The organism is Sphingomonas adhaesiva, assembly GCF_002374855.1.
GTDB classification, from domain to species: domain Bacteria; phylum Pseudomonadota; class Alphaproteobacteria; order Sphingomonadales; family Sphingomonadaceae; genus Sphingomonas; species Sphingomonas adhaesiva.
In genome coordinates this window covers 111,317-201,216 of record NZ_NWVC01000006.1, presented here as the reverse complement: position 1 = coordinate 201,216, position 89,900 = coordinate 111,317, and the positions used below count along the sequence as shown (strand labels likewise).

Annotated in this window: 98 protein-coding genes and 1 tRNA gene (1 of these 99 cut by a window edge); 49 read left to right on the top strand and 50 right to left on the bottom strand. The window is 69.8% G+C overall.

Translation table 11 applies throughout. The features are described from left to right. The first annotated feature begins 449 nt into the window (after nucleotides 1-449). On the top strand, nucleotides 450-1,862 hold the full coding sequence (locus COA07_RS13325) for a lipopolysaccharide biosynthesis protein (protein ID WP_245842152.1): 1,413 nt from the start codon (nucleotides 450-452) through the stop codon (nucleotides 1,860-1,862). Here the strand turns inward: COA07_RS13325 and COA07_RS13320 are convergent. From COA07_RS13320 to hisS, 5 genes are all read right to left on the bottom strand, one after another. After that, nucleotides 1,840-2,742, bottom strand: coding sequence for a hypothetical protein (locus tag COA07_RS13320; protein ID WP_066713971.1), 903 nt, complete (start codon nucleotides 2,740-2,742; stop codon nucleotides 1,840-1,842). The genes COA07_RS13325 and COA07_RS13320 overlap by 23 nt on opposite strands. Before the next feature lie 117 nt (nucleotides 2,743-2,859). Beyond that, nucleotides 2,860-3,708 (bottom strand): DUF4167 domain-containing protein, encoded by an 849-nt coding sequence (locus tag COA07_RS13315; protein ID WP_096641183.1) that lies wholly within the window; start codon nucleotides 3,706-3,708, stop codon nucleotides 2,860-2,862. A 288-nt stretch (nucleotides 3,709-3,996) separates the two neighbouring features. Continuing rightward, complete coding sequence (gene prmC, locus COA07_RS13310) at nucleotides 3,997-4,830, bottom strand: peptide chain release factor N(5)-glutamine methyltransferase (protein WP_066713624.1); 834 nt, start codon at nucleotides 4,828-4,830, stop codon at nucleotides 3,997-3,999. 374 nt (nucleotides 4,831-5,204) lie between these two features. Further along, the gene (prfA, locus tag COA07_RS13305) at nucleotides 5,205-6,275 is read right to left on the bottom strand and encodes a peptide chain release factor 1 (RefSeq protein WP_096641181.1); all 1,071 of its coding nucleotides are present in this window, start codon (nucleotides 6,273-6,275) and stop codon (nucleotides 5,205-5,207) included. A gap of 142 nt (nucleotides 6,276-6,417) precedes the next feature. Continuing rightward, nucleotides 6,418-7,641, bottom strand: coding sequence for a histidine--tRNA ligase (hisS, locus tag COA07_RS13300; RefSeq protein WP_066708953.1), 1,224 nt, complete (start codon nucleotides 7,639-7,641; stop codon nucleotides 6,418-6,420). Between the two features lie 51 nt (nucleotides 7,642-7,692). Here hisS and COA07_RS13295 point away from each other — a divergent pair, with 51 nt between their 5' ends. From COA07_RS13295 to ppa, 3 genes are all read left to right on the top strand, one after another. Beyond that, nucleotides 7,693-8,343: a DUF1345 domain-containing protein gene (locus tag COA07_RS13295; RefSeq protein WP_066708956.1), complete on the top strand. Its 651-nt coding sequence runs from the start codon at nucleotides 7,693-7,695 to the stop codon at nucleotides 8,341-8,343. Nucleotides 8,344-8,428: 85 nt separating this feature from the next. Continuing rightward, nucleotides 8,429-10,354: a M61 family metallopeptidase gene (locus COA07_RS13290; RefSeq protein ID WP_066708959.1), complete on the top strand. Its 1,926-nt coding sequence runs from the start codon at nucleotides 8,429-8,431 to the stop codon at nucleotides 10,352-10,354. Between the two features lie 42 nt (nucleotides 10,355-10,396). Then, nucleotides 10,397-10,972, top strand: coding sequence for an inorganic diphosphatase (gene ppa / locus COA07_RS13285; RefSeq protein ID WP_066708961.1), 576 nt, complete (start codon nucleotides 10,397-10,399; stop codon nucleotides 10,970-10,972). Nucleotides 10,973-11,191: 219 nt separating this feature from the next. On the opposite strand, the gene COA07_RS13280 is transcribed toward ppa, so the two are convergent. The 3 genes from COA07_RS13280 to COA07_RS13270 are packed head-to-tail and all read right to left on the bottom strand — an operon-like array spanning nucleotide 11,192 to nucleotide 12,920. Further along, nucleotides 11,192-11,512 (bottom strand): DMT family transporter, encoded by a 321-nt coding sequence (locus tag COA07_RS13280; RefSeq protein WP_066708964.1) that lies wholly within the window; start codon nucleotides 11,510-11,512, stop codon nucleotides 11,192-11,194. Then, nucleotides 11,512-12,015 (bottom strand): GNAT family N-acetyltransferase, encoded by a 504-nt coding sequence (locus COA07_RS13275; protein ID WP_066708967.1) that lies wholly within the window; start codon nucleotides 12,013-12,015, stop codon nucleotides 11,512-11,514. Before COA07_RS13275 ends, COA07_RS13280 begins: the two co-directional genes overlap by 1 nt. Beyond that, complete coding sequence (locus tag COA07_RS13270; protein ID WP_066708969.1) at nucleotides 12,012-12,920, bottom strand: DMT family transporter; 909 nt, start codon at nucleotides 12,918-12,920, stop codon at nucleotides 12,012-12,014. Before COA07_RS13270 ends, COA07_RS13275 begins: the two co-directional genes overlap by 4 nt. 63 nt (nucleotides 12,921-12,983) lie before the next feature. Here COA07_RS13270 and COA07_RS13265 point away from each other — a divergent pair, with 63 nt between their 5' ends. After that, nucleotides 12,984-13,433, top strand: a complete 450-nt coding sequence (locus COA07_RS13265; protein WP_066708972.1) for a hypothetical protein — start codon at nucleotides 12,984-12,986, stop codon at nucleotides 13,431-13,433. A gap of 7 nt (nucleotides 13,434-13,440) precedes the next feature. On the opposite strand, the gene COA07_RS13260 is transcribed toward COA07_RS13265, so the two are convergent. From COA07_RS13260 to ispG, 3 genes are read right to left on the bottom strand one after another with little or no spacing between them, the layout of a single operon-like run. After that, a complete protein-coding gene (locus COA07_RS13260) occupies nucleotides 13,441-13,821 on the bottom strand; it encodes a type II toxin-antitoxin system VapC family toxin (protein WP_066708979.1) in 381 nt (126 codons plus the stop codon). After that, complete coding sequence (locus COA07_RS13255) at nucleotides 13,818-14,075, bottom strand: AbrB/MazE/SpoVT family DNA-binding domain-containing protein (RefSeq protein WP_066708982.1); 258 nt, start codon at nucleotides 14,073-14,075, stop codon at nucleotides 13,818-13,820. Before COA07_RS13255 ends, COA07_RS13260 begins: the two co-directional genes overlap by 4 nt. Before the next feature lie 36 nt (nucleotides 14,076-14,111). Beyond that, the gene (gene ispG, locus COA07_RS13250; protein ID WP_066708984.1) at nucleotides 14,112-15,245 is read right to left on the bottom strand and encodes a flavodoxin-dependent (E)-4-hydroxy-3-methylbut-2-enyl-diphosphate synthase; all 1,134 of its coding nucleotides are present in this window, start codon (nucleotides 15,243-15,245) and stop codon (nucleotides 14,112-14,114) included. Nucleotides 15,246-15,314: 69 nt separating this feature from the next. Between ispG and COA07_RS13245 the strand changes: the two genes are divergently transcribed. Continuing rightward, nucleotides 15,315-15,836 (top strand): DUF1993 domain-containing protein, encoded by a 522-nt coding sequence (locus COA07_RS13245; protein WP_066709009.1) that lies wholly within the window; start codon nucleotides 15,315-15,317, stop codon nucleotides 15,834-15,836. Between the two features lie 58 nt (nucleotides 15,837-15,894). Then, a complete protein-coding gene (locus COA07_RS13240) occupies nucleotides 15,895-17,061 on the top strand; it encodes an acyltransferase family protein (protein WP_066708987.1) in 1,167 nt (388 codons plus the stop codon). A gap of 18 nt (nucleotides 17,062-17,079) precedes the next feature. Here the strand turns inward: COA07_RS13240 and COA07_RS13235 are convergent, their stop codons facing one another. From COA07_RS13235 to COA07_RS13175, 13 genes are all read right to left on the bottom strand, one after another. Further along, nucleotides 17,080-17,976 (bottom strand): flagellar motor protein MotB, encoded by an 897-nt coding sequence (locus COA07_RS13235; RefSeq protein WP_066708990.1) that lies wholly within the window; start codon nucleotides 17,974-17,976, stop codon nucleotides 17,080-17,082. A 5-nt stretch (nucleotides 17,977-17,981) separates the two neighbouring features. Further along, entirely contained in the window at nucleotides 17,982-18,845 is an 864-nt protein-coding gene (gene motA, locus COA07_RS13230) for a flagellar motor stator protein MotA (RefSeq protein ID WP_066708993.1), read from the bottom strand. A 175-nt stretch (nucleotides 18,846-19,020) separates the two neighbouring features. Then, nucleotides 19,021-19,917, bottom strand: coding sequence for a flagellin N-terminal helical domain-containing protein (locus COA07_RS13225; RefSeq protein WP_066708995.1), 897 nt, complete (start codon nucleotides 19,915-19,917; stop codon nucleotides 19,021-19,023). A 5-nt stretch (nucleotides 19,918-19,922) separates the two neighbouring features. After that, complete coding sequence (gene flgK / locus COA07_RS13220; RefSeq protein WP_066708997.1) at nucleotides 19,923-21,263, bottom strand: flagellar hook-associated protein FlgK; 1,341 nt, start codon at nucleotides 21,261-21,263, stop codon at nucleotides 19,923-19,925. Further along, nucleotides 21,260-21,583 (bottom strand): rod-binding protein, encoded by a 324-nt coding sequence (locus COA07_RS13215; RefSeq protein ID WP_066708999.1) that lies wholly within the window; start codon nucleotides 21,581-21,583, stop codon nucleotides 21,260-21,262. The genes flgK and COA07_RS13215 overlap by 4 nt, the downstream gene beginning before the upstream one ends. Beyond that, on the bottom strand, nucleotides 21,583-22,677 hold the full coding sequence (locus tag COA07_RS13210) for a flagellar basal body P-ring protein FlgI (RefSeq protein ID WP_066709002.1): 1,095 nt from the start codon (nucleotides 22,675-22,677) through the stop codon (nucleotides 21,583-21,585). The genes COA07_RS13215 and COA07_RS13210 overlap by 1 nt, the downstream gene beginning before the upstream one ends. After that, nucleotides 22,677-23,420 (bottom strand): flagellar basal body L-ring protein FlgH, encoded by a 744-nt coding sequence (locus COA07_RS13205; protein WP_096641177.1) that lies wholly within the window; start codon nucleotides 23,418-23,420, stop codon nucleotides 22,677-22,679. Before COA07_RS13205 ends, COA07_RS13210 begins: the two co-directional genes overlap by 1 nt. 20 nt (nucleotides 23,421-23,440) lie before the next feature. Beyond that, entirely contained in the window at nucleotides 23,441-24,229 is a 789-nt protein-coding gene (flgG, locus tag COA07_RS13200; protein ID WP_066713969.1) for a flagellar basal-body rod protein FlgG, read from the bottom strand. 14 nt (nucleotides 24,230-24,243) lie between these two features. Next, nucleotides 24,244-24,993 (bottom strand): flagellar basal body rod protein FlgF, encoded by a 750-nt coding sequence (locus COA07_RS13195; protein WP_096641175.1) that lies wholly within the window; start codon nucleotides 24,991-24,993, stop codon nucleotides 24,244-24,246. Between the two features lie 27 nt (nucleotides 24,994-25,020). Further along, nucleotides 25,021-26,313, bottom strand: a complete 1,293-nt coding sequence (locus COA07_RS13190; protein WP_066712910.1) for a flagellar hook protein FlgE — start codon at nucleotides 26,311-26,313, stop codon at nucleotides 25,021-25,023. A gap of 51 nt (nucleotides 26,314-26,364) precedes the next feature. After that, nucleotides 26,365-27,096 (bottom strand): flagellar hook assembly protein FlgD, encoded by a 732-nt coding sequence (locus tag COA07_RS13185; protein ID WP_066712913.1) that lies wholly within the window; start codon nucleotides 27,094-27,096, stop codon nucleotides 26,365-26,367. A 2-nt stretch (nucleotides 27,097-27,098) separates the two neighbouring features. Further along, nucleotides 27,099-27,512 (bottom strand): flagellar basal body rod protein FlgC, encoded by a 414-nt coding sequence (gene flgC / locus COA07_RS13180; protein WP_066486491.1) that lies wholly within the window; start codon nucleotides 27,510-27,512, stop codon nucleotides 27,099-27,101. 3 nt (nucleotides 27,513-27,515) lie between these two features. Further along, nucleotides 27,516-27,857 (bottom strand): flagellar basal body rod protein FlgB, encoded by a 342-nt coding sequence (locus COA07_RS13175; protein WP_066712915.1) that lies wholly within the window; start codon nucleotides 27,855-27,857, stop codon nucleotides 27,516-27,518. A gap of 231 nt (nucleotides 27,858-28,088) precedes the next feature. On the opposite strand from COA07_RS13175, the gene COA07_RS13170 reads away from it, so the two are divergent. From COA07_RS13170 to COA07_RS18340, 9 genes are all read left to right on the top strand, one after another. Beyond that, the gene (locus tag COA07_RS13170) at nucleotides 28,089-28,769 is read left to right on the top strand and encodes a motility protein A (RefSeq protein ID WP_096641173.1); all 681 of its coding nucleotides are present in this window, start codon (nucleotides 28,089-28,091) and stop codon (nucleotides 28,767-28,769) included. Continuing rightward, nucleotides 28,766-29,302 carry an OmpA family protein gene (locus COA07_RS13165; RefSeq protein WP_245842151.1) on the top strand — a complete coding sequence of 179 codons (537 nt, stop codon included), beginning with the start codon at nucleotides 28,766-28,768 and terminating at the stop codon, nucleotides 29,300-29,302. Before COA07_RS13170 ends, COA07_RS13165 begins: the two co-directional genes overlap by 4 nt. Further along, nucleotides 29,299-29,814, top strand: a complete 516-nt coding sequence (locus tag COA07_RS13160) for a flagella basal body P-ring formation protein FlgA (protein ID WP_096641172.1) — start codon at nucleotides 29,299-29,301, stop codon at nucleotides 29,812-29,814. The genes COA07_RS13165 and COA07_RS13160 overlap by 4 nt, the downstream gene beginning before the upstream one ends. 91 nt (nucleotides 29,815-29,905) lie before the next feature. Then, on the top strand, nucleotides 29,906-30,202 hold the full coding sequence (gene flgM / locus COA07_RS13155) for a flagellar biosynthesis anti-sigma factor FlgM (RefSeq protein ID WP_083956975.1): 297 nt from the start codon (nucleotides 29,906-29,908) through the stop codon (nucleotides 30,200-30,202). Then, nucleotides 30,189-30,500, top strand: coding sequence for a hypothetical protein (locus COA07_RS13150; protein ID WP_066712356.1), 312 nt, complete (start codon nucleotides 30,189-30,191; stop codon nucleotides 30,498-30,500). Before flgM ends, COA07_RS13150 begins: the two co-directional genes overlap by 14 nt. Before the next feature lie 56 nt (nucleotides 30,501-30,556). Beyond that, complete coding sequence (locus COA07_RS13145; RefSeq protein WP_066712354.1) at nucleotides 30,557-31,435, top strand: flagellar biosynthesis protein FlgJ; 879 nt, start codon at nucleotides 30,557-30,559, stop codon at nucleotides 31,433-31,435. A 4-nt stretch (nucleotides 31,436-31,439) separates the two neighbouring features. Beyond that, complete coding sequence (gene flhA, locus COA07_RS13140) at nucleotides 31,440-33,503, top strand: flagellar biosynthesis protein FlhA (RefSeq protein ID WP_066712352.1); 2,064 nt, start codon at nucleotides 31,440-31,442, stop codon at nucleotides 33,501-33,503. Next, complete coding sequence (locus tag COA07_RS13135) at nucleotides 33,500-34,267, top strand: sigma-70 family RNA polymerase sigma factor (RefSeq protein WP_066712350.1); 768 nt, start codon at nucleotides 33,500-33,502, stop codon at nucleotides 34,265-34,267. Before flhA ends, COA07_RS13135 begins: the two co-directional genes overlap by 4 nt. Nucleotides 34,268-34,314: 47 nt before the next feature. Next, the gene (locus COA07_RS18340; RefSeq protein WP_157085346.1) at nucleotides 34,315-34,464 is read left to right on the top strand and encodes a hypothetical protein; all 150 of its coding nucleotides are present in this window, start codon (nucleotides 34,315-34,317) and stop codon (nucleotides 34,462-34,464) included. 100 nt (nucleotides 34,465-34,564) lie between these two features. Here the strand turns inward: COA07_RS18340 and COA07_RS13130 are convergent, their stop codons facing one another. The 3 genes from COA07_RS13130 to COA07_RS13120 all read right to left on the bottom strand — a co-directional run bounded on the left by COA07_RS13130 (nucleotide 34,565) and on the right by COA07_RS13120 (nucleotide 37,480). After that, nucleotides 34,565-35,401 carry a flagellin N-terminal helical domain-containing protein gene (locus COA07_RS13130; RefSeq protein WP_096641170.1) on the bottom strand — a complete coding sequence of 279 codons (837 nt, stop codon included), beginning with the start codon at nucleotides 35,399-35,401 and terminating at the stop codon, nucleotides 34,565-34,567. 220 nt (nucleotides 35,402-35,621) lie between these two features. Continuing rightward, on the bottom strand, nucleotides 35,622-36,458 hold the full coding sequence (locus COA07_RS13125) for a flagellin N-terminal helical domain-containing protein (protein ID WP_096641168.1): 837 nt from the start codon (nucleotides 36,456-36,458) through the stop codon (nucleotides 35,622-35,624). Nucleotides 36,459-36,643: 185 nt separating this feature from the next. Next, nucleotides 36,644-37,480 (bottom strand): flagellin N-terminal helical domain-containing protein, encoded by an 837-nt coding sequence (locus tag COA07_RS13120; RefSeq protein WP_096641166.1) that lies wholly within the window; start codon nucleotides 37,478-37,480, stop codon nucleotides 36,644-36,646. A 306-nt stretch (nucleotides 37,481-37,786) separates the two neighbouring features. On the opposite strand from COA07_RS13120, the gene COA07_RS13115 reads away from it, so the two are divergent. Genes COA07_RS13115 through COA07_RS13085 form a run of 7 tightly spaced genes read left to right on the top strand, consistent with a single transcriptional unit; the run spans nucleotide 37,787 to nucleotide 44,755 of the window. Beyond that, the gene (locus COA07_RS13115) at nucleotides 37,787-39,088 is read left to right on the top strand and encodes a sigma-54 interaction domain-containing protein (protein WP_066713735.1); all 1,302 of its coding nucleotides are present in this window, start codon (nucleotides 37,787-37,789) and stop codon (nucleotides 39,086-39,088) included. After that, a complete protein-coding gene (gene fliE / locus COA07_RS13110) occupies nucleotides 39,085-39,447 on the top strand; it encodes a flagellar hook-basal body complex protein FliE (RefSeq protein ID WP_096641164.1) in 363 nt (120 codons plus the stop codon). The genes COA07_RS13115 and fliE overlap by 4 nt, the downstream gene beginning before the upstream one ends. Before the next feature lies 1 nt (nucleotide 39,448). Further along, complete coding sequence (fliF, locus tag COA07_RS13105) at nucleotides 39,449-41,209, top strand: flagellar basal-body MS-ring/collar protein FliF (protein ID WP_096641162.1); 1,761 nt, start codon at nucleotides 39,449-39,451, stop codon at nucleotides 41,207-41,209. Further along, entirely contained in the window at nucleotides 41,206-42,246 is a 1,041-nt protein-coding gene (fliG, locus tag COA07_RS13100) for a flagellar motor switch protein FliG (RefSeq protein ID WP_255266848.1), read from the top strand. The genes fliF and fliG overlap by 4 nt, the downstream gene beginning before the upstream one ends. Next, complete coding sequence (locus tag COA07_RS13095; RefSeq protein ID WP_096641160.1) at nucleotides 42,239-43,003, top strand: FliH/SctL family protein; 765 nt, start codon at nucleotides 42,239-42,241, stop codon at nucleotides 43,001-43,003. Before fliG ends, COA07_RS13095 begins: the two co-directional genes overlap by 8 nt. After that, nucleotides 43,003-44,352 carry a FliI/YscN family ATPase gene (locus COA07_RS13090; RefSeq protein WP_096641158.1) on the top strand — a complete coding sequence of 450 codons (1,350 nt, stop codon included), beginning with the start codon at nucleotides 43,003-43,005 and terminating at the stop codon, nucleotides 44,350-44,352. Before COA07_RS13095 ends, COA07_RS13090 begins: the two co-directional genes overlap by 1 nt. After that, entirely contained in the window at nucleotides 44,345-44,755 is a 411-nt protein-coding gene (locus COA07_RS13085; RefSeq protein WP_096641156.1) for a hypothetical protein, read from the top strand. Before COA07_RS13090 ends, COA07_RS13085 begins: the two co-directional genes overlap by 8 nt. Before the next feature lie 2 nt (nucleotides 44,756-44,757). Here the strand turns inward: COA07_RS13085 and COA07_RS13080 are convergent, their stop codons facing one another. Then, the gene (locus COA07_RS13080) at nucleotides 44,758-45,066 is read right to left on the bottom strand and encodes a hypothetical protein (protein ID WP_096641154.1); all 309 of its coding nucleotides are present in this window, start codon (nucleotides 45,064-45,066) and stop codon (nucleotides 44,758-44,760) included. Between the two features lie 160 nt (nucleotides 45,067-45,226). On the opposite strand from COA07_RS13080, the gene COA07_RS17995 reads away from it, so the two are divergent. The 11 genes from COA07_RS17995 to COA07_RS13020 all read left to right on the top strand — a co-directional run bounded on the left by COA07_RS17995 (nucleotide 45,227) and on the right by COA07_RS13020 (nucleotide 55,062). Further along, nucleotides 45,227-47,647 carry a flagellar hook-length control protein FliK gene (locus tag COA07_RS17995; RefSeq protein WP_141396539.1) on the top strand — a complete coding sequence of 807 codons (2,421 nt, stop codon included), beginning with the start codon at nucleotides 45,227-45,229 and terminating at the stop codon, nucleotides 47,645-47,647. A gap of 37 nt (nucleotides 47,648-47,684) precedes the next feature. Next, nucleotides 47,685-48,359, top strand: coding sequence for a flagellar basal body-associated FliL family protein (locus COA07_RS13065; protein ID WP_066713496.1), 675 nt, complete (start codon nucleotides 47,685-47,687; stop codon nucleotides 48,357-48,359). 6 nt (nucleotides 48,360-48,365) lie between these two features. After that, nucleotides 48,366-49,346: a flagellar motor switch protein FliM gene (locus tag COA07_RS13060; RefSeq protein ID WP_066713494.1), complete on the top strand. Its 981-nt coding sequence runs from the start codon at nucleotides 48,366-48,368 to the stop codon at nucleotides 49,344-49,346. Beyond that, nucleotides 49,343-49,633, top strand: coding sequence for a flagellar motor switch protein FliN (gene fliN / locus COA07_RS13055; RefSeq protein WP_066486961.1), 291 nt, complete (start codon nucleotides 49,343-49,345; stop codon nucleotides 49,631-49,633). The genes COA07_RS13060 and fliN overlap by 4 nt, the downstream gene beginning before the upstream one ends. Nucleotides 49,634-49,645: 12 nt before the next feature. Beyond that, nucleotides 49,646-49,924: a flagellar biosynthetic protein FliO gene (locus tag COA07_RS13050; protein ID WP_066486962.1), complete on the top strand. Its 279-nt coding sequence runs from the start codon at nucleotides 49,646-49,648 to the stop codon at nucleotides 49,922-49,924. A 110-nt stretch (nucleotides 49,925-50,034) separates the two neighbouring features. Then, nucleotides 50,035-50,847 (top strand): flagellar type III secretion system pore protein FliP, encoded by an 813-nt coding sequence (gene fliP / locus COA07_RS13045; RefSeq protein WP_245842156.1) that lies wholly within the window; start codon nucleotides 50,035-50,037, stop codon nucleotides 50,845-50,847. A 25-nt stretch (nucleotides 50,848-50,872) separates the two neighbouring features. Further along, nucleotides 50,873-51,154 carry a flagellar biosynthetic protein FliQ gene (locus COA07_RS13040; RefSeq protein ID WP_082740678.1) on the top strand — a complete coding sequence of 94 codons (282 nt, stop codon included), beginning with the start codon at nucleotides 50,873-50,875 and terminating at the stop codon, nucleotides 51,152-51,154. A 3-nt stretch (nucleotides 51,155-51,157) separates the two neighbouring features. Further along, complete coding sequence (gene fliR, locus COA07_RS13035; RefSeq protein ID WP_066711943.1) at nucleotides 51,158-51,946, top strand: flagellar biosynthetic protein FliR; 789 nt, start codon at nucleotides 51,158-51,160, stop codon at nucleotides 51,944-51,946. 1 nt (nucleotide 51,947) lies between these two features. After that, entirely contained in the window at nucleotides 51,948-53,078 is a 1,131-nt protein-coding gene (locus tag COA07_RS13030) for an EscU/YscU/HrcU family type III secretion system export apparatus switch protein (protein WP_066711941.1), read from the top strand. 36 nt (nucleotides 53,079-53,114) lie between these two features. Continuing rightward, a complete protein-coding gene (gene fliD, locus COA07_RS13025) occupies nucleotides 53,115-54,662 on the top strand; it encodes a flagellar filament capping protein FliD (RefSeq protein ID WP_066711939.1) in 1,548 nt (515 codons plus the stop codon). Nucleotide 54,663: 1 nt separating this feature from the next. Continuing rightward, nucleotides 54,664-55,062, top strand: a complete 399-nt coding sequence (locus COA07_RS13020) for a flagellar export chaperone FliS (RefSeq protein ID WP_066711938.1) — start codon at nucleotides 54,664-54,666, stop codon at nucleotides 55,060-55,062. 264 nt (nucleotides 55,063-55,326) lie between these two features. Here the strand turns inward: COA07_RS13020 and COA07_RS13015 are convergent, their stop codons facing one another. Genes COA07_RS13015 through argH form a run of 5 tightly spaced genes read right to left on the bottom strand, consistent with a single transcriptional unit; the run spans nucleotide 55,327 to nucleotide 59,940 of the window. Further along, nucleotides 55,327-56,283 carry a CorA family divalent cation transporter gene (locus COA07_RS13015; protein WP_066711937.1) on the bottom strand — a complete coding sequence of 319 codons (957 nt, stop codon included), beginning with the start codon at nucleotides 56,281-56,283 and terminating at the stop codon, nucleotides 55,327-55,329. Continuing rightward, a complete protein-coding gene (locus tag COA07_RS13010; protein WP_096641202.1) occupies nucleotides 56,280-57,035 on the bottom strand; it encodes a precorrin-2 dehydrogenase/sirohydrochlorin ferrochelatase family protein in 756 nt (251 codons plus the stop codon). The genes COA07_RS13015 and COA07_RS13010 overlap by 4 nt, the downstream gene beginning before the upstream one ends. Nucleotides 57,036-57,057: 22 nt before the next feature. Continuing rightward, nucleotides 57,058-58,314, bottom strand: coding sequence for a diaminopimelate decarboxylase (gene lysA / locus COA07_RS13005; protein WP_066711792.1), 1,257 nt, complete (start codon nucleotides 58,312-58,314; stop codon nucleotides 57,058-57,060). Nucleotides 58,315-58,330: 16 nt separating this feature from the next. Beyond that, entirely contained in the window at nucleotides 58,331-58,576 is a 246-nt protein-coding gene (locus tag COA07_RS13000) for a hypothetical protein (protein ID WP_066711793.1), read from the bottom strand. Then, on the bottom strand, nucleotides 58,573-59,940 hold the full coding sequence (argH, locus tag COA07_RS12995; protein WP_066711797.1) for an argininosuccinate lyase: 1,368 nt from the start codon (nucleotides 59,938-59,940) through the stop codon (nucleotides 58,573-58,575). The genes COA07_RS13000 and argH overlap by 4 nt, the downstream gene beginning before the upstream one ends. Nucleotides 59,941-59,956: 16 nt before the next feature. Between argH and COA07_RS12990 the strand changes: the two genes are divergently transcribed. Then, complete coding sequence (locus tag COA07_RS12990; protein ID WP_066711794.1) at nucleotides 59,957-60,574, top strand: TlpA family protein disulfide reductase; 618 nt, start codon at nucleotides 59,957-59,959, stop codon at nucleotides 60,572-60,574. Between the two features lie 85 nt (nucleotides 60,575-60,659). Here COA07_RS12990 and COA07_RS12985 read toward each other — a convergent pair whose 3' ends face one another. The 5 genes from COA07_RS12985 to COA07_RS12965 form a co-directional block, all read right to left on the bottom strand. Further along, nucleotides 60,660-61,067: a hypothetical protein gene (locus COA07_RS12985; RefSeq protein ID WP_066711795.1), complete on the bottom strand. Its 408-nt coding sequence runs from the start codon at nucleotides 61,065-61,067 to the stop codon at nucleotides 60,660-60,662. 84 nt (nucleotides 61,068-61,151) lie between these two features. Continuing rightward, nucleotides 61,152-61,520 carry a response regulator gene (locus COA07_RS12980; protein WP_066711796.1) on the bottom strand — a complete coding sequence of 123 codons (369 nt, stop codon included), beginning with the start codon at nucleotides 61,518-61,520 and terminating at the stop codon, nucleotides 61,152-61,154. Next, on the bottom strand, nucleotides 61,513-64,929 hold the full coding sequence (locus COA07_RS12975) for a chemotaxis protein CheB (protein ID WP_096641150.1): 3,417 nt from the start codon (nucleotides 64,927-64,929) through the stop codon (nucleotides 61,513-61,515). Before COA07_RS12975 ends, COA07_RS12980 begins: the two co-directional genes overlap by 8 nt. Nucleotides 64,930-64,967: 38 nt before the next feature. Beyond that, nucleotides 64,968-65,525: a PAS domain-containing protein gene (locus tag COA07_RS12970; RefSeq protein WP_066712013.1), complete on the bottom strand. Its 558-nt coding sequence runs from the start codon at nucleotides 65,523-65,525 to the stop codon at nucleotides 64,968-64,970. A gap of 107 nt (nucleotides 65,526-65,632) precedes the next feature. Next, nucleotides 65,633-65,706, bottom strand: a tRNA-Gln gene (locus COA07_RS12965). 178 nt (nucleotides 65,707-65,884) lie between these two features. Between COA07_RS12965 and COA07_RS12960 the strand changes: the two genes are divergently transcribed. From COA07_RS12960 to COA07_RS12950, 3 genes are all read left to right on the top strand, one after another. Then, nucleotides 65,885-66,922: a Ppx/GppA phosphatase family protein gene (locus COA07_RS12960; protein WP_066712015.1), complete on the top strand. Its 1,038-nt coding sequence runs from the start codon at nucleotides 65,885-65,887 to the stop codon at nucleotides 66,920-66,922. 9 nt (nucleotides 66,923-66,931) lie between these two features. Next, on the top strand, nucleotides 66,932-67,609 hold the full coding sequence (locus COA07_RS12955) for an RlmE family RNA methyltransferase (RefSeq protein WP_066712017.1): 678 nt from the start codon (nucleotides 66,932-66,934) through the stop codon (nucleotides 67,607-67,609). Between the two features lie 202 nt (nucleotides 67,610-67,811). Further along, entirely contained in the window at nucleotides 67,812-68,258 is a 447-nt protein-coding gene (locus COA07_RS12950) for a helix-turn-helix domain-containing protein (protein ID WP_083956957.1), read from the top strand. A 523-nt stretch (nucleotides 68,259-68,781) separates the two neighbouring features. Here COA07_RS12950 and rplT read toward each other — a convergent pair. Together rplT and rpmI are read right to left on the bottom strand one after the other, a co-directional pair. Continuing rightward, complete coding sequence (gene rplT, locus COA07_RS12945; RefSeq protein WP_022687966.1) at nucleotides 68,782-69,147, bottom strand: 50S ribosomal protein L20; 366 nt, start codon at nucleotides 69,145-69,147, stop codon at nucleotides 68,782-68,784. 20 nt (nucleotides 69,148-69,167) lie between these two features. Further along, nucleotides 69,168-69,371, bottom strand: coding sequence for a 50S ribosomal protein L35 (gene rpmI, locus COA07_RS12940; protein WP_066489358.1), 204 nt, complete (start codon nucleotides 69,369-69,371; stop codon nucleotides 69,168-69,170). A gap of 163 nt (nucleotides 69,372-69,534) precedes the next feature. Between rpmI and COA07_RS12935 the strand changes: the two genes are divergently transcribed. The 8 genes from COA07_RS12935 to thiC all read left to right on the top strand — a co-directional run bounded on the left by COA07_RS12935 (nucleotide 69,535) and on the right by thiC (nucleotide 79,963). Further along, entirely contained in the window at nucleotides 69,535-71,637 is a 2,103-nt protein-coding gene (locus tag COA07_RS12935; protein WP_096641148.1) for an AsmA family protein, read from the top strand. A gap of 162 nt (nucleotides 71,638-71,799) precedes the next feature. Beyond that, nucleotides 71,800-72,603: a sterol desaturase family protein gene (locus COA07_RS12930; protein WP_066712643.1), complete on the top strand. Its 804-nt coding sequence runs from the start codon at nucleotides 71,800-71,802 to the stop codon at nucleotides 72,601-72,603. After that, nucleotides 72,524-72,958, top strand: coding sequence for a DUF2141 domain-containing protein (locus COA07_RS12925; RefSeq protein WP_083956990.1), 435 nt, complete (start codon nucleotides 72,524-72,526; stop codon nucleotides 72,956-72,958). The genes COA07_RS12930 and COA07_RS12925 overlap by 80 nt, the downstream gene beginning before the upstream one ends. Nucleotides 72,959-73,026: 68 nt before the next feature. Continuing rightward, nucleotides 73,027-73,911, top strand: a complete 885-nt coding sequence (locus COA07_RS12920; protein ID WP_245842150.1) for a MipA/OmpV family protein — start codon at nucleotides 73,027-73,029, stop codon at nucleotides 73,909-73,911. Between the two features lie 590 nt (nucleotides 73,912-74,501). Further along, on the top strand, nucleotides 74,502-75,308 hold the full coding sequence (locus COA07_RS12915; RefSeq protein ID WP_066712647.1) for a hypothetical protein: 807 nt from the start codon (nucleotides 74,502-74,504) through the stop codon (nucleotides 75,306-75,308). Nucleotides 75,309-75,760: 452 nt separating this feature from the next. Continuing rightward, nucleotides 75,761-76,816: a ferritin-like domain-containing protein gene (locus tag COA07_RS12910; protein ID WP_096641146.1), complete on the top strand. Its 1,056-nt coding sequence runs from the start codon at nucleotides 75,761-75,763 to the stop codon at nucleotides 76,814-76,816. 58 nt (nucleotides 76,817-76,874) lie between these two features. Next, a complete protein-coding gene (locus COA07_RS12905; RefSeq protein ID WP_066712172.1) occupies nucleotides 76,875-77,909 on the top strand; it encodes a ferritin-like domain-containing protein in 1,035 nt (344 codons plus the stop codon). A 206-nt stretch (nucleotides 77,910-78,115) separates the two neighbouring features. Beyond that, on the top strand, nucleotides 78,116-79,963 hold the full coding sequence (gene thiC, locus COA07_RS12900) for a phosphomethylpyrimidine synthase ThiC (RefSeq protein ID WP_066712175.1): 1,848 nt from the start codon (nucleotides 78,116-78,118) through the stop codon (nucleotides 79,961-79,963). A gap of 10 nt (nucleotides 79,964-79,973) precedes the next feature. Here the strand turns inward: thiC and COA07_RS17990 are convergent, their stop codons facing one another. The 3 genes from COA07_RS17990 to COA07_RS12890 form a co-directional block, all read right to left on the bottom strand. Continuing rightward, nucleotides 79,974-80,426: a hypothetical protein gene (locus COA07_RS17990; RefSeq protein ID WP_141396538.1), complete on the bottom strand. Its 453-nt coding sequence runs from the start codon at nucleotides 80,424-80,426 to the stop codon at nucleotides 79,974-79,976. Nucleotides 80,427-80,899: 473 nt separating this feature from the next. Further along, nucleotides 80,900-81,157 (bottom strand): Txe/YoeB family addiction module toxin, encoded by a 258-nt coding sequence (locus COA07_RS12895; protein ID WP_281254091.1) that lies wholly within the window; start codon nucleotides 81,155-81,157, stop codon nucleotides 80,900-80,902. Nucleotides 81,158-81,162: 5 nt separating this feature from the next. Continuing rightward, nucleotides 81,163-81,408, bottom strand: coding sequence for a type II toxin-antitoxin system Phd/YefM family antitoxin (locus COA07_RS12890; RefSeq protein ID WP_066712180.1), 246 nt, complete (start codon nucleotides 81,406-81,408; stop codon nucleotides 81,163-81,165). Nucleotides 81,409-81,495: 87 nt separating this feature from the next. On the opposite strand from COA07_RS12890, the gene COA07_RS12885 reads away from it, so the two are divergent. Continuing rightward, a complete protein-coding gene (locus COA07_RS12885; RefSeq protein WP_096641144.1) occupies nucleotides 81,496-81,777 on the top strand; it encodes a helix-turn-helix domain-containing protein in 282 nt (93 codons plus the stop codon). A 158-nt stretch (nucleotides 81,778-81,935) separates the two neighbouring features. On the opposite strand, the gene ung is transcribed toward COA07_RS12885, so the two are convergent. The 7 genes from ung to sucC all read right to left on the bottom strand — a co-directional run bounded on the left by ung (nucleotide 81,936) and on the right by sucC (nucleotide 86,861). Continuing rightward, nucleotides 81,936-82,634 (bottom strand): uracil-DNA glycosylase, encoded by a 699-nt coding sequence (ung, locus tag COA07_RS12880; RefSeq protein WP_066712114.1) that lies wholly within the window; start codon nucleotides 82,632-82,634, stop codon nucleotides 81,936-81,938. Between the two features lie 57 nt (nucleotides 82,635-82,691). Continuing rightward, a complete protein-coding gene (locus COA07_RS18335; protein WP_157085320.1) occupies nucleotides 82,692-82,865 on the bottom strand; it encodes a hypothetical protein in 174 nt (57 codons plus the stop codon). Between the two features lie 63 nt (nucleotides 82,866-82,928). Next, nucleotides 82,929-83,576: a peptidylprolyl isomerase gene (locus tag COA07_RS12875; RefSeq protein WP_066712111.1), complete on the bottom strand. Its 648-nt coding sequence runs from the start codon at nucleotides 83,574-83,576 to the stop codon at nucleotides 82,929-82,931. 40 nt (nucleotides 83,577-83,616) lie between these two features. Next, nucleotides 83,617-83,742 (bottom strand): hypothetical protein, encoded by a 126-nt coding sequence (locus COA07_RS18705; protein WP_255266805.1) that lies wholly within the window; start codon nucleotides 83,740-83,742, stop codon nucleotides 83,617-83,619. 20 nt (nucleotides 83,743-83,762) lie between these two features. Beyond that, nucleotides 83,763-84,692: an electron transfer flavoprotein subunit alpha/FixB family protein gene (locus tag COA07_RS12870; protein WP_066712107.1), complete on the bottom strand. Its 930-nt coding sequence runs from the start codon at nucleotides 84,690-84,692 to the stop codon at nucleotides 83,763-83,765. A 24-nt stretch (nucleotides 84,693-84,716) separates the two neighbouring features. Continuing rightward, entirely contained in the window at nucleotides 84,717-85,466 is a 750-nt protein-coding gene (locus COA07_RS12865) for an electron transfer flavoprotein subunit beta/FixA family protein (RefSeq protein WP_066712102.1), read from the bottom strand. A gap of 195 nt (nucleotides 85,467-85,661) precedes the next feature. Continuing rightward, the gene (sucC, locus tag COA07_RS12860; protein WP_066712118.1) at nucleotides 85,662-86,861 is read right to left on the bottom strand and encodes an ADP-forming succinate--CoA ligase subunit beta; all 1,200 of its coding nucleotides are present in this window, start codon (nucleotides 86,859-86,861) and stop codon (nucleotides 85,662-85,664) included. A gap of 155 nt (nucleotides 86,862-87,016) precedes the next feature. Between sucC and COA07_RS12855 the strand changes: the two genes are divergently transcribed. Beyond that, nucleotides 87,017-89,746 (top strand): ATP-dependent DNA helicase, encoded by a 2,730-nt coding sequence (locus COA07_RS12855; protein ID WP_096641142.1) that lies wholly within the window; start codon nucleotides 87,017-87,019, stop codon nucleotides 89,744-89,746. Between the two features lie 15 nt (nucleotides 89,747-89,761). Next, nucleotides 89,762-89,900: the 5' portion of a SixA phosphatase family protein gene (locus COA07_RS12850; protein WP_066712931.1), read on the top strand. Its footprint extends 395 nt past the window's final position; only the first 139 of its 534 coding nucleotides appear in the window; it begins with the start codon at nucleotides 89,762-89,764; the stop codon falls past the right edge of the window.

The window sequence follows — 89,900 nt, the reverse complement described above, 5'->3', positions numbered from 1 at the left end:
CATAAATGGATACGTGAAAGACACATGAAACGGCTTAACTTCTAACGACCCCAACGCACCTTGTATGCGCCAGACCCGCAGACCACCGTCCACATGTCCCTTCATCTAAATCACAATGTCAAAGAGCCGACCGACGTCAAAACCGGACAACCTTCGTACCCCGCTATCTCTATCGGGGGACTTGGTGTCCGTCTGATGTGGCGACCGATGCGAGCGGCTGAAAGAGCAGCACCGCGTCGGTGGAGTGGCTTCTATGCCCGGGTTCCAACATCGTCAAACACTTTTTGCAATTTTCTTTCACTGGCGCCGAAAACCCGCGGAAATCTGCGGTTTTTAATGCGCTGGTGAGGCGATCCGGAGTAACGGCGGCCATGGTTGATGCGACGAATCACGCCCCGGGCGCCGGGAATCGCCCCCCGGAATCGCTGTCGGCACGGATTCGCCGCGCGGTGCTGTGGCGTTCGGGCAGCCAGGTGATCGCGCAGATCGTGCAATGGGGCGCGACCTTCCTGGTGATCCGCATCCTGACGCCCGCGGACTATGGCCTGTTCGCGATGACGCAGGTCGTGCTGATGCTGGCGGCGATGCTGAACGGCATGGGGCTGGCCAATGCGCTGGTCCGTGCACCCGACCTGCGCCGCGAGGATATCGCGCGGGTGTTCGGGATGCTGATCGTCGCCAATCTGACGCTGGGCGCCATGCAGGTCGCTGTGGCGCCACTGGTCGCCGCTTATTATCGCGAGCCGCGGGTCGCCGACATCCTGCGGGTGCAGTCACTGCTGTACCTTGCCAACCCGCTGATCGCGCTGGCGCAGGGGCAGCTGGCGCGGACGCTGGAGTTCGCGCGGCAGGCGCGGGTCAACATCCTGGCGGCACTGGCGGGTGCGGGGACCGCATTGACCGGTGCGCTGCTCGGCTGGGGCGTATGGGCGCTGGTCGCGGCGCCGATCGCGCTGTTCGGCGCGCGCGCGATCGGGCTGACGATCGCGGCGGGGGGCGTGCCGCGCCCGTCCTTCGCGTTTCGCGGCGCCGGCGCGTTTGCGCGGTACGGCGGGCTGGTCGCGGCCGGGCAGTTCTTCGCGTTCGTGTGGAGCCAGGCGGATGTCGCGATCGCCGGGCGGATCGTCGATGCGCGCACGCTCGGCCTGTACGCCACCGCGCTGTTCCTGGTGCAGATCGTCGTGTCGAAGGTGGTGCCGCCGCTCAACGAGGTCGCCTTCGCCGCCTATGCGCGGTTGCAGGGTACGCCGGGCGCGGTCGGGCGCGCGTTCCTGACGCTGGTGCGCGCGGTGATGGTGGTGGCGATGCCGTTCTACATGGGGCTGGCGAGCGCGGCGGAGCCGATCGTGCTGACCGCGCTCGGCCCGCACTGGCACGATGCCGCGCCGATCGTCGCACTGCTGGCGCTGTCGATGCCGGCCTATACGCTCTACGTCCTGCTCGGCCCGGCGTGCGATGCGCTGGGGCGGCCCGGCATCGCTACCGCCAATGCCGCCGCCGCCGCGGTGATCGCGCCGCTGGCGGTGATCGTCAGCGTCCAGTGGGGGATCATGGCGCTGGCGGGGTCGTGGATCGGCACCTTCGCGCTGCTGCTGGCGATCGGCGCGCGGCGCGCGCTGCCGGTGATCGGGGTGAGCGCGGGGCAACTGGCGCGCGCCGCGGCGCCGGCGGTCGGTGCGTCGGTGGCGATGGCGACGGTGGTGGTGCTGGTCGACCGCGCGCTGCCGCCGCTGGCCGCGCCGGCGCGGCTCGGCATGCTCGTCGCGGCGGGGGGCGCGGTCTATGCCGGGTGGCTGCTGGTCTTCGCGCGCGAATCGATCACGGCGCTGCTGTCGCTGGTCAGGCCGCGGCCAGCCGGCTGATCGCGGCGCGCGTTTCGTCCAGATAGGTGCGCCCGTCGAAGCGGCAGGTGCCGACGAAGTGCATCACCCCCACCCCCGCGGGCACGCCGTCGTTCCAGAAATTGCGGTAACGGTCATAGGGGAGCAGCAGCGGATCGGCGCTGTTGGCGACGACGACGTTCGACGTCACCTGCTCCGTCCCCCATTCGCGCCAGCGCGCCGCGCCGACGATCCCCTCCGCCGCGCGGCTGAACCCCTCGGCAAGGGCGCGCCCTTCGGTCGATGGAGCGAAGCCCGCGAACCCCGAACAACCGCGGACGTAGCGGGCGATGCCGGTGCGGTCGATCGCCTGTTCGATCGCGCGCTGGACATGCCGGCTGGCATCGGGGGCGAGCCGCGCGACGAATTCGTCCGCGGCCAGCAATTGCGCCGATTCCTCGCCGCGCAGCGTGAAGCAGCGCCCGGCGTCGATCGCCGCCGCCACGTCGGGCACCGCGCCCAGCGTCAGCGTGTCCGAATCGAGCTGGATCACATAGGCGTCGCGGCGCAGGTCGAGGATCGTCAGCAGCCGTTCCCAGGTGCCGCCGCGCGGGCACCGGCCGGTATCGACATCGCCGATCGCGATGATCCGCGGATCGCCGAGGTGGCGGGCCAGCAGGTCGCGGTCGCGCGCGGTCAGCGTGCCGTCGTCGACGATCACCACGCGCCCGCGCCCCAGCGCCTGGGCGAACGTCTTCACCGCCACCAGATAGGCGAGCACCGAGGCGGTACCGACCATCGAGAGCAGGATGACGCCGTCGTCGCGCGGCCGCAGCGGCGGGGTGTCGCGCACGCCGCGCGCGATCCAGGCGTATTGCGGCAGCTTGAGGTGCCAGTTGATATGCTCGGCAAGCGTGGGCATTGGGCCTTCCTAGCCCACGCGGCTTAACGCTTCGTCTCGACCGGCCGGCACGAAACGGCCCCGCCGGCCACAAGGGGCAGGCGGGGCCGGATCGTCACCAGCAACGACGCGCGCGCCTTATTCGGCGGCAGCCTCGGCGGCCGCGGTGCGGACGCGGCGGCGGCGCGGCTTGGGCGCTTCCTCGCCCGCATCATCGGCGGCCGGGGCGGCGGCGGCGGCCGGCTCGACCGCGGAAATGCCCAGCGACGGGGGCAGGCGATCGGCGTCGAAGCCGGTCGCCTCGACCGGCGCGGTGACCTCGCGCGGCTTGCGCGTGCGGCGGCGCGGCGCGGCGGCCTCGTCGGTCGGCGCGGCCTCCGCCGGTGCGGCGGTCAGCGGGGCGCGATCCTCATCGGCACCGGCGCCATGGCCGTTGCGTGCGCCCTCGACCGGGGCGGCGTGGCCGTTGCGGCGGTCCTGGCGATCCTCGCGCGCGGGGCGGCGATCTTCGCGCGCTTCGCGGCCGGCGAACTCGCGGCCCCCGTCGCGCCCACCGTCGCGCTGGCGGTCGCGACCGCGATCACCACGGTCGCCGCGGTCACGCTGCGGGGCGTCGCCCTCGCTGGCGCGCGCCTGCTCCTCGCCGCGGATCGGCTCACCTTCGTCGCCGAAATCGTCGATATCGTCGAACTGGTCGAAATCGTCGCGGGTGCGGCGCTGCGGCTGGTCGTCGGTACGACCGCGCTGATCGGCGAGGACGCGGAAATAATGGTCCGCGAACTGCAGGTAATATTCGGTGTTGACGCGATCACCGGACATTTGCGCGTCGCGCGCCAGGTTCTTGTATTTCTCGAGCAGCTGCGCCGCATTGCCGCGCGCGCGGCTGTCGATCCGATTGCCGCTGTCACGCTGTCCCTGGCCGCCGCCGCCCTGGCGCTGGCCACCACCACGGCCGCGACGGCGACCGTTCTGACGGTTATTGATCAAATCACTGTCCTCGTCCCGAAATCAAAGCCCCGAAATCAAAACCGGCCTTTGCACGCGCCCCGCCGTCCGACATGCCGTCCGACGCTGGGCGCTGGTTGCAGCAATGTCCCGCCGCGCGCCGACCATGTCGATGCGGGCCTGCCATGGCCGCCGGACTGCAGCGGCTAATGACGAAGGGAGGACAAGACGCCTCGTACAACCGTATCCTGAGTGCGCGTGCCCCGCCCGTGTCTCTAGCGGCTCGGCAGGCGTTCTCAAAGGGAAATATTGGGATGCGCCTGCGCCGGTTCAACCGCCCGGCTCCGCCGTCGCGACCACGCACCGGTCCTGCCCGGCCAGATCGCGGCGCACCGTGGCCGACAGCCCCTGCCCCGCCAGCAGCGCGGGCACCGCCGCGCCCTGATCCCACCCGATCTCGATACAGGAGACCCCGCCGGGCGCGAGCAGCGCGGGCAGTTGCGGCGCGATGCGGCGGTAATCGTCCAGCCCGTCGACCCCGGCGAACAGCGCCTGCGCCGGTTCGTAGCCGCGCACCTCGTGCGGCAGGTCGGTATCGGTGGCGATATAGGGCGGGTTGGCGAGGATGAGGTCGAACCGCTCCGCCAGCCCCGCGCCCCAGTCGCCGAGCCGGAAGGCGGCGCGGGTCGCCATGCCCAGCGCCTGCGCGTTCCCGCGCGCCTGATCCAGCGCGGCGGCGGAGGCATCCACCCCCAGCCCGCTCGCCCCCGGCCATTGCGCCAGCGCGGCGAGCAGCAGCGTGCCCGGCCCGGTACCCAGGTCGAGGATGCGCGCGGGACCGGGGGTGCCTGCGAAATGATCGACCGCCGCCTCGATCAGCGTCTCGCTGTCGGCACGCGGCACCAGCGCGCCGGGGCCGACCGCCAGGTCGATCGTCCAGAAGGCGCGCGTGCCGGTAATATAGGCGACCGGCTCGTGCGCGGCGCGCCGCTCCACCAGCTCCGCGAAGCCGGGCGGCACCGGCTGGTCGCCGATCGTCAGCAGCAGCCGCTCGCGCGTGATCCCCAGCGCATGGGCGAGCAGCAGCTCCGCATCGAGCCGCGCGGTCGCGGAAAAGCCGAAGCGCGCGGCAGCCTCGCGCAGCGCGGTGCGCACGTCGGTCATCGCGGCAAGGCGCCCGCGAATCTTGCGAATGTTGAGACGATCGCGGGGTCGGGCGCGGGAGCGAACGGGGCGGGCATCGGCGGCGGATCCTTGGTGATGACGGCGGCGTAGCGGGTCGCGGCGGCGTAGGACAGTCGATGCGGGGCGCGATGTAGCGAGATGCGGAGAAAGGCCCCAGCCTTCGCTGGGGCGACGTGCCGTGGGAACGGCGGGTGGCGCGAAGGACAGCGGGGGCGCATCGCCGCACGCGCGTCGCCCCTGCGCAGGCAGGGGCCTTTGCGTTGGGTTACGGTACCGGCCGCGCCGTCGGACGGGCGCTCTGCGCCCGCCGGCCGCGCTTGGCCGTGTCCTGTCGCGGGGCGCGACAGGCCGGCCTACGCGTCCAGCGTCGCCAGTCGTTCGGCCTCGTCCTGCGCGATCAGGGCACCCAGCAGTTCGTCCATCTCGCCCTGCAAGATCTCCGGCAGGCGATGCAGCGTCAGGTTGATGCGGTGGTCGGTCACGCGCCCTTGCGGGAAATTGTAGGTGCGGATGCGCTCCGACCGGTCGCCCGACCCCACCATCGCGCGGCGCGTGCCCGATCGTTCCGCCGCCAGCCGCTCGCGCTCCGCCTCGTACAGGCGGGTGCGCAGCACCTTGAGCGCCTTGGCCTTGTTCTTGTGCTGCGACTTTTCGTCCTGCTGGATCACCACCAGCCCGGTGGGCAGGTGGGTAATGCGCACCGCGCTGTCGGTGGTGTTGACCGACTGGCCGCCGGGGCCGGACGAGCGATAGACGTCGATGCGCAGGTCCTTCGCCTCGTCGATCTGGACGTCGACCTCCTCCGCCTCGGGCAGCACCGCGACGGTCGCGGCGGAGGTGTGGATGCGCCCGCCGCTTTCGGTGACGGGCACGCGCTGGACGCGGTGGACGCCGCTTTCGAACTTCAGCTTCGCGAACACGCCGGTGCCGGTGACGCTGGCGACGACTTCCTTGTAGCCGCCCGCGTCGCTGTCCGATGCGGAGATCAGCTCGACCCGCCAGCCCTGCCGCTCGGCATAACGCTGGTACATGCGGAACAGGTCGCCGGCGAACAGCGCCGCCTCGTCCCCGCCGGTGCCCGCGCGCACCTCCAGCATCGCCGATCGCTGGTCGGCAGCGTCGCGCGGCAGCAGCGCGAGCGCGAGGCGGCGGTCGGCGGCCTCCAGCGCGGCCTTGTTGTCGCGCAATTCCTCCTCGGCCATGGCGCGCAGCTCGGCATCGGCATCGCCGGTCATGAACGCCAGGCTGTCGGCCTCCTGCCGCAGCCGCCGCACCTCGCCCGCCGCCTGCGCGACGGGTTCCAGCTCGGCATATTCCTTCGACACCTGCACGAAGCGGTCGCCGTCGAGATTGCCGGTCGCCATCTGCGCGGCCAGTTCGTCGCGCCGCGCCTCGATCTGGCGAATACGGTCGGGGGAGATCATGCAGCCGCCCCCGTCACACCGGCCCGCTGCGTCAGCCCACTTCCCTGCGTCACCCCGGCGAAGGCCGGGGTCCAGCCGCGACCGGCCCGTTTCTGGGCCCCGGCCTGCGCCGGGGTGACAGAAGTGACGACGGGAAAGGCTGTCACGCCAATACCCCGGCGGCGCGCGATGCCTCGCCGCGCAGCACCCGGGCGCGCGTCGCCACCGCCTCGCCATCCATCGCGAACACCAGCGTCTCCGCCGGGTCGAGCTTCAGCGCCTTGTCGTAGCGTTTCTTCGGCGAGCCGCTCGCGACCAGCTCCGCCCACACGCCCGCACGGCGCAACCGGGCCAGCGCGGTGACGGCGGCGTCGTGCGCGCGGTCGTCCTCGACCACCACCGCCACCTCGGGCCGTTCCGCCGCCGGCTCCTCCAGCAGCATCGCCAGCCGCTCGATCCCCGCGGCCCAGCCCACGCCCGCGGTCGCCGGGCCGCCCAGGCTCTCGACCAGCCCGTCGTAGCGCCCGCCGGCCAGCACCGTGCCCTGCGCGCCCAGCCGGTCGGTGACGAATTCGAACGCGGTGTGGCGATAGTAATCCAGCCCGCGCACCAGCCGTTCGTTGCGCGTCCAGCGCACGCCCGATGCGTCCAGCCCCTTCTGCACCGCCTCGAAGAAGGCGCCCGCCTCCGCGCTCATGAAGGCGTCGATGCCCGGCGCGGCATCCGCGATCGGGCGATCGCGCGGGTCCTTCGAATCGAGGATGCGCAGCGGGTTCTTGTCGAGCCGGGTCAGGCTGTCCTCGGACAGGTCGCCGCGGTGCGCGGCGAAATGCGCCACCAGCGCGTCGCGCCACGCATCGCGCGTCGCGGCGTCGCCCAGCGTGTTGAGCTGGAGCGTCACCCCGTCGCAGATGCCCAGGTCGTGCAGCAGCTGGTCGGCGAGCGTCAGCAGCTCGACATCCGCCGCCGGTTCGGGCGCGCCCAGGATCTCGGCGTCGATCTGGTGGAACTGGCGATAGCGGCCCTTCTGCGGGCGTTCGTAGCGGAACACCGCGCCGCTCGTCACCAGCTTGACCGGGGCATATTGCTGCCAGCCGTTGGTGATATAGGCGCGCGCGATCCCGGCGGTGAATTCCGGCCGCAGCGTCAGCGAATCGCCGCCCTTGTCGGGGAAGGTGTACATCTCCTTCGACACGACGTCGGTGGTCTCGCCGATCGAGCGGGCGAAGACAGCGGTATCCTCGAACACCGGCACCTCCACCCGTTCGAAGCCGTACAGCCGGCGCACGCGGTCGAAGGCGTCGAGCACGCGCGCGAACCGGCGCTGCTCCTCGCGAAAGATGTCCTGGGTGCCGCGCACGCGGCCGGGTGTAGGAATACGGGCCATATCGGGGCCGGGTATCTAGTGTTGCGTTGCGGGAATCGCTAGCGCGATTGCATGAACGACGTGCGCCGCTGGTGGGGTCTGGGACAGCGCGTGGCACCACCGCGCTTCATCCTGTTCGTGATCGTCTTCGCGGCGGCGGCGGCGGCGCTGCACGGCGCGGTCGGCACCGGGCGCGCGGTGATGGGCGGGTTCGATATCGCCGCGGGCGTCTTCATCGCCTCGATGATCCCGCTGTTCCGGCATGACGATCCGGTGCGGATGCGCCGCGCCACGCGCGCCAACGACGCCAATCGCGCGCTGTTGCTGGCGATCACCGGCGCGGTATCGCTGGTGATCCTGGCGGCGGTGCACGACGAGTTGAAGGGCCGCAACAGCGGCACCGCGATCGCGTTCGTGATCGTCACGCTGGCGCTGGCGTGGCTGTTTTCCAACCTGGTCTATGCGCTGCATTACGCGCACCTTTTCTATATGTCCGGCGCGGACGGGAAGGATGCGCGCGGCATCGACATCCCGGGCACCGACACGCCCGATTACTGGGACTTCCTGTATTTCAGCTACACGCTGGGGATGACGTTCCAGACGTCCGACGTGGAGATCACCGACGGGCGCGTGCGGCGGATCGTCACCGGCCAGTGCCTGGCGGCGTTCGTGTTCAACCTGGGCGTGATCGCCTTCAGCATCAACGTTTTGGGTGGCGGATAGTCAGTGGGCCGATAGGGAGTGGACAGGCGGCGGCGCGCCGTTACGCTTGGGCGATACGCCATAACCTGACGGGACGCCCCACCGCATGATCCGATCGTTCGCAGCCGCCGCCCTGCTGTCCACCTCCGCGCTCGCCCACCCGCTCGCCGCGCAGGTGCCCGCGGGCAATTCCGCGCCGCAGCCGGTGCCGTTCGTCGATACGATCCCCGCGCCGCGCGACACCCCCTTCCCCGGCACGATCCGGCTGGCGGTGGACGCCACCGACACGCAGCGCGGCATCCTGCGCGTGAGGGAAACGATCCCGGTGCCGCAGGCCGGGCATATGGTGCTGCTGTTCCCCAAATGGCTGCCCGGCGCGCATTCGCCGCGCGGCGAGATCGAGAAGCTGGCCGGGCTGATCGTCACCGCGAACGGCAAGCGGCTGGACTGGACGCGCGACCCGGTCGACGTCTTCGCCTTCCACATCGACGTGCCGGCGGGCGCGAAGACGATCGAGGCGAATTTCCAGTTCATCTCCGCGACCAAGGGCGACCAGGGCCGCATCGCGGTGACCCCGACGATGATCTCGCTCCAGCCCAATTCGGTGAGCCTGTATCCGGCGGGATATTTCACGCGCCAGATCCCGATCCAGATGACGGTCACCTGGCCCGCGGGGTGGACCGCGGCGGGCGCGATCCCGGCGAAGGTGGCGGGCGCGACCTCCACCTACGACACCACCAATTACGAGATCCTGGTCGATTCGCCGATCCTGGCGGGCAAGTACGGCAAGGTCTGGCCGCTGACCGACCGGGTCAACCTCAACGTCTTCGCCGACACGCCGGCCGAGCTGGCCGCGACGCCCGACCAGATCGCCGCGCACCGCCGGCTGGTGGAACAGGCGGTCAAGACGTTCGGCGCGCAGCATTACGACCGCTACGAATTCCTGCTGTCGATCACCGACCGGCTGGGCGGGATCGGGCTGGAGCATCACCGGTCGAGCGAGAATGGCGTGACGCCGGGCTATTTCACCAAGTGGAACGACGGGCCGGGCCGCCGCAACCTGCTGCCGCACGAATTCACGCACAGCTGGGACGGCAAGTTCCGCCGCGGGGCGGACCTGTGGACCCCCGATTTCCGCACCCCGATGCGTGATTCGCTGCTGTGGGTGTACGAAGGGCAGACGCAATTTTGGGGCTATGTGCTGCAGGCGCGCTCGGGCCTCGTCTCGAAACAGGACACGCTGGACCAGCTGGCGGCGATCGCGGCCACCTATGACAGCCAGCCCGCGCGCGCGTGGCGCGACCTGATCGACACCACCAACGATCCGGTCATCTCCTCGCGCCGGCCCAAGGGATGGACCAGCTGGCAGCGCAGCGAGGATTATTACAACGAAGGGCTGCTGGTGTGGCTGGACGTCGATTCGCTGCTGCGCGAGAAATCGGGCGGCACGAAGTCGATCGACGATTTCGCGCGCGCCTTCTTCGGGGTGCGCGACGGCGACTGGGGCGAGCTGACCTATACGTTCGACGATGTCGCCGCGACGCTGAACGCGATCGTGCCGTGGGACTGGGCGGCGTTCCTGAAGCAGCGGCTGACCGAACATGCCAAGGGCGCGCCGCTCGACGGCTTCGCGCGCAACGGCTACCGGCTGGTCTATACCGACACGCCGACCCCGTCGTCGAAGGCGGCGGAAGCGGCCGCGAAGACCACCAACCTCACCTGGTCGGGCGGGCTGATCGCCAATGCCACGGGCGAACTGACGTCGGTGACATGGGACAGCCCGGCGTTCGCCGCGGGGCTGACCGTGGCGGACCAGATCGTCGCGATCGACGGCGATGCCTGGTCGGCGGACCGGCTGAAGACCGCGATCGCCGCCGCCAAAGGCACGAAGGAGCCGATCCAGCTGACGGTAAAGCGCGGTGATTCCTATCGTCCGGTCGCGCTCGACTATCACGGGGGCTTGCGCTACCCGCGGCTCGAGAAGACCGGGACCGGCGACACCGGACTCGACCGGCTTCTGGCGGCCCGCTGAACCGCGGGCGGCCCTGACACTGCGCCTCTATAGGGGAAGAGAATGCGTATCGATCTGATTCCCGTGGGCAAGAGCCCGCCGGACGACCTGAACGTGGTGATCGAGGTTCCGACCGGCGGCGAGCCGGTCAAGTATGAATTCGACAAGGCCTCCGGCGCGCTGTTCGTCGACCGCATCCTGCACACGCCGATGCGCTATCCGGCGAACTACGGCTTCGTGCCGCACACGCTGTCGCCCGACGGCGATCCGCTCGACGCGCTGGTCGTCGCGCGTTCGCCGTTCATCCCCGGCTGCGTCGTGCGCGCGCGCCCGATCGCGGTGCTGAACCTGGAGGACGAGGCCGGCGGCGACGAGAAGCTGGTGTGCGTGCCGGTCGATTCGACCTTCCCCTATTACGCCAACGTCGGCGAGAAGGACGACCTGCCGGAAATCGTGTTCCAGCAGATCGAGCACTTCTTCACCCACTACAAGGATCTGGAGAAGAAGAAGTGGGTGCGGATCGGCACCTGGGGCGGCCGCGAGGAAGCGCGCCGCATCACGCTGGAAGCGATCGAGCGCTACGACGCCGCCAAGGCCGCGGGCAAGGAACCGCACGAGCACGAGGTTCCGGGGCGCTGAGCGAAGCCCGGATCAACCGGTTCGGGGGCGGCGCGACACCGGGTCGCGCCGCCCTTTTTCTTTTGGGGCTGCGTCGCCGCCACTTCCTCTCCGTCATGCCGGACCCGTTCCGGCATCCACCGTGCCGCGCGCGCCACAAGGGTTTCATCGTGCGGAACGGTGGACCCCGGAACACGTCCGGGGTGACGGGTGGAAGACGGGGACGCGATCGCCCCGCCCTCAATGCCCCGCGGTCAGCTTCAACCCCGCGATGCACGCCACCGCGCCGACGATCAGCAGCAGTCGCACCGGCGTCGCCGCTTCTCCGTAGAAAACGATTCCGACCAGCACGGTGCCCAGCGCGCCGATGCCGGTCCATACCGCATAGGCGGTGCCCATCGGGATCGAGCGCGCCGCCCATTCCAGCAGCAGCATCGACAATAGCACCGACAGCAGGAACCCCGCGGTCCAGCCGATATGGCGGAACCCGTCCGCGTTGCGCAGGCAGGTGGTGAACCCCACCTCGAACAGCCCGCCCGCCACCAGCCACAGCCACGCCATCAGCCGCGCTCGCCCGGCGCGGCGTGCGCCAGCGCGTGGAGCGCCGCACCGTCGACGCGCTGCACCGTCCATTCGTCCTGCGCCACCGCACCCTTCGCGCGGTAGAATTCGATCGCCGGCAGGTTCCAGTCGAGCACCCACCATTCGAACCGCGCATAGTCGCGCGCCACCGCGATCCCGGCGAGATGCGCGAGCAGCGCGGCCCCCGCCCCCGATCCGCGCGCGCCGGGCGCGACGTACAGGTCGTCCAGCCACATGCCGCGCCGCCCGGTCCAGGTGGAGAAGGTGGTGTAGAAGATCGCGAAGCCGATCGCCGCGCCGTCGCGCTCGGCGATCACCGCCTCCGCCGCGGGGGCGGCGCCGAACAGCGCGTCGTGCAGCATCGGCGCGGTCGCCTTCACCGCATCCGGCGCGCGTTCGAACGCGGCCAGCGCGCGGACGAAATCGAGGATCGCCGGCACGTCGCCGGGGACGGCCGGGCGGATCGCGAGAGTATCGGTCATGTCGTCGGCTCCATCGTCTCGGCGGCGATGTCGCTGCGCCGCGCGCCGTACAGGCACGCGCCGACGATGATCGCCGCGCCCAGCAGCGTGGCGGTCGCCACGCGTTCCCCGAACACCAGCCAGCCCAGCCCCGCGGCATAGACGAACGAGGTATATTCGGTGGTCGCCAGATAGCCCGCCTCGCCATGCGCATAGGCCCAGGCGAGCAGGAACAGCGATGCGGTGGCCAGCGCCGCGGCGACCGCGATCTTCGGCCACTCCGCGGCGGGGGGCCAGTGCGCCAGCCACGGCGCCGCGACCAGCAGGATCAGCGTGACGATCGCCGACTGGACGAACGCGATCTCCCCCGGGCGGGCGGCCTGGCTCTGCAACCGCGCGACGATCAGGTTGAAGGCGTAGAGCACCGCCGAGGCGAGGATCGCGACCGCCCCCGCCAGCGCATCGGGCCCCGCCGCGCCGCGCGACTGCCCCGCCAGGATCACGCCGACCCCGACCAGCGCCGTCAGCGAGGCGACGATCACGCGCGGACCAACCCGCTCCTTCAGCAACGCCGCGCCCAGCACCAGCGCCAGCAGCGGCGCGATATAGGCCAGCGAGATCGCCTGCGCCATCGGCACCCGCGCCAGCCCCCAGAAGAACAGCAGCGCCATCGCGGTCGTCAGCGCGCCGCGCGCGACATGCAGCCGCAGCGCGCGCGCGGTCGGCCAGCCGCCCCCGCCCGCCGCCCATGCCACCGCGCCCAGCAGCGATCCGGCGCCCATCCGCCACAGCAGCGCATTGTAGACGCCGATCGCCAGCGTCAGCGATTTCATGAACGCGTCCATCACCGAGAACAGCCCGATCCCCGCCGCCGCCACCGCAAAGGCGAGCGCGGGCGACAGATGGCGGGACGAACGGCGGGTCATGGCGCCCCGCTATCACGTCGGCTAGGCCGCGACGACAGGAACCGGCAAGGAAAGGCGCCCGCGATGCTCCGCTTGTTCATGATGATGCTGCTCGCCGCCGCGGCGCCCGCGCCCGCCCCCGATACGCCGGCGCGGACGCAGGTGGCGGACCGCGCCGCGCTGGCGCGGCTGCGCGGCAACGAAGGCGTGTCGCTGCAATGGATCGACTGGGACGGCACGCGGCGCGGGCTGCTGCACGTCCGGCAGCCCGGCGCGCTGGTGCATATCAGCGGGGAACAGCGCGTCGCCGGGCAGCCGGGGGCGCTGACCATCGACGGCGACGTGCTGCGCATCGACGCGCGCGCGTTCACCTTCCGCGGGCGGATCGTCATCGCCGATACCCCCGACGCCGGCCGCCGGTGCGTGCGCGACGGCACCTTCACCTTCCGCATCACCGGCACGCGCCGTTACTGGCGGTTGCAGCAGATGGAGGCGTGCGACGGCCTGACCGATTACGTCGACATCTATTTCTGACACCCGCTCAGCGGATCAGGCGGATGTCGATGCCGACGTCCAGCCCCGCCCAGGCATGGTCGGCGGTCAGCACCGGCACCGCCAGCCGCTGCGCCAGCGCCAGGCAGGCGCGGTCGGCGAAGGACAGGCCCAACGGTCGTGCGATGGCGTGAAGGCCGGCGCTGGCGATCGCCTGATCGGCGTCGAAGGCATGAACCGCAACTTCCAGCCGCCGTACCGCGGACAGAACGACATCCCGCGCGATTCCGCGCCGCGCGCATTTGTGCAGGATTTCGTCCAGGTTCACCGCGGACAGGATCGCGCCGCGCGCGTGCGCCGCGACCGCCTCGCCTCCTGGCTCATCGAACAGCAGCGCCAGCAGCGCCGACGCATCGAGGACGATGGTCACGGGCGGTCCGCATCCTCGCGCCGCGCCTCTTCGCGACGATCCGCGATCAGTTCGTCGACGATGCCGGTGACGCCCCGGCCGCGAAACTGCGCCTGTATCTCGCGCACTGCCTGTGCGTAGGGGACGACCTTGAACGATCCGCCCTCGTCCGGCTCGATCACCACCGAATCGCCGTCCCTGATCCCCAGTTCGCGACGCAGCGCGGCGGGGATGACGATCTTGCCGCCGGCGATCACCTTCGCGTGATAGGTCATGTCGCGCCCTCCAGGACCCGACATGTACCATGGGGCCTATTCGGCGGCCAGTACCGGCGGCGCCTTGGCCGCATCGGCCGCCTCGATCTCGGCGGCCTTGGCCTCGACCAGCTTGACGATATGCTCGATCATGTCGGCGTCCTGGACGTGGTGGTCGGTGACGCCGGACAGATAGACCATGTGCTTGCCGTTGCCGCCGCCGGTGATGCCGATGTCGGTCTCGCGCGCCTCGCCCGGACCGTTCACCACGCAGCCGAGCACCGACAGGCTCATCGGGGTGCGGATGTGCTGGAGCCGCTCCTCCAGCGCCTGTACCGTGCGGATCACGTCGAAGCCCTGCCGCGCGCAGCTGGGGCAGCTGACGACGCGCACGCCGCGGTTGCGGATGCCCAGCGCCTTCAGGATCTCGAACCCGACGCGCACCTCGTCCTCCGGCTCGGCCGACAGGCTGACGCGGATCGTGTCGCCGATCCCGAACCAGAGGAGCGATCCGATGCCGATCGCGCTCTTCACCGTGCCGCCGACGAAGCCGCCCGCCTCGGTGATGCCCAGGTGCAGCGGGCAATCGACCGCCGCGGCCAGTTGCTGGTAGGCCGCCACCGCCAGGAAATGGTCGGACGCCTTCACCGCGACCTTATATTCGTGGAAATCGTGGTCCTGCAGCAGCTTGATGTGATCGAGCGCGCTTTCGACCAGCGCATCCGGGCACGGTTCGCCGTATTTTTCCAGCAGATGCCGCTCCAGCGACCCGCCGTTGACGCCGATGCGGATCGCGCAGCCATTGGCCTTGGCCGCGCGCACCACCTCCGCCACGCGCTCCGACGAGCCGATGTTGCCCGGGTTGATGCGCAGGCACGCCGCGCCCGCGTCCGCCGCCTCCAGCGCGCGCTTGTAGTGGAAATGGATGTCGGCGACGATCGGCACCTTCGCCGCGCGCACGATCTGGCCCAGCGCCGCGGTGCTTTCGACATCGGGGCAGCTGACGCGGATGATGTCGACGCCCGCCTCCTCGCAGCGGCGGATCTGGTCGATCGTCGCGGCGGCATCCTCGGTCGGGGTATTCGTCATCGTCTGGACGGTGACGGGCGCGTCGCCGCCGACGGGGACGTTGCCGACCATGATCTGGCGGCTCGCGCGGCGCTGGATATCGCGCCAGGGACGGACGGACATGAAGGCTTCCTATCGGTTCGCGGGCGATATAGCGATCCGCGCAGCAAAACGGAAATGGGGAGAGGGATGATGACGCTGTCGCTGTACGAGGCACTGGTCCCGTCGATGCTGCAGACGCTGGGCGCGGTCGACGGCCTGCTGACCAAGGCGGAGGCATATGCCGCCGAACACGGGCTGGCGCCGTCCGAGCTGATCGACGCGCGGCTGGCGCCCGACATGGCGCCGCTGGGCTATCAGGTGAAGGCGTGCCGCGAACATTCGCTCGCCGCGATCGCGGGGGTGCGCGCCGGGCAGTTCACCCCCAGCCGCGCGCCGTGGCCGACCGATTTCGCGGGCCTGCACGCGCTGCTGGCGGAGGCGACCGATGCGCTGACCGCGATCGACGCCGCCGAACTGGACGCGCTGGCCGACGCGCCGGTCGATTTCGTGATGGGCGAGATGCGGCTGCCGTTCACCGGCACGACGTTCCTGCTGTCCTTCTCGCAGCCCAATTTCTATTTTCACGCCACCACCGCCTATGCGATCCTGCGGATGAAGGGCGTGCCGCTGGGCAAGACCGATTTCCTCGGCCGGCTGCGCATCGGGCGGTGATCGGGCGGCACGTCAACGGGTTAGCGTCGCGCCGCCGAAGCTGGTAGGGGCGCGCGCGATGCAGCGGCACTACGGCCTCGACTGGCTTCGCATCGGGGCGTTCGCGATCCTGATCCTCTACCACGTGGGCATGGTGTTCGTGCCATGGGATTTCCACGCCAAGCTGCCCGGTGCCTGGTGGGTGGCGGTGCCGATGATGGCGTCCAACCCGTGGCGGCTGGCGCTGCTGTTCGTCGTGTCGGGCTATGCCAGCCGCGCGCTGTTCCTGCGCAACAAGGTGCCGTGGCGGTTCGCGCGCCAGCGCAGCCTGCGGCTGCTGGTGCCGCTGGCGTTCGGGGTCGCGGTGATCGTGCCGGTGCAGCCGTGGGTGGAGCTGACCAGCCGCTACGGCTATCCGCACGGCTTCTGGCATTTCTGGCTGCACGACTATTTCCGCTTCGGCAGGCTGGGGCCGCTGGTGCTGCCGACGTGGAACCACCTGTGGTTCGTCGGATACCTGTGGGTCTATACGCTGGTGCTGGCCGCGCTGGTCGCGATCGTGCCGGCGCGCGCGCGACAGGCGGCGCAACGCGGCTTCGCCTGGATCATGCGCGGCCCGGCGCTGCTGCTGCTGCCGGTCGGGTGGATGGTGCTGGTCAATTTCGTGCTGTTCCCCGGCGGGCGCGAAACGCATGCGCTGGTCGATGACTGGGTGGCGCACGCCAGCTATTTCCCCGCCTTCCTGTTCGGCTTCGCGCTGGCGTGCGCGCCCGCGACGCTGGCGGGGTTCGTGCGGCGGTGGCGCGAATCGGCGGGGATCGCGATCCTGGCCTATATCCTGGTCGCCGCGATCGAGATCCGCTGGCCGGGCAACACCATGCCCGCGCCCTGGGGGACGATCTTCTCCGTCGCGCGCGCGGTCGAGGGGTGGGCGGCGGTCGCGGGGCTGATCGGCTATGCCGACGGCCACTGGAACCGCGACCATCGCTGGCGCCCGATGCTGACGGAGGCGGTGTTCCCCTTCTACATCATCCACCAGTCGGTGATCGTGCTGGTCGCCTATTGGCTGCGCGCCACCGGCTGGCCGGTATGGCTGGACGCGATCGTGCTGGTCGCCGCGACGGTGGCGGGCTGCTGGGCCTTCTACCTGATCGGCCGCGCGATCGGGCCGCTGCGCCCGCTGATCGGGCTGCGCCGCCACGCATCGCGCCGCACCCGCGTCGATCCGCGCCCGGCGATCGCCTGAGCGTTATGGGCCTGAACGCTACTGGCCGAACGTGCCGGGCCGGTAGAGCAGGGTGATCGCGACGCGGCGGTTCCGCGGATCCTGCGGATTGTCGGCGATCATCGGCTCGCGATCCGCCACGCCCTCGATCCGGTTGAAGCGCGCTTCGGGAATGCCGCCCATCGCCAGCCGCCGCCGCGTCGATTCGGCGCGGCCGGACGAGAGCATCCAGTTGTTCATCGCGCGCGGATCGCCGAACGGCAGGCTGTCGGTATAGCCGCGGATCATGATCGGGTTCTGCGTTTCGGCGATCCCCTTGGCGACCATCCCGATCAGCTCGCTCGCCTTCGAATCGAGCGTCGTCGTGCCCAGCCCGAACATCGAATAATCGGCATCGTCGATCAGGTCGATGCGCATCCCGTCGGGGGTCATGGTGAAGCGGATGTGCTTGGACAGGTTCGCCAGGTCGCGGCTCTGCGCGATGCGGCGCATCACCTCCTGCTTCAGCTTCGCGAAATTCTTCTGGTCTTCCTGCGCGGTGGCGCTGCGCAGCGACCCCTTGGTGCCGAACCCGCGCACCTCGCCCTGCGGGCGTTCGGTGACGAGCGCGATCGCGCGGATCTCCGCGGTGCCGGCCTTGGCGCCGATCTTCTCCTTCGAGGTGATCGATTCGCCGCCGAACACGCCGCTGCCGCCCAGCCCGACGACCTTCTTGTCGATCAGCGTCGGCGCGAAGTAATCGGCGATGCCCTTGCGCTGCTTCTCGGTCGTGGCGCCCAGCAGCCACAGCAACAGGAAGAACGCCATCATCGCGGTCACGAAATCGGCATAGGCGACCTTCCACGCGCCGCCGTGGTGCCCCGCGGCGATCACGTTGATCTTCTTGACGATGACGACCTTGGGCGGCTGGTTGTTGCCGTGCGGAGCCTTGGCCATCGCGCTTACTTACCGCGCAGCCCGTCGAACACCTCGGCGAAGCCGGGCTGGTTCTTGTGGTCGATGCCCGAGCGCGCCGCCTCGATCACCAAAGGCTGCGGATGGCCATGGAGCGAGGCGATGATGATCTGCTTGACGACGTGATAGATCGCCGCGTCCGCCGCGATCACCTGCTTCAGCCGGCCCGCGAACGGATTGACGATGCCGTACGCCAGCAACACGCCCATGAACGTGCCGACCAGCGCCGAGCCGATCATCCCGCCCAGCACCGCCGGCGGCTTGTCGATCGACCCCATGGTCTTCACGATGCCCAGCACCGCCGCGACGATGCCCAGCGCGGGCAGCGCGTCGGCCAGGCTCTGCAACGTGTGTTCCGGCCCCTCGACTTCGTGGTGGTGGGTCTTGATGGCATTGTCCATCACCTCCTCCACCGCATGGACGTCGAGCGTGCCGGACGACACGACGACCAGCCGCAGCGTGTCGGCGATCAGGTTGACCAGCGTATGGTCCTTCAGAAGCTTGGGATATTCGGCGAACACCGCGGAGGACTTGGGATCCTCGACATGCGGCTCCAGCGCGATCGGCCCTTCCATGCGCAGCATCTTCATCAGCTTGCTGACCAGGAAGATGACGTCGAGATAGTCCTGCTTCTTGTACTTCGGCCCCTTGAACACCTTGCCCAGGCCGCCGCCCATCGCCTTCAGCTCGCTCATCGAATTGCCGATGATGAGCGCGCCGGCGGCGGCGCCGCCGATGATGAGCATTTCGTGCGGGATGGCGTGGAACACCGGGCCGAGATTACCGCCGGTAATCGCGAACCCGCCGAACACCATGCCGAGAAGGACGACGAGGCCGATGGCCGCAAACATGCGCGTTTCCCCGTGAAAAGGACGTGACGGTTACCGCAGCGTGGTTAACCCGGCAGGGGTAGCGAAGTGGTTACCGCGCGTCCGATTTTCGCCAGCGCCGCGCCTCGCCGATACGAGAACGCCGCCGGCGCACGCGGCGACGGCGGCGATGGGGCCCGACGCACGGGTCACCCGATCAGCGCAGATAGGTGAACAGCGACAGCTGCGACAGCTTGGAGAAGCTCTGCTGCGTGGCGTTGAGGATCGTCAGCGTCTTCGACAGCTCGGTATAGGTTTCGGTGACGTCGACATCCTCCATCGAGGAGCGCAGGTCCGCACGGTCCAGGTTGGTGCTGTCCAGCAGCCCCTGCTGCAGGTCGACGCGTGCGGCGCGCGCACCGACCGACGCCTGCACCACCGACACCTGTTCGCTGGCCGCCTTCAGCGGGGCCATCGCGGCATTGGCGACCGTCTCGCTCGCCGTGCCGGTCTGCAACGCGGCGGCCAGCGCCGCCAGCGACTGCAACGTGTCGCCCGCACCGGAGGTGAAGACGCGCGCGGCGGTCTCGGTCGGCTGGACCGACACGCCGTCGCCGATCGGGATTTCCGACAGCTTGTTGGCGGTATTGTAGGTGAAGGTGCCGTTGGCGTTGCGGATCACCGCATCGGTGCCCGCCAGGCTGCCGAACAGCGGCTGGCCGCGCAGGTCCTTGGTATTGCCCAGCCCCACCAGCGCATCGACGATCGAGGACAGCTGGTCGCCGATCACCTTGCGATCGCTTCCGCTGAGCGAACCGTTGGCGGCTTTGTTCACCAGCTCGGTCGCCTGCTGCATCTGCACGCTGATCGACCCCAGCGTCGAATCGGCCTGCTGGAGCAGCGCGGCCGACAGGTCCAGGTTCTTGCCATAGACCTCGGCATCGGCGTCCTTGCGCGCCAGTTCGGCGATCTGCTGCGCCACCGCGACGTTTTCGGACGGGTTGATGATCTTCTTGCCGGTGGCGATCTGCGTCTGAAGCCGCGTGGCGGTCTTCATCAGATCGCTCATCTTGCTCGCGGAGCGTTCGAACAACAGGTTGCTGGAAATCTGCATCGCGCTTACCTGATCTCGAGGATCGACTGGAACGTTTCGCGGGCGACCTGCACCACGCGGCTGGACGCCTGATACGCCTGCTGGAAGCGGACCAGATCGATCGCCTCCGCATCGAAATTGACCCCCGACAGTTCCGACCGTGCGGTCAGTGCGCCGTCGTGGATCGCGGTCTGCGCGTCCGACACCAGATTGCGCTGCTTCAGCGTGGCGGCGTTCTGCGTCACCAGTTTCTGGATGCGGCCTTCGTAATCGTCGCTGACGCGCAGCCCCGCCAGCGTCGCCAGGTTGCTGGCGTCGCGCTGACCGCCGGTCTTGGCGGCGGCGATCTTCGCGCCATCGGTCAGCGCGACGGTGATCTTCGTCGGGTCGCCCGCCGCGACGGTGAACAGGTCGGTGCCGGTCGCGCCGTTCAGATCCTGTCCGCTGCGCTGCAGCGTGTTGACCGTGCTGGTGAACTTGTCGGCGATCGCGCCCAGTTCCTGGCGGGTGGAGAAGATGCGCTGCGCGCCCTCCATCACCCCGGCCAGCGCGCCGCCCTCCGGCGTCATCAGCTGCGACGTGCCGTCGCCGCGGACGACCTGCAGCGCGACATTGCCGGCGGTGCGGCCATAGCGCACGTTGGTCGCCTCGCGCACGTCGACCAGCACCGGCCCGCTGTTGCCGCCGGCGCGCACCGTCGCGCGGCCGAACGCATCGAACTGCGCGTCGATGTCGGTCAGGTCGCTCATCTTCTCCAGCAGCTGGTCGCGCTGGTCCTGGAGCGCGGCGGCGGCGGACGTGCCGGACACGACCGTCATCAGCCCCTGGTTGACCTTGAGCACCGCCTGATTGAGCCGGTTGAGCTCGTCGACGTTCTGCACCGCGCGCGAATCAAGCTCGGTCATCGATTCGTCGAGCGAGCGCGCGGTCACGCCGAACGAATCGGCCACCGACGACGCCGCGCTCAGCATCCCGGCGCGCAGCGCGGTGCTGGTGGGTTCGCCCTGCAGCGCGGTCGCCGCGCCGAAGAACGCGGTCATCTGCGTCGTCAGCGCGCCGCCGCCCAGCGCGGTCTCGATCCGCTGGAGCCACACCGAACTGGCCTGCGTGCGCGCCAGATCCGCGCCGGCATTGCGCACCGCCGCCTCGGTATAGGGGTTGCTGGACCGTCCGACGCCCTCGACGATGACGCCGCTGCCGTTGAGCGATCCGCTGCTGTAACTGCCCGCCGACGCGACCTCGCGCATCGTCGTCGTGCGGCGCACATAGCCCGCAGTCCCGGCGTTCGCGATGTTCTCCGACGTCGTCGTCAGCGCGGTCTGATACGCGCGGACGCCCGAAGCGCCGATGGCGAGCAGGTCACTCATTCTAACTGCGTGCCATGGCCGGCATTAAGATTCGGTTGAGATTTCGCGAGGAAATCGGTCATCGCCTTGCCGATCCCGACCGGCGTGTGCTCCGCCATGTGGCGCACCGTCGTCTGGTCCTGCATGTCGCGGAAGGTGTCGAGCGCCTTGCTGTCGAACAGCGGGTCGGACAATTTGGCCTGGCGCATCGACTTCAGCATCATGCCGGTGAACACCGCCTCGAACTGCTGCCCGGCCTTGGCCAGGTTGTCGCGCGTCTCGGTGCGGCCCAGCCCCGAATCGATCCCGGTCGCACCGGAAATGGTCGGCATCGTCGTCATCACAGCACCACCAGTTCGGCCTTGAGCGCGCCGGCTTCCTTCAGCGCCTCCAGGATCGCCACCAGATCGGCGGGGCTGGCGCCGATCGCGTTCACCGCCTTCACCACATCGGCCAGCTTCGGCCCCGGCGACAGCAGGAACATCGGCTTCTTCTCCTCCTCGACCGACACGTTCGAGCGATTTTCCAGCGCGGTCTGCCCGCCGCTGAACGGCGCCGGCTGGCTGACGCGCTGGTTCTCGTCGATGCGCACCGTCAGCTTGCCGTGCGTCACCGCCGCCGCGCCCAGCCGCACCGCGGAATTGATGACGACGGTGCCGGTACGCGCGTTGACGATCACCTTGGCGGGCGGCTCGGCGGTCTCGACCGCCAGATTCTCGATCTGGCTCATCAGCGTCGCGCGCACGTCGGCGCCGACCGGCGCGCGCACCGCCACCGACACCGCGTCGGTCGCCTGGGCGGTGCCCAGCCCGAAACGGCGGTTGATCGCGGCGGCGACGTTCTGCGCGGTGGTGAAATCGGCGCGTGCCAGATTGTAGGTCAAGAAGGGCGTATCCTCGAACCCGGTCGCCACCGCCCGCTCGACGGTGGCCCCTTCGGGGATGCGGCCGGTGGAGGGGACGTTGACGACGATCTTCGATCCGTCCGCGCCCTCCGCGCCCAGCCCGCCGACCGCCAGATTGCCCTGCGCCATCGCATAGGTCTGCCCGTCGGCACCCAGCAGCGGGGTCAGCACCAGGCTGCCGCCGCGCAGCGACTTGGCCTTGCCCATCGAGGCGACGGTGATGTCGATCCGCTGGCCGGGCTTGGCGAAGGGCGGCAGTTCGGCGGTGATCATCACCACCGCGGCGTTCTTCATCCCCGGATTGGCATTGGGCGGCAGCTGCAACCCGAAGCGCGAGGCGACCGCCTTCACCGACTGGACGGTATATTCGAGATTGTCGTCGCCGGTGCCCGGCAGCCCGACGACCACGCCATATCCGGTCAGCTGGTTCGAACGGATGCCCTGGAACCCGCCCAGATCCTTGATCCGGTCGGCGGTCGCAGGCGTCGCGACCAGGAGCGCGGCGAGCGCGAGGAGGATGGCGCGGATCATCAGAACGGGCTCACGACCTGGAAGAAGCGGGACAGCCAGCCCTGGCGGCTGGAGCGGGCGACGTCGCCCTTGCCGGTATAGGCGATCTGCGCATCGGCGACGCGGGTCGATTCGACGCGATTGTCGCGATCGACGTCGGCGGTGCGCACGATCCCCTTGATCTGCACGAATTCGTCGCCGCGGTTCAGCGTGACGCGCTTCTGCCCCTGCACCAGCATGGTGCCGTTGGGATAGACCTCCGCGACGGTCACCGACACTTCGCCGGTCAGCGAATTGGACTGGTCGGCCGCGCCCGTGCCGTTGAAGCCGCGATTGCCGCTGACCGCCGCATCGGTGGCGCCGAACAGGCTGAGCGCGCCGGTGGTCGGCGGGACCAGCCCGAAGCCGCCCTTCGAATCGAGCTTCGACGACGACGTCTTGGACGCCGCGGTGCGTTCGACCAGCACGATCGTCAGCGGATCGCCGACGCGGCGCGCGCGCCACCCCTCGTGCAGCGCGCCATAGCCGGCCGATGCCTGGAAGATCGCGCCATTGGCGGGCGGCGGCGGCGTCACCGGCGGCGCCAGCGGCGCGCGCACGGCGGTGAAATCCTCCCTCGCCTTCTTGCGCCCGAACAGGCTGGCATCGGCGGGCGCGGGCGCGAACGCCGCGGCGACCAGCGCCAGCGCGGTGGCGCCCAGCGCCAGTTCGATCCAGCGCGCATCGTGCGCCAGCGGGCGCGAGAGGAAGGGGCGGGTGGCCATGGCAAGCATTCCTGTCGCGATCAGATGTTCTGGTTGGCGTATTTGAGCATTTCGTCGGTGGCCGAGATCATCTTCGAATTGACCTCGTACGCGCGCTGCGTCTCGATCATGTCGACCAGTTCCTCCACGACGTTGACGTTGCTCGCCTCCAGCTGGCCCTGCCGCACGCGGCCGCGCCCGTCCTGCCCGCCGACGCCCAGATTGGCGGCGCCGCTGGCATCGGTTTCCAGAAGGATGTTGTCGCCGTTCGACTTCAGTCCGGCCGAATTGGGGAAGCTGGCGACCTGGATCTGCCCCAGGTTCTGCGACCCCGCCTGCCCCGGGACGGTGGCGGACACGGTGCCGTCCATGCCGACGGTGATCTCGCTGGCGTTGGCCGGAATGGTGACGCCGGGCATCACCTGATACCCCTGGCTGGTGATCAGCATCCCTTCGGGCGAGCGGCTGAAATTGCCCGCGCGGGTATAGCCCAGCGTTCCGCCCGGCATCTGCACCTGGAAATAGCCATCGCCGTCCAGCGCGATGTCCAGCGCGTTGCCGGTCTGGTTCATCGACCCCTGGGTTTCCATCCGCGCGGTGCCCTGGACGCGCACGCCGGTGCCCAGGTTCAGGCCGGTGGCGTATTTCGTTTCCGAGCTGGACGGCGCGCCCGCGGCGGTGACGACCTGGTAGGAGAGGGTTTCGAACGACGCACGATCGCGCTTGAACGCGGTGGTGTTCACGTTCGCCAGGTTGTTCGAGATGACCCGCATCCGCATGTCCTGGGCGTCGATCCCGGTACGTGCGATGTGCATGGCGGCGGTGGTCATGAGCTAATCCTTCCTCAGCCCGGCAGGCGCATCACGGATGCGCTCGATTCGTCCATGGTGCGCGCTTCCTTCAACAGGTTCGCCTGCACCTCGTAGCTGCGCTGGTTCTCGATCATGTCGACCAGCGCCTGGGTCATGTTCACGTTCGATCCCTCGAGCGTGCCCGACGCGACCTTCGCGTCGAGATCGGCGGGCAGCGCGCCGCCGTTGGGAACCCGCATCAGATTGTCGAGACCCTTCACGGTCTGCGACCCCTTCGACGAGACCAGCTTGATCCGGTCGATCACCTGCGGCCCGCCGGTGTCGCCCTGCGCGACGATCGCGATCGACCCGTCCTGGCCGATCGACAGCTGGCTGTACGGCGGCAGCGTGATCGGGCCGGACTGGCCCACCACGATGAAGCCGTCGCCGGTCTGCAGCGCGCCCGAGGGCGACACCTGGAGGTCGCCGCGGCGGGTATAGGCCTCGCTGCCGTCGGCGGCCTGCACCGCGATCCAGCTGTTCTCGTCCGTCACCGCCACGTCCAGCGGGCGGCCGGTCTGCTGCAGCGCGCCCTGCCGGCGATCGATGTCGCGCACTTCCTGCCCGGTCGGCTGGCGCGCCGACAGCGTGCTGGTGCCGTCGGACAGGATGATGCGGTCGAAGATGACGCGGTCGGCGCGAAAGCCGGTGGTGGAGGCGTTCGCCATGTTGTTGGCGATCGCGGCCTGCGCGGACATGTGCGCGCGCAGCCCCGTCGCCGCCGTATAGACCAGCTTGTCCATCTACCGGCTCCCGCCCCCGCCTGTCGCTTACGACCGGATGTTGAGGATGGCCTGCGACACCTGCGTCGCGGTATCCAGCGCCTTGGCGTTCGCCTGGAAGTTGCGCTGCGCGGCGATCAGGTTGACCAGTTCCTCGGTGATGTCGACGTTCGATCCTTCGACCTGGCCCGACTTCAGGTTGCCGTAGCCGTCGGTCGCCGCCGAACCCAGGTTCGCCGCGCCCGAGATACCCGTCGCCTGCCAATAGCCGCCGCCGACCTGGCGCAGCCCGGTGGGGGCGGAGAACTTGGCCATCGCCACCTTGCCCAGCGGCACGATGTCGCCGTTCGAGAAGCTGGCCTTGATCAGCCCCGAATCGTCGACCGTCACGCCGGCCAGCTGGCCGACCGCGACGCCGTCCTGGCTGCGTGAATTGACCGCCGACGCGCTCGACAGCTGGGTCGAACCGGCCAGGCTCAGCGTGATCTGCTGCTGCGCCGCGCCCGATGCCGGGATGAACGGATCGAACGCCAGCGTCCCCGTCGTCGGCGTGATCAGCGCGCCGGTGTTGCCGAACTTCAGCTCGACCGGCGGCGGCGGGGTGCCGGTGTCGCCGGTGCGCCGCATCGGCGCGTCGCCGACATAGGTGAACACCTTCCACGTGCCCGTCGTCGGCGGCGACGCGGCGGGATCGCCCATCGCGGTACGGACGTAATAGTTGGTCATCGTCATCGGATTGCCGTTCGCGTCGTAGATGCGGCTGGCGACCGAGTTGTTGTAGGTGGTGGTGTCGGTCCGGTCGAACTTGGTCGCGTCCTTCAGCGACGAGGTCGACGTCAGCTGGACCGAGGTGGCGACGTTCGACGTCGCCTGCGGGGTGCCGCTGGTCTGCTGGATCTGCAGGTTGGTCAGCCCCTTCTGCCCGGTGGCGGTGACGTTGCCGTCGTTGTCGACCGGATAGACCATCAGGAAGCTGCCCTGCGAATCGACCACGTTGCGGTCGTCGTCGACCGAGAAGCTGCCGGTACGGGTATAGTTGATCTGGTCCGACAGGCCGGTCGACTTCACCACGAAGAAGCCTTCGCCGACGATCGCCATGTCGAGCGCGTTGGTGGTGCCGTTGAGCGGGCCGTCCTTGAACTGCTGCACGGTGCCCTTCACCATGACGCCCGAGCCGACCATCTTGCGCGGATCGGTCGACACGTTCGACGCGATCACGTCGGCGAACTGGGTGCGGCTCTTCTTGAAGCCGGTGGTGGACACGTTGGCCAGGTTGTGGCTGATCGTGGCCATGTCGGTCTGCATCGCCTGCAGGCCGGAAAGCGCGGTGAAGAAGGACATGGTTTAAGCTCCTCGCGGTAACGACGTGATTGCGGGTGGGTGGATGGGGTGTCAGGCGACCTTGCGGACCGCCGCGGGCTTCACCTCGCCCAGGCCGGCGACGTTCAGCACCGGCTCGCCGCCGGGTACCAGCGTGGCCGACTGGACCGGCGCCCACACCAGCGGCGTGGCGGCGACGATCGCGGACTTGTTCGCCGCCTCGACGGTGATCGTATAGGGGCCGTTCTCGACGGTGTTGCCGGCGTCGTCCTTGCCGTTCCAGTCGAAGGTGGCGGTGCCCTGCGGCTGTTCGCCCAGCTGGAGGTTCTTGACGATCTTGCCGTCCTTGTCGGCGATCGCGACGTTGACGTCGCTGGCCGCGCCGCCCAGCTCGACCGCGCCGGCCAGCCCGCCGGTGCTGCGCTCATAGGCGGTCTTGCCCTCGGTCAGGACGTTGCGGCCGACGAACGACATCGCATCGGCGGTGCTGGTCGCGCCCAGCCGCGCGGAGATGGCGGCCAGCGACTTGTTCATGTCGCTGATGCCCGCCACGCTGCTGAACTGCGCCATCTGGGCGACCATCTCGGTATTGTCGACCGGCTTGAACGGATCCTGGTTCTTCAGCTGCGCGGTCATCAGCGCGATGAAGTCCTCCTGCCCCAGCGTGGTCTTGCTGCCCTTGGCGGCGGTGTTCGCCTGCGCGCCGGTGCGCTTGATCCCCGACGCCGACAGCGCCGCGTCATAGGCGCTCTTGCTGGCGTCGGCGGCCGACGGGGCGGTGAGGTTGAGCGAATTGCTTGCCATGGTCAGCGACCCATCTTGATGGTGTCGAGGATCAGCTTCTTGGCCGTATCCATCACCTCGACGTTGTTCTGGTAGCTGCGCGCGGTCTCCATCATGTCGACCAGCTCGCGCGATTCATCGACCGCCGCGTCGAAAACGTTGCCGTCCTTGTCGGCCAGCGGATTGGCCGGGTCGTACCGCTTGGTCGGCGCCTCGCCGGCGGTGACGATCTGCTGCACGTCGACGGTCGACATGCCGCTGGCCGCGTCGAAGCTGGTGCGGAACACCGGCTTCATCGTCTTGTACGCGCCGTCCGCGGTGGTCGCGACGTTGCCGGCATTGGCCAGGTTCGACGCGGTCGTGTTCATGCGCGTCAGCTGCGCCGACATCGCGCGGCCCGCGACCTGGAAGATGGTGAGCGGAGAGCCGGTCGGCATCGCTTATTCCCCCTTCAGCGCGCGGGTGATCTGGCCGATCCGCCCGTTCAGGAACGACAGCGTCGTCTGATACTGGACGGCGTTTTCGGCGAAGGCGGTCTGTTCGGTGGACAGTTCCACCGTGTTGCCGTCCATCGACGGGGTGGTCGGCACGCGATAGCGCACCGCGCCGTCGATCCCGTTCGCATTGCCCGCCTCCACCGCGCCCAGCGCGGTGCGGAAGTCCAGGTCACGCGCCTTGAAACCGGGGGTGGACGCATTGGCGATATTCGACGCCAGCACGCCCATGCGCTGGGAACGCACCTCCAGCGCACTGCCATGAATTCCGAACAATCCGTCAGCCATGGGCCGATCCTCCTTCGCACGAACAGGTGCTCGCCGAGGTATCAGCAAGGGGCGTGCCAAATGCCGCGCCACGGGTGCGAATCGCCGCCGGGGCGCCGCACGGCAGCGGCGGCGGCAAGCGTTTGCCGGTTGCCGGCAACGATCTTGCCGCCTGCGCGCCGTCGCGGCGGCCGTCTGTGGGGGCCGCCCATGTGCGCGCCGGTTGGCCCGCGGATTGCAAAGACATCGCGCATGACACCCGGCACCTTCCTCGATCCCGCCGCGCTCGCCATCGTCGGCGGCGGCACCGTGCTGGCGACGCTGCTGCGCACCCCGCTGGCCGATGTCGCGCGCGCGCTGTCGGCGCTGCGCGTGCTGGTGCGCCGCCGGTTCGATGCCGCCCCGCTGGTCGAACAGATCGCCGCGCTGTCGCGGATCGCGCGCCGCCACGGCGCGATGGCGCTGGACCGCACCGTCGTCGCCGACCCCGACGTCGCGCTGGGCATCGCCGCGGTGGTCGACGGGACGCCGGTGCCCGCGCTGCTCGACGCGCTCGACACCGCGCAGCGCGCGCGCGTCGAACGCCACCGCATTGCCGCCGACGTGTGGGCCGGCGCGGCGGAGGCGGCGCCGGCGATGGGGATGGTCGGCACGCTGGTCGGGCTGGTCGCGATGTTCACCCAGATGACCAATCCCGCCGCGATCGGCGGCGCGATGGCGATCGCGCTGCTGGCCACCTTATATGGCGCGCTGCTCGCCAACCTGGTCGCACAGCCGATCGCGACGCGCCTGCGCACCGCCGCGCGGACCGAGGCGCTGGAGCGGTTGCGGCTGGCCGCGCCGCTCGCCGCGCTCGCCGAACGCGAGGCGCCGCGCCCGGTGTCGTTCGTGCCGCAGCGCGACGCCGCCACCGCGCCGGAGGATGCGGCATGACCGCCGACGACCTGCCGTTGCCCGCCCCCGCCCGCCCGCTGTGGCTGGTGACGCTCGCCGACCTGTCGCTGCTGCTGGTCGGCTTCTTCGTCCTGCTCCAGGCCGATCGCGATCTCGATCCGAAGCGCCTGGCCGAGGGGCTGGCCGCGGGCTTCGGGGTGACCGCCGCGGCGATGCCGGTCGCCGGCAACGCCATTGACGGCTTCGCGCCGGGCAGCGCCGACCTGCCGCGCGATCCCGCCGCGCTCGCCGCCTGGGCCGCGGCCGAACTGCGCGACCCGCGCGTGCGGCTGACCGTCACCGGCGTCGCCGACAACGCGCCCGGCCATGGCGACGTCGACCCGGCCAGCGGCAGCGCCGCGGTGCTCGCCGCCGATCGCGCGCGCGCCACGGTCGCCGCCCTCTCGCGCGCCGGGGTGCCCGACGCGCGCATCGATATCACCACCGCGCTGCGCCCCGGACGCCGCGCGGTCATCGTCACGCTCGCCTTCGCGGGCGATCCGTCCGTCGCTTCCCAGGGGAAACGTCCATGATCCTGCCGCTCCTCCTCTCCGCCGCCGCCGCCGCGGCGCCCGGTTTCCAGGATACCGCCGCGCTCGACCGCGCGGTCGCCGCCTTCACCGCGCAGCCGATCGGCGCGCTGGGCGGCGCGCGCGCGCCGGTCGACCCGCGGTTGCGGCTGGCGACCTGCCCGATGGTGGCGATGTCGTGGCGCACCGATGCGCATGACGCGGTGGTCGTCGCCTGCGCCGGTCCCAGCTGGCGGATCTTCGTCCCCGTACTCGCCCCGCCGCGCGCCGCGCCCGCCGCCGCCCCGGCGCTGCAACCCACCGCCGCCGTTCCCGCCGCCCCGGTCATCCGGCGCGGCGACCCGGTGACGATCGAGGCCGGTTCGGACGGCTTTTCGATCACCCGCGACGGCGTCGCGATGGGCGATGCCGCGCCCGGCGCACGGCTGATGGTGAAGGTCGACGACACGCCGCGCCCGGTGCAGGCGGTGGCCGTCGCGGCGGGCCGCGCGACCCTGCCGGGATGGCCGGAATGATCGCGCCGGAATGGCGGATATAAAAAAGTGCTAAAGTCGCCCCGTCGACGGTCGTTTCTGCCGGTGTCAGCGGAACCGGATGGGTGCGGACATGGTAGAATCGGTAAGTTCAAACACGATCAGGGCAGGAGATCTCCGGATCGCCAACGTCGCGCGCGTCGCGGCGGCTCCGGCGGTGACGACCGACGCGCCAGCGTCGGCGCCCCCCGGCGTCCAGGCGCCGCAGACGCTGGCCCGGTCGATGGCCGCGAAGCCGCCGGTCGATTCGGAACGGGTCGCGGCGATCAAGTCCGCGATCGCCAACGGCACCTTCCCGTTGTCGCCCGCGACGATCGCCGACCAGCTGATCGCGCTGAAATACGATTGGATGTCGCATGAACAGGCGTGATGCGCTGGTGCGCGTGATCGATCTCCTCCACGCCGAGATCGCCGCGCTCAAGGCCAACGACCTCAACGCCCTGGAACGCGCCACCGCGCACAAGCTGTCCGCGATCGAGACGCTGCGCGCGCTCGGCGACGGCCCGGCCTCGCCGGAAGTGCGCGCGCTGGCGGAGGAAGCCGACCGGCTGAACGACACCTGCCGCATCTACGTCAACCTGATGGCGGCAAATGTCCGCCGCCGCCTGCAACTTCTTTCCGGCCAGGGCGGCAACGCCTATCGCCGCGGCAGCGTCGCCTACGCCTGATGCCGCCGCCGGCGCCCCGCGCCGCGAAATGGCACGCCTCTTGCTGAACACGGCATATGACCGTGTCAGCGATTTCCCCGACGACCCAGCGCGTGACGTCCGCGATCCAGCGGGCGGCCCAGCGCACCGGCATCGACTTCGACTATCTGCTGGGCCAGGCGAAGCTGGAAAGCGGCCTGAACGCCACCGCGCGCGCGGGCACCTCCTCCGCATCGGGGCTGTACCAGTTCATCGAACAGAGCTGGCTATCGGTGGTCAAGAAGCACGGCGCCGAACACGGCCTGGGCTGGGCCGCGGACAGCATCCAGCAGACCGGATCGGGCCGCTTCACCGTCACCGGCGGCAATCGCGCCGCGATCCTGGGGCTGCGCAACAATCCCGAGATCGCCTCGCTGATGGCCGCCGAACATGCCGGCGACAACAAGGACGGGATCGAGGCCGCGACCGGCCGCGCCGCGACCGGCACCGATCTGTACATGGCGCATTTCCTGGGGCTGGGGGGTGCGCGCACCTTCCTGTCCGCGATGAAGGGCAATCCCGATCGCAGCGCCGCGTCGCTGTTCCCCGCCGCCGCGCGCGCGAACCGCCACGTCTTCTTCGAACGCGACGGCTCGGCCCGTTCGCTGTCGGAAGTCTACCAGCGGTTCGCCGACAAGCTGGGCGCGGGCGCGACGTCGGCGGGCGGCGGCACCGGCAGCGCCGCCGCCACCGCGATGCAGTTCGCGGCACAGGCGCTGGCGATCGGCGACGATGCCACCGTGGTGACCGGGGCGAACGAAAGCGCCAACGACGCGCTTGCCTGGGCCAATTCCACGCTCGGCCGGATTCGGTCGGTCGCCGGCCAGTCGGCCGCCGCGGCCAACAACAGCATGTTGCGCCCCTCCCCCGATCATGCGCGGCTGGCGTACATGATGCTGGCGAGCATGGGGGGCTGACCCGGTGAAGCTGCTCCACAACGCGCGCCAGGCCGCGCTGCCCGCCGCGATCCTGCTGCTGGTCGTGCTGATGGTGGTGCCGATCCCGGCGGCGCTGCTCGACCTGTTCTTCATCATGAACATCACGATCAGCCTCGCGGTGCTGATGGTGGCGCTGAACGCGGAACGCCCGCTCGATTTCTCCGCCTTCCCGACGGTGCTGCTGTTCGCCACGCTGTTCCGGCTCGGCCTCAACGTCGCCTCGACGCGCGTCGTGCTGGTGCACGGCCACACCGGGTCGGCGGCGGCGGGGCATGTGATCGAGGCGTTCGGATCGTTCGTGATCGGCGGCGACTATGTCGTCGGCCTGTTCGTGTTCGCGATCATCGTCATCATCAACCTGATCGTGGTGACCAAGGGCGCGGGCCGCGTGTCCGAAGTGTCGGCGCGCTTCACGCTCGACGCACTGCCCGGCAAGCAGATGGCGATCGACGCCGATCTCAACGCCGGCCTCATCACCCCGGACGAGGCCAAGCAGCGCCGCATCGACGTGGCGACCGAGGCCGAATTCTACGGCTCGATGGACGGTTCGTCCAAGTTCGTGAAGGGCGATGCGGTCGCCGGGCTGCTGATCCTGGCCGCCAATATCGTCGGCGGGCTGATCCTGGGCCCGGTCAGCCACGGCATGGCGGTGGGCAAGGCGGCGCAGACCTATACGATGCTGGCGATCGGCGACGCGCTGGTCGCGCAGGTGCCCGCGCTGCTGCTGTCGATCGCCGCCGCCGCCATCGTCACCCGCGTGAAGTCCGAAAAGGATCTGGCCGGGCAGATCGGCAGCCAGTTCGGGTCGGCGCGCACGTGGACGCCCGTCGCGGCGATCCTGACGCTGCTGGGCGTGCTGCCGGGGATGCCGCATCTGGTGATCCTGCCGATGGCCGCCACCGCCGGCTTCGCCGCGTGGAAGCTCAACCAGATCGCCAGGCGCCCCAGGATCGTCGAGCCGGCCGCCCCGGTCGAGGCGCCCGATCCGTCGAAGATCGGCTGGGACGAGGTGACCGAGGCGATGATGGTCAACCTCGACGTGGGCTACGGCCTGGTCCCGCTGGTCGACGAACGCCGCGGCGCGCCGCTGATGGCGCGGCTGACCGGCGTGCGCCGCCAGCTGTCGAAGGAACTGGGCTTCGTGGTGCCGTCGGTGCGCGTGCGCGACGACATCAACCTGCCGCCCTACACCTACCGCCTGATGCTGGGCGGGGTGTGCATCGGCGAGGACCAGGTGTCGCCCGACGAGATGCTGGCGCTCGACACCGGCCAGGGCTTCGGCGAGCTGATCGGCAAGAAGGCCAAGGATCCGACCTTCGGGCTGGACGCGACGTGGATTTCCCCCGGCGACGCCGATGTCGCGACCGGCCAGGGCTATCTGGTGGTCGATTCGGGCACCGTCATCGCCACCCATCTCAACCATGCGCTGGGCGCGCATTCGGCCGACCTGCTGGGCGCCGACGAGGTCCAGTCGCTGCTCGACGGGCTGAAGGAGCGCGCGCCGCAGCTGGCCGGCAGCCTCGCCGCGCTGCCGCTGACCACGCTGACCGGCGTGCTGCGCGGCCTTCTGGCCGAGGGCATCCCGCTCAAGGAATTCCGCCGCATCGCCGGCGCGATCGCGATCGCCGCGCAGCGCAGCCAGGACGCGGGCGAGATCATCGAGCTGATCCGCCCCGACCTCGGCCCGCTCATCATCGCGCGGCTGGCCGGCGTGCGCGAGCCGCTGCGCGTCATGACGCTGGAGGGCGGGCTGGAACAGCTGCTCGGCCAGGCGATGCGCAACGATCCCGGCCGCCAGGTCATCGAACCCGAACTGGGGCGCCGCATCGTCGACGCCCTGCAAGCCGCGGCCCAGCCGCTCATCGCGGAAGCCAAGCCGTTCGCACTGGTCGTCCAGCCCGCGATCCGCCTGGCGATCCGCAAACTCGTCCGCACCGTTCTTCCGGATACGCCCGTCATGAGCTTTTTCGAAGTCCCCGAGGACAAGGCCGTCGAAGTCGTCGCGATCATCGGCGGCCACACCCCGCAGCCGGCGTTGGCGGCATGAGCGCCGAGCCGATGAAGGGCGCGTTCGCCGACGCGACCCCGCTGGACGCCGCGCCGCTCACCTATAGTCCACGCGCGCGCGCGCGAGACGACAATGCGCTGGTGCAGACGCACCTGCCGCTGGTCCGGCGGCTGGCGTGGCACGTCCACGGCTCGGTCTCGACCGCGATCGAGGTCGAGGACCTGATCCAGGTCGGGCTGGTCGCGCTGGTCGAGGCGGTCGCCACGTTCGAGGACCGCGGGCAGGTGACGCTCAAGCAGTATCTCGTCACGCGGCTGCGCGGCGCGATGATCGACGAGCTGCGCCGCCATGCCGCGATGACGCGCGGCGCGATCCGCCGGCGGCGCGACTATGCGCGCGCGGTCAACCAGCTGTCGGGCGAGCTGCGCCGCGCGCCCACCGACCGCGAGCTGGCCGAGCGGCTGGGCGTCACGGTCGAGAAGATGCGCGCCGAATATGCCGCCGCCGAGGCGGTGAAGTACGAATCGATCGACGAGGTCTATGCCGACGACCAGCCGTGGTTCGCCAGCGACACGCCCGATGCGTTCGAGCAACTGTCCGAAGCGCAGACGCGCGACCGGCTGGTCGCCGCGATCGCGACGCTGCCCGAGCGCGAACAGATGGTCATCCAGCTGTACCACGTCGAGGAACTGAACCTGGAGGAGATCGGCCAGGTGCTGGGCGTCGGATCGGCGCGCGTCTGCCAGATCAAGGCATCGGCGCACGCCCGGCTGAAGAAGGCGATGCAGCGCGGCGCGGGGTAAGGCGTTGTCAGCGCGGGGGCGCCCTGCCCCACGCCGGAGACGATCGCATGACCGACCCACGCCGCCACGACGATCACGAGCCGGCACCCGCACCGGGCCTGACCGAGGAACCGCGCGCCCCCGACAGCCAGGGGGACCGCCCCGCCGGCGAACCCGACGACAACCCCGACGACCTGACCGTGCAGGGCGGCGAATAGCGGGCACGACGACACCCCGGCGGCCGACAGGTCGGTCGCCGGGGTGTCGCGCGTCAGCGGTAACGGGCCGCCGCGGGGGGACAGCGGCCCCACCCGTCGCTTAGCCGAGCAGCTTGAGCACGCTCTGCTGCGACTGGTTGGCCTGGGACAGCATCGCGGTCGATGCCTGGCTGAGGATCTGCGCCTTGGCGAGCGCGGTCGTCTCGGTGGAGAAGTCCGCGTCCTCGATGCGGCTGCGCGCGTCGGTAAGGTTGGTCATGTTGGTGGTCATGTTGTTGACCGCCGATTCGATGCGATTCTGGATCGCGCCGAATTCCGCGCGCTTGTTCGACACGTTCGAGATCGCGGTGTCGAAGGCATCGATGTTGGTCGTCCAGTTCGGCGACGCGGCGGTCACGTCGACCGCGGACACCGCGGGCGGGCCGGCAGTGACGGCGCTGCTGATCGTCGGCGCCTGGAACGTCATGCTGATCGCGTCGGCACCCTCGGCACCGGCCTGGATCGACTTGGTCGCCGCGGTCGCCGGGAACAGCGACACGCCGTTGAACTGCGTGTTGGTCATCACGCCGTTCACCTGCTTGGCCAGCTGGTCCATCTCGCTCTTGATGTTCGACAGGTCGGTTGGGCTGTAGCTGCCGTTGGCGGCCTGCACCGTCAGTTCGCGCATGCGCTGCAGCATGTTGCCGACCTCGTCCAGCGCGCCTTCGGCGGTCTGCGCCATCGAGATGCCGTCGTTGGCGTTGCGGATGCCCTGCGCCATGCCGCGGATCTGCGAGGTCATCGACGCGCCGATCGCGAGGCCGGCGGCATCGTCCTTCGCCGAGTTGATGCGCTTGCCGGTCGACAGGCGCTGCATCGCGGTCGTCAGGTCCTTGCTGGCGAGCGCGTTGGCGTTGGTGGCGCGCAGCGCCGAGGTATTCGAAGCGATAACGGTCATCGGGACCTCCCTGAAGTGCTGCGCCGCCGCCGCCGCCAGGCATCGGGCCGGGCATTGGATCGTCGCTGCAGGGAGAAACGGCCGTCATCGGGCGCGCTTTAGGATTTTTGTCGCACGTCGGCGAAAAGAACCCCGTCGCCCATGACAGGCGACGGGGTTCCGGTCGGCACCGACGCCCCAGGTTCGGGGGCGAAGGGCGCCGGTGCAGACGAGCCGGTCGTTAGCCGAGCAGCTTGAGCACGCCCTGCTGCGACTGGTTGGCCTGCGACAGCATCGCGGTCGACGCCTGGCTGAGGATCTGCGCCTTGGCGAGCGCGGTCGTCTCGGTCGAGAAGTCCGCGTCCTCGATGCGGCTGCGCGCATCGGACAGGTTGGTCATGTTGGTGGTCATGTTGTTGACCGCCGATTCGATGCGGTTCTGCACCGCGCCCAGCTCGGCGCGCTTGTTCGACACGTTGGCGATCGCGGTGTCGAAGGCGTCGATGTTGGTCGTCCAGTTCGGCGACGCGGCGGTCACGTCGACCGCGGAGACGACCGGCGGGCCGGCGGCGATCGCGCTGGACAGCGTGGGCGCCTGCAGCGTCATGCTGATCGCGTCGGCGCCCTCGGCACCGGCCTGGATCGCCTTGGTCGCCGCGGTCGCCGGGAACAGCGACACGCCGTTGAACTGCGTGTTGCTCATCACGCCGTTCACCTGCTTGGCCAGCTGGTCCATTTCGCTCTTGATGTTGGTGAGGTCGTTGGGGCTGTAGCTGCCGTTGGCGGCCTGCACCGTCAGTTCGCGCATGCGCTGCAGCATGTTGCTCACCTCGTCCAGCGCGCCTTCGGCGGTCTGCGCCATCGAGATGCCGTCGTTGGCGTTGCGGATACCCTGCGCCATGCCGCGGATCTGCGACGTCATCGACGCGCCGATCGCGAGGCCGGCGGCGTCGTCCTTCGCCGAATTGATGCGCTTGCCGGTCGACAGGCGCTGCATCGCGGTCGTCAGGTCCTTGCTGGCGAGCGACGAGGCATTGGTGGCGCGCAGCGCCGCGGTATTGGAAGCGATAACGGTCATCGTGACCCTCCGTGGTTGTCGCGCCGCCGCCGCCCCCGAGGCGTCGGACCGTCGCTGACACCACAAACGACCATGGTTGATGCGACTTTAGGCATTTTTTCGGGTCGGCACGACGAAACCCCGCCGGCGCGATCGCCGGCGGGGTCGCAGGGGTCGGACGATGGGCCTGGCCCGGGGGTCGCGGATTACTGCAGCAGCTTGAGCACGCTCTGCTGCGACTGGTTGGCCTGCGAGAGCATCGCGGTCGACGCCTGGCTGAGGATCTGCGCCTTGGCGAGCGCGGTCGTCTCGGTGGAGAAGTCCGCGTCTTCGATGCGGCTGCGCGCGTCGGTCAGGTTGGTCATGTTGGTGGTCATGTTGTTGACCGCCGATTCGATGCGGTTCTGCACCGCGCCGAATTCCGCGCGCTTGTTCGACACGTTGGCGATCGCGGTGTCGAAGGCGTCGATGTTGGTCGTCCAGTTCGGCGACGCGGCGGTCACGTCGACCGCAGACACCGCGGGCGGGCCGGCGGTGACGGCGCTGCTGATCGTCGGCGCCTGGAACGTCATGCTGATCGCGTCGGCACCCTCGGCACCGGCCTGGATCGACTTGGTCGCCGCGGTCGTCGGGAACAGCGACACGCCGTTGAACTGCGTGTTGGTCATCACGCCGTTCACCTGCTTGGCCAGCTGGTCCATCTCGCTCTTGATGTTGGTGAGGTCGGTCGAGCTGTAGCTGCCGTTGGCGGCCTGCACCGTCAGTTCGCGCATGCGCTGCAGCATGTTGCCGACTTCGTCCAGCGCGCCTTCGGCGGTCTGCGCCATCGAGATGCCGTCGTTGGCGTTGCGGATGCCCTGCGCCATGCCGCGGATCTGCGAGGTCATCGACGCGCTGATCGCGAGGCCGGCGGCGTCGTCCTTCGCCGAGTTGATGCGCTTGCCGGTCGACAGCCGCTGCATCGCGGTCGTCAGGTCCTTGCTGGCGAGCGCGTTGGCGTTGGTGGCGCGCAGCGCCGAGGTGTTCGAACTGATTACGGTCATGGGTGGTCTCCTGCGTCGCCTAACCCCGCCAGCCCCCTCGGAAGGCAGGTGATCCGCGCCGTCTGACCAGCAAAACGGCAGGGTTTTGCCGGTCTTTAGGAAAATTCTTGCCGGCCCCCTGCCGGGACTTGCCGGTGGCCGGCCCGCCGGGGCACCTCGCGCGCGCGCGATGCGCCCGTGCACGAGGGCGCGCGTGGCGCCGGTACGCGCGCCCGGAAAAAATCTGCCGCCGGGCGGCAAACGATACCCGGCGTTAACCATTTCGGTCGCATTCCAACCCTCGTCAGATTGAGGGATTCGAAGATCATGCGATCGATCATGCCGTCGGCCACCGTGGAGCGGGAGCATCTCACGCTCGTCTCCTCGCTGCGGGCGCAGGGCTTTTCGGTGGAAGCCCCGGGAACGCGCGCGCCGGCCGCCACGACCTTCCTGGTCGCGGACGGCGAGGCGATGGCCGCCCCGGCGCGCACGCTGATCGTCGGCAACGAGGGGCGCACCGTGCTGCCGTTCCGCGACGGGCAGCCGGCGCGGATCGCCTATGGCCATGCCGATGCCGCGGTGGGCAACGCCTTCGCCCGCGCGCTGGTCGGCGGGCCGGAGCTGCCGACCGCCGCCGACCCGGAGACGCTGGCGCTGCTGGCGCTGGCCGAGCGCGTCGCGCAGGCCGACATCACCGTCCTCATCAACGGCCCGACCGGCACCGGCAAGGAAGTGCTGGCGCGCACCATCCACCTCAATTCCGAACGCCGCGACGGCCCGTTCATCGCGATCAATTGCGCCGCGCTGCCCGAAACCATGCTGGAAGCGATGCTGTTCGGCCACCAGAAGGGCGCGTTCACCGGCGCCTCGTCGGGCGGCGAGGGCTTCTTCCGCGCGGCCAACGGCGGCACGCTGCTGCTCGACGAGATCGCGGAGATGCCGCTCAACCTCCAGGCCAAGCTGCTGCGCGTCCTGCAGGAGCGCGAGGTGGTGCCGATCGGCGCGACCATGCCGCAGTCGGTCGACGTGCGCGTCATCGCCTGCGCCAACCGCGACCTTCAGGGCGAAGTCGCCGCCGGGCGGTTCCGCGCCGACCTCTACTACCGCCTGTCGGTATTCCCGCTGGCCACCAAGGCGCTGGCCGACCGGCCGCAGGACATTCCCGCGCTGGCCGCGACGATGATCCTGCGCCACGCCGGCAACCGCCCGACGATCCCGTGGCCCAGCGACCAGGCGATCGCCGCGCTGATGGCGCACGACTGGCCGGGCAACGTGCGCGAGCTGGAGAATGTGATCCAGCGTGCGCTGCTGTTCGCCGGCGGCGACACGATCGAGGCGGCGCACATCGTGTTCGACCGCCCCGCCCCGCCGCCCGTCGCGATCGGCCCCGCCGCCGCTGCCGCCGGCAGCGAGGACGCGACGCTGGGCCAGGTGGTGCAATTGTCCGAATTCGCCGCGATCCGCGAAACGCTGGCCGCATGCGGCGGCAGCCGGATCGAGACCGCGCGCCGGCTGGGCATTTCGGAGCGCACGCTGCGCTACCGCCTCGCCAAGGCGCGCGAACAGGGTGACGATCTGGCCGCCGGCACCGGCCGCGCCGCCTTCGTCGATCGGGCGATGTCGGCATGAGCGGGGTCGCCGGGATCGGCGGCGTCGACCGGGTGATGGCGCTGCGCGCGCAGATCCTGGAACGCAACGCCGCGCTGAGCCGCGCCGCCGCCCCCGCGCCGGCGAGCGCGCCCGAGCCGGTCGGCAAGGCATCCGGCGCCGCCAGCTTCGCCGACACGATGCAGTCGGCGATCGCCAAGGTGAACGACGGCCAGCAGAAGGCGTCGGCGCTGTCGGAAGCCTATGAACGCGGCGAGACGGTCGACATCGCCAAGGTGATGCTGGCCCGCCAGGAAGCGTCCGTCGGGTTCGAGGCGACGCTGCAGGTCCGCAACAAGATCCTGTCCGCCTACAAGGACATCATGAGTATGCCGGTGTAACATGAGCAACGCTCTCGCACCCACATCGCAGCCGCAGCAGCCGGTGCCCGTCACGATGGTGCCGGAACGGTTCGCCAACCCGCTGCGCCAGATCCAGGGCGTGTTCGCGCAGCCCGCGGTACGCCGCGCGGGGCCGATGGCGCTGATGGTCAGCCTGATCGGCGGCGCCGCGCTGGCGTGGTCGGCGCTGTCCACCCCGCCGCAGAAGACGCTGTTCTCCGGCCTGCCGGACAGCGACAAGGCCGCCGTCACCACCGCGCTCAATGCCGCGAACATTTCCAGCCACATCGACGATTCCACCGGATCGCTGACCGTCGCGGAGGAGGATTATTCCAAGGCGCGGCTGCTGCTGGCCGGGCAGGGCCTGCCCAAGGCGGCGCCGGGCGGCTATGCGATCCTCGACCAGCTGCCGATGGGCGTCAGCCGGGCGGTGGAGGGCGAGCGCCTGCGCCAGGCGCGCGAGACCGAGCTGGCCCGCTCGATCCAGGAGATCGACGCGGTCGCGGAGGCGCGCGTCCACCTCGCCATGCCCGAAACCAGCGTGTTCGTGCGCGACAATGCCTCGCCGTCCGCCTCGGTGGTGCTCAAGCTGCAGGGCGGCCGCTCGCTCAGCGACGCGCAGGTTTCCTCGATCGTCAACCTCGTCGCCTCGTCGGTGCCGGGGATGAAGCCCGATGCGGTGACGATCGTCGACCAGCTCGGCGGGCTGCTGACCAAGAACGGTAGCGGCCCCGATGCCGCCAACGACGCGCGGATCGACTTCCAGCGCCGCGTCGAGGAAAAGTACCGCCAGCAGCTGATCCAGCTGCTGACCCCGCTGGTCGGCGCGGGCAATTTCACCGCCGAGGTGCAGGCCGACGTCAACCTCGACGAAACCAGCGCGACGCGCGAAAGCTATGACAAGCAGGGCGCGCTGCGCGCCGAAACCGGCAACTGGACCGGCAACCAGGCCACTGCCGCCCCGCCCGGCGGCATCCCCGGCGCGCTGAGCAACACGCCGCCGCCCGCCGCGCAGCTGTCGACGCCGCAGCCGGCCACCGGCAACCCCGGCACCACCCCGCCCACGCCCGCCGCCGGCGCGCCCGCGCCCGATCCGGCGAAACAGTCGGATGCGTTCCAGCGCGCCTATGACCTGGGCAAGGAAGTGTCGGTCACCCGCAACGCGCCGGGCAGCATCAAGCGGCTGTCGGTCGCGGTGCTGCTGCGCGATCCCGACAAGGGCCGCCGCACCGCGATGGAGATCGGCCAGATCAGCGACCTGGTGAAGGGCGCGGTCGGCTTCGACCAGGCGCGCAACGACAATGTCACCGTCATCAGCCGCAAGTTCGCCGATTCGGCGACCGAGCCGGCGGCGGCGCCGAAATGGTACGACAATGCGCTGGTCCCGATGATCGCGCGCAATGCCACCGCGGTCATCATCGCGCTCCTGGTGCTGCTGCTGGGCGTCCGCCCGCTGGCCAAGGCGCTGATGAAGAAGCGCGAGGAGGCGCCCGCCGCCGCCGCCGCCGAGGCGCTGCCCGCCCCGGCCGCGCGCCGTCGCAAGCGCCGCGCCGCGTCCGCCGGCGCCGCCGACGACGCGGCCGGCTATTACGACGACGATGACGACGGCATCGAGGTGGCCGAGCCGGTCGGGCTCGACCAGATCGAGACCAGCCGCAGCTATGACGAGCGGATCGACGCGGTGCGCGGCTTCACCCGCGACAATCCGGCGCGCGCCGCGCTGGCGGTGCGCGACATGATCGCCGCGGACGCCAAGTCGTGAGCGAGGAACAGGCCGCCGCCGGCGCCGCCCCGCCGCCGCGCACCTTCACCGGGGTGGAACGCGCCGCGGTGCTGATGATGCTGGTCGGCGACGACGAAGCCGCCGCGATCCTCCAGAAGCTGGAGCCGGACGAGGTCCGCAACCTGGGCAGCGCGATGTTCGCGGTGGCGGACGTCAGCGAGGAGGAAGTGCAGCTCGTCCTCGACAATTTCGTCGGGTGCGCGCGGCAGCGCACCGGCATCACCTTCGATCCCACGCGCAAGGTGGAATCGGTGATGACCCGCGCGCTGGGCGCCGAAAAGGCCGAAAGCGTGCTGGCGCGCATCACCCCGGCCGAGGCGGTGTGCGAGATCGACCTGCTCGACTGGCTGGACGCCACCGAGATCGCCGCGCTGCTCGACAAGGAGCATCCGCAGATCGCCGCGGTGATGATCGCCAATCTGGATGCCGAGGTCGGCAGCAAGGTGCTGGAACTGCTGCCCGAGGCGGTCCAGCCCGACATCCTGCACCGCATCGCGCGGCTGGGGCCGATCACGCCCGAGGCGGTCGACATGCTGCGCACGCTGATCGCCAACCGCACCAACGGCGGCGGCGCGGGCGGCGGCACGTCGCTGCAGCTGGGCGGCGCGCGCGAGGCGGCCAAGCTGCTGCAGGGCGCGCGCAAGTCGGTGGAACAGCGCGTCATGCCCAAGCTGCTCAAGATGGACCGCGACATCGCCCGGCAGATCGAGGAGGCGATGTTCGTCTTCGAGAACCTGCTGGAGATGGACGACAAGAACCTGGGCACGCTGATCCGCAACGTCGACGGCGACACGCTGACGCGGGCGTTGAAGGGCGTCGAGGAAAGCGCGCGCAACCGGATCCTTGGCTGCATGTCGGCGCGCGCCGCCGACGGCATCCGCGACGATATGGAAGCGCGCGGCCCGATGAAGCTGAGCGAAGTGCTGGATGCGCAGAAGGTGATGATCCAGATCGCGCGCAACCTGGCGAAGGACGGGACGATCCAGATGGGGGCAGGCGACGACGACTATGTCTGACAACGGTTTCGTCATCGGACTGCCGTCGCGCGTGGACGAGGCGGCGGCCTCGCGCGTGCGGGCACAGACCCGCGAGCATCAATCCCCCACCGGCTTCACCCCGGCCGAACTGATCCAGCGGCTGGAGGAAGCGTTCGGCGGCGGCCCCGCCGACACGGCCGGCGCCGCGCCGCGCCATTTCCACCCCGCCGACCGCGCCGGCAACCCGACCGAGGGCTGGGATCCGCTCGACGCCGCGGCGGAGCCGAATGCGTTCCTCGACCCGGTCGAGGTGGCGCGTGCCGAGGGCTATGAGGACGGCGTCGCCGCCGCCACGCTCGCCGCGCGCGAGGAGGCGGAGCGCGACCGCGCGCTGATGGCCGCGCTCGCCGCCGAGCTGAAGGCGGGCGGCGCGATCGACCGCGCGGCGCTGGCCGATGCGCTGCGCCGCACCGTGCTGGCGCTGGTCGGCAAGCTGGTCGGCGACAGCGGCGTATCGGGCGACCTGCTGGCGGCGCGCGTCGCCGCGGCGGCGGACCTGCTGGCCGATGCGCACGAATCGGCGATGCTGCGCGTCCATCCCGACGATGTCGCGCTGCTGCACGGGCTGCTGCCCGACACGATCTTCCCGGTCGGCGACGAGGCGATCGCGCGCGGCAGCTTCGTGCTGGAAGCGGCCTCGACCATCGTCGAGGACGGGCCGGCGCTGTGGCTGGACCAGCTGGCCGGCGCGATCGACCGCGTGCCCCTTCCCGCCGCCGCGCCCGCCGCCGCGTGATGCTCAACCGCTACGCCGGCGATTATCTCGACGCGCTCGCCGCCGCGGACGTGCGCCCGCGCGCGCGCGTGTCGGGGCGGCTGGCCTCCTATGACGGGTTGCTGATGGAGGCGGTGGGGCTGTCGCTGCCGGTCGGCACCGTCTGCCTGATCGGCGCGGCGGACACGCACCAGGTGGAGGCCGAGGTGATCGGGTTCCGCAACGGCCGCACGCTGATGATGAACCTGGGCGGCCCCGCCGCGCTGCTGCCCGACGCGCCGGTGCGCCCGCTAGACGCGCCGGGCGAGGCGGAGGTCGGCGCCGCGCTGCTCGGCCGCGTCGTCGACGGCGCAGGCAACCCGATCGACGGGCTGGGGCCGATCCGCGGTGCGGGCCGCTGGCCGCTGGCCGGGCGCATCCAGTCCCCGCTCGACCGCGGGCGCGTGCTGGCGCCGATGGACGTGGGCGTGCGCGCGATCAACGGCCTGCTCACCGTCGGCCAGGGCCAGCGCGTCGGCATCATGGCCGGGTCGGGGGTCGGCAAGTCGGTGCTGCTGGGGATGATGGTGCGCGCGGCCAGGGCCGATGTCGTCGTCATCGGCCTGATCGGCGAGCGCAGCCGCGAGGTCGCCGACTTCCTGGAAACGAAGGTGGCCGGCGCGGCGCGCGAGCGCGCGGTGGTCGTCGCGGTGCCCGCCAACCATTCCCCCGTGCTGCGCATCCGCGGCGCGCTGCGCGCCACCGCCATCGCCGAGGCGTTCCGCGCCGAGGGCAAGAAGGTGCTGCTTATCATCGATTCGCTGACCCGCGTCGCGCATGCCGGGCGCGAGATCGGGCTGGCGCTGGGCGAGCCGGCATCGGCGCGCGGCTATCCGCCGTCGGCGATCGCGATGCTGCCCAACCTGATCGAGCGCGCCGGGTCCGACGTCCACACCGGCGGGTCGATCACCGCGATCTACACCGTGCTGGCGGACGGCGACGACGGCAACGATCCGGTCGTCGATTCGGCGCGCTCGATCCTCGACGGGCATATCGTGCTCAGCCGCGCGATGGCGGAGCGCGCGGTCTATCCCGCGATCGACATCTCCAAATCGGTCAGCCGCGTGATGAACGACATCGTCCCGCGCGACCACCAGCAGGCCGCACGCGCGCTGCGCCGGCACCTGGCGACCTATGAGGAAAATCGCGACCTGGTGCTGATGGGCGCCTATCGCGCCGGAAGCGACGCCGCGATCGACGCCGCCATCGCCTATCATCCCGCGATCATGGAATTCGTCCGCCAGGACACCGACCAGATCGTGCCGCTGGAGGATGCCGCGGCGGAGCTGACCGGCGTGTTCGGCGACACGCCCGACGGCGCGCATGGCTGACGGCAAGCGGCTCCGGCGGTTGCACCGCGTCCGCACGCTGCAGCTCAACCTGGCGCGCGCGGACGAGGCGCGCGCGCGCGAACAGGTGAGCAGCGAACAGCAATTGTCGCAGCGCATCGCGCTGCTGGCCGCCGCGGTCGCGCCGCGCCCCGCGCTGGTCCCTGGCGCCGCGCACCTGGCCGCCGCCGCGCATTTCCGCGAACGGCTGCACCGTTCCGCCGACGCCGCGGTCGAGCGCGTGCGCACCGCCGAGATGAACGCCGACCGCCGCAGCGAGGCCGCACGCGCCGCGCATCGCGACCAGAGCGCGGTGGAAAAGCTGATCGACCGTCACCGTGCCGAGGTGATCCGCGCCGAGATGAAGGCGCTGGAGGATGCGCCCGCGCCCACCCGCCGGCGATAGGATCAGCTGGTGGCGGCGGTGGTGTGCGACACCCCGTCGGGCTGCACCGCGATCACGCCGCGCACCCGCCGCAGCGCGCGTTCGAACCGCGCCGGATCGCCCCGCGCCGGCGCCGCCACCGCCATGCCGCCGATCATACGGTAATGGTACAGGACCCGCCCGCCGCCGTGCCGCACCGCCATGGCGATTCGCTGCCGGTCGCGCTCGTCCGTACAGGCGCAGGTGACGATGAACGCGCGCGGCGTGGCCGCGACGGGAGCGGCGGGCGACGCGATCGCGACTGCCATCGTCGTCAACAGATGGTCGATCACTTGCATCGTCCTTGCCGTGTTTCCTGCGCACGCTGTCGCACCGCCCCTGAACCGGCGCTGACGCGGCCCGCGCGGTTTTCGGCACGCCTCTTGCTTACCGCTTGTCGGACGCTCGCGTCCATCGGATCAACCCGCTGCGACTGGATACGCCTTGACCACGATGGCCAGCCTTCTGCTGACGACCGCCCCGGGCGCGATCGCCATCCCGGCGTCGCCCGCCTCCGCCACCGCCACCGCCACCGCCGGTACGCCCGGCGAGGCGGCGGCGGTGTCGTTCATCGACCTGCTGATGCCCGGCGCCGCGGGCGTGCCGACGCTGCCCGATGCCGCCCGGCAGGCGCTTGCCGCCCCCGGCACGGCGATGCCGGTACTGCCCTTCACGACGGCGGCGGCGACGGACAACAAGGCCGAGTCCCCATCCCCCGCCATGGCCGCCCCGGTGCCGGTCGTCGTCGCCGCGACCGACACGGACGCGCCCGCCGCGATCCCGCTGATCGGCGCGACCGCTGCGGCGACGCCGGACAAGGCCGCGCTGCCGACCACGGCGCCCACACCAGCACCCGCGACGCCCGCCCCGGTCGCGGCGCCGCGCCCGGCGGCACCGCGCGCCGATGCCGCCGCCGATCCGCTCGCCTGGCTGGCGGACGCCACCGGGATCGTCGTCCCGCCCGCGCCCACCGCGGACGCGGACACCCCGCCCGATGCCGCACCGCCCGCGCCGCCCCTCACCGCGATCCTGCCGCCGGTGCTGACCCGCGCCGCACGCGCCGCGCGCAAGGACGCCCCCGCCACGCCGGGGGAAATGCCGGCCACCGACACGTCGGGCGAGGCTCCGTCCGCTGTCGAGGCGACGACCGGCGAAGAAACGCCCGGCGCACAGGGGCAGGCGGAACAGGCATCGGCGGACGACGCGCCGATCGACGACCGCACGACCGCGACCGCCACCGCGACGACCGGCGACCCGGTCGTGATCGCCCCCGCGCCGCTGCCCGTCGCGACCGACACCGCCAACCCGCCGCCCGCGCCGCCCCCGGCAGCATCGCCCGAACCGCGCGCCGACGCGCCTGTCGCCGCTACCGACCCCGCAACGGCGCCGACGCCCGCCGCATCGGTGGAGACGATCGCGCCCGCCGCCGCCCCGGCCGCTACCGCCCCGGTTCCGGCTGCGCCCCCGGCTGCGCCCGTCGCCGCCGCCCCGGTCGCGTTCGCCCCGGCCGCTACCGTTCCCATCGCCGCGGCGCCCGTACGCGGTGCGACGCTCCACCGCGCCGCGCCCGCGCCGGTCGCGCCCGTATCCACCCCCACGGCGGCCCCGCCCGTCGCAACGGCCACCGCAGCACCGGAGCGGCAGGACGCGCCGCCGGCATCGGATCCGCCCACGTCCGCGCAGACGATCGCTCCCGCCGCACCACCGGCAATCGCCGCTGCCGCCCCCACGGCAACGGTCGCGGCACCCGCGCCGGCGCCCGTCATCGCTTCCCCCGCCATCATGCCCGACGCCGGGACGCCCCCGCGCGTCACCACCGACGCCGCCACCGTGACGGACGGCCCGGCCGCGCCCACCACCGCCGCGCCGGTCGCGCCGACCGTCGCCGTGCGCCCGGCGCTCGCGGATCGCATCGCGGTGGCTGCCGCGCCGCGCACGGGTGCCGCGCCGGCCGCCGCTACCCCGGCCCGCGCGCCCGCCGCGTTCCGCGCGATCGACACCACCGCGATCCCGCACTTCCGCCTCGCCCAGGCGCCCGTTGCGACCGCGCCATCGGCCGCCACCGTGACGCCGGCCGCGCCCGCACCCGAAGCGGCGCAGCCGGTGGCGACATCCGTCACCGTCACGGCGGCGGCGGACGGCACGGCGACGTCGCTGCCGGCCGCGACGAGCAGCACGGCGCCGACGGTCACCGCGCGGCCCGCCCGCACGCTGCCGCCCCTTGCCGCCACCGCCACCGCCGCGCCGGTCGCCGCGCCGCGTGCCGCCGGTGAGGCGCCGCCCACGATCGACACCGCCGCGCGCGCCTTCGCCGATGCGATCCATCGCGCGGTGACGGGCGAGGATCGCCCCGCCGCGCCCGATACGCCGCTGCCCGCGCCCGCGTTCACCGCGCCGGTCGTCGCCGCCGGCGCCGCGGCGCAGACCGGGCAGCAGACGCTCGACATGAACCAGCCGCGCTGGCCGGAAGCGATGATCCAGCGGATCGAGATGCTGCGCGACATGGCCGATGCCAACGACATGTCGATCCGGCTGGTCCCCGATGCGCTGGGCGCGATCGACATCTCGCTGCGCCGCGACGGCGATACCGTGCAGGTGCAGCTGACCGCCGAACAGCCGCGCACCCGCGCGCTGCTGGCGGAGGCGCAGCCGCAACTGACCGACATGGCCGAGGCGCGCGGGCTGAAGCTGCAACAGGCACCCGCCGCGACCGGCGGCGGCGATCGCGCGGCGACCGCCGGCCAGCAGCAGCAGCAATCGCAGGCGCAGCAGCAGTCGGCGCAGCACCAGCCGCCGCGCGCGCCCGCGCCCGCACCGCGTGCGCCGCGCGCCGCCAACGACACCGCGCCCGGCGATGACGAGCGCATCGCCTGAGCGTCAACCGACAAGACGACCGTGAGGAAACCCGACCATGAGTGACACAGAGGCAGCGCCCGCGCCCAAGAAGAAGGGCAAGATGAAGATGATCCTGCTGATCGTCGTCGGCGTCGTCGTCCTGCTGGGCGGCGGCATCGGCGCAGGCCTCTACGCCGCCGGCTCCGGGCTGGTCGGCGGCGGCGGCGGCGGCAAGCACGAGGAGAAGGAGGATCCCAACAAGCCGCACCTGGTCCCCAAGAGCGAGCAGAAGCGCGCCGGCGAAGGCGGCGGCGAGGGTGGCGAGCACGGCGGCGGCGGCGAAGGCGGCGGCGGCGAGCATGGCGGCGGCGAGGGCGAGGCCAAGGAGGAGCATGTCGGCGCCCCCACCCCGCGCGGCTCCGGCGGGGAGGAATATGCCTCCAACTATTACGCCATGGAGAAGGAGTTCACCGCCAACCTCCAGAACTCGATCCATTTCGTCCAGGTCGGCGTCGCCATCTCCACCCCCTATGACGACAAGGTCATCAACAACCTGAAGACCAACGACATTGCGGTGCGCTCCGCGATCCTGATGACGCTGGGCGACACGACCGAGGACCAGGTGTTCACCAGCGGGGGCAAACAGCAGCTGCAGAAGCGGCTGGCGAGCGCGATCAACGCCGTTCTGAAGGAAAAGGAGGGATTCGGCGGGATCAGTAACGTCTACTTTACCAATTTCGTTGTTCAGTGACCGGGCATGGTTAACGAGCCCGCAACCCCCGATCCCGGAGTCGTCTCCGGCGCGTCCGACCGGCGCGAGCGCAACCGAGCCGACGCCCTCGTCAGCCCGGTGACGCTCGGCGCCGGTCCGGCCGGGGGTGCGGGCGGCGCGGCAAAGCTGCACCCGTTCGGCGATCTCCACACGCTCCAGCACCTGTCGGCGCGCGCCGCGCGCGGGGTGCGCCAGACGTTCGAGGGCGTGTGGCGCACCGAAACGCGCGTCTGGGCCGAACCGCTGGAGGTGCTGCGCCTCGCCGACTACCGGCTGGCGCGCGGCGACCTTCTGACCGCGTGGGTGCCGCTGTCGATGGACGGGCGCCCGCTGCTGTGCGTGATGGACGGCACGTTCATCTTCGAGTTGATCGACATGTTCTTCGGCGGGCGCGGCGACGTGCCGCCGATCATCGCGCAGGAATTCACCCCCGCCGCCGATGCGCTGATGGCGCGGATCGCGCCGTCGCTGGCGCGCGCGCTGGAAACCGCGTGGGAACCGCTGGCCCCGGCCGCCTTCCATGCCGACCGCTGCGAACTGGGCGCGGGCCTCACCTCCGCGATCGAGGCGGACGAGGTGGTGATCGCCACCCGCTTCGGGATCGCGCGCGGCGCCGGAAAGCCCGCGCTGCTCGACGTGCTGTACCCCGTCCAGACGCTCAAGCCGCATACCGTCGCGCTGACCGGAAAGGTCGTCGCCAAGCCGACCGGGGTCGATGCCGAATGGCAGACCGCGCTGACCCGCGCCGCGATGGCGGTGCGCGTGCCGGTCCGCTCGGTGCTGGCCGAACCGACGATCTCGCTCGCGCGGCTGATGGACCTGAAACAGGGCGACGTCATTCCGATCAGCTTCGGCACCGACGTGCCCGTCCATATCGGCGGGATGCCGCTGGGGATGGGCACCGTCGGCACCTCCAACGGCCGCGCCGCCATCCGCATCACCAAGCTTGAAGGACCCGTGCAATGAACGACATGACCGGGGGGTTCCCCGTCGAATCCGCCGTGGCCGCCAACATGCGGCTGCTGCAGGACGTCGACGTCAAGCTGACGGTGGAGATCGGGTCGACCACGCTGTCGCTGCGCGAGCTGCTGGCGCTGGGCGAGGCGAGCGTGATCGAGCTGGACCGCAAGGCGGGCGAGCTGCTGGACGTACTGGTCAACGGCACGCTGATCGGCCGCGGCGAGGTGGTGACCGTCGGCGAACGCTTCGGCGTGAAGATGACCGAGCTGGTCGCCCCCGAAAAGCGCGGCTGAGGCGCCCGACCGATGATGTGGACCTATATCCTGAAGCTGATCGTGCTGCTGCCGCTGGTGTGCGGGCTGATGATCGGCTGCCTGTACCTGTGGCGCAAGCTGGAGACGCGGATGCCCGGCCGCACCGCCACGCGGATGATCGCGGTGCGCGAGACGATGATGATCTCCCCCGGCGTCCGCCTCGCGGTGCTCGATTTCGAGGGCAAGCGCCTGCTCGTGTCGGTCGCGCGCACCGGCGTCACGCTGGTCGATACCTCCGCCACGCGCGTGCCGATCGGCGGTGACGCGTGAGCCTGGTGTCGCAGGTTTCCGGCCCGATCACCGTCACCCGCACCGGCCGCGGCCCCGCGCTGATCGCGCCCGCCGCGCGTCCGCGCGCCGCGGGCGGCTGGTGGCGGCTGATGCTGGCACTGGTCGCGATCGGCATCGCGCTGGCGGTCGCCATGCCCGCCTTCGCGCAAGGCGCGGCGCCCCCGCCGGGCGCCCCCGCCGCGCCCGCACCGGGCGTCGGCGATGCGATCGACCGCGCGCTGGGCCAGCTGTCGACCGGCGCGGCCAGCCCCGCCGGCGCGCCGGGCAACGGCTCGCTGTCGCTGTCGCTGCAGGTGCTCATCATCATGGGCCTGCTCACGGTGCTGCCGGGCATCGTGCTGATGATGACCAGCTTCACGCGGATCATCATCGTCCTGTCGATCCTGCGCCAGGCGATGGGCCTGCAACAGACGCCGCCCAACCAGGTGCTGATCGGGCTGTCGCTGTTCCTCAGCTTCTTCATCATGGCGCCCGCGATCAACCAGATCAACGCGACCGCGATCCAGCCCTATGCCGCCGGGCGCATCGGCGGCACCGATCTCATCAAGACCGCCGGCGCGCCGCTCCACGCCTTCATGGCGAAGCAGACGCGGGTGAAGGACGTGACGATGTTCGCCGAGATGGCGAAGTCCGGCCCCTATGCCAGCCCCAACGACATTCCCTATTCGGTACTGCTGCCCGCGTTCGTCACGTCGGAGCTGAAGACCGCGTTCCAGATCGGCTTCCTGATCTTCCTGCCGTTCATCGTCATCGACCTAGTGGTGGCGACGGTGCTGATGGCGCTGGGCATGGCGATGCTCAGTCCGACGATCATCTCGCTGCCGTTCAAGCTGCTGCTGTTCGTCCTCGTCGACGGCTGGGCGCTGACGATGGGCAGCCTCGCCAATTCCTTCGCCACCTGACGCCCCCCGGACAGGAACCGACACCATGCATCCGCTGGTCGATGCCGACTATTTCCTCACCCTCGCCAACCAGACGATGTGGGTGCTGGCGCTCGCCGCCGCGCCGCTGCTGGTCCCCGCACTGCTGTCCGGGCTGATCCTGGGGATGGTGCAGGCCGCCACCTCGATCAACGAACAGTCGCTCAGCTTCATTCCGAAGCTGATCGTCGTGGCGGTGTCGATCATGGTGTTCGGCGCGATGATCCTGGGCCTGCTCAGCGATTTCACCGCCGAGATCTTCGCGCGCATCCCCGACCTGGTGCGGTAGTCAATGCTGGGCTTCGGCCTCGCGATCGAGCCGCAGCTGTGGGCGCTGCTGTTCGTGATGGTGCGCGTGGGCGCCGCGTTCGTCGCCGCGCCGGTGTTCGGCAACGTCTCGGTGCCGGTGCAGGTGCGCGTCGCGCTGTCGGGCGCGGTGGCGATCTTGGTGCTGGGGACGAACACGATCGCGGTGCCACCGACGGTGTTCGCGCTGTCGACCTTCCTGTCGGTCGCCGCGGAGGCGCTGGTGGGCCTGGCGCTCGGCTTCGTCGTGCAGATCGCCTTCGCCGCGCCGCTGGTCGCGGGGGAAATCATCGGCGGGTCGATGGGGATCGGCTTTGCCAGCATGATGGACCCGACCACCGGCCGTTCCAGCCCGGCGGTCAGCCAGTTCCTGTCGATCCTGCTGACACTGCTGTTCCTGTCGCTCGACGGGCATCTGGTGCTGGTCGACATGGTCGCCAAAAGCTATCGCGCGCTGCCGCCGGGTGCGGCGTGGATGACCGCGGGGCAGATGCGCGACATCGCGATGTTCGGCGGCTACGCTTTCCTCGCCGGGCTGCTGCTGGCCTTGCCGGTCGGCTTCCTGCTGCTGTGCCAGAACATCGTCATGGGGATGCTGTCGCGCTCCGCGCCGGCGCTCAACCTGTTCTCGGTCGGGCTGCCCGCCAGCCTGGCGGTGGGGGTCGTCACGCTCGGCATCGCGCTGCCCGCGATGGGCGACTACATGCAGGTGATCGTGCGCGAGGGGCTGGCCGCGGCGCAGAGCCTGGTGCTGCTGACGACGGGAGGCTTCTGACATGTCGGAAGAAGCCGCCGGCGACAAGACAGAAGCCCCAACCCAGAAGCGCAAGGACGACGCCCGCGACAAGGGCGATATCCTCAAGAGCCGCGAATTCGCCACCGCGCTGGTCGTGCTGGCGGGCACCGCCTGGATGATCTTCTTCGGCCCCGGGCTGATCGCGGCGTGCCGCGCGGTGATGCGTGCCAGCTTCACCTTCGGGCGCACCGACGTGGAGGATTTCCAGCCGTTCCGCCCGCTGGTGGAGGCCGGGTGGAAGGTCGCGCCGCCGGTCGCGATCCTGTTCGCGATCACCATCGCCGCCGCGGTGGTCAGCCAGGCGGGGCTGGGCAGCCTGCGCTTCAACGCCTCGCTGATGGCGCCCAAGTCGCAGCGCATCAATCCCGCCAACGGCCTCAAGAAGATCTTCGGCATGAGCGGCTGGACCGAACTGGCCAAGTCGATCCTGAAGGTCGTGCTGCTCGGCGCGATCGGCGCGTGGATGATGTGGAAGACCGCGCATTTCAGCTTCGGCCTGGCCGCGTCCAACCTGCCGGTCGCGCTCGCCTCGCTGGGGGAGACGCTGAACGGCGTCATGCTGGCGATGGCCGCCGGGCTGGTCGGGATCGCCGCGCTCGACGTGCCGACCCAGATCCTCCAGCTGCTGCGCAAGCTGCGCATGACCAAGCAGGAGGTGAAGGACGAGAACAAGGAGAGCGAGGGCAATCCCGAGATGAAGGGCCACCTGCGCCAGAAACAGCGCGAGGTGCTGTCGGGCGGCATGCGCAAGGCGATCGCGGAGGCGCATGTCGTGCTGACCAACCCGACGCATTTCGCGGTCGCGCTGCGCTACGATCGCGGGCGCGACCAGGTGCCGGTGGTGGTCGCCAAGGGCCGCGGTGCGACCGCGCTGGCGATCCGCGAGCGCGCGGGCGAGATCGGGCTGCAGATCCTCGAATATCCCGCGCTGGCGCGTGCCGTCTATTACACCAGCCGCGAAGGGCAGGAGATCCGCGACGACCTGTACCTGGCGGTCGCTACCGTGCTGGCGTTCGTGTTCGGCCTCAACGCGCAGGCCGGCGGCACGATGCCGCCGATCGACGTCCCCCCCACCGCACGGTTCGACGAAAATGGCATCCAGCAGGCATAAAGCCCGCCGCCGTCCGGTCGTTTAGAAAGGACGATCATGGCTACCGTCAGCAGCACCAGCAGCAGCTCCGCGACGAGCACCACGTCCTCGGCGACGACGGCCAAGACGTCGGCGGCGGCGCTGGCCAGCAAGACCGCCAAGTCGCTGCTCGATTCGCTCAACGGCAGCGACAATATCGACACCGGCGCGCTGGTCGGCCAGCTGGTCGACGCGCAGTTCGCGACCCGCAAGGCGCAGCTGGCGGCCAAGAGCGAGCAGCTGACCGCGCAGATTTCCGGCGTGTCGACCATCAAGGACACGATCGCCACCTTCACCAAGGCGGTGAAGTCGCTGGCCGACGGCGGCACGCTGACGTCGCAGCCGGTCAGCAGCAACGGCGCGGCGGTCACCGGCACGACCATTTCGGGCGCGTCGATCGCGGACCTCAACACCACCATCAAGGTGAACGCGCTCGCCACCGCGCAGGTCAGCGCCAGCGCCAAGGTGACCTCGCCGGGCACCGCGACGTTCGGCACCGGCACGCTGACGCTGAAGCTGGGCACCGCCACCTACGGCAGCGACGGCCAGATGACCGGCTTCACCACCGGGACCAACGCCGACAATTCGCCCAGGTCGTTCGACATCACGATCGACGGCACGAACAACACGCTGTCGGGGATCGCCGCGGCGATCAACGCGAAGAAGACCGGCGTCACCGCATCGGTGCTGACCGATGCCGACGGATCGGCGTTCCTGTCGCTGAAGGGCGCGACCGGCACGCAATCGGCGTTCCAGCTGACCGCCGATGATCCGGCCAGCGCGCTGGGCAAGTTCGACGTGCGCGCGCGTACCGCCAGCGATACCGCCGCGCTGCCCACCAAGCTGACCGGGCAGGCGGCCAATGCCGTCCTGGACGTCGACGGCGCGCGCGTCGAGCGCGCCTCGAACGAGGTGACCGATCTGGTCGCGGGGGTGAAGCTGTCGCTGACCGGCACCGGCACCGCGACGCTGACCGCCAAGCGCCCCACGAGCGCGCTGACCGACGCGGTCAAGGCGTTCGTCGAAACCTACAACCAGGTGCTGGCGGTCGTGAAGGAACAGACCGACCCGATCAACGGCAAGCTGCGCGGCGATACCGCGGCGCGCGCGCTGCAACGTTCGCTCCAGTCGCTGTCCAGCACCACGCTGCTGCCCAACGCGGCGACCGGCGCGCCGGCCTCGCTCGCCGCGATCGGGGTGCGCACGCTCAAGGACGGCACGCTGGAGGTGGACGACAAGGCACTGTCGGCGGCGATGACGCGCGCGCCCGACGCGATCGAGGCGATGTTCGCCTACAGCCCGGTCAGCAAGACCGGCCTGTACCAGGTGATGCAGTCGATCCAGCTCAACAGCAGCAGCTCGCTCTACGGGCTGGGCGCCTCGACCAACGCCTATCGCCAGGCGCAGGCCGATCTGACCAAGCGGCAGACGACGCTGGACGATCAGGTGACGCGCACCACCGATCGCATGACGCAGCAATTCTCCAGCATGGGCGCGCGCGTCAACGCCTACAAATCGACGCAATCCTTCATGGATCAGCAGATCAAGACCTGGACGAAGGGCTGACATGGCATACGCATCCGCCCTGTTGCGCGATCCGGCGCGCACCTATCGCGACATCGACCTGGCCGGGCGCACCGCCGCGGCCGATGGCCCGGCGCTGGTCCAGCTTCTGTACGAAGAACTGATGCAGGCGCTGCGCGTCGCCGCCTGGGCCGCCGACCGCGATCAATATACGACCAAAAGCGAGCGCGTGACCCGCGCCACCGCGATCCTGTTCGCGCTGGAGGCCAATCTGGATTTCGAGCGCGGCGGTTCGGTGTCGCAGGCGCTGGCACGCTTCTACGCCGGCTGCCGCAAGCAGGTGGTGGAGGCCGCGATCGGATCGAACGGCGACCGCTTCCGCGCCGTCGCCGCCGAGCTGGAAGAGATCGCCGGCGCCTGGCGACAGGCCCGCGCCGCGTGACGGGCGGGCGCCGGGCCAAGGCCGTCACCCGGACGTAAACCCTCCGTCATGCCGGACTTGTTCCGGCATCCACGGTTCCCCGAACGCACCAGCCGCTGCTCTTGCCATACCATGGACCCCGGCCTTCGCCGGACTCTTCGGCTTCGGTCGGGAAAGCCCTGTTCCGGCATCCATGTCTCCGCATACCGGCAAGCACCTGCTTTTGCGGAACAGTGGACCCCGGAACGAGTCCGGGGTGACGAAGGACCGCGGCAAGCCCCGCGCTCAGCCGCGGAACCAGTGCCGCCGCAGGAAATAGATCGTCACCCCCGCCGCCACCGCGGCGCACATCCCCATCACCGCGTCGAACGCCCAGGGTTCGTCGGCATAGGGCAGCCCCTTCACGTTCATCCCGTACAGCCCGGTGATGAACGTCAGCGGCAGGAACACCATCGCGACGATCGCGATCACCAGGCTGCGCTGGTCCAGCTGTTCGGCGCGCAGGTCGGTCAGCGCCTCGTGCATCAGCGCGGCGCGCTCGCGGATCGCCTCCACCTCCTCGGCCATGCGCGCGGCGCGATCGGCGGCGGCGGCCAAATGCGCGCGGTCGTCGTCGGCCAGCCAGTCGCCCGGCAGCGCCGCCAGCCGTTCCAGCGCGGTGCGCTGCGGGTTCAGGAACCGGCGATAGGTGATCGCCTCCGACCGCACCTTCGTCACCCCGCGGCGCAGTTCGAACACCCGGTCGGTGCGCAGCCCCTGTTCGCAATCGTCCAGCCAGTCGCCCAGGTCCGCGACCACCGGGTCCAGATCCTCGGTGATCGCCGTGGCGAAGGCGGCGATCAGGTCCCCGGGATCGCGCAATTCGCCCGCCTTCATCTCGGCGACGACATCGCCCATCGCGACCAGATGCTTGCGCGTCACCGACACGACGCGCCCCTTCGCGGCCCAGATGCGGATCGACGCCAGCACGTCGGACGATCCCACCTCCTCGTCGGTGCGCCCGCGCAGGTTGACGAACGCGCTGTCGCCCATCTTCTCGCACCGCGGGCGCGTTTCCCCGGCGGTCAGCGCATCGACGACATAGGCGGGCAGTTGCGCCTCGTCGCGCAGCCACGTCTGCGCATGGTCGGCATTGGTGGTCAGGTGCACCCAGACGAACGGCGCCCCGCACGTCAGCGCGCCGGCGACCGGCACCTGCTCGGCCTTGCCCTCGGCGGTGATCCGCCACGCATAACCGCTCATCGCATCATCGCCACGTCGACCACCTTCTCCCCCGCCGCCGCCGTCGCCGGGGGCGCATCGGTCGCCTCGCGCGCGGCGTCGGCGCGCGCGCGGTCCAGGATCGCGCGCGGCACGTCGGCGCGGTGCGTCACCCGGTCCGCCCCCGCCAGCCAGCGCGCGTGACGCAGCGTCAGGTCGTCGGGGTCGGGCGAGGCGAGCACGATCCGCCGCACCACCCCCGCACCGTCCTGCCCCGTCAGCGCCCCGGCCACATCCGCCCCGTCGTGATCGACCAGAGGGTCGAGCGCGCCGCCCGGCGCCAGCGCCGCCGCGATCGCGCGCCGCCGCGCCGCGCCATCGGGAAATCGCGCGCGCACCGTATCACGCGCCGCGTACAGCCCGCGCGCCAGTTCGCCCAGCCCGGCGGGCAGCATCCCCTCCAGCCGCTGGCGCAGCGCCGCCGCCAGCCCGGCGGAAACTCCGCCGGTGCCGATCGCGACCAGCACCGGATCGCGATCGACGATCGCGGGCAGCGTGAAATCGCACAGCGCCGGCCGGTCGACCGCATTGACCAGCACCCCGCGCGCCTTCAGCCGCGCGACCGCCGCATCGTCGTCGGCGACGATCGCCAGCACGGCGGCCGCATCGTCCTCGCCGACGATCCGCGCGCCGGCGCGTTCCAGCAACCGGCGCTTGGCATCGGCCGCCTCGCCGTCGCCCACCAGGATGACGGCGCGCCCCGCCAGCCGCACGAACAGCGGCAGGCTGTGCAGCGGGGCGGGCGCGCTCACGCGGTCACAGCCACTCGGGCACGCGCTCCGCGGCCAGGATCGTCTCGGCGGCGATCCGGTCGGCGACCACGGCATAGCGATCGCCGTCGACCAGCACCTCGGGCACCAGCGCGCGGCTGTTGTAGGTCGACGCCATCGTCGCGCCATAAGCGCCGGCGGTGCGGAACACCGCCAGATCGCCCTTCGCCACCCGGTCCACCTCGCGCGCCATCGCGAAGGTATCGCCGGTCTCGCACACCGGGCCGGCGATGTTCGCCATCATCCGTTCGCCATCGGGGGTCACGGCCGCGAAATCGTGCCATGCGTCGTACAGCGCCGGGCGCGCCAGATCGTTCATCGCCGCATCGACGATGACATAGGGGTGGACGACGCCGGGCTTGACCCAGATCACCTCGGTCAGCAGCACGCCGGCATTGCCCGCGATCGCGCGCCCCGGCTCGAACATCAGCTTCACGTCCCAGCCCCTGGTCGCGCGCGCCACCATCGCGCCGTAATCGGCCAGCGTCGGGGGCACGTCGCCCGCCTTGTACGCCACGCCCACGCCCCCGCCCAGGTCGACGCGCGCGATGCGGTGGCCCGCGGCGCGCAGCTCGTCGACCAGCCGCTTGACCCGCGCATAGGCCGCCTCCAGCGGCGCCAGGTCCATCAGCTGGCTGCCGATATGGATGGCCACGCCCTCCAGCGACAGGCCCGGCAGCCCCGCCAGCCGCGCGAAGATCGCCGGCGCCTGGTCAATCGGCACGCCGAACTTGTTCTCCTTGCGCCCGGTGGAGATCTTGGCGTGGGTGCCCGCGTCGACGTCCGGATTGACGCGCAGCACCGCGGTCGCGGTCAGCCCGCGTTCGGCGGCCAGCCGGGCGAGGACGACGCCCTCCTCCTCCAGCTCCAGGTTGAACTGGCCGATCCCGGCCTCCAGCCCGCGCACCAGCTCCGCCTCGGTCTTTCCGACGCCGGAAAAGACGATGCCGTCGGCGGGCATCCCGGCCGCCAGCGCGCGCGCCATCTCGCCGCCCGACACCACGTCCGCGCCATAGCCTTCGTCGGCCAGCACGCGCAGCACCGCCAGATTGGGATTGGCCTTGATCGCATAGGCCAGATGCGTGTCGGGAACAGTCGACAGGCCGTCGCGGAACTCGCGCGCGCGCTGGCGGAACGCGGCGGCGGAATAGACGTAGACGGGGGTGCCCACCTCGGCGGCGATGCGCGTCATCGGCACGCCTTCGCACCACAGCGCGCCGTCCTGGTAATGAAAATGATCCATGGTCGTCCGTATCGGGTCAGCTCGGGGGCAGGTCGAACGCGTCGTTCTGCCGTTCCTGCGAGCGGGTCATGATCTCGCTGTTGCGTTGCGGGCGTTCCTGGACTGAGGGGGTCAGGAGGTCCGCGACGGTCGGCGTCGCAGGGGCGCCATACGGCGCTGCGGGCAATTGCTCACCCGCGGCGGGTTTGAGCGCCTGCGTCGATCCGCACGCCGCCAGCGGCAGCGCGGCACCCAGCAGCAGCAGCGGGAGGAGCCGCCTCACGCCCGCGCCTCGCGCGCGGCGCGGATCGCGGCGCGGACATTGTCGGGGGCGGTCCCGCCGAAGCTTTTGCGGCTCGCCACCGATGCGTCGACGGACAGGACGCCGTACACCGCCTCGGTGATCCGCGCGTCGATCGCCTGCAGGTCCGCCAGCGGCACCGCGTCCAGCGTGCACCCCAGCGCCTCCGCCCGCGCCACCGCGCGCCCGGTGATGTGGTGCGCCTCGCGGAACGGCACGTTGCCCTCGCGCACCAGCCAGTCGGCCAGGTCGGTGGCGGTGGCATAGCCGCTTTCGGCCAGCCCGCGCATCCGGTCGGTACGGAACGTCGCGCTCTCGACCATCCCGGTCATCGCCGCGATCGAGATCGCCAGCAGGTCGTGGCATTCGAAAACCGGCGGCTTGTCGTCCTGCATGTCCTTCGAATAGGCCAGCGGCAGCCCCTTCATCGTCACCATCAGGCTGACGAGGCAGCCGGAAATGCGCCCGGCATGGCCGCGCACCAGCTCGGCGGCATCGGGGTTGCGCTTCTGCGGCATGATGCTGCTGCCGGTCGACCATTGATCGGACAGCGAAACGAAGCCGAACGGCTGCGACGCCCACAGCACGAATTCCTCCGCCAGCCGGCTGAGGTGGAGCGAGCATTGCACCGCCGCCATCAGGTAATCGAGCGCGAAGTCGCGGTCGCTGACCGAATCGAGGCTGTTGCGCGTCGGCCCGTCGAACCCCAGCGCCGCGGCGGTCGCCTGCCGGTCGATCGGGAAGCCGGTGCCCGCCAGCGCCGCCGATCCCAGCGGGCACAGGTTGCCGCGCGCGCGATTGTCGCGGAACCGGCTGACGTCGCGCGACACCATCTCGTGATAGGCCATCAGGTGATGGCCCAGCGTCACCGGCTGCGCCGACTGAAGGTGGGTGAAACCGGGCATCACGCTGCCGGCATGTTCCTCCGCGCGCGCCAGCAGCGCATCGTCCAGTGCGGCTAGCGCGGCCAGCACCTGATCGGTCGCATCGCGCACCCACAGGCGGAAATCGGTCGCGACCTGGTCGTTGCGGCTGCGCGCGGTGTGCAGGCGCCCGGCGGCGGGACCGATCGCATCGGACAGCCGCGCCTCGGTCAGCATATGGATGTCCTCCATCGCCAGATCGTCGGGCACGCCGTCCGCGGCATAGCCGGCGGCGACCTGTTCCAGCCCGGCGTCGATCGCGGCGACGTCGTCGGCGGCGACGATCCCCTGCGCGCCCAGCATCGCGACATGCGCGCGGCTGCCCGCGACGTCCTGTCGCCACATCCGCTTGTCGAAGGGAATCGACGCGTTTATCTCACGCATCACGGCCGCCGGCCCTTCGGCGAACCGCCCGCCCCACATCTGGTTGGAACCGCTCATGGCCTCCCGCGTCGCGATCGTCTGTCTCCTGGGGGTCGCCGTCGCGACCGCGGCCTGCGATAGGGCGTCACCGGGCAACGGGCAAGCACAGGCGGACACCACCGCCGCCACTGCCGCCGCCAGCCCGGACGAAGCCGCCCCCGCAAGCACGGGCGCGAAGGCGGACGCAGGGGCCGACAAGGTCGATCGCAGCCACAAGGGCGAAGCCGCCCCCGACGTCGCCTTCGCCGCGCCGGGCGGGAAGGAAGGACCGACGACGCTCGCGGCGTTCCGCGGCAAGCCGGTGCTGGTCAACCTGTGGGCGACGTGGTGCGCGCCGTGCGTCAAGGAAATGCCCACGCTCGACGCCGCCGCCGCGACGCTCGGCGACCGCGTGCCGGTGCTCGCGATCAGCCAGGACATGGACCCGGCGAAGGCGGTCGCCTTCCTCGACCAGCGCAGGTTCACGCACCTGCGCCCGTATCTCGATGCCAAGCTGGGCCTCAGCCTCGCCTATGGCACCAACCTGCCGACGACGATCCTGTACGGCGCGGACGGCAAGGAGATCTGGCGCGTGACCGGCGACCTCGACTGGACCGGCGCGCAGGCGAAGGGGCTGCTGGCCGAGGCCGCCTGACCGGGGACGGATCGCGGGCGCGACGGGCGTAGCGGCACGCTGTCGCCCGCGCAGGAACACGACGTCCGCCGCACGCCCCCGGGTATTACCGCATCCCCTCGTCCGCCGCGCGGCGGCGCTGCGTCTCCGACGTGCCGTCCCGCTCGCGCGCCCGCTCGCGCAGGTCGGCACCGGCATCCTGCAGCGCGGCGCCCGCATGGTCGCGCGCGTCGTCCACATGGCCGCGGATATCGCGCTGCAGGTCGTCGGACGCGCGGTCCAGCCGGTCGGCGGCGCGGTCCAGCGAGCGCGCAGTCGCGGCGTCCAGCTGGTTGGCGACGGTGCCGGTCAGCGCATCGACGCTGTCGACGACGTTGCTGGTCGCGGCATGGACATCGGCGGCGATGGCATTGCCGGTACGTTCCGCATGGTCCTCCACGCGATCGCTGCACCCCGCCAGCGACAGCGCGGCGGCAGTGGCGACGGACAGGATGGCGAACGGCTTGACGGTCATCGGGTCATCTCCTTTGCCGATGCCCAATCCGCGACGCGGGGGTTTCGTTGCGCCCCCGTCCTGCCGCTTCCCGTGGCCGATCGCCTAACCGGCTGCCTGGATCACATCGTCCAGCCGCGCGCGCAGCGTGCGCGGCGCGCACGGCTTGGCGCAGACCAGCGCGCCGGGATAGCGGTCCTCCAGCCCCTGGCGGTCGGCATGGCCGGAATGGAAGATGATCGGCACGCCCGCCTGCGCCAGCCGGTCGGCGGCGGGGAACACCTCGCCATCGCGCAGCCGCACGTCGAGGATCGCGCACAGATAGAAGCCCGGCGGCTGGCGCTCCATCGCGTCCAGCGCCTCCGCCAGCGAACCGTACGGCCCGTCCACCGACAGGCCCGCGTCCTCGACCGTCATCTGCACGTCCAGCGCCACGAACAGCTCGTCCTCCACGAGCAATACCGGCTTAGCCATTCGCCAGCACCGTCTCCGGCAGCCGCAGCGCCAGCGTGAAGCGGTCGTCCTGCGCCGCGCGCGTCACCGTCGCGCCCAGCTGGCGGGCGGAGGTATCGACCAGCAGCGTGCCGAAGCCGTGGCCGCCGGCGCCGCGCTCGCCATCAGGCGCGCCGCCGCCACGCTCCACCCAGTCCAGCACCACGCCGTCCCCGTCACGCCGCCAAGTCACGTCCAGCCTGCCCTCGCTTCCTTCCGCCAGCGCCCCGTATTTCACCGAATTGGTCGCCCACTCGTGCAGCATCAGCGCGAGCGAGGAGAGGCACTTGCGGTCGATCCGAACGTCCGGGCCGGCCACAACGATCCCGGCATGGTCGCGATAGGGCGCGATCGTCGCCGCGACCAGATCGGCCAGCGCGATCGCCTGCTGCTCGCCGGTGGGAGAGGCGAGCGCATGGGCGCGCCCCAGCGCCGCGATCCGTTCGCGCATGTCGTCGGCGAAGGTGCGCACGTCGTCGTGGCTGCGCGCCGCGGTGCTCACCATCCCGCCGATGATCGCGAACAGGTTCTTCACGCGATGGTTCATCTCGCGCAGCATCAGCTCGCGGGTTTCGGCGACGGCATATTCGGGGGTCACGTCGATCGACACGCCTACCATCCGCCGCGGGGCGGCGCCCGCGATGGTGCGCCCGAACCCCTTGATCCAGCGTGTCTCGCCGTCGGGCGTCAGCACGCGGAAGCTCGCCTCGAAATCCGCCTCGCCGCGCTCGGCGATGCGCAACGCCTCCTCGACGCGGGTGCGGTCCTCCGGGTCGACGCGGGCGAGCAGCCCGTCGACCGGCATCTCCGGCACGCCCTCCACCCCGAACAGCGCCTGTTCCGCGCCGTCCAGCACCGTCTGGCCGCTGTCGGGGCAATATTCCCACACGCCGATCCCGCCCGCGCGGATCGCCAGCCCCAGCCGCTCGCGCTCGTCGGCCAGCTGGCGTTCCAGCGCCAGCGCGTCGGTGAAGTCGGTCAGCACCAGCGTCGCGCCGTCGGTGCGGCCGTTCTGCAACCGGTAGGGCAGCGTGCGCAGCGCGAAGGTGCGCGTGCCGTCGCGGCTGGTGACGCGCCGCTGCGTCGCGGGCGCCCCGGCGGCGACCGCGCGCGCATCGGCGACGTAATCGCCATCGTCCAGCCCGCTCGCCACATCGGTCAGCGGGCGGCCGCGATCGACCGGCTGGAGCGGGAAGATCGCGGTCGCGGCGGCGGTATAGTTGCGGATGCGCAGGTCGGCGTCGACGACGACCACCGCCAGATCGGTCGATTCGAAGAAATTGCGCAGGTCGGCATTGGCGACGGTCAGCTGGTCGACCTTGGTCTTCAGCTCGTCGTTGACGGTCGACAGCTCCTCGTTGGTCGACTGGAGCTCCTCGTTCATCGACATCATTTCTTCGTTGGAGCTCTTCAGCTCCTCGTTCGCGGTCTCCAGTTCCTCCACCGCGGAACGCAGCCGGTGGCGCGTCAGCCGCAGCTCGTCCTCCAGCGCCTCCAGATGATCGTCGCCCTCGGCCAGGTCGACCGCGTCGGGATCGTCGGCGGGGCGGAACGGGCCGGCATCGCGGAATACGAACAGCAAGGTGCCGTCGCCCAGCGGGTCGCACACCACCTCCACCGGCTGGACGCCGAACTCGTTCGCCACCTCGACGTCGCGCGCCACCACCCGGCGGCGGCCGTCGCGCGCCTGGCGCAGCAGCGGGCCGATGACGTCGCGCAGGCCCGGTCGCGCCAGCGTGATCGCGCTCGATCCGCCGGTCCGCGATACGGGGAAGTCGAAATAGCGGCTCAGCCGGCCATGCGCGGCCAGGATCGCGCCGTCCTGGTCCAGCACCATGCTGGCCGGGGCGTAGCGATCGACCAGCCGGCGCATCGCGGCCTGATCCTCGGGCAGCGCGCCCGCGCCGTCGCGCTCGGCGCGATCGCGGCGCGGCGCGGCCTGGCGAAGCCCGCCGGGTAAGTCGATCGGATAGGACGGCGCGCCCGGCGAACGCGCGAACAGCCGCGCGTGCCGGTCGATCGGCGGGAACAGATGCTCGAACCGCCCGACGCTTTCCGACGGCCCCAGGAACAGGAAGCCGCCCGGCCGGATCGCATAATGCAGCAGCGGCAGCACCGTCTGCTGCAACCGGTCGTCGAAATAGATCAGCAGGTTGCGGCACGACACCAGGTCGATGCGCGAAAACGGCGGATCCTTGACCAGGCTGTGGTTGGAAAAGCGGATCAGATCGCGGATCGCGGTCGTCATCGTGAACCGCTCGCCGTGCGGCACGGTATAGCGTTCGCGCAACCCCGCCGGAATGTCCGCCAGCGCGGCGACCGGATAGGTGCCCTCGCGCGCGATCGCCAGCATCTGTTCGTCGATGTCGGTGGCGAAGATCTGCACCGCCGTCGGCTCGCCCGCCTCGCGCGCGGCCTCCGCGAACAGCATCGCGATCGTGTACGCTTCCTCCCCGCTCGAACAGCCGGGAATCCACACGCGCACGTCCTCGCCCGGCTCGCGCCCCGCCAGCAGCGGCACGATCGCCTCGGCGCGCAGCACCTCGAACAATTCGCCGTCGCGGAAGAAGCGCGTGACGTTGATCAGCAGGTCGCGGAACAGCGCCTCGCATTCGTCGGCATCGCTGCGGATCCGCGTCAGGTAGCCGCGCCCGCTGTCGATGCCCAGCACGTGCATCCGCCGCTCCACCCGGCGGATCAGCGTCGATCGCTTGTAGCCCGAAAAGTCGTGCCCGACCGCCTGGCGCAGCACGCGGCACAGATCGTCGACATGATCGGCGACCACCGTCGCCTCGCGCTCCAGCGGGTGGCCGGTGCGCCGCGCGAAGAAGCTGGTCAGGCAGGCGATGATCTCGCCGGGCGGGCGCACGTAATCGACCAGCCCGGTGCCCACCGCCGATACCGGCATCCCGTCATAGCGCGCGGTTTCCGGCTGCTGGACGACGCATACGCCGCCGTTCTCCTTCACCGCGCGCAGCCCCGTGGTGCCGTCCGCGCCGGTGCCCGACAGGATCACGCACGCCGCATCCGCCTGCCGGTCGATCGCCAGCGACTGGAAGAAATCGTCGATCGGCCGGCGCAGCCCGCGCGGCTGCGCGAAATCGGTCAGTTCCAGCACGCCGTCGCGGATCGCCAGCCCGTGGCCGGGCGGGATGATATAGACGCGGTCCGGCTCCAGCCGCTCACCGCCCTCGCACTGCAGCACTTCCAGCGCGGTGTGCCGGTCGAGCAGCTGCGCCAGCATGCTTTCGTGGTTGGGGTCCAGGTGCTGGACGATCACGAACGCCATGCCGGTGGCCCCGCGCACCGGCGACAGCATGTCGCGCAGCGCCTCCAGGCCGCCGGCCGATGCGCCGATGCCGACGACGGGGAACGCGGCCTTGCCGGTCATGGGCGTGTCTCCGTCGGGTCGGTCGTGCGAATCGCCGCTCACGGGAAACGCATGTCGTCGAGCTCGGCCAGCGTCAGCTTGGCCTGTGCGATGGTGGCGGCGGTGTTGCCGATCGTCATCAGCGACCCTTCCAGCACCATGCCCGATTCGGCGACCAGCGGGGTCAGCCGCGACAGCGTCAGCCCCAGTTCGCGGTCGTAATCGGCCAGCATGTCCGGCTGCGCGTGGCTGACGTCGAATTGCGAGGCGAAGATGAACGGGATCGACCCGTCGCCCGCACGCAGCTTCGACATGTACAGAAGGTTCACGAACGGTCGCCCGTCCTTGCGGAAATTGACGATCGGGGTGCGCACGTTGACGTGGCGGTCGTCGCCCAGGAATTCGTGGATCCGCTCGCGCGCCTCCGCATTGGGCGCGTCGCGCTGCAACAGGCGGCAGTTCTTCCCCACCACCTCTGCCGCGGTATAGCCGGTCAGCGCCTCGAACGGCGCGTTGACGGTCAGCAGCGCATGATCGTCGGTCACGCCCGCGATCGCCAGCGCGACCCGCGAATCGCGGCAATAGTCCGACAGATGACGGGGAATAATCTGGTTCACACTCACGCCCTTAACGTGGACTAATCGCGAGCGCGAGAACAGTTCCCGTCGATCGCCGCCAGCGATCGAAATCGGCGGGGCGCGTTGGCGTTCAGCGGGGAAAGGATTGGATGCCCGACAAGGATTCGAACCTTGATTGACGGAGTCAGAGTCCGCTCTCTTACCATTAGAGGATCGGGCAACGAGGCGGCGCGTCTAGCGGCTGCGGCCGCGGCGGTCAACCCCCGTCGCCGCTGGCCGCTGCGCGCGCCTTGCCGCGCGGCGGGGGAGCGTGTAGCCTTGGGATCAAGCACCGCCCGGCAGCGCGCGCCTTTCCGTCACGCGACGCCGGCACGGCAGACAGAAGAAAGTGGACGGCAATGGTGGACGTCACCGCCCAATTGCCGCGCCGGCAGGGACAGCGCCCTGCCCGTTCGGCCCCCCATTCGCCGTCGCCCGCGCGCGGCGGCCCGCGGCATTATGCCGCGCTCGACCTTGGCACCAACAATTGCCGGCTGCTGATCGCGCGCCCGCAGGGGGACGGCTTCGCAGTCGTCGACGCCTTTTCGCGGATCGTGCGGCTCGGCGAAGGACTGTCGGCGAACGGCGCGCTGTCCGATGCGGCGATCGAACGGACGATCGCGGCGCTGCGCGTGTGCGCGGACAAGCTGAAGCGCCGCAACGTCCGCCTCGCGCGGTCGGTCGCGACCGAGGCGTGCCGCCGCGCCACCAACGGCGCGGCGTTCATCGCGCGGGTGCTCGACGAAACCGGGATCCATCTCGACATCATCTCGGCGGAGGAGGAGGCGCGGCTGGCGGTGCTCGGCTGCCACGCACTGCTGGAACCGGGGACCGGCCCGGCGCTGGTGTTCGACATCGGCGGCGGCTCGACCGAACTGGTGCTGGTCGATGCCGACACCACCGTGCCGCGCGTGCGCGACTGGCATTCGGCGCCCTGGGGCGTCGTGTCGCTGACCGAAAGCGCGGGGGGCGGCGGCTCGGCGGAGGAACGCGCCGCGGCCTATCGCCGGATGCGCGCGCTGGTCACCGAAAGCTTCGCGCCCTTCGCCGCGCGGCTGCCGCGCCCGTCGGGGATGTTGCGGCTGCTGGGCACCAGCGGCACGGTGACGACGCTGGCCAGCGTCCATCTGGGGCTGGAACGCTACGACCGCGCACAGGTCGACGGGCTAATCGCGCCCGCCGCGGCGATGCGCGCGATCAGCCAGGAACTGGCCGGCATGTCGCTGGCGGAACGCGCGCAGCTGCCGTGCATCGGGCGCGAGCGTGCCGACCTGGTCGTCGCGGGCTGCGCTATCCTCGAAGGGATATTGGACCTATGGCCCGCGCAGCGGCTGGGCGTCGCCGATCGCGGCATCCGCGAAGGCATCCTGCGCCGGCTGATGGAAACCGGAGCGTAAGGGCGGATCATGCGGGGAACCGGAGCGGGGCGCCAGCGCGTCAAGACCGCGCGCAAGCGCAGCGCACAATCGACCCGCTGGCTCGCGCGCCAGCTCAACGACCCCTACGTCCACCGCGCGCGCGCGGAGGGCTATCGCAGCCGCGCCGCGTTCAAGCTGATCGAGCTGGACGAACGCTTCGGCCTGCTCAAGGGCGTGAGGCGCGTCGTCGACCTGGGCATCGCGCCGGGCGGGTGGAGCCAGGTGGTCCGCCGCCAGGCACCCGCCGCCGCGATCGTCGGCATCGACCTGCTGCCGGTCGATCCGATCGACGGCGTCACCATCTTCGAGATGGATTTCATGGCCGATGAAGCGCCCGGGGTGCTGATGGAGGCGCTGGGCGGCGCGCCCGACCTCGTCATGTCGGACATGGCCGCCAACACCGTCGGCCATCCGCAGACCGACGCGCTGCGCACCATGGCGCTGGTCGAAACCGCACTCGCCTTCGCGATCGACGTGCTGCGCCCGGGCGGCACCTTCGTGTCGAAGGTCTTCGCCGGCGGCGCCGACGCCGCGCTGGTCGCCGAAATGAAGCGCAACTTCACCACCGTCAAACACGCCAAGCCGCCGTCGAGCCGCAAGGGCTCGGTCGAATGGTTCGTCGTCGCGCAGGGGTTCAAGGGGCGGACCGAAGTGGCGGTGGATTAGGATTGGCTGGTGCCGTTTCGACAAACGGAACGTGATCGGCTTGTATGCGCAGCGCTCATCCACCCGGCGAGGCGCGGGTGAAGATCGCGGGATAAGCCCCTTCGGCAGTACCGCCACCAACGCACCCAGAAAAAGCGACACAAATGTCACCCAATGAATAGACCCCTTGTATGATGTTTTTTTGGAGTTGTAGAGAGGCGGAATGATTGATCCCAACGCACCTCCGGCGACGGTCGCAGACAGCGACTTCGAGACACTCGAAGAAGCCAAGGTGACGGTTAAGGAAAAGTGGCAGGGGGCAGTGAACGAGGGGTCAGGTTTCGTTGCGGTCCCGATGTCTCTGCTACGGTTACAGTCGAAGTACAAACTGACGCCTACCGAAATGCTGGTGCTTATCAACCTGCTGGCTCATTGGTGGGATCCAAAGCGACCTGTTTTTCCGCGATCAACAACGATAGCAAAGCGCATGGGAGTCGATCTTAGAACTATCCAACGCGCGACGCGAAAGATGGAAAAGGCCGGACTGATTGAGCGTGACAAGTTGGCAGATGGCAAACGAGTGTTCTCGTTTGACATTCTTGCCAAGCGCCTGGCTCACGATATGCCGTTGGCCTTCGCTGCTCAGGGGCAGGAGACATTCGGATCATGAGAGGCTAATGACTAGTCGCCCCACCCTTGCCGCTAAGACAGCCGCTATTCCGCCGGAACGGCGAACGAAAGCTGCTGCCAAGGTCGTGGGATCGAGTCCAGCACCGGCTGAGCACTCTACGCGCACCGTAACCATTCACCGGGACGAAGGCGCCGTAGTCAGATGGGCGCTGTTCGGGACAGCCGCAATCATCTTCTCGCTGGCGGTCCTGCTTATCGCCTACCGCGGCCAGTCAAACTATCCCTGCTCTGCGGTCATTTCAGCTATTCACGGCAGGTGACGGATATCTGTCTACGCACACGCGCGGCGGCCTTGTTGGGCAAAGGCTTTACCGCACCACCGTTTTCCTTGAGAAGCCGTTCAGCTTGTCGAGGGGGCGGCGAGGGTCGCGCGCGCGCTTTGTGACGAGGCTTCCACAGGCTTAGCCTATCCTCAGCGCAAAGGTTGGGAACATCCCCCACAACGAAACGGGCGCCGGTGTTGCCACCGACGCCCGATCCTTGTCAGCGATATGCCGCCCGGCTTACGCCGCCTGGGGCAGCGCCGCCTTGGCCTGCGCGATGATCGCGGAGAAGGCTTCGCCCTCGTGCATCGCGATATCGGCCAGCACCTTGCGGTCCAGTTCGACGCCGGCCAGCTTCAGGCCGTGCATGAACTGGCTGTAGGTCAGCCCTTCGGCGCGGACGCCGGCGTTGATGCGCTGGATCCACAGGCCGCGGAAGGTGCGCTTCTTCACCTTGCGGTCGCGATAGGCGTACTGGCCGGCCTTCTCGACCGCCTGACGGGCGACGCGGATCGTGTTCTTGCGACGACCGCGATAGCCCTTGGCCTGTTCCAGGATGTTCTTGTGCTTGGCGCGAGTGGTTACGCCCCGCTTGACGCGTGCCATATCTTATTCCTCCTCGTCGCTCAGTTCAGGCCGTACGGCGCCCAGGCCTTCACCGTCGCGGTGTCGGCCTTCGACAGCACCGTGGTGCCGCGGTTCTGGCGGATGTACTTGCCGTTGTGGCTGATGAGGCGGTGGCGCTTGCCGGCGACGCCGTGCTTGAGCTTGCCGGTGGCGGTGAGCTTGAAGCGCTTCTTGACGCCGCTCTTGGTCTTGAGCTTGGGCATTTTGGTCCTTTCGTTAAGAGCGATGAGGCTGGACGGCCGCGGCAGCCCTTGATGGCCGGGCCGTCGTCAAGCACCTGTCGCTCGAGAAGCGGGCCGCCTAGCCGAACGCATCGCGAAAAGCAACCGTCGGGAACCGGCGGCGCGCCGCGGCGATTGTGCCGCCATGGCAACGACCGCCCCCGGCCCGCCCGCGCCCACCGCCGCGCAGCCCCGCGCGCGCCGCATCGCGCGGGTGGCGGCGCGCGTCGCGCTGGGCGTGCTGGCGGTGCTGTTCGCGATCTGGCTGGTGCTGTTCGTCACCAAGGGCCGCTTCCTCAAGCATCCGTTCGAATCGGTCGCCGGCCGGCTGACCAACCGCACCGTCACCGTCGGCGGCGACTTTCGGCTCTATTTCTCGCCGCTGCGCCTCACCTTCTATGCCGAGAAGCTGTCGGTATCGAACCCCGGCTGGGCGACGCGCCCGTATCTGTTCACCGCCGAACGGATCGATTCGCGCATCGCGCCGCTGTCGCTGCTGTTCGGCAAGCGGCGCTTCCACTGGCTGGACCTGACCGATGGCGCGGTCGATCTGGAATGGAACGCCGCGCACGATCGCAATACCTGGACGTTCAGCGAGAAGAAGGGCTCGGGCAAGCCGCTCGACCTGCCGCGGATCGACCGCGCGACGATCGCGGGCACGACCGTGCGCTACCGCGATCCGCGGATGCGGCTGGAAACGCAGGCGGCGCTCGACACGATCCGCTCCACCGACGCACGCATCGGGCAGGCGGTCGGCGTGACGGGATCGGGCGTGCTGCGCGACACGCCGTTCACGCTCGTCGCGCGGCTGCTGTCCCCCGACACCACGGTCGCGCGCGGGCGCAACCAGCTGGCGATGCGCGCCCGCGCCGCGGGCAATGCCATCGACGTCACCGGCACGCTGCCCAGCCTCGCGCAGGTGGAGGGCGTGCCGCTGGCGGTGCGGGCGCGCGGGCGCAACCTGGCGGCGCTGCTGGGGATCATCGGCGTCGCGATCCCCAATACGCGCACCTATCGCCTGCGCGCGCAGCTGGTGCAGCAGGGGCAGGAATATCGCTTCACGCGGTTGGCCGGCACGTTCGGCGACAGCGACCTGGCCGGGCGGCTCACCGTCACCAACGGCGATCGGCTGCACCTCGATTCGCGGCTGGAGACGCGGCGGCTCGACATCGTCGATGCCGCGCCGTTCATCGGCTACAATCCCGATATCGTCGCGACCAAGGGCGCGGTCGCCGCCGCCGCCGCGACCGGCGCGGCCCCCGCGCGGTTGCTGCCCGATGCCGAACTGCCGGTGGCGACGATGCAGCGGTTCGACGCCGACCTCGTCTGGCATGTCGCCGCGGTCCGTTCGCGCCGCGTGCCGGTGTCGGACGTCGACCTGACGCTGAAGCTGGCGGACGGGCGGCTGGCGCTGTCGCCGCTCACCTTCGCGATGGCGCGCGGCAACGTCGCGTCGGACCTCGTCTTCGACACCCGCCAGCGTCCGTCCGCGATCCGCTACGACATCCGCCTCGCCCCCACGCCGCTCGGGCGGCTGCTGGCGGGCTATGGCGTGGCGGAGGCGGGGACGACCGGGACGATCCGCGGGCGCATCCAGCTGGCCGGGCGCGGCGATTCGCTCCACGATTCGCTCGCCACCGCCAACGGCCGCATCGCCTTCGTCATCCCCGCCGGCAGCCTGTGGACGCGCAACGTCCAGCTGGCGGAGCTGGATATCGGCACCTTCATGCAGAAGATGTTCGCCGATCAGCTGAAGGAGCCGGTGCGGATCAACTGCGGGCTGGTCGCCTTCACCGTGCGCGGCGGGCTGGCGGCGGCGGACCCGATCCTGATCGACACGACCAAGAACGTCATCCTGGGCCGCGGCGGGTTCAGTTTCCGCAGCGAGGGCGTGGACATCGCGGTGCGCGCCGATGCGAAGAAGTTTAGCCTGTTTTCCGGCCAGTCGCCGGTCGGCATCACCGGCACCTTCGCGCAGCCGGGGCTGAACGTCATCACGCCGCAGCTGCTGGCGCGCGCCGGCGCCGGGCTGGGGCTGGCGGTGGTGGCGACGCCGCTTGCCGGCATCCTGGCGTTCGTCGATCCGGGCGATGCCAAGGCGGCGCAATGCGGCCCGGTGCTCGCCGCGCGCACCGCCGCCGCCCAGCGCACCGACAAGGGCGAGCCGCGCACCGACCTGGGCGACGGCCGCGCGTCCACCGCGACGCCGGCGGCGCCCAAGCGCAAGAAGTTCCTCGGGATCTTCTAGGCTACCAACGTCGCCCCAGCGCAGGCTGGGGCCTCCCGCGACCCATTCCCCGCCCCATTACCGGGAGACCCCGGCCTTCGCCGGGGTGACGGTTGCTCGCCGATGGATCGCGGGAAAGGCCCGCCGTTGCCGCCCCGCGCCGCGGCGCCTACAAGCGGCGCCATGCCCGTCGTGCCGATCCTCCTGTCCGCGCTGGCGATGGCCGCGATCGTCGCGGTGCGGTACCTGCTGGCCAGCGGCGGGTTCGCGCTGGCGACGCGGCTACGCCACCGCGGCCTGTATGCCGGGCTCGACCCGCAGATCCGGCGCGAGATCGCGTGGAGCCTCGCCTCCGCCGCGATCTACGGCCTGCCCGCCGGGGTGATCGCCTGGGGCTGGCAGAACCGCGGCTGGACGCGCATCTACGCCGACGTCCACGCCTTTCCGCTGTGGTACTGGCCGTTGTCGGTGCTGCTGTACCTCGCCGCGCACGACACCTGGTTCTACTGGACGCATCGCTGGATGCACCGCCCGCGCGTGTTCCGCGTCGCCCATGCCGTCCACCACGCCAGCCGCCCGCCGACCGCCTGGGCCGCGATGGCGTTCCACCCGGTGGAGGCGCTGACCGGCGCTGTGGCCATTCCGCTACTGGTGTTCGTGATTCCGATCCATGTCGGCGCACTGGCGTTGGTGCTGACGGTGATGACCGTTATGGGGGTCACCAACCATATGGGGTGGGAGGTTTTTCCGCGGTTCATGTGGGGGGGGATAGTGGGGCGCTGGCTGATCACCGCCAGCCACCATCAGCGGCATCATGAGCGGTACGGGTGCAATTATGGACTGTATTTCCGGTTCTGGGACCGCGTCTGCGGCACCGACGAGGGGTTGGGCGATTTCGCGCGCGCGCATGCGCAGGCTGGCCGTCGCGGGGGCGATGGCGGTCGGCGCGATGCCGCTGGTGGGGGCGGCGCCGGTCGGGTCGCTTGACGTCGCGCTCGATCACCTGCGCTCGGCCAAGGGGTCGATCCGCGTCTGCCTGACCGCCGATCCGGACAATTTCCCCAATTGCATCGACGATCGCCACGCGGTCACCCGCTCGATCCCCGCCGCGCAGCACAGCTTCCGCTTCGGCGCGCTGCCGCGCGGCGATTATGCGATCGCGGTGATCCACGACGAAAACGACAACGCCAAGCTGGATACGTTCGCGGGCATTCCCAAGGAAGGCTTCGGCTTTTCGCGCAACCCGCCGATCCGCTTCGGCCCGCCGCGCTTCACCGCGGCGCGCTTCACGCTCGACAGTGATGCCGAAACGCAACAGGTGACGATGCGTTACATCCTGTAGCGCGCGAACGCGGAACCGGAATTCTTGCTCCTTTGTTGCGCCCCGGTATCAATCCGGGGGAAAGTTCCGTGTCCATCCTGCCTCATGTCGCGATCCGCGCGACGCTCGCCGCCGCGCTGGCGGTGCTCGCCGTTCCCGCGACCGCGCAAACCGTCAACGCGCCGGCCGAACCCAATGCGCTGCCGGATCCCGCGATGGGCGGCGATACCGTCACCGTCGCGGTCGCCGGCGCCTATCTGCCCGATTACGAAGGGTCGGACGACTATCGCCTCGTCCCCGGCCCGGCGGCGATCGGATCGGTCGGCGGCCATGCCTTCACCATCCTGGGCAACCGCGCCTCGATCGACCTCATCCCCAACCAGCCCGGCCCGACGTGGGACGTGCAGCTGGGGCCGGTCGGCGTCATCAACTTCAACCGCAACAGCGTGAACCCGATCGACGATCCGCGCATCAAGGCGCTGGGCAAGGTCGGCACCGCGATCGAGCTGGGCGGCTATGCCGGCATCGGCAAGACCGGCGTGCTGACCAGCCCGTACGACAAGCTGTCGGCCTCGATCAGCTATCGCTACGACGTCAACGGCGTGCACAAGAGCGGCATCCTGACCCCGTCGATCAACTATTTCACCCCGCTCAGCCTCAAGGCCGCGGTCGGTCTGTTCGCCGCTGCCGAGCGGGTCGAAAGCAAGTTCGGCCGAACCTATTTCTCGGTCGACGCCGCCGCCGCGGCGCGCAGCGGCCTGCCGCAATATCAGGCGCGCGGCGGGTGGAAGCACTGGACCGTCGGGCTGGCGGGCACCTATTCGCTGACCGGCAACCTCCTGAAGGGCGTGAAGCTGATCGCGGGCGGCAGCTACAAGCGGATGCTCAATGACTATGGCGATTCGCCGCTGGTCTCGATCGCCGGATCGCGCAGCCAGTGGCTGGGCGCGGTCGGCATCGGCTATACGTTCTGAGCGCGAAGGGGGCGGCGGCGACCCGGGCGGGCCGGACGGTCACCGTTCGGTCCAGGGCGGGCGTCGCCTCCCCCGCGGCGTTCCTTCACGCCCTCCCCGTCATGCCGGGCCTGTCCCGGCATCCACCGTGCCGAATAACCGCAAGGGGTAAGTTGGCGGCCGAACGTCTGGAAAAGAGCGGATCGCGCCAGACGAGACGCCCGCCATTCTTGAAAACGATCGAATCGCTGGACGCGCTTCGCCGTCCAAAATGGCAAGAGGTGGGACTTTGCCGCCGTTCCGGGAGGACATTCGAACGGCTGCTACTTTTTGAAGCTGACACTCAGCGAGTCTCTCACCGGCATCGCAGATCCGCTGAAAATGGGCCGGTCACGGACAGACCGCTTCCGGCACACACCTTGAGAAAGTGGACGTAAACTCGCGCAGCGATTGGCACGAAGCAGGCTCATCGACCGCGCAGCGCGCTTTACGCGCGACGAAGGCAGGGGCATTATAGCCCAAAGAAAGGCGCCGGATGGGCATCAGTACAAGCGCTGTCATGATCATGCTCGGTAAGGATCGACCAACTGTATAAGGTCGGGCGAGAATCAGTGAGCTATTTTGCCGACAAGCTGGTCAACGATCCGAACGAGCCCACGCTGGACATGTGGCTTGTTGATCAGGCGTTGGAGATGACACAGGGCTACGTTCTCAATTTTAGCGATGCGACTTTCAATGATTTCGTCCGCCGCAAATTTGGGATCGACGCCACGGCACCGATCTATACGGTCAACGGCGCCTCGAAGGCCAAGCGGCTGCGCGCGCTGCTGCGGTCGCTGGTGCCAGGCGCACAGGCCGAGGTGCTACGGACATTCTGGGCGTATCGGCAGGAGATCGTTGGACACGGGTTCGCCAGCGAGCTTGAGCCTAAGGTCAAGGCGGACTTCTTGGCCATGATTGCACGGCTGGACGGCGTCGAACAGCCGATCGACATTGCGATCGTTGAGGCATTTAGCGACGATCCAACGTTAGCCGAACTTGTCGAGGCCATTCAACGCGAGATCCAAGCGAACGCACCACACGCTGCACTGGACCGACTACATACCTACGCGATGAAGAAGTTTGCCGATCTTATTGAGCGAGACGGCGGCACGGTCGGACATGGCGACGCGCTGCATTCCCGTGCTGGCCGCTACATCAACGGGCTCCGTCAGGCTGGTCAGATCAGCGAGTTCAGCGAGAAGATCGCCAAGTCCACTGTCCAAGTATGCGAGCAATTCAACCAAGTGCGCAACAATCGCAGCTTGGCGCACGATAACACGATCCTTGGAATCGCCGAAGGTCGCTACGTGTTCGAGACCGTGTTGAGCCTGCTCCGCTTCATCCGAGCGCTCGATGAGGCCAAGTTTGGTCGATAACGATTATGTCAGACGCAGGTCCGTTTCGACCTCCGTTGGCAAGACCTTAAGTGAAGACTTCAACTTCGCGCCAAGCCGGTTTCCCTGCGGCAAACGGCAAGTTTCAGCCTGAGCGGCTGTTCACGTCCCGGCCGCTGAACGACGTAAGTTGGTCGACACCTACCGTCCCGATCAGCAACCGATGCCGACACACAGGCAACGGCCACGCACGTCGCCGATCAGCCCCTCCGCCACGACATCCCAAAATCCTGCCCGAATTGCCCATTCCCGAAACCGTCAACGCGCACGGCATTCCGGGACGGCCACTGGCGACACGCCGCCCCACACCCCGCCCCCTTTTCGCCGTTTGGGCGTTTCCCTGCGGCGCGCGGGTCAATATGCCCCTCGCCCTGCCGTATCGCACGCGTTAGGGGTGCGTTGCCTTGGCCAGTAAGAGTGAGAAAGGGTCTGCGATGACGGATAGCGAGCATCAGATGGAGGCGCCGTCCGCGCCCGAACCGCGCCGCGCGTCCCGGCGGTCCTTCTTCACCGGCGCGCTGGGCACCGGGCTGGCGGCGGCGACGCTGGCCGGCCGTGCGGTGGCGCAGACGACGCCGACGCCGTCTCCTTCCCCCTCGCCGTCGCCTTCTCCCTCGCCCACCGGCACGCCGACGCCGGGGCTGAGCGACGTCGACATCCTCAACTTCGCGCTGAACCTCGAATATCTGCAGGCGAATTATTATGCCTATGCGGTCGGCAACGGCGCGCTGGCCGCCGCCGACATCAGCGGCACCGGCGCCGCCGGCGCGGCGAGCGGCGGGCGCGCGGTGTCGTTCGGCACCGAAACCGTGATCCAGGCCTATGCCCGCGAGATCGCCGCCGATTCGCTGGCGCAGGTGCGCTTCCTGCGCGGCCAGCTGCCCAGCAGCGCGGTGATCGCGCAGCCCGCGATCGACCTGTCGGTCGGCGCGAACAGCGCGTTCAGCGTCGCGGCGCGCCGTGCCGGGATCATCGCCGGCGCCACCGACACGTTCGACCCCTACGCCTCGGTCGACAATTTCCTGATCGGCGCCTTCCTGTTCAAGGATGTCGCGGTCACCGCCTACAAGGGCGCGGCGCCGCTGATCTTCAACAAGACCTTTCTGGAGGCGGCGGCCGGGATCATGGCGACCCACGCCTATCACGCCGCAACGATCCGCACCCTGCTGTACCGCCGCGGGCAGTCGAACGCGGTGCTGATCCCGTGGACGACCGGGATCGCCGCCGCGCGCGACGCGCTGGACGGCGCGCCGGCGGAGGATCTGATCCGCGGCATCGCCCCCAACGACGATCAGGGCGTGGCGAAGGTGTCCACCCCCGACGGCGACCGTGCGAACATCGTGCCCACCAACAGCAACGGCATCACGTTCAGCCGCACGCCGACGCAGGTGCTCAACATCGTCTATCTCAACGCCGCGGCGGTGACGTCGGGCGGCTTCTTCCCCAGCGGGGTCAACGGAACGGCGAAGACGAGCGCGGCATCGAGCTGACGCGCCCCCGCGCCTCGCCCACCCCCGTCTTTCCCCTTCCCATCAGGGACATGCCGTCATGATCAAGGATTCCGTCTTCGCCGCCCTCGACCTCGCCAACCAGCGGCGGGCAGAGCGGCGCCGCTTCATCAAGCTGGCCGCCGGCTCCACCGCGGTGGCCGGCAGCCTGGCGCTGCTGTCCGCGTGCGGCGGCAGCAACAACGACAGCACCAGCCCGTCGCCCACCCCGTCGCCCTCGCCCACCGCGACCAGCACCGGCGTCGCCACCGACATCGGCATCCTGCAGCTGGCGCTGAACCTCGAATATCTCGAAGCGCAATTCTATTCGATCGCGGTGCTCGGCCGCCCGCTGCCCGATGCCAGCCTGACCGGCAGCGTCGGCACGCGCGGCGCGGTGACCGGCGGGCGCAGCGTCGGGCTGACCGGCACGCTGGCCGAACTGGCGCGCGAGATCGCCTATGACGAAATCGCGCACGTCACCGCATTGCGCAGCGCGATCACCACCGCGGGGGGCGCGGCGCTGCTCATCAACCAGCCCGCGATCAACATCGACGGCGGCGCCAACGGCGCCTTCACCGCCGCGGCGCGCGCCGCCGGGCTGGTCGGCGCGAACGAGACGTTCGACCCTTATGCCAACGAACAGAATTTCCTGCTGGCCGCGTTCCTGTTCGAGGATGTCGGCGTCACCGCGTACAAGGGCGCCTCGCCGCTGATCACCAGCGCGACCTATCTGGAGGCGGCGACCGGTATCCTGGCGGCGGAGGCGTATCACGCCGGGCTGATCCGCAGCGAATTGTTCGCGCGCGGCACCACGGCGCAGCTGGCCGCGAACAAGATCGCCGCCGCGCGCGACACGCTGGACGGCACCGGCACGCGCGATGCCGGGATCGCGGTGGTCGATGCCAGCGGCAACCCGACCGGCGCGTCGAACATCAGCGCGGCGGACGGCAACGGCATCGCCTACAGCCGCTCGACCGCGCAGGTGCACAACATCGTCTACCTGCGCCGCGACGCCGGGATCGGCGGCGGCTTCTTCCCGGCCGGCACCAACAATTCGATCGAGGCATTGCGCACCAGCGGCGCGACCGCCTGATCGGACGCGGCCCTTCCCTTCTCCCCCGGGGGCGCTATGCTGCGCGCACCCCGGGGGGCCGCTGACGCGCGGCTGAGAGGGGGGCAGCAGCCCCCGACCCGTCGAACCTGATCCGGCGCCCCTCCCACGGGGTCCACCGGCGTAGGGAGGGAACGGCGTCGTCACCCGGCAACCGTCTTCCTCCGCCCGAAGTAGGAGAAGACGTGATGGCCGACATTCCCGCCCGCGCCGAAATCGGCGTCACCACCGGCCCGATCCGCGGCAGCCGCAAGATCCACGTCGGCCCGCTCAAGGTCGCGATGCGCGCGATCGACCTGGAACCGTCGTCGGGCGAACCGCCGCTCAACGTCTACGACACCTCCGGCCCCTATACCGATCCCAACGCGCGGATCGACATCATGGCCGGGCTGCCCGCGCTGCGCCGCGACTGGATCGTCGCGCGCGGCGACGTCGAAAGCTATGATGCGCGCGCCATCCGGCCGGAGGATAACGGACAACTCGGCCCCGACCGCTCCGGCGGGGTGCAGCCCTTCCCCAATGTCGTGAAGCGTCCGCTGCGCGCGCGTGCGGGCGGCAACGTCAGCCAGATGCACTATGCCCGCCGCGGCATCGTCACGCCCGAGATGGAATATGTCGCGGTGCGCGAGAATATCGGGCGCGAGATGCTGCGCGATCATGTCCGCGACGGCGAAAGCTTCGGCGCCGCCATTCCCGATCACGTCACCCCCGAATTCGTCCGTGACGAGGTCGCGCGCGGCCGCGCGATCATCCCGTCGAACATCAACCACCCCGAATCCGAACCGATGGCGATCGGCCGCAACTTCCTGGTCAAGATCAACGCCAACATCGGCAATTCGGCGGTCGCCAGCGACGTCGCGTCGGAGGTCGACAAGCTCGTCTGGTCGATCCGCTGGGGCGCGGACACGGTCATGGACCTGTCGACCGGCCGCAACATCCACGACACGCGCGAATGGATCATCCGCAACTCGCCCGTGCCGATCGGCACCGTCCCCATCTATCAGGCGCTGGAGAAAGTCGGCGGCATCGCCGAGGAGCTGACGTGGGAGATCTTCCGCGACACGCTGATCGAACAGGCCGAACAGGGCGTCGATTACTTCACCATCCATGCCGGCGTGCGCCTGCCGTATATCCCGCTGACCGCGAAGCGCGTCACCGGCATCGTCAGCCGCGGCGGGTCGATCATGGCCAAATGGTGCCTGGCGCATCACAAGGAATCGTTCCTCTACGAACGCTTCGACGAGATCACCGAGATCATGAAGGCCTATGACATCGCCTATTCGCTGGGCGACGGCCTGCGCCCCGGCGCGATCGCGGATGCCAATGACGAGGCGCAGTTCGCCGAACTGTACACGCTGGGCGAGCTGACCAAGCGCGCCTGGGCGCAGGACGTGCAGGTCATGATCGAGGGGCCGGGCCACGTGCCCATGCACAAGATCAAGCAGAACATGGACAAGCAGCTGGAGGCGTGCGGCGAGGCGCCCTTCTATACGCTCGGGCCGCTCACCACCGATATCGCGCCCGGCTACGACCATATCACCAGCGGCATCGGCGCGGCGATGATCGGCTGGTACGGCACGGCGATGCTTTGCTACGTCACCCCCAAGGAGCATCTGGGCCTGCCCGATCGCGACGACGTGAAGGTCGGCGTCGTCACCTACAAGCTGGCCGCCCACGCCGCCGATCTGGCGAAGGGCCACCCGGCCGCGAAGCTGCGCGACGACGCCCTGAGCCGCGCGCGCTTCGAATTCCGCTGGCGCGACCAGTTCAACCTGTCGCTCGACCCCGATACGGCGGAGCAGTACCACGACCAGACGCTGCCCGCCGAGGGCGCCAAGACCGCGCATTTCTGCTCGATGTGCGGCCCCAAATTCTGCTCGATGAAGATTACGCAGGAGGTTCGGGACTTCGCGGCCAAGCAGAACGCGCCGATCGACACGTTCGTCGCGGCTGAGGACGCCGAGGCAGGGATGCAGGAAATGAGCGAGAAATTCCGCGAGAAGGGCGGGGAGGTTTACCTTCCGGCCGCAGAGTAACGGTGTTCAATTAGTCCGAGTCAGACAGCATCGAATGCCGCTTTTCAACGGATTGATATTTGGCCGGAAGGGGAACCCCTTTCGGCCAATATCCTATTCCCTTCAAGTTCAAGAAGCGCTTTGAACGCCAAAGGTTTGTGCCAAAAACCTTGGTTTTGTCGGTGCCTGGAAAGTGAAATCCTCGGCGTTCAAGCCGATCCATCAGCTCACTGCGCGATAGCGGTTTGCCCGCCTCGGCGATAACCGCTTCCGCCGCCTCCATCACGTTTTTGAGCTCTGCGCCCGTCAAGCGGTGACGCGTGGACTCAGGAGCTTCTAAGGACAGCTCATAATTAGCGTGCTTTGCGCGATTGAGAGTGTGAGCCTCGAGCCGTAGATAATCCGCAATGAGATTTTCCACCAGCTTGAGTTCCTGACGGAGTCTCTCCCGGCGTTCATATGCTTGGCGCAGAAGCTCATCCATGATCAATTCCTCGCAGCCAATCTCTAATAAGGACTAAAAGTCACACTTTGCAAGATTTGGGCTTAAAAGAGTGTTGACGTGAGTGCTTCGTGCTGTATGTATGAGTCGGGCTATCAAACGCTGAAGGAGTACCCAGGAACTCAACATGGAAACCCGGCAATGCCGGAGAGGCGAAGAGGGCCGACCTTTCGGCCAGCCCTCCCAATGGCTCAACGTCGATGCGACGCGAAACCTCTGTAGTGGAATACTGAGAATCGCATGCTCCGACGCTTGGGTCAACCCCAATCCAATCACGGAGACGTTCCATGGCCGATCAGGCAATGCGTGACGACGGCAAGACGTATATCTTCCGTCAGTGCATCACGCTTCGGAACGGGAAGCGGATTTGCAAGCCAAACGGGCAAGCATTTCGCATCCCTGTCGACGATAACGAGGACAAGTAAAATCTTGAGCCGACGTCGTATGACGTCGGCTCAATAATGATACCAGCACTGCGCCACCTGCAACACCTGCTCTTCGCCGCTGCCCGCCACCCGGTACACCAGCCGATGCTCATGGCTGATTCGGCGCGACCACCAGCCTGACAGGTTGCCACCCAGCGGCTCGGGCTTGCCGGTCCCCTTAAACGGGTGACGGCGGCATTCCTCGACCAGGCCGTTGATCTTCTCCGCGATCTTGCCGTCATGCTCCTGCCAATGGCGATCATCGTCCCACGCCGTCGGCCAGAACATCACTCTCACGAAAAGGGCACGCCGTCGTCGCCCGCCTCGAACCCGCGCACCGCGTCCAGCAGGCGCTGGGCATTCTTGGGCGAGCGCAGCAGGTGCAGCGTCTCTTCGATCGACGCCCATTCACTGGCGGAGATCAACACGGCGCCTTCTCCCCGCTGGCGGGTGATCGCCAATGGCGCGCGGTCGGCGACGACCTTGTCGATCATTGCCTTCAGATTCTCGCGCGCTTCGGAATAGCTGACGGCGTCCATAGCAAAAGTTTGTACAGCTATTCGTACAATGTCAACGGCGGCGCCCGCCCTGTCCTACACCCTCCAACATCCGCTCCCGTCTCGGCCATGACCGACGCACCACCCCCCGCCCGCGCCCGCTGGACCCCGGCCCGCCAGCGCATCTTCCTCGCCGCGCTGCATGACAGCGGCAGTATCGCGCAGGCCGCGCGCGCCGCGGGGATGTCGCGGTCCAGCGCGCATCGGCTGCGCGTGCGGCTGGCGGGGACGCCGTTCGTGCAGATGTGGGACCGGGTGCTCGCCGATCACCGCCGCCGGCTGGCCGATCCGCTCGGGCGCGGCGACGCTCCCGCCCCCGCCACGCCCGTCACCCCTTCCGCCCGCCCGTGACCCGAGGGGCGCATCGTGGTCGCGCAACGGTCGCCGGCATGGCGCGTGGGTGTCGCGTCGCGGGCGCCTCGGCGTCGCCTTGCCGCCGCGTCCGCCCGCGATCCGCGCCGGCGGGTCAACATTCGCAACATTGGCCCGCGCGCGCGAACCCTCGGCGCTCACACCGTCGCGGGCAGCGCCCAGTCGATCGTCCCCCGGCCGTGCTCGGCCAGGAACGCATTGGCGCGGCTGAAATGCCGCGATCCGAACCAGCCCTTGTACGCCGACAGCGGCGAGGGGTGCGGCGCGGTCAGCACCAGATGATGCCCGCCCCGGCCCACGTCCTTCACGAACGCGGCCTTCTTCTGCGCATGGCTACCCCACAACAGGAAGACGACCGGCTCTTCCTTCGCCGCGACCAGCCGGATCACTGCGTCGGTGAACCCCTCCCACCCGCGGTCGCGGTGCGAGGCGGCCTGCCCCTCCTCGACGGTCAGCACGGTGTTGAGCAGCAGCACCCCCTGCCGCGCCCAATGTTCCAGGAAACCGTGCGCGGGCGGGGTGACGCCGCAATCGTCGGCCAGTTCCTTGTAGATGTTGATGAGGCTGGGCGGCGGCTTCACCCCCGGCCGAACGGAAAAGCACAACCCATGCGCCTGCCCCGCCCCGTGATACGGGTCCTGCCCCAGGATGACGACGCGCACGTCGGGCAATGGGGTCAGTTCCAGCGCGCGGAACCAGTCGGCGGAATGCGGGAAGATGCGCTTGCCCGCCGCCTTTTCGGCACGCAGGAAATCGCGCAGCGCCGCCATCCCGTCGCTGTCCAGCGTCGGGCGCAGCGGCTCCAGCCAGCTCGTGTCGATGCGCGGATCGGCCATGCCGCGCCTCCTATCCCGCCGGCGCGGGCGCGTCCATGCGGGGGTGGCGGAGGGCGGCTAGTCCGGAATGCCGCTCGCCGAATCGGCGCCGGTGGCGCGGCCGCCGTCCTTCTTGGGATAATCCTCGGGCGATACCTGCCCCTGGTTTTTCACCGCCTGTTCGTCGCCCGCGTCGCGGATCGTGCCGTCGTCGCGCACGTCGCCGCCGGGCTTGTTGGGTTGCCGTTCCATCATCCGTCTCCTTCGCGGCATCAACGGGTGGCGACGGCGGACGGGCCCGGCGGCCCGGCCGGTTCAGCCCTCGGTACGCCGCTCGATCAGCCACGGGCGCGGGCGGCCGGTGGGCTTGGGGGTGCCGTCCAGCCGGATGACGCGGTCGACGCGGACGGGCTTCAGCATCAACGTCCCCTTCATCCCGCCCCCGGTCTTTTCCGCCAGGATGCGGCGCACGGTCGCCTGCCCGCCCACGACGCGCCCGAACGCGGCATAGCCGGGGTCGGCGGGGGACCAGTCCATCGACGGCATCGCGCCGACGGTGATGAAGAAATTGCCGTTCGCCGATCCCGGCGGCCCCTTGCGCGCCATGGAAATGGTCATGTCCAGATGGCGGATGCCGGTCTTCTTCGTCGATTCGTGCGGGATCATGTCCAGGAAGCGGCGCGCATCGGTGCGGATGCCGGACTGGATGAAGCCATATTGCGGCGCGCGGCGGTTGCGCGCGGTGCGATAGAAACTGACCCCGTCGAACCGCCCGTCATCGACGTAGCGCAGGAAATTGGCGGTGGTGACCGGCGCGCGCCGCTGGTTCAGCGCCAGCACGATCGGGCCGTCGGCGGTCTCCATCCGCACCCGCACCCAGCCGGGCGTCGCCCGGTCGGCGCGCTGCGCGGTCGCGGGCGTTGCGACCAAGAGGGGGAGGATCAGAAGGGAGAGGAAGCGCATGCCCGCCCCTATCCGGCGCGTGAGGCCCACGCGCAACCCTTCACACGCCCAGCCACGCCAGCGGCGCGGCCAGCACCCCCGTCGCCGCGCCGGGATGATGCATCGCCCCCACCGACGAAAAGAGGGCGGTCGCCCGGTCGGCGCCGCCCTCCTTTACCTCGGTCATGGAGCGCCCGCTCCGTGCCGTCACAGCTTTTCGGTCAGCTCCGGGACGATCTTGAACAGATCGCCGACCAGGCCGATGTCCGCCACCTGGAAGATCGGCGCGTCTTCGTCCTTGTTGATCGCGATGATCGTCTTGCTGTCCTTCATGCCGGCCAGGTGCTGGATCGCGCCCGAGATGCCGACCGCGACATAGACTTCCGGGGCGACGATCTTGCCGGTCTGGCCGACCTGATAGTCGTTGGGGACATAGCCCGCGTCCACCGCCGCGCGGCTGGCGCCGACGCCGGCGCCCAGCTTGTCCGCCAGCGGCTCGATGATCTCGACGAACTTCTCGCCCGAACCGAGCGCGCGCCCGCCCGACACGATGATCTTCGCGCTGGTCAGCTCGGGGCGGGTCAGCTCGGCGATCTCCTGCCCCTCGAACGTCGACAGGCCGGCCTCGCCGGTCGTCGCGACCGCCTCGACGGTGCCCGATCCGCCCTCTGCCGCGGCCTTCTCGAACGCGGTGCCGCGAACGGTGATGACCTTCTTGGCATCCGACGTCTGCACCGTGGCGATGGCGTTGCCGGCGTAGATCGGGCGGGTGAACGTGTCCTCGCCCTCCACCGACAGGATGTCGCTGATCTGCATGACGTCGAGCAGCGCCGCGACGCGCGGCGCGATCGCCTTGCCCGAGGTGGTGGCCGGCGCGACGAAGGCGTCGTGACCGTCCATCAGCTGCTTGACCAGCGGCGCGACATTCTCGGCCAGCTGGTGGGCATAGGCCGCGTCGTCGGCGACATGCACCTTGCCGACGCCCGCGATCTTCGCCGCCGCCTCGGCGACGCCGCCGACACCCTGACCGGCGACCAGCAGGTGCACTTCGCCCAGCTTCGACGCGGCGGTGACCGCCGACAGCGTGGCGTCCTTGACGGCGCTGCCGTCGTGTTCGACCCAAACGAGAGTCTTCATGTCTCTATCCTCTCTGCCCGGCGCTTACTTGGCGATGCCCATCGACTTGAGCTTGTTCACCAGCTCGTCGACATCGGCGACCTTGATCCCGGCCTGGCGCTTGGCCGGTTCGGTGACCTTCAGCGTCTTGATCCGCGGCGTGACGTCGACGCCGTAATCGGCGGCGGTCTTCTGCGCGAGCGGCTTGGACTTGGCCTTCATGATGTTCGGAAGGCTGGCGTAGCGCGGCTCGTTGAGGCGCAGGTCGGTGGTGACGATCGCCGGCAGCTTGTAGCTGTCGGTCTCCAGGCCGCCGTCCACTTCGCGGGTGACCTTGGCGGCATCGGCGGTCAGCTCGACCTTCGACGCGAAGGTCGCCTGGCCCCAGCCGAGCAGCCCCGCCAGCATCTGCCCGGTCTGGTTGTTGTCGTCGTCGATCGCCTGCTTGCCCAGGATGACCAGCGAGGGCTGTTCCTCCTCGACGATCTTGGCGAGGATCTTGGCGACGCCCAGCGGCTCGACCTTGTCCTCCGCGGTGACCAGGATCGCGCGGTCGGCGCCCATCGCCAGCGCGGTGCGCAGCGTTTCCTGCGCCTTGGCCTCACCGATCGAGACGGCGACGATCTCGGTCACAATGCCCTTTTCCTTGAGCCGGATCGCCTCCTCGACGGCGATTTCGTCGAAGGGGTTCATGCTCATCTTCACGTTGGCGAGGTCCACGCCGGACCCATCCGCCTTCACGCGGGGCTTCACGTTATAGTCAAGCACGCGCTTGACCGGCACCAAGACCTTCATCGAGGCTCCTTCCTCATCCTGTCCTTACGCGGTCGCGTCGGCGATCCACATGGCTGTTCAGGCCGCTTTTCGCAAGTGCGGTATGGCGTTGCGCGTACCGGCGCGCCTTTCCGTAGCGTCAGCGGCACAAAAAGAAACGGCCCGGGCGATCAACGCCCGGGCCGCCCGATTCGCTTCAAGGGCGACGGCGCCGGGTCACGCCGCCTTCTGCACCTCGGCGACGATCTTCTTCGCCGCATCGCCCAGGTCGTTGGCCGGCACGATGGCAAGGCCCGAGTTCGACAGGATTTCCTTGCCCTGCTCGACGTTCGTGCCTTCCAGGCGGACGACCAGCGGCACCGACAGGTTCACTTCCTTCGCCGCGGCAACGATGCCCTCGGCGATGATGTCGCACTTCATGATCCCGCCGAAGATGTTGACGAGGATACCCTTCACCGCCGGATCGGCGAGGATGATCTTGAACGCCGCGGTCACCTTCTCCTTCGAGGCGCCGCCGCCGACGTCGAGGAAGTTGGCCGGGAACATGCCGTTCAGCTTGATGATGTCCATCGTCGCCATGGCCAGGCCCGCGCCGTTCACCATGCAGCCGATGTCGCCGTCCAGCTTGATATAGGCCAGGTCGTACTTCGACGCTTCCAGCTCGGCGGGATCCTCCTCGGTCTCGTCGCGCAGTTCCATCAGGTCCTTGTGACGGAACATCGCATTGCCGTCGAAGCCGACCTTGGCGTCGAGGACCATCAGCTTGCCGTCGTCGGTGACGGCGAGCGGGTTGATCTCGATCTGCGAGGAATCGGTGCCCAGGAACGCGTCGTACACCTTGCCCGCCAGGCTCTGCGCCTGCTTGGCCAGATCGCCCTCGAGGCCCAGCGCATTGGCGACGGCGCGGCCGTGGTGCGGCTGGAAGCCGGTGGCCGGATCGACGTCGAACGTGTGGATCTTCTCCGGCGTGTCGTGCGCAACGGTTTCGATGTCCATCCCGCCCTCGGTCGACACGACGAAGGCGACGCGGCCGGTGGCGCGATCGACCAGCAGCGCAAGGTAGAATTCCTTGGCGATGTCGACGCCGTCGGTCACGTACAGCCGGTTGACCTGCTTGCCGGCCTCACCCGTCTGGATCGTCACCAGCGTGTTGCCCAGCATCTCGGTCGCGGCGTGGCGCACCTCATCCTCGGTCCTGGCGAGGCGGACGCCGCCCTTGCTGCCTTCCGGCAGTTCCTTGAACTTGCCCTTGCCGCGGCCACCGGCATGGATCTGCGCCTTGACGACGTAGAGCGGCCCGGGCAGCTTCTTCGAAACGGCGACCGCTTCATCCACGCTCATCGCGGCATAACCTGCGGGCACGGGGACGCCGAACTTGGCGAGCAATTCCTTGGCCTGGTATTCGTGGATGTTCACGGGCCGATCCTCCAGCAATTGATAGAGTCGAATGCGTTCCCACGGCCTAAAGCACACGGCTTGACGCGAATCCACCTTCATATGTGCAGCTGCGAAGCATTTGCGGTATCACGCCAGCGGTTGCCATTCTGTTCCGTTGGGGCCACCTAGGGGCCGTGACGTCGCTCCCGTATCCCGCGCTGCACGCCAGCCATTCCGGCATCTGGGTGGCGCAGCGCGACGAACCGGTGCGCGCGCTGTCGCGCGGCGAGGCGATCCGGCTGGCGGCGGACACGCCGGTGATCCTGCTCAACGCGCCCTTGGTCGGGCAGCGGCTGGGCTATGCCGATCTGTCGGGGCTGGACGTGCTGGAACTGTTCGCGTTCCTCCACCCCGCCCGCTTCATGGTGCCGACGCCCAAGGGCGTGGCGCAGGCGACCGGACTGACGCCGCCCGGGTCGGAAGCCGATGTCGCGCCCTTCCTGCTGGAGGCGGCGGCACGGATGCTGGCCGTGACCGACGCCGATTGGCCCGAGCGGGAGGGGGCGTGGACCGCGGCGCAATCGCTGGCGCGCGCGCGCTGGGGGTGGGCGCCGGTCGTGACGCCGCGCCTGCGCAAGCCCGAGCAGAGCGAACGCTGGCTGTTCACGCGGCTGCCGGAATGGAGCGAGGCCGCGCCGCGCCCTGCCCCGCGCACCGTGACGCTGGACGATCGCGAGGTTGCCGATCGGCTGACGGCGCTGACCGGCGCCGGGGCGGAGGCGCGCGGCGGGCAGCGCGCCTATGCCGCCGCCGCCGCGGGCGCCTTCGCCCCGCGCGTTGCGCGCGAGGTGCCGAACCTGGTGCTGGCGGAGGCGGGAACGGGGATCGGCAAGACGCTCGGCTATCTCGCGCCGGCGTCGCTCTGGGCCGAACAGGCGGGCGGAGCGGTGTGGATCTCCACCTATACCAAGGCGCTGCAACGCCAGCTGGGGCATGAGACGACGCGCCTCCACCCCGATCGCGCCATCCGCAAGGCCAGGGTGGTGACGCGCAAGGGACGCGAGAATTACCTGTGCCTGCTCAACCTGGAGGATGCGTTGCAGGGCGGTTTCGCGGGACGCGCCGCGATCCTGGCGCATCTGGTCGCGCGCTGGGCCGCCTATACCGACGACGGCGACATGGTGGGCGGCGATCTGCCTGGCTGGCTGACCACGCTGTTCCGCCGCAACGGCTCCGCCGCGCTGACCGACCGGCGTGGCGAGTGCATCTATGCCGGTTGCCCGCATTATCGCAAATGCTTCATCGAACGCGCCGCGCGCGCGTCGGCAGAGGCGGACCTGGTGATCGCCAACCATGCGCTGGTGATGGTCAATGCCGCGCGCGGTCGCGAACTCGCGACCCGCCCGACCCGCTACGTCTTCGACGAAGGGCATCATCTGTTCGATGCGGCGGATGCGATGTTCGGCACCGCGCTGACCGGGCAGGAGACGATCGAGCTGCGCCGCTGGATCATCGGGCCGGAGGGCGGATCGCGCGGTCGGCGGCGCGGGCTTCAGGCGCGGCTGTCCGATGTCGCGGGGTATGACGAACAGGGCGCGCGCGCGATATCCGATATCGTCGCCGCGGCGGGATCGCTGGCGGCGGACGGCTGGCTTGCGCGGATCGCCGAGGGGGCGCCGTTCGGGGCGATCGAACACCTGCTCGCCGCGGTGCGCGGGCTGGCCTATGCGCGCGCCGAACAGGATGCCGAGGCGGGATACGGGCTGGAAACCGAGCTGGCGGCGCCGTCGCCCGAACTGATCGAGGCGGCGGCGCCGGCGGCGCAGGCGCTCGACGCGCTCGTCCGCCCGATGGTCGCGCTGGGCAAGCGGCTGGAGGCGGTGCTGGCGGAGGCGCCCGACTGGATGGACGGGCCGGCGCGCGCGCGGATCGAGGGCGCGATCGCGTCGCTCGGATGGCGGGCGGAGACGGTGGCGGGGTGGCTGGCGCTGCTGGCGCGGGTCGGCGGGCCGGCGGATGCGCGCTTCGTCGACTGGCTGGCGGTGGACCGGGTCGAGGGACGCGAGTTCGACATGGGGCTGCACCGCCGCTGGGTCGATCCGACCATCCCCTTTGCCGACACCGTGTTGAAACCGGCGCACGGCGCCCTGGTGACCTCGGCCACACTGACCGGGGGGGGCGACTGGTCGGTCGCGGAGGCGCGGGTGGGGGCGCCGCATCTGCCGCGCGCGCCCGAACGGTTCGTCGCCCCCAGCCCGTTCGACTATGCCACCCAGGCCGAGGTGCTGATCGTCACCGACGTGAAGCGCGGCGACGTGCCGGGGCTGGCCAATGCTTATGCCCGGCTGATCGAGGCGAGCGCGGGCGGCGCGCTGGGGCTGTTCACCGCGATCCGCCGGCTGCGCGCGGTCCACGCCCGGATCGCCGACCGGCTGTCGCGCGCCGGGCTGCCGCTGCATGCGCAGCATGTCGATCCGGTCGATACCGGCACGCTGGTCGATATCTTTCGCGACGATCCGCATTCCAGCCTGCTGGGCACCGATGCGCTGCGCGACGGGGTGGACGTACCGGGCGATTCGCTGCGGCTGGTGGTAATGGAGGGCGTGCCCTGGCCCAAGCCGACGGTGCTGCATGCCGCGCGCCGGATGGCGGATGCCATGCCCGGCGGGGGCGGAGGCAACGCCTATGACGACCGCATCGTGCGCGCGCGGCTGGCGCAGGCGTTCGGGCGGCTGATCCGGCGGCGCGACGACAATGGGCTGTTCGTGCTGCTGTCCTCCGCGATGCCGTCGCGCCTGCTCGACGCCTTTCCGCCGGGCGTGCCGGTGGCGCGCGTTCCGCTGGACGAGGCGATCGTCAGGGTGCGACAGCGGCTTTCCTCGACGCGCACGATCGGGCATGAGGCGGCGCACGACATCGCCTAACGGAGATCAGGACCGGTGAAGACGCTGACGCTGCTGCGCCACGCCAAATCGGGCTGGGACGATCCGGTGGCGCGCGATTTCGAGCGCCCGCTCAACCCGCGCGGGCGCCGCGCAGCCGCGACGATGGGGCGCCACCTGCGTGCGCTGGAGATGG

What these genes read in the sequence shown, in the direction of transcription:
- COA07_RS13320 (WP_066713971.1), bottom strand. Translation starts at nt 2,742, where the DNA reads ATGCCCACGCTTGCCGAGCATATCAACTGGCACCTCAAGCTGCCGCAA.
- prmC (WP_066713624.1), bottom strand. Translation starts at nt 4,830, where the DNA reads ATGACCGACGTGCGCACCGCGCTGCGCGAGGCTGCCGCGCGCTTCGGC.
- prfA (WP_096641181.1), bottom strand. Translation starts at nt 6,275, where the DNA reads ATGATCTCCCCCGACCGTATTCGCCAGATCGAGGCGCGGCGCGACGAA.
- hisS (WP_066708953.1), bottom strand. Translation starts at nt 7,641, where the DNA reads ATGGCCCGTATTCCTACACCCGGCCGCGTGCGCGGCACCCAGGACATC.
- COA07_RS13295 (WP_066708956.1), top strand. Translation starts at nt 7,693, where the DNA reads ATGAACGACGTGCGCCGCTGGTGGGGTCTGGGACAGCGCGTGGCACCA.
- COA07_RS13290 (WP_066708959.1), top strand. Translation starts at nt 8,429, where the DNA reads ATGATCCGATCGTTCGCAGCCGCCGCCCTGCTGTCCACCTCCGCGCTC.
- ppa (WP_066708961.1), top strand. Translation starts at nt 10,397, where the DNA reads ATGCGTATCGATCTGATTCCCGTGGGCAAGAGCCCGCCGGACGACCTG.
- COA07_RS13280 (WP_066708964.1), bottom strand. Translation starts at nt 11,512, where the DNA reads ATGGCGTGGCTGTGGCTGGTGGCGGGCGGGCTGTTCGAGGTGGGGTTC.
- COA07_RS13275 (WP_066708967.1), bottom strand. Translation starts at nt 12,015, where the DNA reads ATGACCGATACTCTCGCGATCCGCCCGGCCGTCCCCGGCGACGTGCCG.
- COA07_RS13270 (WP_066708969.1), bottom strand. Translation starts at nt 12,920, where the DNA reads ATGACCCGCCGTTCGTCCCGCCATCTGTCGCCCGCGCTCGCCTTTGCG.
- COA07_RS13265 (WP_066708972.1), top strand. Translation starts at nt 12,984, where the DNA reads ATGCTCCGCTTGTTCATGATGATGCTGCTCGCCGCCGCGGCGCCCGCG.
- COA07_RS13255 (WP_066708982.1), bottom strand. Translation starts at nt 14,075, where the DNA reads ATGACCTATCACGCGAAGGTGATCGCCGGCGGCAAGATCGTCATCCCC.
- ispG (WP_066708984.1), bottom strand. Translation starts at nt 15,245, where the DNA reads ATGTCCGTCCGTCCCTGGCGCGATATCCAGCGCCGCGCGAGCCGCCAG.
- COA07_RS13245 (WP_066709009.1), top strand. Translation starts at nt 15,315, where the DNA reads ATGACGCTGTCGCTGTACGAGGCACTGGTCCCGTCGATGCTGCAGACG.
- COA07_RS13240 (WP_066708987.1), top strand. Translation starts at nt 15,895, where the DNA reads ATGCAGCGGCACTACGGCCTCGACTGGCTTCGCATCGGGGCGTTCGCG.
- COA07_RS13235 (WP_066708990.1), bottom strand. Translation starts at nt 17,976, where the DNA reads ATGGCCAAGGCTCCGCACGGCAACAACCAGCCGCCCAAGGTCGTCATC.
- motA (WP_066708993.1), bottom strand. Translation starts at nt 18,845, where the DNA reads ATGTTTGCGGCCATCGGCCTCGTCGTCCTTCTCGGCATGGTGTTCGGC.
- COA07_RS13225 (WP_066708995.1), bottom strand. Translation starts at nt 19,917, where the DNA reads ATGCAGATTTCCAGCAACCTGTTGTTCGAACGCTCCGCGAGCAAGATG.
- flgK (WP_066708997.1), bottom strand. Translation starts at nt 21,263, where the DNA reads ATGAGTGACCTGCTCGCCATCGGCGCTTCGGGCGTCCGCGCGTATCAG.
- COA07_RS13215 (WP_066708999.1), bottom strand. Translation starts at nt 21,583, where the DNA reads ATGACGACGATGCCGACCATTTCCGGTGCGACCGGGATCGATTCGGGG.
- COA07_RS13210 (WP_066709002.1), bottom strand. Translation starts at nt 22,677, where the DNA reads ATGATCCGCGCCATCCTCCTCGCGCTCGCCGCGCTCCTGGTCGCGACG.
- COA07_RS13205 (WP_096641177.1), bottom strand. Translation starts at nt 23,420, where the DNA reads ATGGCCACCCGCCCCTTCCTCTCGCGCCCGCTGGCGCACGATGCGCGC.
- flgG (WP_066713969.1), bottom strand. Translation starts at nt 24,229, where the DNA reads ATGACCACCGCCGCCATGCACATCGCACGTACCGGGATCGACGCCCAG.
- COA07_RS13195 (WP_096641175.1), bottom strand. Translation starts at nt 24,993, where the DNA reads ATGGACAAGCTGGTCTATACGGCGGCGACGGGGCTGCGCGCGCACATG.
- COA07_RS13190 (WP_066712910.1), bottom strand. Translation starts at nt 26,313, where the DNA reads ATGTCCTTCTTCACCGCGCTTTCCGGCCTGCAGGCGATGCAGACCGAC.
- COA07_RS13185 (WP_066712913.1), bottom strand. Translation starts at nt 27,096, where the DNA reads ATGGCAAGCAATTCGCTCAACCTCACCGCCCCGTCGGCCGCCGACGCC.
- flgC (WP_066486491.1), bottom strand. Translation starts at nt 27,512, where the DNA reads ATGCCGACCGGCTCTCCGCTCACCATCTTCCAGGTCGCGGGCCGCGCG.
- COA07_RS13175 (WP_066712915.1), bottom strand. Translation starts at nt 27,857, where the DNA reads ATGGCTGACGGATTGTTCGGAATTCATGGCAGTGCGCTGGAGGTGCGT.
- COA07_RS13170 (WP_096641173.1), top strand. Translation starts at nt 28,089, where the DNA reads ATGACACCCGGCACCTTCCTCGATCCCGCCGCGCTCGCCATCGTCGGC.
- COA07_RS13165 (WP_245842151.1), top strand. Translation starts at nt 28,766, where the DNA reads ATGACCGCCGACGACCTGCCGTTGCCCGCCCCCGCCCGCCCGCTGTGG.
- COA07_RS13160 (WP_096641172.1), top strand. Translation starts at nt 29,299, where the DNA reads ATGATCCTGCCGCTCCTCCTCTCCGCCGCCGCCGCCGCGGCGCCCGGT.
- flgM (WP_083956975.1), top strand. Translation starts at nt 29,906, where the DNA reads ATGGTAGAATCGGTAAGTTCAAACACGATCAGGGCAGGAGATCTCCGG.
- COA07_RS13150 (WP_066712356.1), top strand. Translation starts at nt 30,189, where the DNA reads ATGAACAGGCGTGATGCGCTGGTGCGCGTGATCGATCTCCTCCACGCC.
- COA07_RS13145 (WP_066712354.1), top strand. Translation starts at nt 30,557, where the DNA reads ATGACCGTGTCAGCGATTTCCCCGACGACCCAGCGCGTGACGTCCGCG.
- COA07_RS13135 (WP_066712350.1), top strand. Translation starts at nt 33,500, where the DNA reads ATGAGCGCCGAGCCGATGAAGGGCGCGTTCGCCGACGCGACCCCGCTG.
- COA07_RS18340 (WP_157085346.1), top strand. Translation starts at nt 34,315, where the DNA reads ATGACCGACCCACGCCGCCACGACGATCACGAGCCGGCACCCGCACCG.
- COA07_RS13130 (WP_096641170.1), bottom strand. Translation starts at nt 35,401, where the DNA reads ATGACCGTTATCGCTTCGAATACCTCGGCGCTGCGCGCCACCAACGCC.
- COA07_RS13125 (WP_096641168.1), bottom strand. Translation starts at nt 36,458, where the DNA reads ATGACCGTTATCGCTTCCAATACCGCGGCGCTGCGCGCCACCAATGCC.
- COA07_RS13120 (WP_096641166.1), bottom strand. Translation starts at nt 37,480, where the DNA reads ATGACCGTAATCAGTTCGAACACCTCGGCGCTGCGCGCCACCAACGCC.
- COA07_RS13115 (WP_066713735.1), top strand. Translation starts at nt 37,787, where the DNA reads ATGCGATCGATCATGCCGTCGGCCACCGTGGAGCGGGAGCATCTCACG.
- fliE (WP_096641164.1), top strand. Translation starts at nt 39,085, where the DNA reads ATGAGCGGGGTCGCCGGGATCGGCGGCGTCGACCGGGTGATGGCGCTG.
- fliF (WP_096641162.1), top strand. Translation starts at nt 39,449, where the DNA reads ATGAGCAACGCTCTCGCACCCACATCGCAGCCGCAGCAGCCGGTGCCC.
- COA07_RS13095 (WP_096641160.1), top strand. Translation starts at nt 42,239, where the DNA reads ATGTCTGACAACGGTTTCGTCATCGGACTGCCGTCGCGCGTGGACGAG.
- COA07_RS13090 (WP_096641158.1), top strand. Translation starts at nt 43,003, where the DNA reads ATGCTCAACCGCTACGCCGGCGATTATCTCGACGCGCTCGCCGCCGCG.
- COA07_RS13085 (WP_096641156.1), top strand. Translation starts at nt 44,345, where the DNA reads ATGGCTGACGGCAAGCGGCTCCGGCGGTTGCACCGCGTCCGCACGCTG.
- COA07_RS17995 (WP_141396539.1), top strand. Translation starts at nt 45,227, where the DNA reads ATGGCCAGCCTTCTGCTGACGACCGCCCCGGGCGCGATCGCCATCCCG.
- COA07_RS13065 (WP_066713496.1), top strand. Translation starts at nt 47,685, where the DNA reads ATGAGTGACACAGAGGCAGCGCCCGCGCCCAAGAAGAAGGGCAAGATG.
- COA07_RS13060 (WP_066713494.1), top strand. Translation starts at nt 48,366, where the DNA reads ATGGTTAACGAGCCCGCAACCCCCGATCCCGGAGTCGTCTCCGGCGCG.
- fliN (WP_066486961.1), top strand. Translation starts at nt 49,343, where the DNA reads ATGAACGACATGACCGGGGGGTTCCCCGTCGAATCCGCCGTGGCCGCC.
- COA07_RS13050 (WP_066486962.1), top strand. Translation starts at nt 49,646, where the DNA reads ATGATGTGGACCTATATCCTGAAGCTGATCGTGCTGCTGCCGCTGGTG.
- fliP (WP_245842156.1), top strand. Translation starts at nt 50,035, where the DNA reads ATGCTGGCACTGGTCGCGATCGGCATCGCGCTGGCGGTCGCCATGCCC.
- COA07_RS13040 (WP_082740678.1), top strand. Translation starts at nt 50,873, where the DNA reads ATGCATCCGCTGGTCGATGCCGACTATTTCCTCACCCTCGCCAACCAG.
- fliR (WP_066711943.1), top strand. Translation starts at nt 51,158, where the DNA reads ATGCTGGGCTTCGGCCTCGCGATCGAGCCGCAGCTGTGGGCGCTGCTG.
- COA07_RS13030 (WP_066711941.1), top strand. Translation starts at nt 51,948, where the DNA reads ATGTCGGAAGAAGCCGCCGGCGACAAGACAGAAGCCCCAACCCAGAAG.
- fliD (WP_066711939.1), top strand. Translation starts at nt 53,115, where the DNA reads ATGGCTACCGTCAGCAGCACCAGCAGCAGCTCCGCGACGAGCACCACG.
- COA07_RS13020 (WP_066711938.1), top strand. Translation starts at nt 54,664, where the DNA reads ATGGCATACGCATCCGCCCTGTTGCGCGATCCGGCGCGCACCTATCGC.
- COA07_RS13015 (WP_066711937.1), bottom strand. Translation starts at nt 56,283, where the DNA reads ATGAGCGGTTATGCGTGGCGGATCACCGCCGAGGGCAAGGCCGAGCAG.
- lysA (WP_066711792.1), bottom strand. Translation starts at nt 58,314, where the DNA reads ATGGATCATTTTCATTACCAGGACGGCGCGCTGTGGTGCGAAGGCGTG.
- argH (WP_066711797.1), bottom strand. Translation starts at nt 59,940, where the DNA reads ATGTGGGGCGGGCGGTTCGCCGAAGGGCCGGCGGCCGTGATGCGTGAG.
- COA07_RS12990 (WP_066711794.1), top strand. Translation starts at nt 59,957, where the DNA reads ATGGCCTCCCGCGTCGCGATCGTCTGTCTCCTGGGGGTCGCCGTCGCG.
- COA07_RS12985 (WP_066711795.1), bottom strand. Translation starts at nt 61,067, where the DNA reads ATGACCGTCAAGCCGTTCGCCATCCTGTCCGTCGCCACTGCCGCCGCG.
- COA07_RS12980 (WP_066711796.1), bottom strand. Translation starts at nt 61,520, where the DNA reads ATGGCTAAGCCGGTATTGCTCGTGGAGGACGAGCTGTTCGTGGCGCTG.
- COA07_RS12975 (WP_096641150.1), bottom strand. Translation starts at nt 64,929, where the DNA reads ATGACCGGCAAGGCCGCGTTCCCCGTCGTCGGCATCGGCGCATCGGCC.
- COA07_RS12960 (WP_066712015.1), top strand. Translation starts at nt 65,885, where the DNA reads ATGGTGGACGTCACCGCCCAATTGCCGCGCCGGCAGGGACAGCGCCCT.
- COA07_RS12955 (WP_066712017.1), top strand. Translation starts at nt 66,932, where the DNA reads ATGCGGGGAACCGGAGCGGGGCGCCAGCGCGTCAAGACCGCGCGCAAG.
- COA07_RS12950 (WP_083956957.1), top strand. Translation starts at nt 67,812, where the DNA reads ATGATTGATCCCAACGCACCTCCGGCGACGGTCGCAGACAGCGACTTC.
- rplT (WP_022687966.1), bottom strand. Translation starts at nt 69,147, where the DNA reads ATGGCACGCGTCAAGCGGGGCGTAACCACTCGCGCCAAGCACAAGAAC.
- rpmI (WP_066489358.1), bottom strand. Translation starts at nt 69,371, where the DNA reads ATGCCCAAGCTCAAGACCAAGAGCGGCGTCAAGAAGCGCTTCAAGCTC.
- COA07_RS12935 (WP_096641148.1), top strand. Translation starts at nt 69,535, where the DNA reads ATGGCAACGACCGCCCCCGGCCCGCCCGCGCCCACCGCCGCGCAGCCC.
- COA07_RS12930 (WP_066712643.1), top strand. Translation starts at nt 71,800, where the DNA reads ATGCCCGTCGTGCCGATCCTCCTGTCCGCGCTGGCGATGGCCGCGATC.
- COA07_RS12925 (WP_083956990.1), top strand. Translation starts at nt 72,524, where the DNA reads ATGCGCAGGCTGGCCGTCGCGGGGGCGATGGCGGTCGGCGCGATGCCG.
- COA07_RS12910 (WP_096641146.1), top strand. Translation starts at nt 75,761, where the DNA reads ATGACGGATAGCGAGCATCAGATGGAGGCGCCGTCCGCGCCCGAACCG.
- COA07_RS12905 (WP_066712172.1), top strand. Translation starts at nt 76,875, where the DNA reads ATGATCAAGGATTCCGTCTTCGCCGCCCTCGACCTCGCCAACCAGCGG.
- thiC (WP_066712175.1), top strand. Translation starts at nt 78,116, where the DNA reads ATGGCCGACATTCCCGCCCGCGCCGAAATCGGCGTCACCACCGGCCCG.
- COA07_RS17990 (WP_141396538.1), bottom strand. Translation starts at nt 80,426, where the DNA reads ATGGATGAGCTTCTGCGCCAAGCATATGAACGCCGGGAGAGACTCCGT.
- COA07_RS12895 (WP_281254091.1), bottom strand. Translation starts at nt 81,157, where the DNA reads ATGTTCTGGCCGACGGCGTGGGACGATGATCGCCATTGGCAGGAGCAT.
- COA07_RS12890 (WP_066712180.1), bottom strand. Translation starts at nt 81,408, where the DNA reads ATGGACGCCGTCAGCTATTCCGAAGCGCGCGAGAATCTGAAGGCAATG.
- COA07_RS12885 (WP_096641144.1), top strand. Translation starts at nt 81,496, where the DNA reads ATGACCGACGCACCACCCCCCGCCCGCGCCCGCTGGACCCCGGCCCGC.
- ung (WP_066712114.1), bottom strand. Translation starts at nt 82,634, where the DNA reads ATGGCCGATCCGCGCATCGACACGAGCTGGCTGGAGCCGCTGCGCCCG.
- COA07_RS18335 (WP_157085320.1), bottom strand. Translation starts at nt 82,865, where the DNA reads ATGGAACGGCAACCCAACAAGCCCGGCGGCGACGTGCGCGACGACGGC.
- COA07_RS12875 (WP_066712111.1), bottom strand. Translation starts at nt 83,576, where the DNA reads ATGCGCTTCCTCTCCCTTCTGATCCTCCCCCTCTTGGTCGCAACGCCC.
- COA07_RS18705 (WP_255266805.1), bottom strand. Translation starts at nt 83,742, where the DNA reads ATGACCGAGGTAAAGGAGGGCGGCGCCGACCGGGCGACCGCCCTCTTT.
- COA07_RS12870 (WP_066712107.1), bottom strand. Translation starts at nt 84,692, where the DNA reads ATGAAGACTCTCGTTTGGGTCGAACACGACGGCAGCGCCGTCAAGGAC.
- COA07_RS12865 (WP_066712102.1), bottom strand. Translation starts at nt 85,466, where the DNA reads ATGAAGGTCTTGGTGCCGGTCAAGCGCGTGCTTGACTATAACGTGAAG.